General features: G+C 72.3%; 93 protein-coding genes (1 of these 93 only partly in view). 41 read left to right on the top strand and 52 right to left on the bottom strand.

The window, feature by feature from the left end; all coding sequences use genetic code 11:
• Positions 1-2,778, top strand: the 3' portion of a protein-coding gene (locus POL72_RS33115) for a translocation/assembly module TamB domain-containing protein (RefSeq protein ID WP_272100705.1). It extends 1,710 nt beyond the left edge of the window; the window shows 2,778 of its 4,488 coding nt (coding positions 1,711-4,488); its start codon lies beyond the left edge, outside the window; it ends in the stop codon at positions 2,776-2,778.
• A gap of 57 nt (positions 2,779-2,835) precedes the next feature.
• Here the strand turns inward: POL72_RS33115 and POL72_RS33110 are convergent, their stop codons facing one another.
• Positions 2,836-3,639 carry a phosphate/phosphite/phosphonate ABC transporter substrate-binding protein gene (locus POL72_RS33110; protein WP_272100702.1) on the bottom strand — a complete coding sequence of 268 codons (804 nt, stop codon included), beginning with the start codon at positions 3,637-3,639 and terminating at the stop codon, positions 2,836-2,838.
• A gap of 182 nt (positions 3,640-3,821) precedes the next feature.
• On the opposite strand from POL72_RS33110, the gene POL72_RS33105 reads away from it, so the two are divergent.
• Positions 3,822-7,229: a BamA/OMP85 family outer membrane protein gene (locus POL72_RS33105; RefSeq protein WP_272100700.1), complete on the top strand. Its 3,408-nt coding sequence runs from the start codon at positions 3,822-3,824 to the stop codon at positions 7,227-7,229.
• A gap of 58 nt (positions 7,230-7,287) precedes the next feature.
• Positions 7,288-8,394 (top strand): hypothetical protein, encoded by a 1,107-nt coding sequence (locus POL72_RS33100; protein ID WP_272100698.1) that lies wholly within the window; start codon positions 7,288-7,290, stop codon positions 8,392-8,394.
• Positions 8,395-8,615: 221 nt separating this feature from the next.
• Here POL72_RS33100 and trpA read toward each other — a convergent pair whose 3' ends face one another.
• From trpA to trpD, 4 genes are read right to left on the bottom strand one after another with little or no spacing between them, the layout of a single operon-like run.
• Positions 8,616-9,440, bottom strand: a complete 825-nt coding sequence (gene trpA / locus POL72_RS33095) for a tryptophan synthase subunit alpha (RefSeq protein WP_272100696.1) — start codon at positions 9,438-9,440, stop codon at positions 8,616-8,618.
• Positions 9,437-10,630 (bottom strand): tryptophan synthase subunit beta, encoded by a 1,194-nt coding sequence (trpB, locus tag POL72_RS33090; protein WP_272100695.1) that lies wholly within the window; start codon positions 10,628-10,630, stop codon positions 9,437-9,439. Before trpB ends, trpA begins: the two co-directional genes overlap by 4 nt.
• Positions 10,631-10,680: 50 nt before the next feature.
• A complete protein-coding gene (trpCF, locus tag POL72_RS33085; protein WP_272100693.1) occupies positions 10,681-12,147 on the bottom strand; it encodes a bifunctional indole-3-glycerol-phosphate synthase TrpC/phosphoribosylanthranilate isomerase TrpF in 1,467 nt (488 codons plus the stop codon).
• A complete protein-coding gene (gene trpD, locus POL72_RS33080) occupies positions 12,140-13,186 on the bottom strand; it encodes an anthranilate phosphoribosyltransferase (protein ID WP_272100691.1) in 1,047 nt (348 codons plus the stop codon). The genes trpCF and trpD overlap by 8 nt, the downstream gene beginning before the upstream one ends.
• 859 nt (positions 13,187-14,045) lie before the next feature.
• Between trpD and tsaA the strand changes: the two genes are divergently transcribed.
• The gene (gene tsaA / locus POL72_RS33075) at positions 14,046-14,468 is read left to right on the top strand and encodes a tRNA (N6-threonylcarbamoyladenosine(37)-N6)-methyltransferase TrmO (RefSeq protein WP_272100689.1); all 423 of its coding nucleotides are present in this window, start codon (positions 14,046-14,048) and stop codon (positions 14,466-14,468) included.
• 81 nt (positions 14,469-14,549) lie between these two features.
• On the top strand, positions 14,550-15,758 hold the full coding sequence (locus POL72_RS33070) for an FAD-dependent monooxygenase (protein WP_272100687.1): 1,209 nt from the start codon (positions 14,550-14,552) through the stop codon (positions 15,756-15,758).
• A 71-nt stretch (positions 15,759-15,829) separates the two neighbouring features.
• On the opposite strand, the gene POL72_RS33065 is transcribed toward POL72_RS33070, so the two are convergent.
• Complete coding sequence (locus POL72_RS33065; RefSeq protein WP_272100686.1) at positions 15,830-16,060, bottom strand: hypothetical protein; 231 nt, start codon at positions 16,058-16,060, stop codon at positions 15,830-15,832.
• 444 nt (positions 16,061-16,504) lie between these two features.
• On the opposite strand from POL72_RS33065, the gene POL72_RS33060 reads away from it, so the two are divergent.
• Positions 16,505-17,446 carry an RpnC/YadD family protein gene (locus POL72_RS33060; RefSeq protein WP_272100666.1) on the top strand — a complete coding sequence of 314 codons (942 nt, stop codon included), beginning with the start codon at positions 16,505-16,507 and terminating at the stop codon, positions 17,444-17,446.
• A 136-nt stretch (positions 17,447-17,582) separates the two neighbouring features.
• Here the strand turns inward: POL72_RS33060 and POL72_RS33055 are convergent, their stop codons facing one another.
• The gene (locus tag POL72_RS33055) at positions 17,583-17,825 is read right to left on the bottom strand and encodes a hypothetical protein (RefSeq protein WP_272100664.1); all 243 of its coding nucleotides are present in this window, start codon (positions 17,823-17,825) and stop codon (positions 17,583-17,585) included.
• A 540-nt stretch (positions 17,826-18,365) separates the two neighbouring features.
• Between POL72_RS33055 and POL72_RS33050 the strand changes: the two genes are divergently transcribed.
• The 5 genes from POL72_RS33050 (at position 18,366) to POL72_RS33030 (ending at position 24,748) form a co-directional block, all read left to right on the top strand.
• On the top strand, positions 18,366-18,905 hold the full coding sequence (locus tag POL72_RS33050) for an RNA polymerase sigma factor (protein WP_272100662.1): 540 nt from the start codon (positions 18,366-18,368) through the stop codon (positions 18,903-18,905).
• Positions 18,906-19,215: 310 nt separating this feature from the next.
• Positions 19,216-21,675: a sulfatase-like hydrolase/transferase gene (locus POL72_RS33045; protein WP_272100660.1), complete on the top strand. Its 2,460-nt coding sequence runs from the start codon at positions 19,216-19,218 to the stop codon at positions 21,673-21,675.
• 18 nt (positions 21,676-21,693) lie between these two features.
• Positions 21,694-22,785 carry a formylglycine-generating enzyme family protein gene (locus POL72_RS33040; protein ID WP_272100658.1) on the top strand — a complete coding sequence of 364 codons (1,092 nt, stop codon included), beginning with the start codon at positions 21,694-21,696 and terminating at the stop codon, positions 22,783-22,785.
• 89 nt (positions 22,786-22,874) lie between these two features.
• Positions 22,875-23,483: an SH3 domain-containing protein gene (locus tag POL72_RS33035; protein ID WP_272100656.1), complete on the top strand. Its 609-nt coding sequence runs from the start codon at positions 22,875-22,877 to the stop codon at positions 23,481-23,483.
• On the top strand, positions 23,480-24,748 hold the full coding sequence (locus tag POL72_RS33030; protein WP_272100655.1) for a guanine deaminase: 1,269 nt from the start codon (positions 23,480-23,482) through the stop codon (positions 24,746-24,748). The genes POL72_RS33035 and POL72_RS33030 overlap by 4 nt, the downstream gene beginning before the upstream one ends.
• Here POL72_RS33030 and POL72_RS33025 read toward each other — a convergent pair.
• From POL72_RS33025 to POL72_RS33010, 4 genes are all read right to left on the bottom strand, one after another.
• Positions 24,739-24,987: a hypothetical protein gene (locus tag POL72_RS33025; protein ID WP_272100653.1), complete on the bottom strand. Its 249-nt coding sequence runs from the start codon at positions 24,985-24,987 to the stop codon at positions 24,739-24,741. The genes POL72_RS33030 and POL72_RS33025 overlap by 10 nt on opposite strands.
• Positions 24,988-25,117: 130 nt before the next feature.
• The gene (locus POL72_RS33020) at positions 25,118-26,509 is read right to left on the bottom strand and encodes a hypothetical protein (RefSeq protein WP_272100651.1); all 1,392 of its coding nucleotides are present in this window, start codon (positions 26,507-26,509) and stop codon (positions 25,118-25,120) included.
• A 360-nt stretch (positions 26,510-26,869) separates the two neighbouring features.
• Positions 26,870-28,252 carry a CCA tRNA nucleotidyltransferase gene (locus POL72_RS51380; RefSeq protein ID WP_272100649.1) on the bottom strand — a complete coding sequence of 461 codons (1,383 nt, stop codon included), beginning with the start codon at positions 28,250-28,252 and terminating at the stop codon, positions 26,870-26,872.
• A gap of 52 nt (positions 28,253-28,304) precedes the next feature.
• Positions 28,305-30,221 carry a serine/threonine-protein kinase gene (locus POL72_RS33010; RefSeq protein ID WP_272100647.1) on the bottom strand — a complete coding sequence of 639 codons (1,917 nt, stop codon included), beginning with the start codon at positions 30,219-30,221 and terminating at the stop codon, positions 28,305-28,307.
• A 207-nt stretch (positions 30,222-30,428) separates the two neighbouring features.
• On the opposite strand from POL72_RS33010, the gene POL72_RS33005 reads away from it, so the two are divergent.
• Complete coding sequence (locus tag POL72_RS33005; RefSeq protein WP_272100645.1) at positions 30,429-32,081, top strand: ABC transporter permease; 1,653 nt, start codon at positions 30,429-30,431, stop codon at positions 32,079-32,081.
• An 88-nt stretch (positions 32,082-32,169) separates the two neighbouring features.
• On the opposite strand, the gene POL72_RS33000 is transcribed toward POL72_RS33005, so the two are convergent.
• The 7 genes from POL72_RS33000 to POL72_RS32970 all read right to left on the bottom strand — a co-directional run bounded on the left by POL72_RS33000 (position 32,170) and on the right by POL72_RS32970 (position 40,033).
• On the bottom strand, positions 32,170-33,318 hold the full coding sequence (locus POL72_RS33000; RefSeq protein WP_272100643.1) for a TolB-like translocation protein: 1,149 nt from the start codon (positions 33,316-33,318) through the stop codon (positions 32,170-32,172).
• A gap of 49 nt (positions 33,319-33,367) precedes the next feature.
• A complete protein-coding gene (locus POL72_RS32995) occupies positions 33,368-35,296 on the bottom strand; it encodes a 4Fe-4S binding protein (RefSeq protein ID WP_272100641.1) in 1,929 nt (642 codons plus the stop codon).
• Positions 35,297-35,301: 5 nt separating this feature from the next.
• Entirely contained in the window at positions 35,302-36,294 is a 993-nt protein-coding gene (locus POL72_RS32990) for a DUF362 domain-containing protein (protein ID WP_272100639.1), read from the bottom strand.
• 111 nt (positions 36,295-36,405) lie between these two features.
• On the bottom strand, positions 36,406-38,211 hold the full coding sequence (locus POL72_RS32985; protein ID WP_272100637.1) for a serine/threonine protein kinase: 1,806 nt from the start codon (positions 38,209-38,211) through the stop codon (positions 36,406-36,408).
• Between the two features lie 240 nt (positions 38,212-38,451).
• The gene (locus POL72_RS32980; protein ID WP_272100635.1) at positions 38,452-38,769 is read right to left on the bottom strand and encodes a type II toxin-antitoxin system RelE/ParE family toxin; all 318 of its coding nucleotides are present in this window, start codon (positions 38,767-38,769) and stop codon (positions 38,452-38,454) included.
• On the bottom strand, positions 38,766-39,002 hold the full coding sequence (locus tag POL72_RS32975; protein ID WP_272100633.1) for a hypothetical protein: 237 nt from the start codon (positions 39,000-39,002) through the stop codon (positions 38,766-38,768). Before POL72_RS32975 ends, POL72_RS32980 begins: the two co-directional genes overlap by 4 nt.
• 149 nt (positions 39,003-39,151) lie before the next feature.
• Entirely contained in the window at positions 39,152-40,033 is an 882-nt protein-coding gene (locus POL72_RS32970) for a hypothetical protein (RefSeq protein ID WP_272100631.1), read from the bottom strand.
• Positions 40,034-40,817: 784 nt separating this feature from the next.
• Between POL72_RS32970 and POL72_RS32965 the strand changes: the two genes are divergently transcribed.
• The 10 genes from POL72_RS32965 to POL72_RS32920 all read left to right on the top strand — a co-directional run bounded on the left by POL72_RS32965 (position 40,818) and on the right by POL72_RS32920 (position 48,133).
• Entirely contained in the window at positions 40,818-41,174 is a 357-nt protein-coding gene (locus POL72_RS32965) for a DUF4398 domain-containing protein (RefSeq protein WP_272100629.1), read from the top strand.
• Positions 41,171-41,635 carry a hypothetical protein gene (locus tag POL72_RS32960; RefSeq protein WP_272100627.1) on the top strand — a complete coding sequence of 155 codons (465 nt, stop codon included), beginning with the start codon at positions 41,171-41,173 and terminating at the stop codon, positions 41,633-41,635. Before POL72_RS32965 ends, POL72_RS32960 begins: the two co-directional genes overlap by 4 nt.
• Positions 41,636-41,911: 276 nt before the next feature.
• The gene (locus POL72_RS32955; RefSeq protein ID WP_272100625.1) at positions 41,912-42,346 is read left to right on the top strand and encodes a universal stress protein; all 435 of its coding nucleotides are present in this window, start codon (positions 41,912-41,914) and stop codon (positions 42,344-42,346) included.
• 157 nt (positions 42,347-42,503) lie between these two features.
• Positions 42,504-43,055 (top strand): CDP-alcohol phosphatidyltransferase family protein, encoded by a 552-nt coding sequence (locus POL72_RS32950; protein WP_272100623.1) that lies wholly within the window; start codon positions 42,504-42,506, stop codon positions 43,053-43,055.
• An 84-nt stretch (positions 43,056-43,139) separates the two neighbouring features.
• Positions 43,140-44,063, top strand: coding sequence for a DUF4349 domain-containing protein (locus tag POL72_RS32945; protein ID WP_272100621.1), 924 nt, complete (start codon positions 43,140-43,142; stop codon positions 44,061-44,063).
• Positions 44,064-44,077: 14 nt separating this feature from the next.
• Positions 44,078-44,560: a serine/threonine protein kinase gene (locus tag POL72_RS32940; protein WP_272100619.1), complete on the top strand. Its 483-nt coding sequence runs from the start codon at positions 44,078-44,080 to the stop codon at positions 44,558-44,560.
• Positions 44,561-44,666: 106 nt separating this feature from the next.
• Positions 44,667-45,452: a hypothetical protein gene (locus POL72_RS32935; RefSeq protein WP_272100617.1), complete on the top strand. Its 786-nt coding sequence runs from the start codon at positions 44,667-44,669 to the stop codon at positions 45,450-45,452.
• Positions 45,449-46,792: an OmpA family protein gene (locus POL72_RS32930; RefSeq protein ID WP_272100615.1), complete on the top strand. Its 1,344-nt coding sequence runs from the start codon at positions 45,449-45,451 to the stop codon at positions 46,790-46,792. The genes POL72_RS32935 and POL72_RS32930 overlap by 4 nt, the downstream gene beginning before the upstream one ends.
• Before the next feature lie 98 nt (positions 46,793-46,890).
• Positions 46,891-47,733: a hypothetical protein gene (locus POL72_RS32925; RefSeq protein ID WP_272100613.1), complete on the top strand. Its 843-nt coding sequence runs from the start codon at positions 46,891-46,893 to the stop codon at positions 47,731-47,733.
• 136 nt (positions 47,734-47,869) lie between these two features.
• Positions 47,870-48,133, top strand: a complete 264-nt coding sequence (locus tag POL72_RS32920; protein WP_272100611.1) for a NifU family protein — start codon at positions 47,870-47,872, stop codon at positions 48,131-48,133.
• A gap of 153 nt (positions 48,134-48,286) precedes the next feature.
• Here the strand turns inward: POL72_RS32920 and POL72_RS32915 are convergent, their stop codons facing one another.
• Positions 48,287-49,141, bottom strand: coding sequence for a hypothetical protein (locus POL72_RS32915; RefSeq protein ID WP_272100609.1), 855 nt, complete (start codon positions 49,139-49,141; stop codon positions 48,287-48,289).
• Between the two features lie 303 nt (positions 49,142-49,444).
• Here POL72_RS32915 and POL72_RS32910 point away from each other — a divergent pair, with 303 nt between their 5' ends.
• From POL72_RS32910 to POL72_RS32900, 3 genes are all read left to right on the top strand, one after another.
• Positions 49,445-50,038 (top strand): cobalamin ABC transporter substrate-binding protein, encoded by a 594-nt coding sequence (locus tag POL72_RS32910; protein ID WP_272100607.1) that lies wholly within the window; start codon positions 49,445-49,447, stop codon positions 50,036-50,038.
• Complete coding sequence (gene map, locus POL72_RS32905) at positions 50,035-50,853, top strand: type I methionyl aminopeptidase (RefSeq protein WP_272100605.1); 819 nt, start codon at positions 50,035-50,037, stop codon at positions 50,851-50,853. The genes POL72_RS32910 and map overlap by 4 nt, the downstream gene beginning before the upstream one ends.
• A 247-nt stretch (positions 50,854-51,100) precedes the next feature.
• Complete coding sequence (locus POL72_RS32900; RefSeq protein ID WP_272100603.1) at positions 51,101-52,633, top strand: FAD-dependent thymidylate synthase; 1,533 nt, start codon at positions 51,101-51,103, stop codon at positions 52,631-52,633.
• A 34-nt stretch (positions 52,634-52,667) separates the two neighbouring features.
• On the opposite strand, the gene recN is transcribed toward POL72_RS32900, so the two are convergent.
• The 3 genes from recN to POL72_RS32885 all read right to left on the bottom strand — a co-directional run bounded on the left by recN (position 52,668) and on the right by POL72_RS32885 (position 57,900).
• Positions 52,668-54,368 carry a DNA repair protein RecN gene (recN, locus tag POL72_RS32895; protein ID WP_272100601.1) on the bottom strand — a complete coding sequence of 567 codons (1,701 nt, stop codon included), beginning with the start codon at positions 54,366-54,368 and terminating at the stop codon, positions 52,668-52,670.
• A gap of 34 nt (positions 54,369-54,402) precedes the next feature.
• Entirely contained in the window at positions 54,403-56,745 is a 2,343-nt protein-coding gene (locus POL72_RS32890; protein ID WP_272100599.1) for a hypothetical protein, read from the bottom strand.
• Between the two features lie 342 nt (positions 56,746-57,087).
• The gene (locus tag POL72_RS32885; protein WP_272100597.1) at positions 57,088-57,900 is read right to left on the bottom strand and encodes a hypothetical protein; all 813 of its coding nucleotides are present in this window, start codon (positions 57,898-57,900) and stop codon (positions 57,088-57,090) included.
• Between the two features lie 223 nt (positions 57,901-58,123).
• Here POL72_RS32885 and POL72_RS32880 point away from each other — a divergent pair, with 223 nt between their 5' ends.
• Complete coding sequence (locus tag POL72_RS32880; RefSeq protein WP_272100595.1) at positions 58,124-59,377, top strand: DUF3829 domain-containing protein; 1,254 nt, start codon at positions 58,124-58,126, stop codon at positions 59,375-59,377.
• A 96-nt stretch (positions 59,378-59,473) separates the two neighbouring features.
• On the opposite strand, the gene POL72_RS32875 is transcribed toward POL72_RS32880, so the two are convergent.
• Complete coding sequence (locus tag POL72_RS32875; RefSeq protein WP_276597531.1) at positions 59,474-61,186, bottom strand: glycogen synthase; 1,713 nt, start codon at positions 61,184-61,186, stop codon at positions 59,474-59,476.
• A gap of 33 nt (positions 61,187-61,219) precedes the next feature.
• Positions 61,220-62,110, bottom strand: coding sequence for a shikimate kinase (locus tag POL72_RS32870; protein ID WP_272100590.1), 891 nt, complete (start codon positions 62,108-62,110; stop codon positions 61,220-61,222).
• 89 nt (positions 62,111-62,199) lie between these two features.
• Between POL72_RS32870 and boxC the strand changes: the two genes are divergently transcribed.
• A complete protein-coding gene (gene boxC, locus POL72_RS32865) occupies positions 62,200-63,960 on the top strand; it encodes a 2,3-epoxybenzoyl-CoA dihydrolase (RefSeq protein ID WP_272100588.1) in 1,761 nt (586 codons plus the stop codon).
• The gene (gene boxB, locus POL72_RS32860) at positions 63,957-65,399 is read left to right on the top strand and encodes a benzoyl-CoA 2,3-epoxidase subunit BoxB (protein ID WP_272100586.1); all 1,443 of its coding nucleotides are present in this window, start codon (positions 63,957-63,959) and stop codon (positions 65,397-65,399) included. The genes boxC and boxB overlap by 4 nt, the downstream gene beginning before the upstream one ends.
• On the opposite strand, the gene POL72_RS32855 is transcribed toward boxB, so the two are convergent.
• The gene (locus POL72_RS32855; RefSeq protein ID WP_272100584.1) at positions 65,396-65,872 is read right to left on the bottom strand and encodes a hypothetical protein; all 477 of its coding nucleotides are present in this window, start codon (positions 65,870-65,872) and stop codon (positions 65,396-65,398) included. The two genes, boxB and POL72_RS32855, sit on opposite strands and share 4 nt — an antisense overlap.
• A gap of 43 nt (positions 65,873-65,915) precedes the next feature.
• On the opposite strand from POL72_RS32855, the gene POL72_RS32850 reads away from it, so the two are divergent.
• Together POL72_RS32850 and POL72_RS32845 are read left to right on the top strand one after the other, a co-directional pair.
• Positions 65,916-66,992, top strand: coding sequence for an AAA family ATPase (locus POL72_RS32850; RefSeq protein WP_272100583.1), 1,077 nt, complete (start codon positions 65,916-65,918; stop codon positions 66,990-66,992).
• Positions 66,992-67,624 (top strand): hypothetical protein, encoded by a 633-nt coding sequence (locus POL72_RS32845; protein WP_272101789.1) that lies wholly within the window; start codon positions 66,992-66,994, stop codon positions 67,622-67,624. Before POL72_RS32850 ends, POL72_RS32845 begins: the two co-directional genes overlap by 1 nt.
• 129 nt (positions 67,625-67,753) lie before the next feature.
• On the opposite strand, the gene POL72_RS32840 is transcribed toward POL72_RS32845, so the two are convergent.
• Both POL72_RS32840 and POL72_RS32835 read right to left on the bottom strand, forming a co-directional pair.
• Positions 67,754-70,417, bottom strand: a complete 2,664-nt coding sequence (locus POL72_RS32840) for a HEAT repeat domain-containing protein (protein WP_272100582.1) — start codon at positions 70,415-70,417, stop codon at positions 67,754-67,756.
• Between the two features lie 139 nt (positions 70,418-70,556).
• Positions 70,557-71,657, bottom strand: coding sequence for a hypothetical protein (locus POL72_RS32835; RefSeq protein WP_272100580.1), 1,101 nt, complete (start codon positions 71,655-71,657; stop codon positions 70,557-70,559).
• A gap of 303 nt (positions 71,658-71,960) precedes the next feature.
• Here POL72_RS32835 and POL72_RS32830 point away from each other — a divergent pair, with 303 nt between their 5' ends.
• Together POL72_RS32830 and POL72_RS32825 are read left to right on the top strand one after the other, a co-directional pair.
• The gene (locus POL72_RS32830) at positions 71,961-72,875 is read left to right on the top strand and encodes a hypothetical protein (RefSeq protein ID WP_272100578.1); all 915 of its coding nucleotides are present in this window, start codon (positions 71,961-71,963) and stop codon (positions 72,873-72,875) included.
• 139 nt (positions 72,876-73,014) lie between these two features.
• Positions 73,015-73,938: a hypothetical protein gene (locus tag POL72_RS32825; RefSeq protein ID WP_272100576.1), complete on the top strand. Its 924-nt coding sequence runs from the start codon at positions 73,015-73,017 to the stop codon at positions 73,936-73,938.
• Positions 73,939-73,962: 24 nt separating this feature from the next.
• Here the strand turns inward: POL72_RS32825 and POL72_RS52350 are convergent, their stop codons facing one another.
• Entirely contained in the window at positions 73,963-74,013 is a 51-nt protein-coding gene (locus POL72_RS52350) for a hypothetical protein (RefSeq protein WP_506377481.1), read from the bottom strand.
• Positions 74,014-74,030: 17 nt separating this feature from the next.
• Positions 74,031-75,026, bottom strand: coding sequence for a phosphoribosylaminoimidazolesuccinocarboxamide synthase (locus tag POL72_RS32815; RefSeq protein ID WP_272100574.1), 996 nt, complete (start codon positions 75,024-75,026; stop codon positions 74,031-74,033).
• A 128-nt stretch (positions 75,027-75,154) separates the two neighbouring features.
• Between POL72_RS32815 and mdh the strand changes: the two genes are divergently transcribed.
• Positions 75,155-76,096, top strand: coding sequence for a malate dehydrogenase (gene mdh, locus POL72_RS32810; protein WP_012233684.1), 942 nt, complete (start codon positions 75,155-75,157; stop codon positions 76,094-76,096).
• Positions 76,097-76,219: 123 nt separating this feature from the next.
• On the opposite strand, the gene POL72_RS32805 is transcribed toward mdh, so the two are convergent.
• Positions 76,220-77,395 (bottom strand): cupin domain-containing protein, encoded by a 1,176-nt coding sequence (locus POL72_RS32805; protein WP_272100570.1) that lies wholly within the window; start codon positions 77,393-77,395, stop codon positions 76,220-76,222.
• Positions 77,396-77,794: 399 nt separating this feature from the next.
• Here POL72_RS32805 and POL72_RS32800 point away from each other — a divergent pair, with 399 nt between their 5' ends.
• On the top strand, positions 77,795-78,268 hold the full coding sequence (locus tag POL72_RS32800) for a GNAT family N-acetyltransferase (protein ID WP_272100568.1): 474 nt from the start codon (positions 77,795-77,797) through the stop codon (positions 78,266-78,268).
• A gap of 52 nt (positions 78,269-78,320) precedes the next feature.
• On the opposite strand, the gene POL72_RS32795 is transcribed toward POL72_RS32800, so the two are convergent.
• The 5 genes from POL72_RS32795 to POL72_RS32775 all read right to left on the bottom strand — a co-directional run bounded on the left by POL72_RS32795 (position 78,321) and on the right by POL72_RS32775 (position 81,942).
• Positions 78,321-78,791: an NUDIX domain-containing protein gene (locus POL72_RS32795; protein ID WP_272100566.1), complete on the bottom strand. Its 471-nt coding sequence runs from the start codon at positions 78,789-78,791 to the stop codon at positions 78,321-78,323.
• Positions 78,743-79,813 (bottom strand): HTTM domain-containing protein, encoded by a 1,071-nt coding sequence (locus tag POL72_RS32790; protein WP_272100564.1) that lies wholly within the window; start codon positions 79,811-79,813, stop codon positions 78,743-78,745. Before POL72_RS32790 ends, POL72_RS32795 begins: the two co-directional genes overlap by 49 nt.
• Entirely contained in the window at positions 79,810-80,358 is a 549-nt protein-coding gene (locus tag POL72_RS32785; RefSeq protein WP_272100562.1) for a hypothetical protein, read from the bottom strand. Before POL72_RS32785 ends, POL72_RS32790 begins: the two co-directional genes overlap by 4 nt.
• A 192-nt stretch (positions 80,359-80,550) precedes the next feature.
• Entirely contained in the window at positions 80,551-80,916 is a 366-nt protein-coding gene (locus POL72_RS32780; protein WP_272100561.1) for a hypothetical protein, read from the bottom strand.
• 459 nt (positions 80,917-81,375) lie between these two features.
• Complete coding sequence (locus POL72_RS32775) at positions 81,376-81,942, bottom strand: Uma2 family endonuclease (protein ID WP_272100559.1); 567 nt, start codon at positions 81,940-81,942, stop codon at positions 81,376-81,378.
• Between the two features lie 102 nt (positions 81,943-82,044).
• On the opposite strand from POL72_RS32775, the gene gpmI reads away from it, so the two are divergent.
• Positions 82,045-83,676, top strand: a complete 1,632-nt coding sequence (gpmI, locus tag POL72_RS32770; RefSeq protein ID WP_272100557.1) for a 2,3-bisphosphoglycerate-independent phosphoglycerate mutase — start codon at positions 82,045-82,047, stop codon at positions 83,674-83,676.
• Positions 83,677-85,146 (top strand): serine/threonine protein kinase, encoded by a 1,470-nt coding sequence (locus POL72_RS32765; protein ID WP_272100555.1) that lies wholly within the window; start codon positions 83,677-83,679, stop codon positions 85,144-85,146. It begins immediately after the preceding gene.
• Between the two features lie 18 nt (positions 85,147-85,164).
• Here POL72_RS32765 and POL72_RS32760 read toward each other — a convergent pair whose 3' ends face one another.
• The 4 genes from POL72_RS32760 to POL72_RS51375 all read right to left on the bottom strand — a co-directional run bounded on the left by POL72_RS32760 (position 85,165) and on the right by POL72_RS51375 (position 89,759).
• Entirely contained in the window at positions 85,165-85,725 is a 561-nt protein-coding gene (locus POL72_RS32760) for a YkgJ family cysteine cluster protein (RefSeq protein ID WP_272100553.1), read from the bottom strand.
• The gene (locus POL72_RS32755) at positions 85,677-86,693 is read right to left on the bottom strand and encodes a peptidylprolyl isomerase (RefSeq protein WP_272100551.1); all 1,017 of its coding nucleotides are present in this window, start codon (positions 86,691-86,693) and stop codon (positions 85,677-85,679) included. The genes POL72_RS32760 and POL72_RS32755 overlap by 49 nt, the downstream gene beginning before the upstream one ends.
• A 63-nt stretch (positions 86,694-86,756) precedes the next feature.
• The gene (locus POL72_RS32750) at positions 86,757-87,509 is read right to left on the bottom strand and encodes a ribonuclease HI (protein ID WP_272100549.1); all 753 of its coding nucleotides are present in this window, start codon (positions 87,507-87,509) and stop codon (positions 86,757-86,759) included.
• 156 nt (positions 87,510-87,665) lie between these two features.
• Positions 87,666-89,759 carry a DUF4215 domain-containing protein gene (locus tag POL72_RS51375; RefSeq protein WP_272100548.1) on the bottom strand — a complete coding sequence of 698 codons (2,094 nt, stop codon included), beginning with the start codon at positions 89,757-89,759 and terminating at the stop codon, positions 87,666-87,668.
• A gap of 637 nt (positions 89,760-90,396) precedes the next feature.
• Here POL72_RS51375 and POL72_RS32740 point away from each other — a divergent pair.
• The 3 genes from POL72_RS32740 (at position 90,397) to POL72_RS32730 (ending at position 96,542) form a co-directional block, all read left to right on the top strand.
• On the top strand, positions 90,397-90,777 hold the full coding sequence (locus POL72_RS32740) for a hypothetical protein (protein WP_272100546.1): 381 nt from the start codon (positions 90,397-90,399) through the stop codon (positions 90,775-90,777).
• Positions 90,758-91,111: a hypothetical protein gene (locus POL72_RS32735; protein WP_272100544.1), complete on the top strand. Its 354-nt coding sequence runs from the start codon at positions 90,758-90,760 to the stop codon at positions 91,109-91,111. The genes POL72_RS32740 and POL72_RS32735 overlap by 20 nt, the downstream gene beginning before the upstream one ends.
• A 70-nt stretch (positions 91,112-91,181) precedes the next feature.
• A complete protein-coding gene (locus tag POL72_RS32730) occupies positions 91,182-96,542 on the top strand; it encodes an AAA family ATPase (RefSeq protein WP_272100542.1) in 5,361 nt (1,786 codons plus the stop codon).
• 3 nt (positions 96,543-96,545) lie between these two features.
• On the opposite strand, the gene POL72_RS32725 is transcribed toward POL72_RS32730, so the two are convergent.
• The 4 genes from POL72_RS32725 to POL72_RS32710 form a co-directional block, all read right to left on the bottom strand.
• Entirely contained in the window at positions 96,546-97,658 is a 1,113-nt protein-coding gene (locus tag POL72_RS32725; RefSeq protein WP_272100541.1) for a glycosyltransferase family 4 protein, read from the bottom strand.
• A gap of 4 nt (positions 97,659-97,662) precedes the next feature.
• A complete protein-coding gene (locus tag POL72_RS32720) occupies positions 97,663-98,658 on the bottom strand; it encodes an NAD-dependent epimerase/dehydratase family protein (protein WP_272100538.1) in 996 nt (331 codons plus the stop codon).
• A 131-nt stretch (positions 98,659-98,789) separates the two neighbouring features.
• On the bottom strand, positions 98,790-100,007 hold the full coding sequence (locus tag POL72_RS32715) for a glycosyltransferase family 4 protein (protein ID WP_272100536.1): 1,218 nt from the start codon (positions 100,005-100,007) through the stop codon (positions 98,790-98,792).
• Between the two features lie 168 nt (positions 100,008-100,175).
• Positions 100,176-100,610, bottom strand: coding sequence for a hypothetical protein (locus tag POL72_RS32710; RefSeq protein ID WP_272100535.1), 435 nt, complete (start codon positions 100,608-100,610; stop codon positions 100,176-100,178).
• A gap of 408 nt (positions 100,611-101,018) precedes the next feature.
• Here POL72_RS32710 and POL72_RS32705 point away from each other — a divergent pair, with 408 nt between their 5' ends.
• On the top strand, positions 101,019-101,393 hold the full coding sequence (locus POL72_RS32705; RefSeq protein WP_272100533.1) for a hypothetical protein: 375 nt from the start codon (positions 101,019-101,021) through the stop codon (positions 101,391-101,393).
• 51 nt (positions 101,394-101,444) lie between these two features.
• Here the strand turns inward: POL72_RS32705 and POL72_RS32700 are convergent, their stop codons facing one another.
• The 8 genes from POL72_RS32700 to POL72_RS32665 form a co-directional block, all read right to left on the bottom strand.
• On the bottom strand, positions 101,445-102,083 hold the full coding sequence (locus POL72_RS32700; RefSeq protein WP_272100531.1) for a lysophospholipid acyltransferase family protein: 639 nt from the start codon (positions 102,081-102,083) through the stop codon (positions 101,445-101,447).
• 85 nt (positions 102,084-102,168) lie between these two features.
• Positions 102,169-103,617 carry a GuaB1 family IMP dehydrogenase-related protein gene (locus tag POL72_RS32695; RefSeq protein WP_272100529.1) on the bottom strand — a complete coding sequence of 483 codons (1,449 nt, stop codon included), beginning with the start codon at positions 103,615-103,617 and terminating at the stop codon, positions 102,169-102,171.
• Between the two features lie 126 nt (positions 103,618-103,743).
• Positions 103,744-105,063 (bottom strand): glycosyltransferase, encoded by a 1,320-nt coding sequence (locus tag POL72_RS32690; protein ID WP_272100528.1) that lies wholly within the window; start codon positions 105,061-105,063, stop codon positions 103,744-103,746.
• Between the two features lie 37 nt (positions 105,064-105,100).
• Complete coding sequence (locus POL72_RS51370; RefSeq protein WP_272100526.1) at positions 105,101-106,279, bottom strand: glycosyltransferase; 1,179 nt, start codon at positions 106,277-106,279, stop codon at positions 105,101-105,103.
• Positions 106,276-108,909, bottom strand: coding sequence for an efflux RND transporter permease subunit (locus POL72_RS32680; protein WP_272100524.1), 2,634 nt, complete (start codon positions 108,907-108,909; stop codon positions 106,276-106,278). Before POL72_RS32680 ends, POL72_RS51370 begins: the two co-directional genes overlap by 4 nt.
• Before the next feature lie 78 nt (positions 108,910-108,987).
• Positions 108,988-110,577, bottom strand: a complete 1,590-nt coding sequence (locus tag POL72_RS32675; RefSeq protein ID WP_272100523.1) for a glycosyltransferase — start codon at positions 110,575-110,577, stop codon at positions 108,988-108,990.
• A 259-nt stretch (positions 110,578-110,836) separates the two neighbouring features.
• Entirely contained in the window at positions 110,837-111,832 is a 996-nt protein-coding gene (locus POL72_RS32670) for a glycosyltransferase family protein (protein WP_272100521.1), read from the bottom strand.
• Between the two features lie 6 nt (positions 111,833-111,838).
• Complete coding sequence (locus tag POL72_RS32665; RefSeq protein WP_272100519.1) at positions 111,839-111,985, bottom strand: hypothetical protein; 147 nt, start codon at positions 111,983-111,985, stop codon at positions 111,839-111,841.
• 392 nt (positions 111,986-112,377) lie between these two features.
• Between POL72_RS32665 and POL72_RS32660 the strand changes: the two genes are divergently transcribed.
• Positions 112,378-113,886 carry a serine/threonine-protein kinase gene (locus POL72_RS32660; RefSeq protein WP_272100518.1) on the top strand — a complete coding sequence of 503 codons (1,509 nt, stop codon included), beginning with the start codon at positions 112,378-112,380 and terminating at the stop codon, positions 113,884-113,886.
• 45 nt (positions 113,887-113,931) lie between these two features.
• On the opposite strand, the gene POL72_RS32655 is transcribed toward POL72_RS32660, so the two are convergent.
• A complete protein-coding gene (locus POL72_RS32655; RefSeq protein ID WP_272100516.1) occupies positions 113,932-115,254 on the bottom strand; it encodes a glycosyltransferase family 4 protein in 1,323 nt (440 codons plus the stop codon).
• Positions 115,255-115,343 lie beyond the last annotated feature (89 nt).

Genomic DNA, 115,343 nt, shown 5'->3' with positions numbered 1-115,343 from the left:
GAGAAATTCGTGTTCGGCGGCTTCCCCATCGGCGACCTCGAGCCCTCGCCGGTCGCGTTCGAGCCGCTCGCCCTGACGCTCGAGAACGCGCGGGTCCGGCACGGGGCGAGCCGCGTCCGGATCCCGTCGATCAAGGTCGATTTCGATCCGGCCGGCAACCTGCCCAAGGGCCGCCCGCTCGACAGCTCGTCGGGGATCGTCGTCGTGGACGCGACCGTCGACACGCGCGAGGCGCCGCACCTCGCCGCGCGCGACCTCCTCGAGGTGCTCCGCCTCGACAAGGATCCGCGGTTCGCCGCCTACAAGGCGACCGCCAGCGGGACGGCCCGCGCCCACTTCGCGCTCGGCGGCCCCGAGGACCGCTGCGGCGGCGGCTACCTCGCCGTGAACGCGGGCATGCGGCTCACCGGCATCGAGCTGCTCGACGAGCGCTTCGACGAGGGCGAGGTCGACCTCGACATGATCTGGGACGACCAGGCCGCCGGCGCCGACGGCATGCGGCTCGACGTCCGCTCGGCGTCGCTGCGCAAGGGCACGGGCTCGGTGCTGGCGAGCGCCTCCGTGGCGCACGGCGGCGCGCTGAAGGGGAGCGTCATCGCGAGCGGCCTCCCGCTCTCGCGGATCGACGGGCTCGGGGCGGCGGCCTCGCAGTTCGACGGCTCGGTGTCGGTCGTCGCCAGCCTGGGCGGCACCGTGAGCAGGCTCTCCGGCTTCGCGGACGTCCACGTCTCGCGCGTCGGCATCCGCCGCACGCACGCGAGCCTGCCGCCCTCGCGGGTCGAGCTCACGATCGTGCCGAACGACAAGGCGCCGAAGATCATCGGCAGGACGCCGATCTGCGGCAACCCCCAGGGCGCGCCGTTCGACCCGGCGGAGTACGACCGCGACCTCCCCGACGGATCCATCGTCGCGAACGGCTCGCTGTTCGGCGGGCAGGTCGCGCTGAAGGGGCTCCGCGTCACGCGCCAGCGGCGCAAGATCGTGGACGGGGACGTGCGCATGGACGCGCTCGACCTGGGCACGCTCGCGAACGTGATCCCGGGCGCCGCGCTCGCGGTAGCGCCGAAGGGCACGATGACCGGGTCGCTCGACATCGAGCGGCTCCCCCTGGCCGATTTCCGGCAGGCGGCCCTCACGCTCACGGTCGACGCGCTCAAGCTCGAGCGAGAGGGCCAGGGGGTCCACCTCACGAGCCCGAGCGGCCCGATCCGCCTCGCGGGCAACACGCTGAAGGTGCCGGAGCTCCACCTCGAGGCGCACACCGCCTCGCGCCTGTCCGCCGCGTTCACGGCGTCCGGCGAGGTCAAGCGGGTGTTCACGGCGCCGGACCTCGACGTGGCGATCCGGGTCAGCCCGACCAACCTGTCGCGGCTCAGCGCCGACATCCCGCAGATCCGGCGCGCGCGGGGCACGGTGCAGGCCGAGGTCCATGTCGCCGGGCCCCTCCAGGGGCTGAGCTACACGGGCTCGGCGACGCTCAAGGAGGGAGAGCTCGACGTGGTCGGCCTGCCGGTGTCGCTCGACGACATCGACGTGGAGATCGCGATCGGCGGCGACCAGGTGCGCCTCACCCGGGCCAGCGCGCGGGTCGGCACGGGCACGGTGAGCGCGGTGGGGCACATGCCGGTGCGCGGCCTGACCCTCGGCACGGCGCAGGCCTCCATCGTGGCGACCGGCGTGAAGCTGCCGGTCGCGGAGGGGGTGAACCTCACCGCGAACGCCAACCTGACGGCGAGCTTCCGGCCCGGCGTCGAGGACGACGCGTCGGGGGAGAAGAACCTGCCGCGGGTCGAGGGGAAGATCACGCTCACGTCCTTCAGCTACACGCGCCCCATCCTGATGAGCATGGACCTCGGCGATCTCACGGGGCGCCAGCGGACGGCGGTGCAGACCTACGACCCCGCCGACGACGTTGTCCGGTTCGACGTCACCGTCGCCTCGCCGAACCCGCTCCGCTTCTCGAACGATCTGGCCGACATGCGGCTCGAGGTCTCGCAGCCCGGGCTCGCGCTCTCGGGCACGAACCAGCGCTTCGGCGCGCGCGGCACGCTGCGCATCCTGCCCGACTCGAAGCTCATGCTGCGGAGCACCGAGTTCGAGGTCCGGGACGGCTACGTCCGCTTCGACGATCCGTTCCGCATCGCGCCCAAGGTCGACGTGCGCGCCGAGAGCGAGTACCGCCGCTACACGTCGACGAGCACCGCCGCGGCGGACGCGACGTCGGGCGCGGAGCCCGCGGCGCCGACGGCCGCGGCCGCGGGCGGCAGCGCGAACTCCAGCGGGCTCTGGCGCATCAAGCTGCACGCCCAGGGTGACGCCGACAACCTCCAGCTCAACCTGACGAGCGATCCGCCGCTCAGCCAGGAGGACATCGTCCTGCTGCTCACGCTCGGCATGACGCGCGCCGAGCTCAACCAGGGCGCCGTGTCGTCGCTCGGCGAGACCATGGGCCTCGAGGCGCTCTCGTCGCTGACCGGCGCCGACAAGGCGGTGAAGACGATGGTCCCCCTCATCGACGAGTTCCGCTTCGGCACCGGCTACTCGTCCAAGAACGGCGCCCCGGAGCCGACGGTGACGATCGGCAAGCGCATCACGGACGCGGTGCGCGCCAACGTGACGACGGGGCTCTCGCAGGGCAGCCAGGTGCGCGCGGGCGTCGAGGTGAAGCTCAGCGACCGGATGAGCCTCCAGGGGTCGTACGACAACTCGAGCGACGCCTCGAGCTCGCCGGTCGGCAACGTGGGCGCCGACCTGAGGTGGCGGCTCGAGTTCGAGTGACGCTCGAGCCGCGGATCGAGCTCGAACGACGCTCGCGCGGCGCCCGAGCCGCGGCCGTCAGGTGGCCGCGGCGAGCGCCGCGTCGAGGGCGCCGTACCGGTCGTCGCGGCCGGAGACCCACTGCTTGTGGCCCATGAGCTCGAAGATGCGCCGGTGCTTCGGGTTCTTCCAGGTCATGCCGAGCAGCGCGCGCTGGAACGCCTCGGCCTTCGCCTCGGGCAGCGCCGGCAGCGCGTCGAACATCGCGAAATCGTAGGCCGGCGTGGTCCAGAGGACGTCGACCCGGCGGAGGTCGATGTGGCCGTTCGCCTGCTCGGCGAGCCACACCGCGTCCCCGACCGCCGCCGCCTGCGCCTTGCCCTCGTGCAGCGCCGCGAGCGCCTGGACCTCGCTCGTCGCGGTGTCGCCGTGCTTGCCGACGTCCACCTCGAACGGCATGAGCTGGATCTTCTCCACGGCCACCCCCGCCTGCCGGAGGAAGTGGAGCGGCAGGATGCGCGCGTGCGCCGAGTCGACGCTCCCGACCGCGAGCGCCTTGCCCTCCAGATCGCTGAGCGCCCCGACGGCGGCGTCGCGGCGGACGAGCAGCTTGCTGTGGAAGTCGCGATCGATCTCGCGCATCGCCAGCGAGCGGGACCGCCCCTCGGTCTGCCGCTTCACCCGCACGTGCGCGACGGCGCTGTTCCAGGCCACGTCGATGTGCCCGCGGATCAGCGACTCGACCTGGCGCTCGTAGGTAGAGAACAGCGCGAAATCAATCAGGATTCCATGTTCGCGGAAGTGCTCGCGCAGGCTCTCCCACAGCGTCACCACCTTGGCGTCATGCGCCACGGCGCCGACGAGCATCGCCAGGTCCTTCATCCGGTGCCTCGCACGGGCGGCGACGCTAGCACGAGCTTCGCCCGCCGAGAGCCCCGCGTCTCGCACATCGGCGCCGCAGGGGCGGCCTCTTGCCCATCCAGCGCCCAACCGGGCTACGCTGCGTCCGTCGTGCACGCCGGCGCCGGTTCATTTCAGTTTCGTCCCCCGGCGCTCCGCGCCTGATGGCTCGCTTCCGTTCCACCCTCATTCCCCTTCTGCTCGGCTTTTTGCCGCTCGGCGCGCTCGCCGTCCCGGCGCACGCCGCCCCGACGTCCGCACGTCCGGCTCAGGCCAACCTCAACCCCGGTCAGCCCAACCTCAACCCCGGTCAGCCCAACCTCGACCCTGTCGAGCCTTCGGCACGGGCCGTGCCCTCGGGCGAGGCCGGCACCCAGGCCACCGACGTGCCGTCGCTCGGCCAGCCGCTGGCCCTCGGAGAGCTCGTCGGCAAGCCGATCGTCCGCATCGATGTCACGGCGCAGGGCGATCGATGGCAGATCGTGTCGCCGGTCACGAGCGTCGACCTCGGCGAGCCGCTCAGCCCCGACGCCGCGCGCCGCGCCATGCGCGAGCTGCTCGCCTCCGGCAACTTCGCCCGCGCGTCGGCCGAGGCGTACCTCGTGCCGGACGGCGCCGCGCTCCGGATCGTCGTCGTCCCCCGCAGGAGCATCGCCACCGTCCAGATCACCGGCGGCGCGCTCGACCGGCAGGACACCCTCGAGGCCGCCGGCATCGCCGAAGGCGGCGAGATCACCGCGGCCACGCTGGCCGAGATCAGCCCCCGCATCCGCGCGTTCTACGCGCTTCACGGCTACCCCGCGACCGCCGTCACGATCCGCGCCGTCGACACCGACGAGCCCTCCCAGGTCGTCCTCGCCCTCGACATCGAGGCCGGCGCTCCGCGCGTGGTCTCCGAGCGCGTCTTCGTCGTGGCGCCACGCGCGGACCGGGAGCTCGGCTCGCTCAAGCAGAGCTACGGCCTCGGCGTCGGCGCCCGCGTCGACGAGCCCGCCCTCGCCGTGGCCGACCGCGAGATGGCCGAGCTGCTCCGCCGGAGCGGCTTTCACGAGGCCGAGGTCTCCCACCGCGTGCTCGCGGTCGGCCCGCACAACTACCTCTACGTCTACCTCGAGCCCGGCGCGCGCATCGTCCCGGTCTTCGACGGCAACCGCGCCTTCGACGACGACGCCCTCGAGGCCGCGCTCGATCTCGGCGAGACGACCGAGACGAAGACGAACGATCTCACCGATCGGCTCCGCGCGTTCTACGTCGCGCGCGGCTTCCTCGACGCCGAGGTCACCCCCTCGCTGGGCGGCAAGCCCGACGATGCGGTCCGTTACCTGACCTTCACCGTCCGCGAGCACGACCAGGTGCGGGTCACGAAGCGCGTCTTCCCTTGCCTCACGGGCGACCTCGGCCCGGACGACCTCGGCCGCGAGATCGAGAGCTTCCTCGAGGAGGACCTGCCCGGCGCCGACGCCTTCTCGATGCCCGACCCGCGAGGCATCTCGGACCTCTTCGGCCCGACCCGCGGCGCCGGCGGCCGGGCTCGGCCCGTCGAGCTCATCCCCTCGATGACGTACGCGCAGGAGACCTACGAGCGCGCCCTCAAGCACCTCCGCGATCTCTACTTCAGCAAGGGCTACCTGAACGCGGTCGTCGGCCCTGTCTCCGTGCTCCGCGCCACCTGCTCGCGCCGCTCCCCGCCGGGCGCCTGCGTCCCCGAGCCGGTCGCCGAGCGCGTCACGGCCCAGTGCCTCACCGACGCGCAAGGGCTCCCCCTCCCCGAGCCGCCCGTCCCCGCCGCCCTCACGTGCCGCCCCGACGCCGCCCGGCACATCGCGTGCGCCCCCGAGGTGACGCTCCGCATTCCGGTCCATCCCGGCCCGCAGACCCAGCTCTACGATCTCGCCTTCGAGGGGAACAAGGGCTTCTGCGGCCAGACCGGCCTGAGCGAGCGCGACCGCGCCCTCTGCGCCGAGGCGCGGCCGTTCAGCGAGCGCTGGCTCAGCGACCTCGCCGATCTGAAGGTCGGACAGCCCCTCTCGACGCTGGCCCTCGACGCCGCGCGGCTGCGCATCATGGATGCTTACCGCGACCTGGGCTACGCGTTCGCCGAGGTCCGCACGGCCATCGAGCCCTCGCCCGACCGCACGCGCGCCCGCGCGCGCTTCATCGTCTCGGAGCGAGATCGGGTGTTCGTCACCGGCATCGTCGTCAAGGGCGCCGTCCGGACCGACGAGCAGCTGATCCTCCGCCGCGTGCTGCTCCGCGAGGGCGCGCCGTTCCGCCAGTCGCAGGCCCGCCTGAGCGAGGAGCGCATCGCCACGCTCGGCCCCTTCTCCAGCGTGTCGATCTCGCTCGAGGATCCCGAAGTCCCGCAGAAGAACAAGCGGGTCGTCATCCACGTGGTCGAGCAGCTGCCGCAGTACCTCAACCCGCAGATCGGGTTCTCGACCGGCGAGGGCGCGCGCCTCGCCTTCGAGTACGGACACCGCAACATCGGCGGCCTCGCCATCGGCCTCACGATGGGCGTCCAGCTCAGCTACCTGTTCGAGTTCATGATCGTGGACAAGGCGGCGAGCCGCCACTACGAGGAGCTCCAGGTCGACGACCAGCTGGAGCGCCGCATCGCGGTCTCGGTCGCGCTCCCGGACATCGGCCTCGGTCCGCTCGTCAGCATGTCGCTCGCGGGCATCCACGTGCGCGACAACCAGCTGGATTTCGGCGTCACGAAGACGGCGATCATCCCCGCGATCACCTACCGCCCGCGGCGCGCCGTGACGACGCAGCTCGCCCTGTCGACCGAGCTGAACAAAGTCGGATTCTTCCCGGGCGCGGTCGGCGCCGACAAGCGGGATATCCTCGATCAGCTGCGCATGCCCGAGGGCGACACGATCGCCCTGGCGCAGCGGCTCGACGCGTCCTGGGACACGCGGGATACCCCCTTCGCCGCGACCCGGGGCTTCCTCCTCTCCGGCGGCGTCGAGCACGTCGACGCCTTCGACGCCTTCGCCTCGGTCCGGACCCAATCGAGCTTCCCCGAGAGCCACTTTCTGCGATTCACGGGCCGTGTGTCGGGGTATATCCCCCTCGCGCCGCGGTCGCGGCTCACCCTCGCCCTGAGCCTGTCCGGAGGGTATATTCAGCCGCTCGTGGCCCAGAGCGGGACGTACCCGGATCGCCTGTTCTTCCTCGGCGGCGTCGACTCGCTCCGTTCCCATCTGGCCGAGTCGCTCTATCCTGAGGACGGGCTCGAGGAGGCGAAAAAGGCGCTGGGCGGGGACGCGAAGGTCTCGACCGACGATATCCCGCGCGGCGGGACGGTGATGGTGAACCCCCGCGCCGAGCTGCGCATTCCGCTGACCGACCTGCTCCAGCTCGGGCTCTTCCTCGACGCGGGCAACCTCTGGATCAGGGCGAAGAACGTCAACCTCGATCCGCGGCTCTTGCGTTACGGGATCGGCGCCGGCCTGCGGGTGAACACGCCCATCGGTCCCCTCGCCTTCGACTACGGCTTCAACCTGGATCCGCGCGACGAGCTGGACGAGATCGACGGTGCACTCCACTTCTCCGTAGGGCTCTTTTGACAGGCCGCGTCGCGCGCGAGGCGGCTCCCAACCGCATGATGATAACGAGGCTCCCCTGATGAACCGTTCACTCCGGATATGTGCTCTGCTCGCCCTGACATCGACCCTCATGATCGCCGGCTGCGGCGACGACGAGAGCGCCGCGCCGAGCAGCGCGGCGAGCACGTCCGGCTCCGGCGGGTCCGGCGGGCAAGGCGGGCACGGTGCGGCCGGCGGATCGGCGGGCAGCGGCGGAGAGGGCGGGCAAGGCGGCTCGGCTGGCGGCGATGCCACTGGCGGCGGCGGAGCGGGCGGGCAAGGCGGCGCGACGAGCAGCGCCTCGGCTGGCGGCGATGCCGCAGGCGGCGGCGGAGCGGACGGGCAAGGCGGCGCGACGAGCAGCGCCTCGACGGGCGGCGGCGATGCCGGCGGCGGCGGCGCCTCGACGAGCAGCGCCTCGACGAGCAGCGCTTCGACGAGCAGCGCTTCGACGGGCGGCGGCGATGCCGGCGGCGGCGGCTCGACGAGCAGCGGCTCGACGAGCAGCGCCTCGACGGGCGGCGGCGACGCCGCAGGCGGTGGCTCGGTGAGCAGCGCCTCGGCGGGCGGCGGCGACGCCGCAGGCGGTGGCTCGGTGAGCAGCGCCTCGACGGGCGGCGGCGGCGCCGCAGGCGGCGGTGGAGCGGGCGGGGCGGCGGAGTGCGGCGACCTGCGGTGTGACGCCGGCGAGACGTGCGATTCGTGCGCCACCGACTGCGGCGTGTGCCCTCCGATCCCGCCGGTCTGCGGTGACGGCGTGTGCGAGCCCGGCAGGGAGAACTGTCAGGCGTGCGCCACCGACTGCGGCGCGTGCCCGCCGGCCGAGTGCAGCCACGACCTCTGCGAGGAAGGCGCGCCCCTGCTCATGGGCTGCGATCCGTGCGTGACCGAGCTGTGCGCGGAGGACCCGGCGTGCTGCATGAGCAACTGGGACACCCACTGCGTCGCCGGCCTCACCGCCGCCTGCGGGCGGGCCTGCGGGTGCGCCCACGACCTCTGCGAGATGGGCGAGCCGCTCGACCCGTCCTGCAACAGCTGCGTCGAGACCGTATGCGGGGAGGATGGAGACAGCTTCTGCTGCACGATCGGGTGGGACGAGAGCTGCATCGCGCTCTCGGAGATACTCTGCGACGCCACGTGCCTGTGAGCTCGGTTCGCCGCCCGAAAGGCGAGCCACGCATGGCGCTGTAGCGACGGCGCTCCGCCGTGAACCCGACCGGCTCGACGGGTGGAACGACATCGTCCCATGCCGCCGGGCCGCGCGCCGGCGCCGCACGATCGGCGTCGGCGCCCCTGGCGAGCCCCCGGTTGCCCTCTCGGACGGCGGCCGGTCGACTCGCGCCCTCGGACGGCCGCCGGCCGGCGCGCTCAGCGCGCCGTCGCCGCCTTCATCTCGCGCACGAAGCTCGCGACGGCGCGCGCGGCGGCCTCGGGATCACCGACGTTCGCCGAGACCCGCTGGACGACCGCGGACCCGCTGACCACGCCGAACGCCCCGGCGGCGAGGGCGTCGCGCACGTGCTCGGGCTTCGAGATGCCGAACCCCAGGATCGCGGGCGGCGCACCGAACCGGCGCAGCGTCTCGAAGAGCGCCCCGTGGCCGAGGCGCAGCTGCTCGTCCGCCCCCGTCACGCCCTTGCGCGTGACGCAGTAGGTGTACGCGTCGCACCGCTCCGCGAGCCGCTGCAGCGTGGCCTCCGAGGCGTTGAGCGGCGCGATCAGCACCGGCGCCACCCCCACGGCGCGCGCCGCCGCCACGTACGGATCCGACTCCTTCACCGGCACGTCGGCGACGAGCACGCTGTCGACCCCGGCCGCGGCCGCCGACGCGTAGAAGCCCGCCAGATCGCGGTGCTTCACGAGGTTCGCGTACGTCAGGATGCCGATCGGCACCTCCGGCGCCTCCGCCCGGAAGCGCGCCAGGAGCTCGATGCAGTCGGACGGCCTCACGCCGGCCTCGAGCGCCCGCACGGCGGCGGCCTGGACCGTCGGGCCGTCCGCGATCGGATCCGAGAACGGGATCCCGACCTCGATCGCGTCTGCGCCGCCCTCCACCGCCGCGCGCAGCAGCCGCGCGCTCGTGGCCAGGTCGGGATCCCCCAGCATCAGGAAGGGGATGAACGCCCCCTCGCCCCGCTGCCGCAGCCGCTCGAATGCGCGATCGTAGCGCGTCGTCACCGTCTCCCGACTCATGTCGACCTCCCGGGATCGAGCAGCCTCTGCGCCTGCTCCATGTCCTTGTCTCCGCGGCCCGACAGGTTCACGACGAGCACCGCCTCGCGCCCTGCCTGCGCCGCCTCCGCCACCATCTTCAGCGCGTGCGCGATCGCGTGCGCCGACTCGAACGCCGGGATGATGCCCTCGCTCCGCGAGAGCCGCTGGAACGCGTCGAGCGCCTCGTCGTCCGTCGCCGCGACGTACGTCGCCCGGCCCGACGTCATGAGGTGCGCGTGCTCCGGCCCGACGCCGGGGTAGTCGAGCCCCGCCGAAACCGAGTGCGTCTCGGCGACCTGCCCCTGCTCGTCCTGGAGGATGTAGGTCTCCGACCCGTGCAGCACCCCCGGGCGGCCCTTGAGGAGCGTCGCCCCGTGCTTGTCGGTCGACAGGCCGTGGCCGGCGGGCTCGACGCCGACGAGCGCCACGTCCTTGTCCGGGATGAACTCGGAGAAGATCCCCATGGCGTTGCTGCCGCCGCCCACGCACGCGACCACCGCGTCGGGCAAGCGCCCCTCGGCCTGCAGGATCTGGGCGCGCGCCTCGCGGCCGATCACCCACTGGAAATCGCGCACGATCGTGGGGAACGGGTGAGGCCCGGCGACCGTCCCGATCAGGTAATGCGTGTCCTCGTAGCTCTCGGTCCAGTAGCGCAGCGCCTCGTTGAGGGCGTCCTTCAGCGTCTGCGAGCCCGAGGTCACGGGCACCACCTCGGCCCCCATGAGGCGCATCCGGAAGACGTTGAGCCGCTGCCGCTCGACGTCCTTCGCGCCCATGTAGATGCGCGTCGGCATGCCGAGCAGGGCCCCGATCATGGCGGTCGCGACGCCGTGCTGGCCGGCCCCGGTCTCGGCGATGAGCCGCCGCTTGCCCATGCGCCGCGCGAGCAGCCCCTGGCCGAGCGCCTGGTTCGTCTTGTGCGCGCCGCCGTGGAGCAGGTCCTCGCGCTTGAGGTACAGCTTCACGCGCGGGTCGCCGGTCAGGTTCCGGCACAGGGTGAGCGGCGTCGGGCGCCCCGCGTAGGTCGTCAGCAGCCCGTCGAACTCCGCCGCGAACGACGGATCGCCGCGCGCCTCCAGGTACGCGCGCTCGAGCTGCTCGAGCGCGGGCACGAGGATCTCCGGGACATAGGCGCCGCCAAAGGCGCCGAAGCGGCCGCTTTGCTGCATGGTGATTGCCTCGATCGTCGGTTGTGCGTTGTGGGTCGTGAGAGGTGCCGTCAGGGGGAGGCGCGGTCCGCCGGGGCCGCGGGGTCAATGTCGTGGCGCGACGGGCCGCGCGCGCTGTCGAACAGGCGCACGAGCAGGTCGGCGCACTTCTCGCCGGGCGCGCGCTCGACGCCCGACGCGACGTCGAGCCCCCACGTCCCCACCCGGCGCGCCGCGGCGATGTTGTCCGGGTTCAGCCCGCCCGCGAGCAGGCTCCGGGCGCGCGCCGGGTGGCCGTCGATCGCGCTCCAGGCGAACGTCCGCCCCGTGCCTCCCCGCGCCTCCGCCGTGCGCGTGTCGAAGACCAGCCGATCGGCGCTGCGCTCGACCTCCGCGCCAGCGCCCGCCTCGCCGGCCGCGCTGGCTGCCTCCCCGGACGGCGCCATCGGGACCGCCTTCCAGACCTCGCACCCCTCGGGGAGCGCGCGCCGCAGCGCCTCGATGAACGCCGCGTCCTCGTCGCCGTGGAGCTGCACGGCGCGCAGCCCGATCGCCCGCGCCGTATCGGCGACGAAATCCACGGATTGATTGAGGAAAACACCGACGAAGGGCAGCCCCGCGGCCGTGGCGACCACGATCTCGGCCTGCTCGCGCGTCACCCGCCGCGGCGAGGTCTCGGCGAAGACGAGGCCGCCGAAGCGGGCCCCGAGCCGCTCCGCCTCGCGCGCGTCCCCGGGCCGGGTCAGGCCGCAGATCTTCACCCTGCCGGTCACCAGCGCGCGCGCGGCGTCGGCGATGTCGGGGCTGCGCATGAGCGACGTGCCGACGAGGAACCCGTCCACCGAGGGCGCGAGCCGCTCCACGTGGGCGCGCGACTCGACGCCCGACTCGGCGATGACGATCCGATCGCGCGGCACGCGCGGGGCGAGCCGCTCCGAGACGGCGAGATCGACCTTGAGCGACTTGAGATCGCGGTTGTTGATGCCGATCACGGGCGCCGGCAGCGCGAGCGCGCGCTCGAGCTCCGCCTCGTCGTGGACCTCGACGAGGCAGTCCATGCCGAGCGCCTCGGCGGCGCCCAGGCACAGGAGCGCGGTCGCGTCGTCCAGCACCGACAGCATGAGCAGGATCGCGTCCGCGCCGTGCGCCCGCGCCTCGATCACCTGGTAGGGCGTCACGACGAAGTCCTTGCAGAGGATCGGGACGTCCACGACCGCGCGCACGGCCTGGAGGATCTCGAAGCTGCCCTGGAAGAAGGGCTCGTCGGTCAGCACGCTCACCGCGTCGGCGACGCCGTAGTACGCCGCGGCGACGGCGTGCGGGTCGAAATCCGGCCGGATGAGGCCCTCGGACGGGGAGGCCTTCTTGCACTCCAGAACGAACCGCGCGCCCGGCGCGGAGAGCGCGCGCCGGAGGCTCCGCGAGGTGGGCGGCGCGCTCGCCCGAAGGCTGGCGAGCGGGGTCCGCCGCTCGCGCTCCGCCACGTCCGCCCGCTTCCGCTCCACGATGCGCGCGAGCACATTGCCCTGCTCAGCCATGTTTCGCCTCCTTCCGCGCTTCCTGGGCCCCGTCCCGGCTCAGCGCCACGAAGCGCGTGAGCCGCTCCGCCGCGCGCCCGGAGCCCAGCACGTCGAGCGCCAGGGCCGTCCCTTCCCGCAGCCCCTCCGCGCGCCCGGCGATCCAGAGCAGCGCGCCGGCGTTGATCGCGACGGCGTCGCGGTGCGCGGGCGCCCCGCGCCCGGCGAGCAGGTCGCGGAGCCACGCCGCGTTCGCCGCCGGGCCGGCGCCCCGGAGCGCGTCGATCGGCGCCGGCGCGACCCCCGCGTCGGCCGGGTCGATCGTGAGCTCCTCGACGACCCCATCGCGGAGCCGGGCCGCGCGCGTCGGGGCGTGCAGGGCGACCTCGTCGAGCCCCCCGCCGTGGACGACGAGCGCGGCCTGGCACCCGAGCATGCCGAGCGTGCGCGCGGCGTGGGTGACGAGCTCCGGATCGTAGATGCCCATCACCTGGATCGGCGGCGCGCTCGGGTTCACGAGGGGGCCGAGCAGGTTCATGATCGTGCGCACCTTGAGGGCGCGGCGCACGGGCATCGCGTGGCGGAGCCCGGCGTGGTACTGCGGCGCGAAGAGGAAGCAGAAGCCGACCTCATCGAGGGCGCGGCGCGAGACCTCGGCCGGCGGATCGAGCCGGGCGCCCAGCGCCTCGAGCGCGTCGGCCGACCCGCACTGGGAGGAGACCGAGCGGTTGCCGTGCTTGGCGACCGGCAGGCCTGCTTCGGCCGCGACGAAGGCGACGGCCGTCGACACGTTGACGGTGGACTGCCCGTCTCCGCCGGTGCCGCAGCAGTCGGCATAGGCATAGGTCGGCCGCGCGAACGGCACCGACGTCCCCCGGAGCGCGCGCGCCGCGCCCGCGATCTCGGCGGGGGTCTCGCCCTTCGCCTTGAGCGCGACGAACAGCGCGGAGAGCTCGATCTCCGTCAGCGCCCCGGCGATCAGGTCGCGGAACAGCGCCTCGGTCTGCTCCGTGGAGAGGTCCACGCCGGCGCAGAGCGCATCGATGACTGCATGCATCATGGTTCTCTCCTCATGTTCACGGCTGTTCTGGCAGACACTGATCCTCGGGACTCGGGTGTCGCGCTGCGGCGCATTGCATAGCGGACAAAAGCGAAAAGGCCCACCGTTGTTCCGGCGGGCCCTCTTTCTTCTTTCCTTCAGGTCGTCCTCCTCGCAGGGAGGCGCTTTACCCGGGATAAGGGCCCGCCGTGGTACAGCACCAGCGCCACCAGCGCAGCCCTGCCACGCACGAACCCACCTCGACGGCCGAGCGCGACGCGCCGCCGAGGACGAAGGCCTCGGAACAGCAGCGAGCGCAGGACGCGGGGAGCGCGCGGGACATGCGGGGAACATAGCTTGCGGGTGCGACGAGCGTCAAGCGGGTTCCGCGCGCGCCTTGAGTCGCCGCCGAGCCGCCGCTTCAGCCGCCATGGCCCGAGCTTCCTCGGATCAGCGAACCTCCGAGGCCTCCGCGCTCTCCACCGCCATCCGCGGCGGCGCCTCCGCTGGAGGACCCTCGTGCCCTCGCAGGCAGCCAGCGCCGGCATCGCGACGGTGAACAGCGGCCCGGAGGCCGGCGCGGGATACCGGCTCTCGCCGGCGCCTCGGTAGAACCTGAAGGATAGAGAGCACGTTGTCGACGATCTCTGCGCTCGGGCCGGCGCCGCATCACGTCCGTCATGTGGCAGACGAGATAAGAGACGTGGAATATTGCTTGGTGTTTGGTGCTTGGTGCTTGGAAGCCCCCCCGCTGGCGGCAGCTTGCGTCGCGCAAGGAACGTCGGTCGTCGGTCGACTGACGGTCGATTGAGAGTCAACCGAGCACGCGTGACGATTCGCCGTTGACACCAGCACATCGTCTGGCATCCCCTTACCCTCCATGAGCACCATGGTACTCGAGGCGGCGTTGGACGGCGCTCAGCTGCGCCCGGTTGGCGTGATCCGGTCCTTGCTCAAAGAGCGCAGCGAGGCGCCCAGGCAAGGCTCGGAGGGAGCGCCGGATGCCTGGCTCGAGGTGTACCCGTGGGCCGCGGAAGGACTGCTTGGCCTCGCCGTCGGCGACGAGATCATCGTCATCACGTGGTTTCACCAGGCGCGTCGCGACGTCCTCCAGGTCCACCCACGGTCCGACGAGCGCAGTCCTCTCACGGGTGTCTTCGCGACGCGATCTCCGGACAGGCCGAACCCTCTCGGCCTCCATCCCGTCCTCGTGCGCGCGATCGACGGGGGCCGCCTGCGGATCGGCCCGATCGAAGCCATCGACGGAACACCGGTCCTCGACATCAAGCCAGCGCTCAAGTGAGGCGTGTGGTATGCAACCACAACCAGCGTCGTTGCTGGGGTCGTGGTCGCAGGTAGGCCACGAGAGAGCACGGAAAGGTTCATGTTGAGGATAGCCATTCTTGGAGGCGGGATCGCCGGGCTGGGCGCGGCGATCTCCCTCGCCGGACGGGGGTTCGACGTGGAGGTTTTCGAGAGGCACGCTGCGCCGACGGACATCGGCGCGGGGATCGTCTGCTGGCCAAACGCCTCGTTCGTGCTCCAGGAGCTCGGGCTCCTGGACTCCGTAGCCGGGCTGGCCGGGCGCCCGACCCGGATGCGGAGGGTCTCGTGGACCGGCGAGGAGCTCGGCGCGCTGGACATCCGGAAGCTGGACGAGCTCATGGGGTCCCCGAGCCTCTCGGTGCTGAGGAGAGAGCTCCAGGCGGCGCTGCTGTCCCGCGTCGACGGGCTGGGTGTCCGCGTGCGGTACGGGCACGCCGCCGATCGCATCGAGCCCTCGGCCGCCGGCCCGGCGAGCGTCCACTTCGCGAACGGAGCGACCGTCGCGGCGGACGTGATCCTCGGAGCGGACGGGCGGATGAGATCGGTCGCGAGGGCGTTCGTGCACGGCGACAATCGCCCGAGATACCAGGGCTTCGTCAACTGGCTTGGCACGTTCGAGAGCGATCGCGCGGTGTTCTCGGAATCGCAGATCGAGGTGATGGACTGCTGGGGTGTCGGCGTGCGCTTCGGCGTCGTGCCCGTATCTCGGTCGAAGGCGTACTGGGCCGGCGCCGCGGCCTGCCCTGAGGCTCGGGGCAAGGAGCCAGCAGATTACCGGGCCGAGCTCCGCGCCCTCTTCCGCGGGTGGCCCAGCCCGATACCGGAATTGATAGAGGAGACGCCCTCCGAGCGCATGAACAAGATCTACGTCCACGATCACGATCCCATCGACACGTGGCATCGAGACAACGTCTTGCTGATCGGCGACGCCGCGCACGCGGCGCTGCCCACGTCGGGCCAAGGCGCCAGTCAGGCCCTCGAAGACGCGTGGCACCTGGCCGAGTGCCTGAGCAGCGCGGCCTCCCTCGAGGAGGCGTTCACCGCCTTCACGAAGCGCCGCCACGCCAAGAACGCCGCGATCAACGCGGGCGCCCGCGACCTCGCGCGCTCGCTGTTCGCGACCGACCCTGCGCTCTGCGAGGCGAGGGATCGCAGGAGCAAGGCGACCGACTACGAGGCCATGGTCCAGGGCATGGCGAGGGGCTGGTCCAGCGGACTGCCGATGAGCGGGCGTCCGGGCGCCCCGTCGGCTCGGCCTCAGGCCTGACGAGCCCGGGGGGCGCCGTCGAGGGCGCTCCCGCGCGGCCGCGCGCTCCCCCGTCCCGTCGAGGTGCGGCTCTACTCCTCGTCCGGGGATGGCGAACCACCACCCCCTGGCCAGCGACCGCCGGACCGCCGGTTGCGGGGGCGGAACACGATCCCGGCGAGCGATGCCGGGGCCCCGCCGTGCTTCTGCGAGGGCATCGACTTCGGGACGAGCTCGCCGCCGATGATCTCGTGGAAGCGCTGCGCCTCGGGGAGGGCCAGCAGATCCGCGATCGTGGCGAGCTTGCGCGCGGGGCGCGACACGGCTTCACCATCGTGGCGTACCTGCCCGGAGCCCGCCAGCGGGCACCTGCTGCCAGGCGCCGCGCGGGTCCCTGGCGCACCCGAGCAGACATCTTGCCGGCCTCGCGTGGCGCCCCCTCGACTCCGAGCGCATCGCTTCCGAGTTGCCGGCAGCACAGACGAGGCGGCAACGGCAGCGTCGATCTGAGGAGAGATAGCCACGCTCGACGGGCTCGGGCTGCTCACAGGTTGTCTCGGAGCGGTTCGCCGTGGAAAGGGTGAGCTTCCCAGCGGCTGTGCCGCGCCGAACGACACGATCGCGCTGCCGCTCATCGGCTGCTCCCGCTGGACGCGGGCGGCGATCCGCCATGGCGCCGCCACCCCCCGGAGCTCAAGAGACACGCGAGGATGCCGTCACTTTTTGCCCTCCACCCTCTGGCACGCTCCCTGCGAGCGACGCGTTGCATGGGAGACGCCGACATCGCATTACGCCATATCGCCCGGAGGCGACCCGAAGACCTTGCGCGCGCCTTCACCCCGGAAGGCCATTCCGTCGAGGTCCTTGGCTGGATCGATACCCAGGTCACCAAGCTCGAGCGTCGCCTGGACAAGGCGCTGCGCCTTCGCATCGACGGCACGCTGCGCGTGCTACACGTCGAGTTCTGCTTCGCGCTGCGCGACGAGGTTCCGGCTCAGGTCTTCGAGTACCTCGGCTTCCTCTTTGCCGCGCTGCGCATAGAAGCGCCCCGCGAACCGGTGCCGCCCATCGAGAGCGTCGCCGTGGTCCTCTCGGGCCGCAAGCAGCGCTTGCCTGTGACCGGCGTGCTCCGAACGGCCTGGCCGGAGCGGCGGTTCAGCGGTACGCACTTCCGCATCGACGCGGTCTATCAACGCACGGTCGCCGAGCTCCGAGCGCGCGGTAGCGTGCTCTGGCTGGCGTTCGCGCCGCTCGCCAGGGACGCGACCGCGAAGGCAATGCGGGAGGTCATCGCCCAGATTCACGCGCGGACGGTGACCGGTGAGGAGCGGGCGGAGCTGTACACGGCGTTCCTGGTACTGGCGACCGTCGACCCCTGGGGGCACAATCTGCAAAAGGAGCTCGTCACGATGGTGGAGGACATGGAGGAAGGGCTGCTTCGGCGCACGCCGATCATCGGCGAGATGATCATCGAGGCCGAGCAGAAGGCGGAGCAGAGGGGACAGTTGAAGGGCCGTGAGGAGGCGATCGCCGAGTTGCTCGGCCGCCTCTTCGCGCGGCGGGTCGGGCGGCGACCCACCACGGAGGAGGAGCGCTCGATCCTCGATCGGGCGCGCGCGCTCGGTCCGGGCGAGGTCGAGGACACGCTGCTCGAGCTCGAGGGCGACGCACTGGTCCGCTGGCTCGCCGAGCCAGCGCGCCGGTCGTGAGCCCCACGCAGAACGGCCCGCCATATCAGCATCAGCCCATGGAGGCTGCATCCATCGAAGCTCGGCTGCGGCCGCTCGGCGTACTCCCCGGGGCGCTCAGCCCGGAGTGCCGACCGACGGCCTCTTCCTTACTCTTCTAGCTCCGGTCGGACGCCAGGGCCACGCGGCAACGCCAAAGGCGACCGACGGCCCTGCGGAGGACGGACGCCGCGGCAAACACGGTGAACGCGGGCTCTCCGCCGGTGCCGCGCGACAAGGCAGCCATGACGAGGAGCATCCCAAAGAAGCCCGCGAGCAGGCCGAGGAGGTGGCCCTTGCCCGCGTGCGCTCGCCGGAGATGGACGACCGGGCGTGGATCGCCCGCCTCGAGCTCCGTCATCTCGGCGACTTCCTCGCCTGGGTCGTCCAAGACGTAACCGCACTTTGTGGCAGTTCCAGCCCCGACACCAGCGACGGAGCAAGACACGCGTTGGCGCCACCGGGCCCTAGACTTCAGCGAGCTCTGGTCCGGGGAGATCGAAGGCCGCATCGCTCCGGGCCGCGTCCAGCGGCAGAGCTGCTCAGCAGGACGGATGTCGCTTCCGTGGCCTTGACCCGCGGCGAGCAAGCGACCATGGGCCCACCAGCTCCGGGCAGCATGGCGCCAGCGCGGCCCGGCAGAAGGCCTTGCTCTCCGAATCGAAGGCCAATGACCGCTTCATCGACCACATCAACAACGCCACAAACGTCCCCACAAGGAGACTCTCACGCAACATCGAAATCAAACTCTTGCAAGGCACCCGGCACTTTGGCCTGATCGAGAGGCCGCTCGTGCTGGATCAAGTGAACAAATGGACAAAATGGCCAAAGTGACACCAACACCGGCCTCACCGCTGGAGCACCCGAACGCTGCCACAGAACACGAACGACGCTCTTCGAATTGATCAACCATGCGCTCAACGGCGACCGCCGATCAATCGAAGCGCTCACGCGACATGCCCACCCGCGCATAGCCGGCCAGGTCGCACGCTATCCGCTCGACGATGAAGATCGAATCGACCTCGTCCAAACAGTACTGCTGCAGATCCCCCTCAAGATTCGCTCGCTCCGCGGCCAGCTCAGCTTCGACGGCTGGCTGTTCAGGCTGACCGCAACCGCTGCGCTCCCTCTCCTGCGGTCTCGACGACGCGAGCGCGCGCGCTTCGTCGCATACAGCGACATCGAGGAAGTCGCCTCGCTTCCATCGGTGACCATGGCCAGCCTGGAGAACGTCGTGCTGGCCGAGCGGCGCAACGCACGCCTCCGGCATGCGCTCCGCGACGCGCCGGCGGACTACCGAGAGGTGTTGCTCGCCAGGTACGACGAGGGCCGTAGTCTGAATGAGATCGCGCGTACGCTCGCGCTGAACAAGCGCGAGGTGCAGTCTCGGCTGCGAGGCGCGCGGGCGCACCTGCGCTCGATCCTCGGGGATGATCGCTAGCTCGACGTGCTGCACGGGATCATGCGCCTCACGAACGCAGCGTTCACGCTGCGCCGCCGGCAGTCTCCAGCGCGCGCGGCCGGTCGGATACCTCCAGCGCGACGCCTTCCGCGCCGCCCGGCCTACACGAAAGGCGCCCTCGCGGCCCGGTCCCCGCGCCCTGCCGCCGCCTCCGGCTCGTCCGCTCCCGCAGGATACTTTGCGGCCCGGTACACCGATGGTAGGCCCCGTTCTCCAGGGCGCACGACCTCGCAGCCAGGCGCGACCGGCCCTCGCGAGGCGCCCGCGCGGCCCTCCCCCCTGCGTGCCCATGATCACCGCCGAACCAGGTCCCCCGCCGCCGCCGAGCGCCGCCGGCTCTCATGACAGCGTCCCGCCGCGATCGCAGAGCGGTCCGCCCGCCCGGCAGAGCGCGCCGCCGGGGCGGTCCCTCCCCCCGCCGGGGCGGTCGGCCCCTCCGCCGCCGCGCCGCAGCGCCTGGACCACCCGCCTCGGCGAGGCCTGCGTGCTCGGCCTCGGCGTCGCCTCGCTCTCCGCCGTGCCGACCGCGCTGCGCACCGCCCGCGCCGGCGCCTCCTTCCTCGACGGGCTCCTCGTCGGCACCGCCGTCCTGCTCCCGCTCGTCACGCTCGCGCTCATCCTCTCGCGCGCCGCCGGCCGCGGCTTCCGCGGCATCGTCGGCACGGGCGGCGAGCGGCTCGCCGTCCTCCGCGTCGCGCTCTGGATCGGCGTCGCCTTCCCGGTGCTCGCCGCGCTCGCCGCCCTCCTCAAGGCGACGACCCACCACCGAGGCCTCGCCGGCGCGACCTTCGGCGTCCTCGGCCTCGCCGGCGTCGCGGCGGCGGCGCTCGTCACCCAGCGCCTCGTCGCGCTCGGCGATCGCCTCGCCGCCCGCGGCGTGAAGCCGTGGCTCCTCGCCGTCGCCGGCACGGCCATCGGCGTCGTGCCCCTCGTCGCCGCCCTCGCGCCGCTCGCCGCCCACGCGGGCAACACGAGCGGCGACGCCGGGGCCGCCGTGCGCGCCGCCATCGTCGACGGCGCCATCGCGCTCGTGGCGACCGCGCTCGTCTCGAGCGTCGACCTCAGCGCGGCCGTCGGCCGCCTCGCCGGCATCGCGGGCGTCCCGCTCGCCGCCCTGGTCCTCATGACCGCGACCGCCCGGATCGAGTCGTTCCCCCCGCTCGGCCAGGCCGTGCGCGCCGGCGGCGGCCTCGCGGCCACCCTCTTCAGCGCGCTCGAGCAGTGGACCGACCGCGACGGCGACGGGATGGGCTCGCACTTCGGCGGCCTCGACTGCGACGAGGGCGACCCCACCCGGTATCACGGCGCGCGGGAAACGCCGGGCGACGGCATCGATCAGGACTGCAGCGACGGAGCCCACGAGGGCGCCGCCCCCTTGCCCGCCAGGGCCGTCGCTGGCTCGCCTGCCGGCGCCCTCACGACCGCGGCTGCCGGCGCCAAGCCTGCCGCCGCATCCAGCGCCGCGTCGACCGCTCCCGCCGGCGCCCCGCCGGCCGCTCCCGCCGGCGCCACGGCGGCCGCGCACGTGCGCGCCGCGTCGGCGCCTGCCGCGCGCGACGAGGGCGGCGCGGTCATCCCGGCCGTCCTGACGAAGTCCATCTCCCCCGCCGGGGCCACGCCTGCCTCCCCCGCGCCCGCCGCCGCGCCGATGCGCCCCGACGTCCTCCTCATCACGCTCGACACGGTCCGCGCCGACCACACGTCGGCCTACGGCTACGGCCGCGACACCAGCCCGCGGCTCGCCGAGCTCGCGGCCCGCGGCGTGCTGTTCGAGCGCGCCTACGCCGCCTCGAGCGAGACGCAGCGGGCCATCTCGCCGCTCGTCACCGGCCGCCGCCTCAACCGGGCGGCGCGCGACCGCCGCGAGTGGCCGACGCTGCTGCCCGAGAACGACACCCTCGCGGAGCGCATGAAGCGCGCCGGCTACCTCACCGCCGCGGTCAGCTCGTTCACGTGGATCAGCCAGGAGCGCGGCTTCGATCAAGGGTTCGACCGCTTCGAGACCGTCTACGGCGACGCCCACCCGGAGCGCGAGGCGACAGGCCACCTCGCGGTCGAGAAGGCCATCGAGCTCCTCGAGGGGTATGCCCAGCGCACCCAGCCGATCTTCCTCTGGCTCCACCTCTTCGACGCTCACGAGCGCTACGTCGCCCACCCCGGCATCCGCTTCGGCTCCGGCAGGACCGCCGCCTACGACGGCGAGATCGCCTACGTCGACCGGCAGCTCGGCGCCCTGCTCGACGCCGTGGCGAGGGGCCCCCGCGCCGGCCGCACGGCGGTCATCGTCCACGGCTCGCAGGGAGAGGGGCTCGGCGAGCACGGCCCCGTCGGGCACGGCGTCGAGCTCTACGAGGAGGCGATCCGCGTCCCCCTCGTCATCGCCCTCCCCGGCGCCGCGCCAGGCCGTTATCCGCATCCCGTGAGCACGGTCGACCTCGCGCCCACCGTCCTCGACATCGGCGGCGCGGAGGCCACGGCCGTCGAAGGCGCCTCCCTGACCGCCATCGCCACGGGCACCGAGCGCGCGCCCCGGGGACCGGTGTTCGCTCGCACGGCCCGCCGCGCCGCGGTCGTCGACGGGCAGCTCAAGCTCCTCGTGATCGAACGAAAGAAGCGGGACCGGCTGCTCCTGTTCGATCTCGGGAGCGATCCCCGCGAGACCCGCGACCTGTCCGGCGAGCGGCGCTTCGAGGCCGACCTCGGGCGGCTCCGCGAAAAGTTGTCTGCCTTCGAGTCTCCCTCGCAGTAGAGTTTACTGCGAGGGATCATGCACAGGTTCGCCCCTTCGACGCGGAAGCCCGCGCCCCCGCGCGCGAGGGCGCTGCGCGCCGCCGTCGCCGTCGGCTTCGCGGTGGCCCTCGCGTCGCTCGCGCTGCTCGTGGTGCGGCTCGCGGATGCGCCGTCCGTGCCGCTGACGCTCGGCGCGGGCGCCATCACGGGCTCGCTGCCGCGGCGCCTCCGCTTCGAGTGGCGCCTCGTGCGCGATCGCCACTGGCAGATCGCCTCGTCGCCTGCCGAGTCGCGCGAGGCAACCGACCAGATCGAGGGCACCCGCGGCGCCTGCCCGACAGGCATGGTCGAGGTCTCCGGCCTCATGAAGCTCGACCCGGCGCCGAAGACCCAGGGCGACCTGCGCTCCATCGACGAGATGCAGCGGACCACCTGCAAGCACTGGATCAGCAGGGACTACCCCGAGCGGTGCGCGGAGTTCGATCGCGAGAAGTGGCTCTCGATGTCGAAGGACCTCGACACGAAGCCGATGCACTTCTGCATGGATCGCTACGAGTACCCCAACCAGAAGGGCGTCTATCCTTTCATCCTCGTCTCGTTCTACGAGGCGAACGAGCTCTGCGCCGAGGAGGGCAAGCGCCTCTGCGACGAGGCCGAGTGGACCTTCGCCTGCGAGGGCGAGGAGGCGCGCCCCTACCCCTACGGTTACATCCGCGAGCCTGAGGCGTGCGTCGTCGATCAGGCATGGCGCCCGTACATCGAGACCGCGCTGCGCCCGCGGGGCGGCCCCGCGGCCATGGCCGAGATGGACCGGCTCTGGCAGGGCATGGCGTCGGGCGTCCAGCCCCGCTGCCGGAGCCCCTTCGGCGTCTACGACATGACCGGCAACATCGATGAGTGGACCCGTTCGGTCCGCGAGGGCGAGCGCCCCTCCATCCTGAAGGGCGGCTACTGGGGCCCTGTCCGCACGCGCTGCCGCCCCTCGACCCGCTCGCACGACGAGAACCACATGTTCTACCAGCAGGGCTTCCGCTGCTGCGCGGACCACGGCGCCACGATCGGCGTCCCCGCGGAGCGCGCCGTCACCGGCGACCCTGCCGCCGCCCCGCTGCCGCGCGAGCTCCGCTGACGCGCTCGCCGCCGCGCACACGAGCGCGCGGCCGCTCGCGCTCGCCGCGCAGTCGACCGCGCTCGCCGCAGCGCGTATCCTCTGCGCTGATGGACCACCCCCCCGCCGGACAGGGTGCCTCGCCTGGCCCCCGCGACGTGCGCGCCGAGCACGCCGGCACACGCCTCGCTGCCCGGGCGGAGCCGCCGGGCGCCGCGCCGGCCCCGCCGCGCGCGCGCCAGCTCGATCGGCTGACCGGGCTCGTGCTCCTCGCTGCCGCCGCCGTCGTGCTGCTCCCGATGGCGCCTGTCGTGTTTCGGGCGGTCGCCGGCGATCGCTCGCCGGTGCAGAGCGCTGGCCGGTTCGCGCACGTCCTCGACGGGCGTCCCTCGGCGGATCGGGGCGCGCAGATCCACCCTCGCTTCCCGTTCGACGAGGATCCAGGCTCCGACGAGCGGCCATCACCTCACGACGACGGCCCTGCCCTCGAGGACGAGGAGGACCCGGGCGCGCCTGGGCGCCTCCAGGCGGGCATCGCCTCGCGCGGCATCACGCTGCTCGACGAGCCGCGGGCGGACGGCACCCGGGTCGGCTCCATCGCCGCCGGCGAGATCGTGATGATCGTGCGCGAGGCGGGCGCGTGGGCCCTCGTCATGAAGAACGGCGGGGGCGACCTGCTCATGGGCTGGGCCCGCCGGAGCGAGATCGCCATCCGATGAGCGCGCGCTCGCCGGAGTCGCCGCGCGCCTACCGCGGTCGCCTGCTCACCCCGATCCCCGCGTCGCCGGACGGCGCTCAGGTCCGGACCATCGACGACGCGCTGCTCGTGGTCGGCAGCGACGGTCGGATCGCCCAGGCAGCGCCGTTCGCCCCGGGCGCGTTCCGCGGGCCGGTGCTCGACCTGCGGCCTGCGGTGTTGATGCCTGGCTTCATCGACGCGCACGTCCATTTCCCGCAGACGCGCGTCATCGGCAGCGCCAGCGGCCCGCTGCTCGACTGGCTGGAGCGGTCGGTCTTCCCCGAGGAGGCCCGCTTCCGCGACGAGGCCTATGCCACGCTCGTCGCCGGCGAGTTCACGGGTCGGCTGCTCGCGTCGGGCACGACCACCTGCGTCGTCTTCTCCAGCTCGTGCGCCGGCGCGACCGACCGGCTGTTCCGCGCCCTCTTGGCCGCCGGCTTGCGCGGCATCGCCGGCCTCACGCTCATGGACCAGAGCTGCCCGGAGGCGCTCCGCGTCCCTCGCGACGAGGCCATCCCCGCCGCCCGGGATCTCGTGCAGCGCTGGCACGGCGAGGGCGGCGGCCTCCTCGAGTTCGCGATCACCCCCCGCTTTGCCCCGAGCTGCTCCCGTCCCTTGATGGAGGCGGCCGCGCGGCTCGCCCGCGATCACGGCCTCCTCGTGCAGACGCACGTCGCCGAGAACCCGGCCGAGGGCGAGGCCACGTTGCGCGCGCACCCCTGGGCGCGCGACTACGTCGACGTCTACGACCGCGTCGGCCTGCTCACCGGGCGCGCCCTGCTCGCGCATGCCATTCACCTCTCGCCGCGCGAGTGGGACCGCCTCGCGGAGACGGGCTCGTCGGTCGTCCACTGCCCCGACTCGAACTTCTTCCTGGGCAGCGGCCGCATGCGCCTCTCCGACCCGCGCGCGCGCGGGGTCCCTGTCGGGCTGGGCAGCGACGTCGGCGCCGGCCGCAGCTTCGACATGCGCCGCAGCATGTCGAGCGCCTTCGACAACGCCCTCTGCCTCGGCGACCGCCCGACCCCCGCCGATCTCTTCGTCCTGGCCACGCAGGGCACCGCCGACGCCGTCGGCCTGGGCCGCGTCGTCGGCAGCCTCGACGTCGGCAAGGAGGCGGACTTCATCGCCGTCCGTTTCCCCGAGCACGTGATCGGCGAGGCCGAGACGCTGAACCACCTCGTCTTCGCGTCCGACGCGACCGTCCAGCGCGCCTTCGTGCGCGGCCAGCCTGTCTACCCCTGACCGGTCCCCCTCTCCTCCTCGGCGGCCTCATAGACCTCGAGCTCCCAGACGAGGATCTCGAAATCCCGCCGCAGGATGTACCGTGCGCCGTCGTCCCCGCGCACCTTGAAGTAGAGGTGATCGCCCCCGGGCCACCGGTCGAGGATCTCCGTCACCCGCACGCGGCGCTCCCCCAGGGTGACCGTCTCGGGCTCTTCGCTCCCGCCGTGGCCGGCACGGCACGCCACATCGACCCGCATCTGCCTTTCGCGCAGGGTAGCAGGTGCGGGCGCCCGGCTCCCGCGATCCCTCCACGGAGAGGGCTCGCTCGGCCGGACGCCCCGAGGTGGCGGCGCTCCCGGGGCGTCGCGCCCGGGAGCGCCTCCTCGCTCAGTTCGGGTTGACCGAACAGCCGTAGAGCAGCTCCATGCCCGCTGTGTTGTCCTGCGCCGCCATGGCGCACGTGTCCTCGCACAGCTTGATGATCCCCTCCTCGATGTAGAAGGACGAGGACGCCCCGGCGCACTCCTCGAGGCTCTTCACCTGGGCGAAGGTCTGCTTCTGCCCGCCGTTGCTCGGCGTGAACTCGATCTGCACCGTCTTCAGGTCGATCGAGTGCCCATCCGGCGCCTTGGGCACCTCGATCTCACACGACAGCTTGGCGCCCGAGATCACGCTGTCCGCGATGGCCTGGAACACCGCATCGTAGGTGGCGTGCTGCTGGATCGGGTATCTCAGCCCGCCGGTCATGACGCTGAGGACCTGATAGGTCGTCCCGGGATCGACCGAGTCCGGCCGGCACTGCTCCCAGGTGGCTGGCGCCTCCGGCGGCCAGGGGGCGGTCGGCGGGGTGTTCTCCTTGATGCCCACGAAGCTGAAGAACTTGTAGTTGCGCGCGTCCTTCGAGCCGAAAAGTTCCGGCGCGACCGCCGTCAGGGCCGCGTCGAAGGCCTCTGCCGATTTGGTGCCGCCGGCGACGTTCTTGTTCGCGGGCTCATCATCGTCGATGTCGAAGAGCGTGATGTCAGCCCCCTCCTCGAAGACCGCCTTGTCCGCGCCGAGCGACCTCGTCGTGCAGTTGACGCCGTCGTCGGTGATCTCGACGAACACCTTCAGCGAGTCCGTCCGCAGCCACTGCGACCACCCGGGCGACGTGGCCTCTCCCTTGGGCGGGATCGCCCCATTCAGCGTGTCGATCGCCAGACAGAGCGAGTCGAGGCTGCCGATCTCCAGGCTGTACTGGTAGAAGTGCGGCGGGTTGGTGTTCGGGTTCTGCGGGACCGGCGAGCAGCTCCCGCTGCCGAGCGGCGCCTCGATGCAGACCGACTGCTCGACGTCCGAGCTGCCGTGCTTCGAGAGCATGATGACGCGGTAATCGATCTTGCTCGCCGCGATGATCGAGGCGAAGTTCTGGTTGATGTTCCGTTGGACGCTGTTGATCTCGTCCGTCATGCTCCCCGAGTTGTCGATGATGAAGATGATATCGGCCGGGCGCTGCTGGTAATCGGCCTGCAATCGGGTCGCGATGCACGCCGTATCCTCGTTGAGCCCCCCGTCCTTGTCCCCGGTCCCTGAGCCGACATCGAACTCACCGCCGTTCCCGAACCCGCTCCCGGACGTCTCGCCGCTGCCGCCGCTGCCGCCGCTGCCGCTGCCGCTCCCAGAGCCGCTGTTGCCGGGGCTCGCCTCACCACCCCCGCCGGAGCACCCACCGATGGCTGCCGCGGCCGCAAGCAAACCCAGACCAACCAGCCCAACAAGCGTCTTCGTCGAGAGCTTCAAAATTGACCTCCACATCGGGGAACGCGACAATGCGCAGCGACGGATGTTACCAGACTCACGTCCCGATGGACGCGATCGACATGAAATAATCTAGCCCGACAGGAGGTAGACAACCGACCACCGTTGTCGGTCCAGGGACCTTGTCCACGACCATTCGACTCGCCCTCTGGGACAGGCTCACCAAAGGAGCGAGGAGATGGCCGAGGGCGGGTGAATGGGAGCGACGCGCGACGAGGCGGCCCGGGGCAGCCCGGCGAGACCACCCTCGGGCACACGCGGCGAGCGCGGCGCACAGCGATCCTGGCGGCTCCCCTCGTCCGCTCCGCGGCGGGACTCGCACCTTTGCGACGGCCGGGGGCGCTAGACTGTGCTCTTCGAGGCGACGAGTTCGCGCGCCGCCGCGAGCAGGCGCTCGGGCGTGTTCGCCTCGGGCTCTTCGGTGACGAGCTCGACGAGGCGCTCCAGGAGCTCGCCGACGAGCCGGCTCGGCGGAATGCCGAGCTCCTTCATCAATCGATTGCCGTTCACGGCGAGATCCTTGGCGGAGAGCGCCGCGCCCGCCGCGAGCAGCGCGTCCACGCGCTCCCGGAGCCGCCCTATCGTGGCGATGTCCTCGGTCGCCTCGCGCCCCTTGCCGAGCGCGTCGGCGAAGCCGATCTCGTAGAGATCCGGCGCCAGCGCCGGGGTCACCCGGCGGAGCCAGCGGCGCACCGCTGCGTCCGTCCAGGTGTCGTCGTAGCAGATCAGGTGGTGTCGAATGAGCGCCACGATCCGCGCGCGCTCGTCGTTCGAGAAGCGGAGCCGCGTGAGGATCGGGTCGGCCATCTCGGCCCCGACCCGCTCGTGCTCATAGAACGTGTAGTCCCTCGTCTTCTCGGAGAACTCGCGCGTCCTCGGCTTCCCGATGTCGTGCATCAGCGCCGCCACGCGGAGGATCGGCTCGGGCTTGCACGCGTCGAGGCAGGCCATCGCGTGCCCCCACACGTCGTAGGCGTGCCACCGGTTCTGCTCGCACCCGACCGACTCGATCATCTCCGGGCAGGTGATCGCCAGCAGCTCCGTCCGGCGCATGATCTCGAACGCCACGCTCGGGCGGCGCGCGCGCATCGCCTTCAGCCACTCGTCGCGCACCCGCTCCGCGCTCACGCAGCGGAACGTCTGGTGCGACCGCGCGGTGCCCATGGCGCGCTCGGTCTCGGGGTCCAGCGTGCCCTCCAGCGTCGCGGCGAAGCGCGCCGCGCGCAGCACCCGCAGCCCGTCCTCGGCGAACCGCGCGCCCGGATCCCCGACCGCGCGGATGATCTTCGCCTCGAGATCGCTCCGCCCGCCGAACGGATCGATGAGGTGCCCGTCCACCGGATCGATCGCGATGGCGTTCATGGTGAAGTCCCGCCGCGCGAGATCGGCGGTGATGTCGTCCACGAACTCGACCCGATCCGGCCGCCTGCCGTCGCTGTAGGTCCCGTCGCCGCGCAGGGTCGTGACCTCGTACGGCACGCCGCGCACGAGGACGGTCACCGTCCCGTGCTGGATCCCGGTCGGGATCACCTTCCGGAACGCGGCCACGACCTCTTCCGGCCGCGCGTCGGTCGCGACGTCCCAGTCCTTGGCGTCCTGCCCGCGGAGCAGGTCGCGCACGCAGCCGCCCACGATCCAGCCGCGCTTGCCGCGCTCGCGGAGGCGGCGACAGATGCCGAGCACGTCCTCGGGGACGGCGTCGATGAGGTGATCGATCGGGGTCACGCCTGCGGCTTATCACGGGCCACGGCGAGCAGGGCCCCCGCCGAGCGCGCGCTCACCTCTTCGGGTGAGCCCAGGGGTCCCGGACATCCGGGTTCTTGGGGGTCCGTGTCGCCGGCACCGCCGGCGGCCGGCCCGCCCCGGGCCTCGCCTTCGGACCGCTCTTCTCGTCGGCCTCGAGCTTCACGAGCTTGCTCGGCTCGGTGCCGTCGAGCACCACCGTGCTCGTCTGGTACCCCTCGGCCCGGATGTCGATCGTGACCGTCTGCCCCTGCTCCACGTCGATGCTCGCCGGCAGCTTCAGCTCCACGCCGTTGCGGTAGCCGACCGCCGTCTCCGGCACCGCGGCCAGCGCGACCGCCATCTTCTGCACCGGCGGCGGCTCGGGGGGCGCCGGCTTGGCGGGCGCCTCGACCGGCGGCTTCTGCGCCTTCTGGGCGTTGTCCCTGGCAGACCCGCTCGCGCCGATGACGAAGATCGCCGTCACGATCCCCACCGCGGCCGCCGCCCCGGCCACCCACACGTAGCGGGGCCAGTGCGAGCGCGGGGGCGACGGCGGCGTCGCGGGGACGATCACCTTCGAGGTCTTGAAGTAATCGTGCGGCACGTTGAAGCCGCCCGAGCGCGCCATCATCTCGGCGACCGCGCCAGGCACGCCCCCGCACTTCACCTGCTCGAGGTCGGCGTGGAGATCGCCCATGGTCTGGTAGCGCGACTCCGGCTTCTTGGAGAGGCACTTCAGGATCACCGCCTCGAGCCCGGGCGGGCAGTCGGGGCCGCCGACGAGCGCGCGGATGGGGACCGGCGCCTTGTACATGTGCTGCGTCAGGATCCCCATGAAGTTGTCGGCGTTGAACGGGAGCTGGCGGCTCACGAGCTCATAGAGCATCACGCCGAGCGAATAGATGTCGGTCCTGTGATCGATGGGCGCCCCCGCGGCCTGCTCCGGGGACATGTAGTGCGGCGTCCCGAACACCGCGCCGGCGCGCGTCAGCTTGGTCGTCGTGCTCGTCGACACCTTCGCGATCCCGAAGTCGAGGATCTTCACGAAGTTCGGATCGCTGCCGCGGGCGACCACGAAGACGTTGTCCGGCTTGAGATCGCGGTGGATGATGCCGGCGTCGTGCGCGGCGGCGAGCCCCGCGGACAGCTGCAGCGCGATGTGGCAGATGCGCTCCATCGGCAGGTCGTTCGGCGAGTCGATGAGCTGCGCCAGGCTCACGCCTTCCAGGTACTCCATGACGAAGTACGTGGAGCCGTCCGGCAGGTCGCCGAAATCGGAGATGTCCACGATGTGCGGGTTGCCGATGCTCGACGCGGAGCGGGCCTCCTGCACGAAGCGCTCGAAGATCTCGCGGTCCCGCGCGAGCTCCGCGCGGAGCACCTTCACCGCGACGCGCTTGTCGATGACCTTGTGGCGGGCGAGGTAGACGAACCCCATCCCGCCCTCGCCGAGCAGCCGCTCGATCTTGTACCGGTGATCGAAGGTCGTCCCGATGTAAGGGTCCTTGGCGCCCGGCGGCCGCCGCTCGCGCGGCTCGACCTCGTCCGGCGGCGGGATCTCCAGGGAAGGCTCCCCTTCGCTGATCGGCACCGGGCTCGTTCGCCCGCTGATCTCGTCGGCGTCCGGCTCGCTCTGCCGCCCGAGCCGCGGGGCCATCTGGCGCAGCGGCGGCGGCGCCCGGAAGCTCGGCGGAGCCCGGAAGCTCGGCGGCACCTCGCTCGCGGGCCCCTCGACCCACCCCGCCCTGGAGGGCCTCGACGAGGGGCGGAGCTCGACCTCCACCGGCACGTCGTCATCGGCGCCGCTCGGCTCCATGGACGACGGCGCGAACGCGGCCGCGACACCGGACGAGCGAGCCCCGCCAGCCGCGCTCGTGGGGCGCGACGGCGGTGCCTCCTCGAGCGCGCCTTCCTCGGCGTTGAAGACCCTGCTGCGCGCGGTGTGGTGCTCGTTTTTGGTGGCGCTCATGAAAGGCTCGCGGGCAGAAGTGCACGCCACATGCCGGCAGCTGCGACAGGATTGGATTCTAGCAGGCGTTCGGTCCGGGAAGCGAGATCATGCGGACCCCGCGCGCGAAAGGCGGAGGTGAGTGCGCGTCGACCGCGGGTCGGCCCGTCGCCGACCATGGCGGCCCAGCGTGCCGCGCGCGCCGCGTTCTGCTAGGAGGGCACCGCGATGAGCTACCCTATCGAGGTCGCGCTGCGATATCTCGGCTCCAAGAAGCGGGCGTTCATCTCGGTCGGCACCACGTTCGCGATCCTCGGGGTCGCGCTCGGGGTCGCGGCGCTCGCGACCGTGATGAGCGTGACCGGGGGCTTTCAGGCGGAGTTCCGCGAGAAGGTCCTGGGCGTCAACGCGCACGTCCTGGTGATCAAGTACTCGACGGACTTCCGTGAGTACCGCACGATCATGGAGCAGGTCTCCAAGGTCCCCGGCGTCATCGGCGTCGCGCCGTTCAGCATCAACCCCATGATGCTGACGCACGGCGACGCGACGGCGACCGGCGTCCTGGTCAAGGGGGTCGACCCGGCCAGGAGCCTCGGCGTGGGGGCCGAGGGCGCCTCCACGGCCGTGCTCGACCTGCCCCGTCACATCCTCCCGGGCGGCGATCTCGCCGGGCTGCGTCGTCCTGGCTCGAAGCCCGCCGAGCGCGCCGTGCCGTCGTTGCCCGACGTCCCCGTCCTGGAGCCGGACGCTGGGGCGCGGGGCGCGCTCGCGCCGGACGCGCCCGCGCCGGACGCGGGCGCCGAGATCGATCTGCTGAAGGCCTACGAGGCGCGGATCCGCGAGGACGAGCGCGCCGCGGCCGCGCGCGACGCCGCGCTCGCGCCCCCGACCTCGCGCGCGGCCGAGGCCGACGGCGCGCCGGACGCCAGGGACGAGGAGGCCGAGGTCGCGGTCGCCGAGGGGGCCCCGCGGGGCGCGATCGAGCCGCAGGGCGGCTATGGGAGCGTCCTCCCCGATGACGACGAGCTGCCGCCCGAGGTCGATCCGGACCCCTGCGCCGACAAGGAGCAGATCGCCAAGATGCCGGGCATCGTGATCGGCGCCGCGCTGGCCAAGAACCTGTCCCTCGAGCTCGGCCAGTGCGTCACCGTCACCTCGCCCACGATCGGCTTCTCGTTCGCGAACGGCGCCATCAAGCCGCCGGTCGCCAAGCGATTCCGGGTCATCGCGATCTTCGAGGCCGGCTTCGAGCAGTACGACACCAAGCTGGCGTACGCCGATCTCTACGAGACGCAGGCGTTCTACGACCAGGGCGACACGGTGACCGGCGTCGAGATGAAGGTCGACGACATCGACAACGCGAGCGGCATCGCGCGCGAGATCAGCAAGCTCCTCGGCAGCGGGCTCTATTACACGATGGACTGGGAGGAGCTGAACCACGGGCTCTTCACGGCGCTGCGCATCCAGCAGATCGGCATGAGCGCGGTGCTGGCGCTCATCATCGTGGTCGCCGCGTTCACGGTGATCGCGACCCTCATCATGGTGGTCCTCGACAAGAAGAAGGAGATCGCGGTCCTCAAGGCGATGGGGGCCACGGACGCCGCCGTCCTGCGCATCTTCCTCTACCAGGGCGGGATCATCGGCGTCGCGGGCACCACGCTGGGCCTCCTGCTCGGCGTGGCCGTGTGCAAGGGGCTCCTTGTGTACGGCTTCCCGCTCGACCCGAAGGTCTATTTCATCTCCCACCTGCCCGTCCAGGCGCGCCCGCAGGAGTTCATCATCACGGGCTGCATCGCCATCCTCATCTGCCTCGCCGCCACGATCGTGCCCAGCCTCTACGCCGCGCGCCTCCGCCCTGCCGAGGGCTTCCGCGCGCAGTGAGCCCCCGCCTCCCCGCGCCCCGGTAGGCCCACCTCGGGCCGGGCGGCGCTGAAGGCCTCCCACCCTCGATCCCGACGCGTCGCGCCGGCTACCGCCGAGAGGCGGAGTAGAGCTTCTGCTGCCCGTCCTTGTTGGACGCCAGGTAGAGCGTGCACTCGTCCGGAGAGAGCGACGGGGTCATGACGGCGACGGTCGGGGCCAGGTTCGGCAGCAGCATCCTCGCCGGCTGACCGTCCACGGGCAGCCCGTCGTCCCCGAGCGCCACATAGAAGCTCCGCAGCACCGACGCCGCCTCGCACTCGCCGCGCGCGCTGTAGGGCGCCTGGAAGAAGAGCAGGCTGCCGTCGGGCGTCACCCACGGGGCGAGGTCGTCTCCCTGCGCGGGGCAGTCGCCTGGCAGGTGGATGTCGAGCACCTGCACCTCCGCATCCTCTGCGCGCTTCGTGACGAGCCGGCTCGTGGTCCCGCCGCCCTCCTGGTGCCTGCTCATGAACCAGTACCGGTAGGAGGGCCGAAGCCCGTGGGCGACCGCCACGGAGCGGCTCCCCCCGTCCGGGTTGAGCGCAGGGAGCGCGTTCGCCTGCGTCGCCTCGATCCCATCCGCGACGAGCAGCTGCGGGAGGCTGCCCGGCTCGGTGGGGAGGCGATCGAAGAGCAGCGAGCCCGCAGGGAAGCCTTCGACCGGCGAGGGCGCGTCCAGGGGCAGGAGGAGCGGACCCGACTCCTGGCCCGCATCGTCGACCACGAAGCTCGAGACGGCCTCGCCAGCCGTCCAGGGCCGCCCGGTGGCCGTGGCGATCTTCGTGTCGTCCGATCCGAACTTGGCCGTGTAGACGAGCCGGAGCGTCGCCTCGCCCTCTCCGGCCTCCGCGCGCACGCGCGGGAACGCGGGCATCGCCCCCGCCACCTCGACCTCCGAGAGCGCGCCGAACGACAGCAGGCCGCCGCGAGCAGCGCAGGCGACGCACGTCTCGCTGGCCGTGCAGAACTCCCCGTCCTTGCACGCGCCGCACCCGCCCGCGCCGCCCCCGCCCGACGCGGCGGACGACGAAGCCGGGCCCCCGCCTCCCCCGCTGCCCCCGCCCCCATCGCCGCCGGCGCCACCGGCGCCGCCCTCGCCGCCGCTCGACGACGTGGACGTGGCGTCCGCGCCGGCCGCCGTGAACGGCTCGCCGCAGCCGGCGAGCGCGCACAGCGCGGCGAGCGAGAAGGTTCCGTAGAAGCGAAGCGTGCGCACCCGAGCTGCCTCCTGTCGTGGTCCCGCCGCGCGGAGCCGGCGTGCGCGGTCAAGACGCCTTGTTGTAGTCCGTGTCCTCGAGAAGGATGACGTTCGTCTTCGAGCGGGTCTCGCCGACGCTGGTCACGTAGACCGCGGGCTTGTCCTGCACCGGACACACCTTCTCGCACGCGCCGCAGCCGATGCACAGCGACGGATCGACGTGCGGACGCTGCACGTGGACCATCTTCATCGGCGGCTCCTTGCCGCTCTCGGCCGCCACCGGCTCGCGCTTCGGGATGTCGACCTCCTCGACCCAGATCGCCTTGGGCGACGTCGGGCAGAACTCCTCGCAGACGATGCACGGCACGCTCATCGACCAGGGCAGGCAGCGCCCCTGATCGTAGAACGCGGTGCCGATCGAGATCGGCTTCTGGCCGACGCCCATCTTCTGCTCCTCGGTGATCTTCTGGATCGCTCCGGTCGGGCAGACGTCGCCGCAGAGGACGCAGGAGTGCTCGCAGTACCCGATGCGCGGGATGACGATCGGCGTCCAGAGCCCCTCGATGCCCGCCTCGAAGAACGCGGGGTGGATCGCGTTGTTGGGGCAGACCTTCATGCACTCGGCGCACCGGATGCACCGCTCCAGGAACTCGCGCTCCTCGACCGAACCCGGGGGCCGGATCACGCGGTGGTCGTAGTTCGCGTCGAGCACGTCGGCGATGCGCGCCGTCGGGATGATCACCGCGCCGGCCGCGGCGGTCGCGAGCGCGGTGCGGCGGCCCGTGTCGGGCGTCACGAGGGCGCTCTTCCGGTTCGGCAGGAAGCGGAACTTGATGACGTCCTCGGGGCAGGCGCTCTCGCAGTTGAGGCACATGTGGCACTCGTCCTGCCGCCACTTCACCCCGCCCTGGGGCGAGTCGGCGCCCTGGCAGTGCACGAGGCACAGGTTGCAGTCGGTGCACTTCGCGTGATCCTTCTGCATCCCGAAGAGCGCGAAGCGCGCGAACACGCCGAGGAACGCGCCGAGCGGGCAGAGCACGCGGCACCAGAACCGCGGGATGAACCGGTTCATGAAGAGGATCGCGACGAACAGGATCCCGACGAACCACGTCTGGTGGAAGTAGAACTGCTTCGTCTGCCACACGCTCGCCGCGAGGAAGTCCTGCGTGTGGTCCGCGGCGAGCTGCACCGATCGGCTCCCGGTCCCGGCCGCGGAGCCGGTCACCACGCTGACGACGTACTGCGCGGCCGGGATGACGGCGAGCCCGATCGCCCGGACCGCCACGCAGATCGGATCGAACAGCCCCCCGATCGCGCTGCCGGCCACGCTCGCCGCGAGGAAGGCGTACATCAGGTAGTACTTCACCCGCTGCCGCGTGTACGTCTTGTTCGCCTCGACGCGCTTGCCGCCCTTGCCGTAGCGCGACGGGAAGATCCACCCGAAGAAATGGTGGAGGGTGCCGAAGGGGCAGATCCAGCCGCAGAACACGCGCCCGAAGACGAGCGTCAGCGCGAGGATCCCGAGCGACCAGAGCAGGCCGCGGTAGACGGTGTGCGTCGAGAGCAGGGTCATCGCGCCGACGAACGGGTCGGCGAGGAGGAAGCCCTCGACGGGGAGCGGCAGGCGCACGCGCGCCTCTGCGGAGGCGAACGAGCCGCGGAAGCCCGTCTGGAACAGGAAGTAGAGGAACAGCCCGAGGCAGCCCGCCTGCACGGCGCGGCGCACCCAGACGAGCACCTGGATCACCTTGCGCGCCGGCAGCCCCGAGCCGGGCCGGCGCTTCGGGGCGGGCCGGACGATCGAGCCGGCCTTGCGCACCACGCGCAACAGCGCGCCCGAGCGGGCCTCCTTCGCGGATGCGGCGGGCGGCGCCGCGCTCGCCTTCGCGGGCGGCGCCACGCTCGGTGCGGCGCTCGCCTTCGCGGGCGCCGCGCCCGCTCCTGCCGCCGGTTCACGGTGCGCCGGCGCAGCCGGCGTCGGATCGAGGTTTGCCATGAGTACTACACCTCAGCGAGCCGCAGGTTCTGCCAGTGCATCGTGCCCAGGCCCCGCTCGTGGCCCATCTTCAGGTACGGGATCTCCTCCGGCTTGCGGCCGATGAGCTGGCAGCCGTACGCGTCGGCGGCGACCTGGTCGGTCGTCGCGATCACGGTGTGCATGTCCTTCGCGTCGGCGACGTTCCCGCCCTGCGGCCCGTTGCGCATGAGGACGCGGACGGCGTCCACGATGGTGAGCGTCGGCTGGATGAACGTCGCGAGATCGGCGATCGACACGTCGATGTTCTGGTGGAGGCGGTTGCGCCGGCCGCCGAGCGCCCCGTACCAGTTCTTCATCGCCGCGGTGTACCTGGACAGGTTGTGGTGCTTCGCGATCGGGACGTTGATGACCTTGTCCGCGTTGACGAGCGGCGTGTAGACGGGCCAGTCGTCGAGCACCTCGCCCTTCAGGCGCATGCCGCGGAAGCGGTGCGCCGCGGGGATGACGACCTCCGCGCCGACGTCGTAGGCGGCCTTCCAGATGCCGGAGCGCTGGAAGCAGCGGTTCGGCTCGTTGCACGAGGCGTCCGTCACGATGACGGTCTTGGCGCCGGCGTCGTAGGCGAGGCGCACCACCTCGGCCACGACCTTGGGGTTCGTGTTGGCCGCGTGGATCGGCGTGCGATCCCAGCCGATGTTCGGCTTCACGACCACGATGTCCCCGCGCGAGATGAAGCGCCGCATCCCGCCGAGGGCGTCGACCGCCTTCCGGACCAAGGCGGCCGGGTCCGGGGCGCCCCCGGCGAGCGCCTCGGCGCCGGCGCGGGCGACGACGAGCTGCGGCAGGTCGGCAGGAGCGTCGCGGAGCCGGTAGTCCCGCGTCTGCTGGCGCTCGGCGGCGGCGGCGGCGCTGCCGCCGCGGTCCCACCGGACCGCCGCGAGCCCGCCCGCGCCCCCGAGGACGAGGCCCGCCGCGCTCAACCGACGCAGCATTTCACGTCGAGAAATGTCACCCATGGCCCTCGCCTTCCCTGGACCTACGGATAGCCTCCCCGGGCGATCGCCACAAGCAGAGGTGGCCTGGCGGCAGCGACGTGCGCCGCCTCCGGGCGCTTCCAGCGACGGCGCTCAAGGAGGAGCCGCGGTGGACGTCGCTGGGGCCGCCGGGGTTGCTGGGGCCGCCGGCGCCGGAGCGCCTGCGGCGGGGGAAGCGCCCGTGTTCGCCGGCTGCGGCGCTTGCGGCGCCTGCGGCGGCGCGCCGCTCGCGGCGGGCGGCGCGTGCGCAGGCGGCGCGTGCGCAGGCGGCGGGGTGGCGGGCTCGTCCGGCTCGTACGGGTCGGCCTTCAGGCGATCGCGCTCCGCAAAACAGCTGGCGCGCTCCGCGTCGCACGCGGCCCGCAGCTGCGCCGCGTTGGCGAGGTCCGCCGAGCGCTGGTCGGCGAGCGCCCTGGCCTCGTCGCGCTCGGCGGTGACGGCGGCGCGCGCCTTCTCGACCTCGGCGAGCCGCTCGTGTTCGGCCATGGCCGCCTTCTGCGCGGCCGCCGCGCTGTCCTCGCACGTCTTGAGGCGCGCCGCCTGGGTCGCGTGCAGCGCCTGGATCTCGCGGGCGTGCTCCGCCTCCGACGTGGAGCCGCTCTTCTGGAGGGTGGCCAGCGTCGCGTTGAAATCCGCGCGATCCTGCTCGCGGGCGCCGCGGCACGCGATCGCCTCGGACTGGGCGATCTGGTGGCTGGCGACGCAGGTATCGAGCTTGTCGAACGACTCGGCGCCCCGCTGGCGGGCCTGCTCGAGCTCGTTCGCGAGCCGCAGCGTCTCGCGCTTCGAGAAGCCGAGCAGCACGACCGCGCAGCCCACGAGGGTCATCGCGCCGGCCGCGATCCGCGCGCGCAGGTAGGACGTCTTCTGCTTGATCCGCAGCCGCTCCGCGTCGCGCTCCGCCTCGCGCTCCGGCTCGAGCAGCACGTCGAGCTCCTCGGCGAGCTGGGTCATCGACGGCCGCTCGTTCGGATCGATCGCGAGCCATCGCCTGAGCGCGGCCTGGAACATCTCGCGCGGGCGCCCGGTGAGGTCTGGCAGCGCGTTGTCGGCGAGCGGCTTGTCGGCGCGGACGTCGTGCGCCTCGGCGAGCTCGGTGCGGCTCTGCGCGGACTCGCCCGGGAAGTCCCTGGGGTTCACGAGCGAGTAGAGCAGGGTCGTGGCGAGCCCGTAGGTGTCCATCTTCTCCGAGAGCGGCACGGCGCCGGGGAAGCCGTTCAGCGCCCGGAGCTGCTCGGGCGAGGCGTAGAGCGCGGTGCCGGCGCAGAAGGAGGCCTCCCGCTCCGCGGCCACGCCCAGGTCGAGCAGGATGGGGTGGACGCGGCCTGCGAACCTGGCGAGGAAGATGTTGTCGGGCTTGACGTCCTGGTGCCGGAGCCCGGCGGCGTGGAGCGCCTCGAGCCCGCGCGCGACGGCGAGGAAGATGTCGTGCGCCTCGCGCAGGCCGAGGGGGCTGCGCTCGAGCCGCTGGGCGAGGGTCTCGCCCTCGTAGACCGGCATGGTGAGCCACACGTAGTCGGCGTTCATGCCGTGGTCCTTCAGCTGGACGACGTGCGGGTGCCCGACGGTCGCGAGCATGACGAGCTCTCGCTCGACGTTCCGCATCGCGTACAGCGAGCGGGGCATGAGCTTGAGGGCGACCTGGTGCTCGGGGACGTCGATCCGCTGGGCGACGTAGACCTTGCCGAACATGCCCTGCCCAAGGAGGCGCCCGAGGCGGTAGAGCCCGCCGACGATCTGGCCGACCTCGGGGAGGATCGACGGGCCGCGGCTGCTGCTCCTCGCGGGGTCGTCGGTCCCGCCGCGCGACGTGGTGCGCACCAGGCTGGACGGATCCGCCACCGTGACGGCGAACGCGTGGACGATCGTGGTGCGGAGGTTGGGGTCGACGGGCGGCACAGCGATTGCCAGAGTAGCGGAAGCAGCGAGCGCTGAGAAAGAAGCCGGCGGACGGAAGACGGCCGGCGCGGGGCATTTATTCGCGGAGGCTGGCAGAGACGCCGGGGGGCTCACGTCCTCTCGCTCGGAGCGTCGCGTCGACGCGGAGTTGCGCCACCGTGGCTATTCCGGCGCTACGGCTCCAGGAGAAAACGGACGACGAGCGTCGCGCCTACGTGCACGAGTCCACCCGGCTGCCGCTCACTCCAGCGAGAGCTGCGGCGGCCGCCCGCGCAGGGCGCTCCAGACGGCCAGCACAAGGACCTCTCCGCTCTCGCGGTCAACGACGTAGTAGACCAGGTAACGCGATGTCGGGAGTGGAGCGCGGCGAACGCCTTTGATCCGCCGGTGCGCGTGCGGTGCTCCGGCCTCGGGCGCTGTCCTGAGCAGGCTGAGCAGGGCCGCGAGCTCCTCGCGGAACAGGGAAGGAGCGGCAGGTCGGTTCTCGATCCACCATGCGGCCGCTTCCCTCGCCTGGCGGACGGCCTCTTTGGTGAGCCGGATGCGGGCTCGCTTCATCCGCGCGCCGGCTCGAGGCGCGCGATCTCCGCCAGAAACTCGTCCGCGTCGATCGTGCCTTCGCGCGCGCTCGCCAGCGACACCTCGAGCGCCTCGTCGAGACGAGCCCGCTCTTCTCCGTCCAGGTCGTCGTTGTCGGCCACCACGAGCTCGATCACGGTCCCCTCGGCAAAGCTCGTCGGCTCGTCGAGGATCAGCCGGCCGCCGTGCACTTTGGCTCGCAGCGCGCTCATGACCGCAGCGTACCATCCGGGGTCCGCCCAGGGAAGCTCAGCGGAAGCGCTGGGCTTCCCTGGGGCACCGTCGCTCGACGCCTGTGTCTCGGGCTGCGATCGCGCTCTGGATCGCTTGCCGCGGCGAGGCGAGCCCCCTCGCCTGCCGCTCAGCCCTCCAGGGGCATCGCTGGCGCCGCTGGCGAAGGCGTCGCCGGCGCGGGTGCTGCGGGCGAGGGTGCCGCCGTCGCCTTGGCCCGCCGGGCCGCTGCGCGCTTGCGGCGCTCGTACGCGCTCGTCACATCGCGCACGATCTCCGGCTGGCCACGGAACACGAAGCGCGCCGCGTTCCGCACGAGGCCCATGCGCTCGACCAGCAGCGTCGCCAGCTTGTTGCGCAGCAGCAGCGCCTCCTGTGCCTGCCTGGAGATCGCCTCCGCCTGCGCCGGCCGGCTCCGCAGCTCGGCCGCCACGGCGCGCGCCTCGTCGAGGTGAGCCGACTCGAAGCCGCCGAGCCCGTCGAGCGCGTCGCGGTGCTTCTCCCCGAGCAGCGCGTAGTCGTCCAGCGCGCTCGCCAGGGCGTCGGCCGTGTCGGGATCCTCCGCGTGCGCCGCCTCGATGCGGGCCAGCATCTCGTCCTTTGCGTCGTCCACGCCGTCGTCGAAATAGAAGGTCAGCGTCGCCGAGATCTCCCCCAGCAAGAACTTCCCGCGCTCGCGAGGGCTCTTGTTCTTCTCGACGGTCAGGAGATACCGCGTCTGCGCCTCCTGCGTGGCGCGCTGCAGCGAGAGGATCTCTTCTGCCGTCCTCGGCCCGAGGCGCGCGGCGTCCCCCTTCTTGCCGTCCTTCGGGACCGCCGACTCGAGGCCCAGGCGGGTCACCCGCTTCTGGGCATCGACCTGTGTCTTCCAGTACTTGTCGCAGAACTTCGCCACGTCGACCGCCTCCCCGAGGAGCACGTGCAAGGGCACCGTGATCGCCGGGAGATTGCCGGCGCTCATCTGCTGGACGACGTCCGACCACTGCTCGATATCGCTCTTCTTCTTCGCCATCTCGACCTCCCCTGGGTTGCGGCGCCGGACCCCCTGTCCGGAGCGGCAATCCCGGGCATCCATTCCGGAGAGCCGTGAACCGGGCTCCCCTTCACAAGGACCTCGACGCGTCACTCCCGAGCTCGTGCGCCCCGAGAGGCGCAGGGCCCTTATCGAAGCGCGCGAGGCTCGGGAGCTTCGCGACACGGCCACAGGGATACACGTGGCGTGCCTGGACAGAACGGCTCCAGGGACAGAGGACGATGCGCCGGGGTGTCCCTGGCGCGTCGCCCCCTGTCCCTCGCGGCACGCATGTGGGTCCCTGACGCTTCACCGCACGTCCCTGATACGCAGCCTCCCTGTCCCTTGCAGGAGCACCTCGGCCCGCGCCCGGCTCTTGCCCATGTCCCTGGTGGCGATCTCTGTGTCCCTGGCCGCCGGCTGCCTGTCCCTGGAGGCTTCCCTCGGTCATCGGATCGGTGGGATGGTCGAGGCCGGGAGTTCACTCTCCTGACAACTTGCCGCAAGCGCTGTTGCACGCGATCGGGGTATCGCGCGGCGCGAGGGGCGCGTGCCGTCGGAGGCGCCGTAAGGCGATGCGGGATCACGCAATCCTTTGCGCGAGCGCCGGAAACGGCACGAGGGCCGCGGCATGCATTCGGGCCACGCAGCGGAACGCCCCCGCTGGAGCGAGAAGCTCGCGCGCAGGGGAGCGCGCTGGCCTGGTCGATGCACAAAGGCGCCCGAGATGCGCCACGGTGCACAACGGTGCCACCTGGCGCTGTGAGATCGGGAATCCACGCAAATGTTCGCCAAAGCCGCGCTCGTGCTCGCCGCCCTGGAGCTCGCCGGATGTGCCGTCATTCGATCGCCGGCGGCGCCGCCCGAGCTCTCCCACGCGCTCTCGGCGATCCGCGCGGCGGAGCGGGAGGGCGCGGGCGCGGACCGGCGCTCGGCGATGCACCTCGCCCTGGCGAAGAGCGAGCTCGCCCAGGCGAGGCGGCGGCTGTCGGTGGGCGACAAGGAAGGAGCCCGCTGGCTGCTGCGGAGGGCCGAGGTCGACGCGGAGCTCTCGACGCTCATGGTGAGGGAGGCGGGGCTCCGCGACGCCGCGGGCCGCACGCTGGACGAGGCGAGCACGCTCGCGGGGCGGGCCGAGTGACGGGCCGCGCGCGCGCCGCGGTCCCGCTCGCGCTGGCGCTCTCGCTCGCCGGCTGCGCTCGGAGCGCGGCCGGGCCGCCTCCCGAGCTCGTCACGGCGCGCGCCGCCGTCGTGCAGGCGCGGGACAACCCGCTCTCCCCGCTCGCGATCGCCGAGCTGAAGCAGGCCGAGCAGGCGCTCGCGATCGCCGAGCGCGAGGAGCGGAGGAACCCGCGCTCGCCCTCCGCGCGCGACGCCGCCTACGTGGCGCGGCGGAGGGCGCAGTGCTCGCTGCTGTCCTCGCTCGTGCGCGCGAACCAGAGCGCCCTCGAGCGCGCGCGGCAGAGCCAGCGCGCCGCGGAGCACCAGCGCGCGCGCGCCGGCGGCGAGCCTGCACCCGCGGCGCCCGCCCCTGCCGACGACGTCGATCTCGACAGCGCGCTCGATCGCGCGCGCATGCGGCCCCAGCAGTCCGCCAGGTGATCGCGGCCGCGCTCCTGCGCTGCCGTGCTCGCCGCGGCGCGCCCGCGTGACACCCGATTTGCCGCCGGAATCCGGGCGGATCGGCCCCGGCGCCCCAGCGCGCTGCATACCGCCCAGGGCGTCAGCGCGGCCTCGGCGGAACGATTTCTCCTGGGAGTGGCCAATTTTTGGATCCAAGATGCGCGCGACGCGCCTCCGCCAGCGGCGAAAGCGTCCGGGAGGTCAGCGACGGTCGAAGTTCGATGGGACACCCGTCCCGCGTGCGAGGAGAGCGCGATGAAGGAAGGCGCGAACGTGATACTGGTGCCCGTCGACTTCGAGGCGGCCTCGATGAAGGCCATCGAGCTCGCGAGGGATCTGGGCGCGAGGCTCGGGCACCAGGTCGTGCTGCTGCACGTCTATCAGCTCCCGGTCTACACGTACCCCGGGCTCGAGCCGGCGCTGATGCCCGGGTTCCACGCCGAGGTGAGCGCCGCCGCGTCGCGCGCGGTCCAGCAGCTCTCGGCGCAGACGGGGGGGCTCTCGACGGCGCTGCGCGAGGGCGACCCTGCGACAGAGATCCTCGCCGCCGCCGAGGAGCAGGGGGCGGCGATGATCGTCATGGGCACGCACGGCCGGCGGGGGATCACGCACCTCTTCCTCGGGAGCGTCGCCGAGCAGGTGATCCGGAAGAGCAACATCCCCGTGCTCACGGTGCGCGTGGCCAGCTGATCCTCGGCGGCGCCTCGCGGTAAGCGGACCGGCGCGGCTGCCGGCCGGGGCGCGGCGGGCAGGGCCGCGCTCGACTGGGTTAAGGCGGGCTCGACCGCGCTCGACGCGGGTCAGGGTCCCGGCTTCTGCGTCGCATGCGGCGCGTGGAGTTCCTCGCATGTCGCCCCTGTCTCCGCGCGATCTCGCGCTTCCGCCGAACCTCCTGAGCTTGGCCCGGCTGCCGCTGGCGGCGCTGTTCCCGATCGTGGCCACGCAGCCTGCGCTCGCCCTCACCGTCCTCTGCTGCGCAGGCCTGACGGACGTGCTCGACGGCTGGCTGGCCCGCCGCTCCGGTCAGGTGACGCCCACCGGGGCGATCGTCGACCCGATCGCGGACAAGGTGTTCGCGCTCGCGGTGGTGGGCACGCTCCTCGAGAGCGGCGCGCTCCCCCTCTGGGGCATCCCGGCGCTGCTCGCCCGCGAGCTCCTCGAGCTGCCGCTCGCGCTCTGGATCGCGGTGAGCCGCCGCTTCCAGGGCGCGCGCCTGTCGACGGCGAGCGCCAACATCCCTGGCAAGCTCGCCACGGCGGTGCAGTTCGCGGCGGTCTTCGCCGCGATCGCGCTCCCCTCGGCGCTGACCGCGATGCTCGCCGCGTCGGCGATCGCGGGCGCGGCCGCGGGCGTCTCGTACTGGGCGCGCCAGCTCCGCCGCGTGCCCGGGGCGGCGTAGGCGCCGCCCGGAGGCGCTCCTGGTGTAAGGTCGGCCGAAGCGGCGCGTTGAGCGCCTGCCACCGGCTCCATGCTCCGAGGAACCATGCGAAGAACGCTGCCCGTCTGGGCTCTCCTTGCCTCGCTCGCCGGCCCCACCGCCTGCAGCTCCGCCCCTTCGGCGGCGCGCGACGCCTCCAGCTCGCCGTCGTACGGAGCGGCGCCGGCCCCGGTGGCAGGGATGCCTCCTGGCGTCATGCAGACGACCGGCGCGTCGACGCGCTCGGGGTCGGTGCGCGAGGAGTCGTACGACGCCGAGGTGTCGGCGGCGGGGGATTTCGCCAAGGCTGCGCCGCCGCCGGCGCCCGGCGGCGGCGCTCAGCCCCCGGCGGCGAGGCCGGCGCCGACCGCCGCTACGCCGCAGCCGGCGCCGACCTCGTCCGGCGCCGCACCGCAGGGCGCGCCCCAGGCCGCCGGCGAGGTGAGCGCGGCGCGCGCGCCCCTCCTCGTCTACACGGCGGACATCGCGATGGCGGTGTTCGAGGTGGGCGCGTCGCTCGGCAAGGTCGAAGCGCTCGCGCGGGATCTCGGCGGCTTCCTCGCCCGCCGCGACGATCGGACGATCACGATCCGCATCCCCGCCGCCCGGTTCGACGAGGCGCTGAAGCGCCTGGAGGGGCTCGGCGACATCCTCCAGCGCAACGTGGTCGCCGAGGACGTGACCGAGGAGTTCCTCGATCTCGGCATCCGCATCCGGAACGCGCGTGCCGTGCGCGATCGCCTGGAGAAGCTCCTCGAGAAGGCCGCCAAGGTCGAGGAGTCGATCCAGCTGGAGCGCGAGCTCGCGCGCGTGTCCAGCGAGCTCGAGCGCCTCGAGGGGCGGCTCAAGTTCCTGCGCGATCGGGTCGCCTTCTCGACCCTCACCGTGACCTTCCAGCCGCGCTCGACGGAGACCCTCGCCCCGTCGGGACCGCGGCTCCCCATCGACTGGCTCAACGAGCTCGGCCTCTCGCGGCTCCTCAACCTGTGAACCGGGCGCCTCCGATGAACCACTCCCTTCGCCACGCCTTCGTCCTCCTCGCCTCGCTCGCCGGAGCGGCGGCGCCGATCGGCTGCGGCCGGCCCTTCGTCCCGGCGACCCCGCCGGGGTTCGTCGACCTCGGCGATCGCTACGGCGACGACGAGTACCGCGCGACCACCGCCGAAGGGCTGGTGATCGGGATCCGCGCGTTCGAGAACGATCCGAAGGGCGACCTCGCCTTCTGGTCCCGCGTGATCGAGAAGCGGCTGCGCGAGGGCGGCGGCTACGCGCTGCTCGGCAAGACCGACGTGAAGGCCCGGAACGGCCAGCCGGGCGTCCAGCTGCGCTTCGGGCACGACGAGGGGAAGGAAGCGCACCTTTATTACCTCACCGTCTTCGTCAACGACGATCGCGTCTTCCTCCACGAGGCGGGCGGCGCGAAGGCGCTGGTCGAGCGGCATCAGCAGCAGATCGACTGGGCCATCCGCAACTTCCTTCCGGAGTGACGCGAGCTGCCCGCGTCGGCCACGCGCGCGTCCCTGCAGCCGCGGCGCCGCTGCGCTTGCTCGCGGAAGCCCTGTTTGCTACCTGGCGGACGTGCGTTCCCGCCCCATGCCCTGTGACGCGCGGCAGCGCCGGTCGAGCCAGGCGCTGCTCCTCGCCCTCGCGGCCACGCTCGGCAGCGCCGACGCCCTGGCGCACGGCGGAGGAGAGAAGCCGCTCGCCGCCGTGCCCGCGCCGCCCCCCGGCGACGGCGCCAAGGCGGCGCAGATCCTCCGCGAGATCGAGGGCCGCGTCGCGCCCCCGCCCGCAGCCGTCGCCGGCGAGAAGGCCGTCGACGGCGAGAAGGCCGCCGTCGGGACGCCGCCCGTCGAGCCGATCGCAGCGAGCGGGCCTTCGCCGAGCGCCGCGAGGGTCGTGGCCGAGCCGGTGGCGCAGGCGAAGCGCGCGCTCCAGCGCGCCCAGGGCGCGCGCGCGGCGGGCGACGCGGCGCACGCGCGGCAGCTCGACGCGGTGGCCCTCGAGTGGGCGGAGACGGCGAGGACGCTGCTGCGCGCCGCTGCGGCGGAGGCGACGGCCGTGGAGGCCGCGAAGCGCGCGCGCGAGGTCGAGACGAAGCTCGAGCGGGCGCGCGCGCTGCTCGAAGAGACGCAGGCGCGGCGAGGCCGCGCCGCGGCGGAGCTCGATCGGATCGAGGCCGAGGCGCGCGAGGCGACAAGGACGGCGGCGGACGTCGAAGCGCAGCGGATCGAGGCCGGCAAGAGAGGCGCGACGCCCAAGGAGGCGAGGCCGGCGACGCGGGGGGCCGAGCGGGCCGCCGCCGCGGCGCCAGGCGCCGGGCCCAAGGGCGGCGCCGCCAAGGCGACGGCTCCCGCGGGCCAGGAGGGCAGGCCTTGAGCGCGCGTCGCCTCGCAGGGGTCGCCATCGCGGGGATGCTCCTCGGCGCGTGCGCGCCGATCCCGCGGCCAGCGGTGCTCGATGAGCTCGATCATGTCCGCGCGGGGGCGGTCGCCGCCGAGTCGAAGCGGTACGCGCCGGGCGCGTTCGCGCGGGCGGAGAAGCTCCGCGGCGACGCGCTCGCCGCGCTCGAGAGCGAGGATCGATCCGGGGCGCAGATCCTGGGCGAGCAGGCCATCGCGGCGCATGCGCACGCGCAAGCGCTCTCGCGGGTGGCTCGGGCCGAGGCGGCCGAGACCGAGGCGAAGGCGCAGCGCTCCGCCGGCGAGGCGTCGCTCGCGGGCCTCGAGGCCGAGCAGTCGCGCGTCGCGGCCGAGGTCGACGCGCTCGACATGCGGACCAAGGTCGCCCGCGACGCGCAACCCGTGGTCCCGTCGGGCAAGGCCGACGCGGATCGCGAGAAGGCGCGCCTCGCCGCAGCGCGCTCGCTCGCGCTCCAGGCCCGCCTGCTGTGCGGCGCGGCGCGCCTCCTGATCGCGCCGGCGCCGCCGGACAGCGCGCAGCCCGCAAGCGCCGGCCCCGCTGGCGCCCAGCCCGCTGCCGCGAGCCCCGCTGGCGCCCAGCCCGCTGCCGCGACCCCTGCAGGCGCGCAGCCCGCTGCGGCGAGCCCCGCCGGAGCCCAGCCCGCGACCGCGAGCCCCGCTGGCGCCCAGCCCGGCAGCGCCGAGCTCGCGGCGCAGCTCGAGGGAGCGACCGCCGCGATCAAGAAGCTCGACGCGGAGCTCGCGGAGGCGAGCGGCTCCACCCGCGCCATCCCGGCGCCGATCGACCAGGCTTCCCGCGCCCGGGCGGGCTGCCTCGCCGCGCTGACGGCCGCGCGCCGCGCCGCCACGCCGGTGACCCGCGCGCCTGGCGCCGGTGATGCGCTCCTCGCAGAGCTGTCGGCCGCAGGCACCTGGTCGCCCGTCCGCGACGATCGCGGCATCGTTGTCACGCTTCGCGGGCTGTTCGCCGGCAACGCCCTCACGAAGGCCGGCGAGGCGCGCCTCCACGACCTTGCGCTGGTCGCCACGGCGCACCCCTCCTTTCCCGTGGCCGTCGTCGTGCACACGGACCGGGAGCTCAGCGCCAGGGAAGAGCCTGCATGGTCGGCGCGGGCCGATGCCGTCGTCCGCGCCCTGGGCCCGGCGCGAGGAACGGCCGCCGCGGGGGCGCCCGCGAGCCCGTCCATCGCGCCGTTCCTCGCGGGATCCGCGTCCCCGGTCGTCGATCCGGGGGGCAGCGAGCGCGCCCGCAACGCCCGGGTCGAGATCATCTTTGTAACCCCGGAAACCCTGTGAGGCGCGATGGTCCCGGCCGCCGGAACTCCGCTCGCCTCGGAGAGTCGTTCTCGATGATGCGCTCTTCCACCTTCGCCCGAAGCGAAAGCAAGCCTGCCGTGCTCGCCTGTGCGCTGGCCGCCGCGCTCGGTAGCGCGAGCGCGTGTCAGGAGGACGGCAAGACGTCCCAGAAGCACGCCGCGGAGCTCTGCGCCAAGCTCGCGCCGCTGGTCGCGGAGGACGTCGGCCAGGTGCGGACCGGCCTCCCCGCGGGCTCGCAGAAGCTCGCGGCGCTGGTGGACACCGACCCGGGCGCGAACCTGCTCGGGCTCCAGAAGGCGATCGCGGGAGCGCGCGCCTCGGTGAAGGAGCTCGAGTTCGCCAAGAGCACCTTCTTCTCTTTCGCCGATCCGAGCGGCACGGTGCTGCGCAGCGAGGCCGATCCGGACATGCTCGCGAACAGGTCCGTCCTGGCCTCGTTCCCCGAGCTCAGGAAGGTGCTGGCGCCGGGCAGCGGCGTCGTCGAGGCGTTCGGGGAGATGCAGGAGATGCGCGGGGTCAGGAACGGCCCCGATCTCCAGTGGGTCGCCGTGCACCCGGTCACGCGGAGCGGCGGCGAGCTCCAGGGCCTCTTCGTCACGGGCTGGTCGTTCCGCGCCTACGCGTACCGGCTGCAGGAGGCGGCCAAGCGCGACATCGCCGAGCTCGCCAAGCGCGACGGGTTGAAGTCGACGCCGCTGCTCTACGTCTTCGCGTGGAAGGGCGCGAAGGCGTACGGCGGACCGGTGACGCCCGACGTCAACACCGAGGCGCTCGAGAAGCTGGACCTGCCGGCGAAGACCGCCTCGGGCCCCTGGAGCGGTACGGTGGAGATCGCCGGCCGCACCTTCGGCGCTGCGGCGCAGCGCGCCCCGGAGCTCGCCGCCGACGCCGGCGTCGCCGCGCTCGTCTCGACGCTCTGAGCGCGAGCTCCGGGGCGGCCCCCCGGCCTGCGGCTCGGGTGCCGTGACGGTCGGCGGCGGGCCTGGGGGAGATCTCCTTATCGAGCGCTACCGTGCTAGGCTGTGGCGACTGGCTCGCGCTGCCGAGCTCACCCCCATGCCGGCTTCCATCGATCAGCTTCTCAAGGTTTGCCGCGAGGTGATCGCGCCGCTCGTCCGAGCCGACGGCGGTGAGCTCTACATCGTGGCCGTCGAGCCCGATCACCTGACGCTCCACCTGGCCGGCGCATGCTCGGGCTGCCCCGGGGCCATGCTCACCGCGCGCGCGGTGATCGAGCCAGCGGTGCTCGCGGTCGCGCCGTCCGCACGGGTCGTCGTGACGAACGGAATGCGCGTTCCCGACGGCGCCTCCCTCGCTTGAGGCGGGCACCCGCTGCGGAGACGGGCCCATCTCGACGTTTTCGGTGCTCAGCGCACTGGGAGTGCGCTTGCGCGCCGAAAACGCCGATCTGGGCCCGTCTCCTGTGCGGGTGACCGCCTCAGCTGGGCTGCCGGGACGGAGCGGTAAGAAGAGCTACTTCTTTTTGCCGGGCTTGTCGGCGGAGGGGGGCGGGCCGGGAGGGGGCTCTTCCTTGCGGACGGCGGAGGCGACGGCCGGGTCGATGGCGTTCGTGTCGGCCGGCTTGTTGGGGCGAAGCGACTCGAGGCTGCCAAGCGTCACCAGGTCCTCGTAGGCGAACGCGATCTCGGAGTCGCTCCGCTCGATCGCGCGGAAGTGCGTGGCGGCGTCCTTCCAGTCGACCTCGTTGACGTAGCGGCCCTTGTCCGGAGCAGGCGGCGTCACGCGGCCAGGCACCCCGAACGCCGTCGCGAGCTTGACCACGGCGGACGCATAGTCCTTCCCGCGGGCGGCCTTCTCGCCCAGCGGGTGCTCGTCGATGATCTTCCAGAGCTTGTCCTGGATGAAGAAGAAGTACCGCTTCCCGCTGTCGCGGGTCAGCGTCATCATCGATTCCTTGTTGAGGTAGGTGTACTCGCCCTTGAGCGGCGTCCCGTCGATGCCGGTCGGCAAACTGCCGAAGTCGATGCGGCTGCGGCGGAACGCGCTCTTCTCCTCGGCGAGCTCCGCGTCGAGCGCCCGCATCTTCACGCCGGGCGAGATCGCCTTGTAACGCGGCACGTACGCCTCATCGAGCATCTTGTCGATGACCGCCGCCACCTGCTTGGTGGTCATCCCCCAGGCGATGCCCGGGGGCGTCAGCGCGATCGTCTTCTTCGTCACCGGCGTATCGGCCGGCTTGGCAGGAGCCGCGGCAGGCGCCCCGCTCTTCCCCGGCTTCTGCTGGGCAGCCGCCACGGTCGCACTCGTGATCGCCGCAAGGCCCAGCCCCAGAGCCAGCGCCGCTCCCAGGAGCCTCTTCGCTTTCATGTTCCTCCTCCAGCCGGCGCAGGCCCTGTCCCTGCGCTCTGTGCAATCGCAAAAGCCAGGAAACCCAGCCCGGCAAGCCGGAGAACGCTAGCACCTGCGGTAGGACAGGAGAATAGGTTCTCCGCACCGGGCGGGGTCGACCGCCGTTGGACGATCGCTCGGCCGGATCGATGGAGAGCGAGCGCAAGGCGGATCGCGAATCGGATCGCGACGAGGGCAAAACAGGCTCGGCAGCGCATGTCGCCGGTGTGTGCCGGGTCCTGACAGGGAACGGCCGACGTGCTACGAGCTCTGGCCCCAAGGATGATCCCTGCCGCCGGTGCTGCACCTTTGCGCCTTGCGCTCGCCGCGCTGGCGGCCCTTGGCCCCGCCGGCGGCTGCGTCGCCGATCACGAGCGCCCCGCGGCGTCCGTCGATCCAGAGGCCGGCCTGCCCGCATGGGAGGGGCGCGCGCGCGAGGTCTTCGACGACAACATCGAGCCTGCCGCCGTGGGCTTCTCGCTGGACGGCCCCTCGCCCAGATCGGACCCGTTCCTCCGCGAGAGGGCGCAGACGGCAGACGTTGTCGCGCGGGTCCGCGTCAACACGGTGACCGTCGACTCGATCGGCGAGCAGAGCACCTACCACCTCGGGATCCAGGTCGGCTACCCTCCGCTGGCCACACCCCGGGCGCCGGACCGGACGTTCGAGCTCCACATCCGGCCGCAGAGCCGCGCGTTCGGCGTCGCGAAGGCGATCGACGCGCGGCTCCGCGGGCTCACCTTCATCGCCTTCATCCGGCGCTTCGCCGGCGAGGCTGGCGAGCCGGAGATCCACTGGCACCTTTCACCTGATACAGCGGAGGTCGCCGCGGCCGTCAAGGAGGCCGTCGTCCTCGGGGAGCTGTCTGCGCCGTGAGCAACGTGAGCATCAAGACGGTCAAGGAAGTCGACGCCCTCCGCACAGCCTCACAGATGGCTGCGGAGACGCTCCTCGGCGTCGGCGAAATGATCCGCGCCGGCATCACCACCGAGGACATCAACACCTTCGTCCACGAGGACACGATCCGCCGCGGCGGCTACCCCGCGCCGCTCAACTACCACGGGTTCCCGAAGAGCGTCTGCACCTCGATCAACGAGGTGGTCTGCCACGGCATCCCGTGCGACCGCGTCCTCGTTCCGGGGGACATCATCAACGTGGACGTCACCACGATCTACAACGGCTTTTACGGCGACACGTCCGCGACCTTCTACATCGGCAAGCCGTCGGCCGAGGCGAAGCACGTGACCGAGGTGTCCCGGCGCAGCCTGCAGCTCGGCATCGCCCAGGTCCGGGACGGGGCGCGCCTCGGCGACATCGGGGCCGCCATCCAGGAATTCGCCGAGGGCGAGGGCTGCTCGGTGGTGCGGGCCTTCGTCGGGCACGGCATCGGGCGGCGCTTCCACGAGGCGCCGCAGGTCTCGCACGTGGGCAAGTACGGCAGCGGCGCCCGCCTCCGCGCCGGCATGTGCTTCACGATCGAGCCGATGATCAACCTCGGCACCTACGAGGTCGAGATCCAGGAAGACAAGTGGACCGCGCTGACGGCCGATCGCTCGCTGTCGGCGCAGTTCGAGCACACCATCGTCGTGACGAGGAACGGCTGCGAGGTGCTGACCCGTCGCAGCCGGCCGCTCGCGAACAGCGAGATCTTCGCCGATCCGTTCGCCGTCTCCGCGGCGCGAGCGCTCTGACGCAGAGCGCGCTCGACGCGCTCGACGCGCTCGACGCGCTCGACGCGCTCGACGCGCTCGACGCGCTCGACGCGCTCGACGCGCTCGACGCGCTCGACGTCAATTGCGCGCCGCGCCCGGACCACGCGCGCCGGCCAGCCCCGGCCACGAGGGCCGACGCGGCGGTGAGCTGACGTGGGCCGGATCTGTCGATCAGGACCGAGTTTTGTCGACCGTCCGGCCGGCGATTGGGAGTAGAAGCAGGGGCATGGCCTTGGACGAAGCGTCGCGTGCCCGCATCGCGCCGTATGTGTCGAGCCCGACGGCCGACGTCTTCTCGCTGTCGGGTCTGCCGGAAGAAGTCATCGCCGTCCTGTTCGCGTACTACTCGCGCAGCCGGGACGATCTGCGCACCAACCTGGCGCGCCTGCTCGGCGACGAGGAGCTCGACGTCGCCCCGGAGGCCGACGGCCGGCCGCGCCGGGGCCTCGCGTTCGCGTCGGACAAGGCGCGGAGCTTCCACGAGAAATGGGTCGTGGGCTACGGCCACGCGTCGGTCGCCGAGCACGCCGTCGTGCACCTCGCGATCGAGAACGTCAGCATCGTCGCCTCCAAGGTGATCGAGGACCTGCGGCTCGGCTCGTACACGGAGAAGAGCACGCGCTACGTGGTCTTCGATCAGCACTCGTTCATCGATCTGCCGGAGCTCGACGCCGAGCACGCCGCGAAATACAAGGCGTCCAGCGAGCGGCTCTTCGCGACCTACCTCGACCTCGTCCCCAGGGTGACCGAGCGGCTCGGCGCGCGCTCGCCGAAGCCCGAGAAGATGTCGGACGCGGCCTACAAGGGCGCGCTGCGCGCGCAGGCGTGCGATCTCCTGCGCGGCCTCCTGCCGGCGGGGACGCGGACGAACATCGGCCTCACCGCGAACGCGAGGGCCCTCGAGATCCTGCTCACGAAGATGCTGTCGCACCCGCTCGAGGAGGTGCGCAGGGTCGCCCGCGAGATGCACACGGCGGCGCTGGCCGTGACACCGACGCTCGTGAAGTACGCCGCGCCGAACGAGCTCCGGCAGACGCTGCAGGCCACGGTCGCCGCGGCGATGAAGCGGGTCTACACGCCGCCGGAGGAGGGCGTGAGCGCGACGATGGTGATCAACCAGCCCGTCCGGCTGGTGCGCTACGACAAGGACGCGCTGGAGCGCGTCGCGCTCGCGCTCGCGTACGACGGCAGCGATCCGGGCGTGCACGCCTACAACCTGAGCGACGCGCTCCGCCGCGCGACATTGCCGGAGCTCATCGGGATCGCGAAGGCCGCGTGCGAGAAGCGCGGCCCGTACGACGCACCGCCGCGCGCGTTCGAGGCGTCGAGCATGACCTTCGAGCTGATGCTCGACTACGGCGCGTACCGCGACCTGCAGCGCCACCGGATGCTGACGCCCGCGACGCAGCGGCTCACCTGCAGGCTCGGCTTCGAGACGCCGCAGGCCCTCTCGGAGCTCGGCCACGCCGAGGCGTATCAGGACGCGATGCTCGCCGCGCGCGACGCGTGGAGCGCGATGGAGGAGCGCTACCCCCTCGAGTCGCAGTACGCGGTGCCGCTCGGCTTCCGCGTGAGGACCCTCTGGACGCTGAACCTGCGCGAGCTCTTCCACGTCATCGAGCTCCGCTCGGCGAAGCAGGGGCACACGAGCTACCGGCGCATGGCCCAGGGGCTCTACCGCACCGCGATCACGGTGCACCCCTGGCTCAAGGACCTGATCCGCGTCGATCTGAACGACTACGCGCTCGCGCGTAGCTGATCCGCGCCGCGCGACCCTCCCTGGGTACGCCGCTCTAGAGGCGAGCCGCCTCGATCAGCTCCGTCGCGGCCCGGATGGACGCGCCGGTGACCTTCGCCCCCGACAGCATCCGCGCCACCTCGGCGATGCGGTCCTTCTTGTCGACGCGCGTGACCGAGCTCTTGGCGATGCCGCCCGCGTTCTCCTTGGCGACGACGAAGTGAGCGCCGGCGAACGCCGCGATGGGCGCGAGGTGGGTGATGCAGAGCACCTGGTGGTGGCGCGCCACGTCGCCGATCGCGCGCCCGATCTTGTCGGCGACGGCGCCGCCGACGCCGCTGTCGACCTCGTCGAAGACGTAGAGCCCGGCGGGCCCGCACTCGGCGAGCACCCGCTTCAGGGCGAGCAGGGCGCGCGAGAGCTCGCCGCCCGAGGCGATGCGGCGCAGGGGGCGAGGCTCGATCCCCTTGTTGGGCGAGATGAGGAACTCGACGCGGTCGATGCCGTCCTGGCCGAGGCGGGCGCCGTCGACGACCAGCTCGGCGCGGTCGCCGCCGCCGTGCGGCTCGATGTCCACGACGACCCGCGCCCCGCCCATGCCGAGATCGGCGAGCTCCGCGGAGATCGCGGCGCCGAGCTTCTCGCCGGCCTTCCGCCGCTTCGCCGAGAGCTTGCGGGCGCGCTCGGCGGCGACGGCGAGCAAGGCGTCGCGCCGCCGCTCGAGGTCCGCGACGTGGCTCTCGACCCCCGTGAGGCGCTCCAGCTCGGCGGCGAGGCGCGCCCGCGCGGCGAGCACGTCGTCGAGCGTGGGGCCGTGCTGCCGGAGCAGGCCCTCGAGGCGGTACATGCGATCCTCAATCTCGGAGAGGCGATCCGGGTCGGCCTCCGCGCGCTCGGCGTAACGGGCGATCTGGCGGGCCGCCTCGCTGAGCTCCGTCCAGCAGCCGTCGACCGCGCGGGCGACATCGTCGAGCGCGGGATCGATCTCCGCCGCGGCTCGGAGCTCCGAGGCGAGGCGCGCGAGCTCGTCGCACATCGCGTCGTCCCCTTGATCGAGGCGGGACGCTGCGCGCCGCGTGATGTCGTGCAGGCGGCCCGCGTGGCGGAGCCGGTTGCGCTCGGCCGCGAGATCGGCGAGCTCGCCGGGGCGCGGCGACAGCGCGTCGATGGCCTGGAGCTGGAAGGAGAGGAACGCCTCGCGCTCGCCGCGGCCGCGCTCGAGCTCGCGGGCGGCCCTGAGCTCGGCGGTGAGCGCCTCGAGCGCGCTGACGTCCGCCGCGAGCTCGCTGCGCGCAGGCACGAGGCGGCCGAAGCGATCGAGGTAGCCGAGGTGCGTCGACGGATCGGTCAGCGCCACGCTCTCGTGCTGCGAGGCGACGTCGGCGAGCTCCGGGGCGAGCGCCTGGAGCTCGCCCGCGGTGCAGAGGCGGCCGTTCAGGTAGGCGCGCGAGCGGCCGGTCGCCTGGACCACGCGGCGGACCACGAGCTCGCCCTCGCTCGCGATGCCGGCGGCGTCGAGCATCGCCATCGCGCGATCGGAGCCGCGCACGTCGAAGAGCGCCTCGATCTCGGCCTCGTCCGCGCCGGGGCGGACCTGCTCGGCGCTCGCGCGGCCGCCGAGGACCAGCGAGAGCGCACCCACGACGATGGACTTGCCCGCGCCCGTCTCGCCGGTGAGCACGTTGAACCCAGGTTCGAGCCGGAGCTCGAGGGCGTCCATCAGGATGAAGTTCTTGACCCGAAGCGCTACCAGCACAGCGGCGGGAGGATAGAAAGCTTTCGACCCGTCGTCAGCGGATCTTCACCTGCTTCATGACGGTGACCGGAATTCCTTCGAAAGGCGGCACCGCGACGTCGCGGAATGCAGCGGCGATGCACCCGGCGGTGGCGGTCCCGACCAGGTCGCCCCCCTCCACGCGCGCCGACATGGCCTTCCCCGTGGGCGCGAAGGTGACGGCCACGCGGGCCGTGCCGGTGAGGCCCTCGCCGGTGCACCCGGCGGCGGCCGCCGCCGCGGACGCGAGGACGCTGGACGCCGCGCTCTGATCGAAGCGCGCTGGCTCGTCCTTCGCCGGAAGGAGCGGCGCGCCCGGCGGCGGCTGCTTGCCCGCCGGCTTGGCGCGCTCGGGCTCGCTCGGCGCCGTGGCCCGGGCAGGGCGCTCGGAACCATCACGCTTCTCGCTGGCTCGCGGCGCGGAGGTCGCCGCCGGCGCAGCGGTGGCCGCTGGCGCGGCGCTCGCCGCCGGCGCGGCGGTCGCTGCTAGCGCGGTGGTCGCCGCTGGTGCGGCGGCGGTCGCTGCTGGCGCGGCGGTGGGCTCGGGTGCCGCCCCAGGAGCAGCCCCTGCCTGCACGGGCTGCGGGGGTGCAGCTGGCTCGCCGGCCGGACCGGCGGAGGCGGCCAGCGCCTGCTCCGCAGGGCCGGGAGCGGCGGACGGCGGATCCGCGGCCGGCTCGTCATCCAGAGACGGCTCCCGGTCGGCGGTCTGGCCAGCGGGAGCCGTCGCGGCCATCGACGGATGCCGCGCCGCTTCGAGCGCGCCGCTGCTGCCTGCGGGGGCGTTCTGGGTCGCCACGGCGCTGGACGAGCGGCCGTGAGCCTGCGCGAGGTAGAGCGCAGCGCCGAACACGATGAAGACGACGGTCACCCAGCCGGCGAGCGCCAGGTTCTGGCGCGATGCCGGCGTCGAGAGGGCGCGCAGCTTCTCGGACACGAGGGAGCCGGCCGTGATCGAGGTGCGCACCGGCGTCTCTTCCCCGGACGACGTGTGCCCCTCGACGGCAGGGAGCTCGGGCTCGACGGGCTGCGAGGGGAACGAGGGGTCCGAGCTCCGCCCAGCGGCGGCGTCGTCGAACAGCCCGCCGTTGATGCTCAGGATCTCGTCATCGGCCCGGTCCTCGTTGCGGCGCGCTTCACCCTCCGCGCCGGGCGGCGGCGCCATGCTGCGCAGGTCGATCAGGCCCGAGGTCTCCTTGCGCTCGGCGCGCCCGCGAGGCTCGGCCTGGCTGTGCCAGTCGCCCGCCGCGTGGGCGGTCGACCGCGGAGAGAGGTTCGTGAGCGCGAGGGGCTCGTGCGACGGCCGGTCGTCGCTCCCCTGATCCCGCTGCCCTCCCGCGGCGCCCTGCGCCTCGGCCGCCTTGGACCTGGCGCGGTCTCGCCGCTGCTCCTCGGCGGCGCGCGGCGAGCTCGCGGCCGGCGACGGGGCGAGCGAACCCAGCAAGGCGAGGTCCGCTGGAGAGGCGTCGGCGGGCTGCGCGGCGCTCGGGCCGGACCGGGCGCGCCGCGCGGACGGCATGGGCTGCGGGGCGAGCGCCGCCATGGCCTGCACATCCTGGAGCCGGAGCTCGGGCGACGAGCGGTGCGACGACGGCCGGCCCTCGTCGATGGACAGCGGCGCCGACGGTATCTCGGAGAGCGGCGCCGGCGGCATCTCCGACGGCGGCGCGATGGGCCGCGAGGAGCCGCCGGCGCGCGGGACAGCGGCGGTCCGCGGACGCGCGAGCGCCGCCGTGACGCGCTGCTCGCGCCGCGCAGGCGGTCGCGCCGGGACCGGCGTGCGCGGGGTCGCGCGGGGTGCGGCGGCGGGCTCGAGCGGAGGCGCGGGCTGGCTCGCGCGCTCCTCCTCGATGGCGTGCGAGCCGAACGAGAGCGAGGGCGGCTCGATCCCCGGGGAGAGCATCTGCGCGAGGTCCTGGATCGAGACGGGATCCGAGTCCGCGGGAGGGAGCGCGGATGGGCTCCGGCCGCCCGGCGCCGCCACGGGGCGCGGCGCGTCGTCCCAGGAGAGGCCGGCGAACGTGCGATGCCGCGCCGGGACCTCGCGCCGGCCCAGCCCGCCGTCCGGCGTCACGACGGCGTGCTCGAGCGAGGCCTCGGCCGCCGCGTCGAACGCATCCAGCGGGTGCGCCCTCGGGCTGGACTCGGGCGCGGCGTCCAGCTCCTGCTGGGCGATCCGCTCCGCGAGCGTGAGCCCTCGCCTGCGCGCGGCCGGCGCCGGCGCTGCGCGCCGCTCCGTGTCGCCCGCGGTCTCCAGCCGGCGCTGGATGTCAGCGCCCGGGAGCGTCGTCTCGGCGTCCAGCACATCGCTCGACAGCCCGGCCCCCGTCTCCGAGCGGCGCCCGGAGGAAGGCTTCACGCGCTCGGGCTCGCTCGATGGCTCCCGCCGGTCGCGTCCGTTCGCGGAGCTCGGAACGCCCGAGGGGGAAGACCGTGGCTCACCCCTCTCGGACGCGGACTGCTTGCTCTTCGCGCGACACGTCTTGCAGACAAACGGCAAGGACGGACGCATCTCGCGTCCTACACCGATCTCCACGTAGGTCCTGCAGAGAGAGCAGGCGAGTTGCACCTTGAGAAGAGAATCGCGCAGCTCGCCAGCACGCGCAATCTTCTTCACAGGTGACCAGGGCGGTCGTCCTCGGGCCCGCCCGCTTCGCCCGGCTCGGGGCCGCGGGATTCCGCCGGATCCCGCTGGATTTGCCTAGGCGGAGGGCTCGCCGGCGAGCGCGGGCAGGGGCGCGGGCGGGCGCACCCAGCTTTGCTCCAGCCACTCCAGCGAGACCGGCGCGCTCCGCAGCGCCGCGTCGACGGCCCGCGCGACCGGATCGGGGGCGGGGGCGGACCCGGAGGCGCGGGTCGACAGGATCCAGTTCGACAGCTCGTAGTGGTGGAGTAGCGGCGCGAACCGGTGGGCGTCGAAGCCGGCGAGGATCTCCGCGGCGCGGCTCAGGCGATCGCAGCGCACGAGCGCCGTGGTGACGTCGAACAGCAGGGCGCGGAGGTCCTCGAAGGCGCGCTCCGGGTCCGCGGACACGCCCTCCAGGAGCGCCTCGAACCCGGCGTCGGAGAGGCCGGCCGCCTCGGCCGCCTCGGCCATCGCGGGCACCTGCGTGGCCAGGAAGTCGGAGCTGGGAGCGTGCCCAAGGAGGCGCCCGACGAGGTACAGATCGAACGCGCTGGCGATGGCCTCGGCGAGCAGGAGCGACTCCGCGCTGGGCGGAGCGCCGCCGCCCGCGGCCGTGAGCGCGCGGTGGGCGAGGTGATGCCACGCGACGTGCGCGACGACGTCGGCGGCGAGGTGATCGCCGGCGATCAGGTCGCCTTGCTCGCTCTGGCTCCAGAACGTCAGGTTCAAGAAGACGACGCGATCCCAGCTCGCATCGCCCTCGGGCACGCGAAAGCGGTACCCGTCGCGCCGGAGTGCCTGCTTCAGATCGTCGTAGAGCGCGACGTGGCGGAAGGAGCGCTCGTCGTCGATGGTCAGCTCGTCCAGGGTCAAGGTTCGCAGCTTCACGCGGCGGACATTAGACCCGGAACGTTTCGTCAGCCACAGCGGAGGCCCGGCGAGGACGGCCCCGGCGGAGGCCCGGAAGAACCGGGCGGCGTCGCGTGTTTTGGGCCGAGGGCGGGGTTTTCCCGACCAGGGCCGCAAGTTCTCGCCCCTGGCCGGGTGTTGCAAGCGCCGCCGGCTTAGGCATGATGCGCCCGTTCCTGCGCCAGCCGAGGAGGCACACCGAATGATTTCCGTCAGGTCTCTCTGTTCTATCGCGCTCGTGCTCGTCGCCAGCGGTGCTGCCGGCTGCAAGGAGGACCCGCCTCCTCCCCAGCCGGAGCCGGCAAGCTCCGCGGCGGCGAACGCGAACAAGGGAAAGGCGAGCCTGCGGACGCCCGTGTCGCCGATGGCGAAGGTCGACCCGCAGTCGATGAAGGAGTACCGCGTCGACGTCTGCTACTTCGGGACGCTCTCGCTGAAGCAGGCCCGCGACGCGTACCTCGCGAGCCTCGGCAAGGACGAGCCCAGCGAGAAGAAGATCCCGAGCTTCGGCAACGACGATCAGGCGAAGGCCGGAGACGCCGCGAAGGGCCCGCTCCCCGCGAAGGCGCCCGGCGCCGCCGCCGCGCCGAAGACGACAGGCCTGCCCGGCACCGCCGCAGCGCCGGGAGGCACCGGCGCCCCCGTCGCCAAGGGCCCGACGGCGCCGCCCGGCAAGGTGGATGAGCGCCGGCCGATCAACTTCAGCGCGCGCGCGCCGCACGAGCGCAACGCGCGCGCCTGCACCGTCGCCCTCAGCCTCAAGGAGCCGGCCATGGCGGACGTCGACGCCGCGCTCGCCGAGTACGCGCCGTTCGCGACGGAGCTGGCGAAGAACATCGCCGCGGCGGCCAACTACTACCAGCGCGAGGAGTACAAGAAGGACAGCTTCGCGAAGGGCAAGGAGCTCCACGCGAAGCTCGTCGCCGACTTCCAGAAGCTCGACGCGCACTCCGACAAGCTCGGCCTCGCGGTGTCCGCGTGGCACTCGTCCCACCTGCCCGACCTCGCGAAGGCGGAGGAGGGACAGAAGGAGGCGATCACGGCGCTCGAGGACGCGCGCGCGCTCATGCTGATCCTCGCCAGCAAGAACGTCGATCCCGCGGCGGAGAAGACCGCGCTCCAGAAGCTGGAGGCGTCCGCGGCCGCGCTCAAGGAGTACGGCTCGACCCACCAGACCGACCCGTGGGCCAAGATCATGGAGCCCGCGATCGCCGGCTTCATCCGCGACGTGAAGGCGGCGGAGCCCAAGCTGACGGACAAGGGGATCACCTCCCCTGCCCTGTTCCTGCCGGTCGTCACGAGCTTCGTGTCGGTGATCGAGGGGAAGCACCGCGCGCTCTCCCGCTCGCTCATGGCGAAGAGCCAGGCGGCGACGCGCGAGGCCACCGGGGCCGCGCAGCCGGCCGCGCCGGCCGCGCCGGCCGCGCCGGCCGCCCCCGAGCCCGAGAAGGAGTGACGCGCCCGGGCGCGCTCCCCGCGAGGGGGGCGCGCGCCTCTCTCGAGGGAGGCACGAGCCGATCGCGCAGCGCCTCCGCCGGGGGCGCGGGCGCGATCAGAACGGGCGGCCGGTGCGGCGGGCGATCGCGAGGCGGTAGAGGGCCTCGTACTGCCGCGCGGCTTGCGCCCAGCCGAAGTTCTTCTTCATCGCCCGCAGCTGCATCGACCGGAAGTAGGCCGGGTCGGCGCGGTAGAGGTGCACCGCCCACGCGACGGTGTTCCCGAGCGCGCTCGACGACATCTCCTCGAACTTGAAGCCGGTGACGTTGTTCTCGACCGTGTCGTCGAGGCCGCCGACCGCGCGCACGACCGGCAGCGTCCCGTAGCGCTGGCTGTACATCTGGTTCAGCCCGCAGGGCTCGTAGCGCGACGGCATCAGGAAGAGGTCGGCGCCCGCCTCGATGCGGTGGGCGAGCCCCTCGTTCATGCCGACGTAGACGCGGAAGCGGTCGCTCGCGCCGGAGATCCGCGAGAAGAGGTCCTCGGCCCAGCGCTCGCCGGAGCCCAGGACGATGAGCTGGACGTCGAGCGAGAGGATGTGATCGAGCGCGCCCGCGAGGATGTCGATCCCCTTCTGGGTCGCCAGGCGGCTGATGAGCCCGAGGAGCGGGACGTCGGGGCGCTCCTCGAGCCCCATCTCTCGCTGGAGCGCCGCCTTGCAGAGGCGCTTGTTGCCGAGATCCTCGGCGGAGAACGGCGCCGCGATGTGGGGATCGGTCGCGGGGTTCCAGATGGAATCGTCGATGCCGTTGAGGATCCCGATCACGTCGGTGCCGCGATCCCGCAGCACGCCGTCGAGCCCCTCCCCGCCCTCCCACGTCTGGATCTCCTGCGCGTACCTGGGGGAGACCGTGGAGACGAGCGTGGCGTTGTAGATGCCGCCCTTGAGCAGGTTGATGCTGTCGTACGCCTCCAGGCAGAACCTGTGGAACTGATCCCACCCGAGCCCGGTCGTGGGGAGCTGTCCCTTGTTGAACCAGCCCTGGTAGCCGAGGTTGTGGATGGTCAGCACGGACGCGGCGCGCGCGAGCGGCGACCGGTGCTCGAGCACGTTGAGGTAGAGCGGGACGAGCGCCGACTGCCAGTCGTGGACGTGGACGATGTCCGGCCAGAACTCGAGCGCGTGGCAGAGCTGCAGCGCGCCGCGCGACAGGAGCGCGTAGCGGGCGAGGTTGTCGCCGAACTCGCCGTGCGGGTCGCCGTAGATGCCGTCGCGATCGTAGAGCACGTCGTGCTCGAGCAGGTACACGCGGGGCGCAGGCGCGCCGGGCGTCCCGGGATCGAGGCGCGTCTCCCAGACGGCGGTCCACGCTTCGCCACCGCCGAGGGGCACGCCGAGCGAGAGCGGTAGCCGGTGCGGCACGAAGCGCTCCGCCGGAGGCTCGCCGTCTTCGCCTCGGGCCGCGTCGGCCACCGGAGCGGCGTCGGCCGCCGGGACGGCGTCGGCCGCCGGGACGGCATCGGCAGCCGGGGCGGCGTCGGCCGATGGAACCGCGTCAGCCGCTGAGGCGGCGAGCCCGTTACCGGCGGCCGCAGCGGCGACGGCCGGCGCGGCGACGGCCTCGCTGCCCGCGGGCCGCTGCTCGGCGAGCGCGATCTGGCGGGCGAGGTAGCGCTTGGCGACACGGTACGCCGGCATCACGACGCGCACGTCGTGACCGGCCGCGGCGAGCGCGATCGGCAGCGCGCCCGCCACGTCGGCTAGACCACCTGTCTTGCTGAAGGGAACGCACTCGGACACCACGAAGAGAATTTTGAGGCGCGGCATGGACATGGGGAGGAGGGGGAGCGCGCCCCCGACTCAAGGCGAGCGCGTCGCGTTCCTTCTACCAGCTTCGCGCGCGATCTTGACCACGCGATCGACAGAGCGCGCGAGACCGAGCGCCGACGTGTCCACCGCGAAGTCGGCCTGCTCATAGAGCGCGCGCCGCGCCTGGAAGAGCGCCCGGAGCTCCTTCATGGCGTCGGCCCGGTTGGCCATGGGGCGCGCGTCCCCCTGCTCGACCACGCGGCGCCAGTGGTCCTCGGGTGTCGCCCGCAGCCACACCGTCACCGCACAGCGCCTCAGCCGCTCGAAGGTCGCCGGATCGGTCACCAGGCCGCCGCCCGTGGCCACGATCCCGTGGGCGCGCGCGCCTTCGAGCCGCGCGAGCTCCTCGCGCTCCAGCCGCCGGTAGTAGGCGTTTCCGTGGATCTCGAACAGGGCGGCGAGGCTCATCCCCGCGCGCGAGGCCACGAGGCCGTCGAGCTCGAGGAAGGGCACGCCGAGCCGCGCCGCGGCGCGGCCGCCGATCGTGGTCTTGCCGGCCCCGCGCAGGCCGAGCAGCGCGACGAGGGGCGCGCCCGCCCCTCCCCCCGCCTCGCCGGCCGACCGGCCGCGCGGCGGCGCCTCCTCGCCGAGCTCGCCGGCCGAGAGCAGCGCGGCGGCCGAGGTGCCCAGCGCGCGGCCGATGTCCTCAAGCCGCACCACGGAAACGTTCGCCCGCCCGCTCTCGAGCAGCACCAGGAAGCGCTCGCTCACGCCGGCGAGCCCGGCGAGCTCACGCAAGGTGAGCGCGAGCTCCGTCCGCCGCAGCCGGAGCCGACCGCCGAGGCGCGCGAGGATCGGCGGCGCGCCGTCCGCGGCGCCCGCCGCGCCGGCCTCCGGCCCCTGACCTGCCCGCGCCCTGCGCGATGTGTGACGGGACGCCATCTCGTCGATGCACTATATTTCATGAAAGCCGGACCAACAAGAACTATACTGCTTGACTGAACCCCGGCGCGGTGGTGGGCTCGTCGGGTATGGAAGCGACCACCTCTCCTCCTTCCGCGGCGCCGGCGCCGCAGACCAGGGCCCGGGAAGACGGCTCGTCCGGCGAGGACGCGCCCCTCCGCTTCGAGACGGAGCCAGGTCGTTACAGGCACTGGAAGCTCTCGTTCGAGGGGGCGATCGCGCGCGTGGCGATGGACGTCGACGAGGACGCGGCGGCGCGGCCCGGCTACCAGCTGAAGCTCAACAGCTACGACATCGCGGTCGACATCGAGCTCGCCGACATCGTGCAGCGGCTGCGCTTCGAGCACCCCGAGGTGAAGGCGGTCGTCGTGACGAGCGCGCAGCCGCGGATCTTCTGCGCGGGCGCGAACATCTACATGCTCGGGTCGTCGACGCACGCGTTCAAGGTCAACTTCTGCAAGTTCACGAACGAGACGCGCCTCGCGCTCGAGGAGGCGTGCTCCGAGAGCGGGCAGCGCTACCTCGCGGCGCTGAACGGCGTCGCCTCGGGCGGCGGCTACGAGCTCGCGCTGGCGTGCGAGGAGATCTTCCTCTCCGACGACGGGAGCAGCGCCGTCTCGTTCCCGGAGACGCCGCTGCTCGCCGTGCTCCCGGGGACCGGGGGGCTCACGCGGCTCGTGGACAAGCGCAAGGTGCGGCGAGACCTCGCGGACGTGTTCTCGACGCTGGCCGAGGGGGTGCGCGGCAAGCGCGCGGAGCAGTGGGGCCTCGTCGATCGCTCGATCCCGAAGAGCCGCTTCGAGCAGGCGGTGGCCCAGCGCGCCGCCGAGCTCGCGGCGGCGACGCCGGACAGGGCGGGGCCCGGGGTGAGGCTCCCGCCGCTCGAGGCGCGGCGCGCCACGGCGGGCGACGTGTCCACCTGCGACTACCGCCACGTGTCGATGAGGGTCGACCGCGCCGCGAGGACCGCGGAGATCCGCGTGCTCGGACCGGACGGCGAAGGGCGCGAGGTGTCGACGGACGCCGCGGGGATGCGCCGGGCGGGCGCGGACCTGTGGGCGCTCCGCGCGTTCCGCGAGCTCGACGACGCGCTGCTCGACCTCCGCTTCAACCACCCGACGGTGGGCCTCGTGCTCCTGCGGACGTCCGGCTCTCCCGCCGCGGTGCGGGCCGCGGACGAGGCGCTGTGGGCGAGCCGAGACGACTGGTTCGTGAAGGAGGTGCTGCTCCACATGCGGCGCGTGCTCAAGCGGCTCGACCTCACGGCGCGCAGCGTGTTCGCGCTGATCGAGCCAGGCTCCTGCTTCGCGGGGAGCCTGTTCGAGCTCGCCCTCGCGGCGGACCGCTCCTACATGCTGGACGGCGGAGGAGACGCGGGGCAGGCAGGGGCGCCCGCGTCGCCCGCGTCAATTGCGCTGAGCTCGCTGAACTTCGGTCCGCTCGTCATGTCGAACGGCCTCACGCGGCTCGCGTCGCGCTTCCTCGGCGCGCCGGAGCGCGTGGCAGCGCTGAAGGAGAGGACGGGCCTCCTGTCCGCCGAGGAGGCGCTGGAGGAGGGCCTCTGCACCTTCGCGCCGGACGCGATGGACTGGGACGACGAGGTGCGGCTCGCGATCGAGGAGCGGGTGAGCCTGTCGCCCGACGCGCTCACCGGGATGGAGGCGAGCCTGCGCTTCTGCGGGCCGGAGACGATGGAGACGAAGATCTTCTCGCGGCTGTCTGCCTGGCAGAACTGGATCTTCCAGCGCCCCAACGCGGTGGGCCAGCGGGGCGCGCTGACGGTGTACGGGCGGCCGGAGCGCCCCGAATTCGACTGGAGGCGTACATGAGCGCGGTGGTCAACTCGGAGAGGATCCCGAACAACGTCGACCTCGGGTCGGACAGGAAGCTGCAGCGCGCGCTCGAGGCGTGGCAGCCGAAGTTCCTGGACTGGTGGCGGGAGACGGGGCCCGAGGGCTTTCAGGCGGACGACATCTACCTGCGCACGGCGATCAGCGTCGACCACGAGGGGTGGGCGCATTTCGACTACGTGAAGATGCCGGAGTACCGCTGGGGCATCTTCCTCGCGGATCGGGTGGCGGACCGGACGATCGGCTTCGGCGACCACCTGGGCGAGCCGGCGTGGCAAGAGGTGCCGGGGGAGCTCCGGAACATGCTGCGGCGCCTGGTGGTGACGCAGGGGGACACGGAGCCCGCGAGCGTGGAGCAGCAGCGGCTGCTCGGCCAGAGCTGCCCGAGCGTCTACGACCTGCGGAACCTGTTCCAGGTGAACGTCGAGGAGGGGCGGCACCTCTGGGCGATGGTGTACCTCCTGCACAGCCACTTCGGCCGCGACGGCCGGGAGGAGGCGGAGGCGCTCCTGGAGCGGCGCAGCGGCGCCCCGGACAAGCCGAGGATCCTGGGCGCCTTCAACGAGCCGTGCACGAACTGGCTCTCGTTCTTCATGTTCACCTACTTCACGGATCGCGACGGCAAGTACCAGCTGCTCGCGCTCGCGGAGAGCGGCTTCGATCCGCTGTCGCGCACGACGCGGTTCATGCTGACCGAGGAGGCGCACCACATGTTCGTCGGCGAGACGGGCCTGCTCCGCATCGTCGAGCGCACGTGCGAGCTGATGAAGCGCAACAGGAACGAGGATGCGCGCGCCGAGGGCGGCATCGATCTGCCGACGATGCAGAAGTACCTGAACCTCTGGTACTCGCTGTCGCTGGACCTCTTCGGCGGGGAGATCTCGTCGAACGCGGCGTCGTTCTTCGCCTCGAGCGTGAAGGGCCGCGCGAAGGAGGCGTCGTACGACGACCACCGGGCGCTCGACGGCGTGTACGTGATCGACGTGCCGCAGGCGCCCGCCGCCGGGGGCGGCGCGGTGACCGGCTGGCGGCGCGAGGAGGTGCCGCTGAGGAACGCGATGAACGAGGTGCTGCGCGACGAGTACGTGGCCGACTCGCAGCGCGGGATCGACAAGATGAACCGGGTGATCGAGGCGTCGGGCGTGTCGTTCAGGCTGAGCCTGCCGAGCCGGCGCTTCCATCGGAGCTCGGGGATCTACGCGGGGCTCCACTTCGACGTCGACGGCAACCCGCTCTCGAAGGAGGAGTGGGAGCGCCGGCGCGACGCGTGGGTGCCGACCGCGAGCGACGAGGCCTACGTGAAGAGCCTGATGGAGAAGCCGGTGTTCGATCCGAAGCAGATGGCGAACTGGATCGCGGCGCCGGCGAAGGGGCTCAAGGGCAAGCCCGTCGACTTCGAGTACGTGCGGCGCGGCTAGGGCGCGCCCGCGTCAGGGGGAGGGGCGCCCCCGCCTGGGGGCGCCTTCTTCGGCGGGTCGCCGTGCTCGGTGGCGAGCTTCTTCACGAGCCCGTCGAGGAGCACCTGCTCGTGGTACTGCGGCATCGCCGGGAGCTGCACGGCGACGTGCACCCCGGCGCGGCCGTCCACGACCTCGATCGCCCCCTGCGTCGCCCTGCCGCCGCTCTCCGGGCTCCGGTACTCGAAGAGCAGGTAACCATTGGAGACGTCCTTCTCGACGATCTTGAAGCCGAGATCGACGCGCACGAGGCGCAGCGCCGTGCCGAAGGTCTGCTCGAAGGTGTAAGGCGACTCATAGGCGACGCTGGCGCTGGCGTGCCGCTCGCCGAGGCCGCTCGCCACGGGGACGGCGAGCGCGATGAGGACGACGAGCGCGATCGACGGGAGGCGGCGCATGACCGCGGCGTAGAGGGGCTGGCGAGGGCGGGCCAAGTTCCTTGCTGCCGAGCGAGCGGCTATGCTGGCCTCGACCTCGATGGACCGACCCTACGTCGAGCAGCTCCGCATCCAGGGCTACGGCTGCGTCCAGGACGCGACGCTGGAGCTGACGCCGCTGCATGCGCTCATCGGGCCCAACGACAGCGGCAAGAGCACGGTGCTGCGGGCGCTCCGCACGCTCTCCTCCGTCCTCGAGCGGGCGCTCGGTGCGCCGTCGCCGGACACGCTCGGGCGCGCCGGCCCCACGAGCAAGGCCCCGGGCGGCGCCGTGTTCGAGGTGTCGGCGGCGAGCACGACGTGGCGCGTGGAGCTCGACGTCGGGGGGCGGGTCCGGTCGATGTCGTTCCCCAGGGACCTCGAGCCCCCCTCCCTGCTCGACGACGCAGACGGGGACGACGACGCGGGCGGCGGGCCCAGCCCCGAGCGCCCTGCCATGGACATCGTCCAGGCGCTGCGCGGGGCCCAGATGCTCCGGCTCGATCCCGACGCGCTGAGGGCCCCGCACCCGCTCATCCCCGACGGGCACCCGCTCTGCTTCGCCGACGAGCGCGGCACCGGCCTGCCGGCCGTCTACGACGCCGTCATCAGCCGCGACCTGTCGGCGTACGTCGATCTGAACGAGGAGCTCACCCGCCTGTTCCCCAGCGTGAAGAGCCTCCACCTCGCCAACCCGAGCTCCACGACGAAGGCCATCGGCGTGAAGCTCGAGGGCGGCGCCGTCGTGCCGGCGTCGCTGATGAGCGAGGGCATGCTGTACTACCTCGCCTTCGCGGCGCTGCCGCACCTCGATCCGACGCCCCTGCTCCTCGTCGAGGAGCCCGAGCACGGGCTGCACCCCGCGCGCATCGCCGACGTGATGCGCGCGCTGCGCCTCGTCTCCGAGAAGACCCAGGTCCTCCTCGCGACGCACAGCCCGCTCGTCGTGAACGAGCTGCAGCCGGAGGAGGTCACGGTCGTCACCCGCGCGGGCGAGCACGGAATGAGGGCCACGCGCATCCTTGAGACGCCGGGCTTCGAGGATCGGGCGAGGGTGTACGCGCTGGGGGAGCTCTGGCTGAGCTACGCCAACGGCGGTGACGAGGCGCCGCTCCTCGGAGGAGGGCCGCGGCCGTGATGAAGGCGCCCGAGCGGATCCGGGTCTTCCTTGTCGGCGAGGGCGAGAGCGAGCTGGGCAGCCGCGCCGGGGCGCCCGCCTACCAGTCGGACAAGCACCCCGGCGTGCTCTTCACGCTGCTCTCGCGCGTCCAGCCGAGCGGATGGGTCGTCGGCGGCGCCCGCGAGTGGAAGAGCATCCGGAAGTACCAGGCGCGCGGCGCGGCCCACGAGGACACGCACCACGTGCTGGGCGCGGCGCTCGACGCGCAGGAGGCGGGGTGCGAGATCCTCGCGTTCGTCCGCGACATCGACCGCGATCCGGCGCGCCGCGAGGCGATCGCGGAGGGCATCCGGCGCGTCTCGTCGGCCCTGTCCTCGCCGCCCGACGTGATCGGCGGCGTGGCCGCGCCGGCGCTCGGAGGCTGGATCCTGGCGCTGCTCGGCGAGAAGGCGACCGAGGAGATGTCGCCCCTCAGGGCGCAGGCGATGCTCGCGGCGAAGGGCATGATGCCGGGCGACGGCGCCGCCATGGTGCGCGTGGCGGAGGACGCCGACCTCGACGCGGTCCCCGCGGACGCCACGTCGCTCGGCGAGTGGCTCGCGCGCGCGCGCGCCGTGCTGCCGCGGCGGGCAGGCCGCGGCGTGAGATGAGCGCTGGCGCTCTCTCGATGGAACAGCCGTGGTCCGAAGGGGCTGCCCCAGAAGTCGAAGCGCGCAAGCTGCTTCGGCAGCGACCTTGCCTGGCGCGCGAACGGCGCGCGCGGAGGCCGGCCTGCCGCGTCAGCGGCGGCGGCACTGCGGCGGCGCGGAGAGCGCTGCCCTCGCCGCCTCGCGCAGGCCGTGCGGCGTGCCCTTGTCGAGGAGCGGCTTGAGGCGCGCGGGCAGATCTGCAGGGTGCACCGACCCGAGCGCCGCGAGCGCCGCCGAGCCGAGCCGCTGATCGTGCTCGCCGATCGGCGACTTCGCGCGGAGCGCGAGCCGCGTCCACAGGTCGACCGAGCTCGCGTCGCACATCGCTCCGAGCGCGAGGATCGCCCGCGCGCGCACCTCGACGTCCTCCTCCTTGTCCTCCGCCCGGTCGCGCACGGCCTCGATGTGCGCGGTCGCGCGGTGCGCGCCGAGGCCGTCGAGCGCGTGCTGGCGCACCTCGGGCGAGCTGTCGGCGAGCGCCCCGACGAGCGCCCGGTCGCCCGCCGTCGTCGCCGGCATCGCGCCGATCGCGAGCGCAGCGCCGCCCCGGATGAACGTCCACGGGTCCGAGGTGAGCCGCGCCGCGAGCGCCTCGCCCGCGCCGGCAGGCAGCTTCGCGCCGGCAGAGGCCGCGCGCGCGAGCGCCACGATCGCCGCCTCCCGCACGCGCGCCTCCGGATCGGAGGCCGCCGCGAGCAGGTCCGGCGCGAGCGCCGGCACGTCCGCCGTGACCTCGGCCGCGCGGAGGCGCACGTGCGCGTCCGCGTCCTTCCGGAGCGACGCCCGGAGGTACGCCTCCGCCGGCGCCTCGCCCGCGCGCGCGAGCGCCGCGGCCGGCGCTTGCAGCAGGTAGCGCCGATCGAAGGGAGCGCCGCCCGCCGAAGCGAGCGCCTGGAACGCCGCTCCGCCGCCCTTCACCCGCCCGAGCGCCGGCCCGAGCGCGCGCAGCAGATCGAGCTGCGCGTCCTCCGGCCGGGCGCGGAGCCGCTCGAGCTGCATCTCTTCCTCGACCACGGAAGCGGCCCGCTCGCTCCGCGCCGCCAGCGCGAGCGCAGCGCGGAGCTCCCTCCGCGCCGCGCCGCGCGCCCCGGCGAGGGCGTCGAGCAGCGCCGGGATCGCCTCGACCGGCGCCACGAGCGCGAGTTCCCGGGCCGCCACCACCCTGGCCGCGGGCGCGCCCGCCTTCACGATCTCCGCGAGCGCCGGCGCGGCCGCGCGCCCGCAACGGCGGATGCGATCGCGCGCGTGGTGGAGCTCGGGATCGGGCTCTGGCGGCGCGGCGCGAGGGGCGCGCCCCAGCGCCGCTGCCATGCCGGACACGCGCCCCGCGGATGCCGCGCCGGGCGCGGGCTGCGCCGCCGACGCCGCGCCGGACGCCAGCCGCGCGGTGAGGAACGGGATCTGCACCGCGCATGGCGCCGTGTCGATCACACCCCGGGCGAGCTGCCTGCCCGCGGGGTCGAGCCTGTCATAGCCGGCGATCGCCGCCTCGACCGCCTCCGGTCCGCCGCGCGCGAGCAGCGCCGCCGCCGCCCTGGATCGCTCGCCGCCGCCCGCGAGCGCGCCCACGAGCGCCGCCGGGCCCTGCCCGTCGAACGCCGTGCGCGCCGTGACCTCGGCGATCGTGACCCGCACCTCCGGAGCGGAGGGCGCGCCGCGGCTCCCGGCCCCCGCCGGCGCGTACGCGTCGTCGAGCACGACGGCGATGCACGAGGCCTTGATCTCCTCGGGGAGCTTCACCTCGTAGCCGGCGGACTCCTTGAGCCACGCGTCCTCGGGCAGGCTCACCTGGAAGAGCCGATCGGGCGTCGCCACGAAGAGCGTGCGCGGCGCGGCGCCGCCCTCGACGCCGTCGGACGGCTTGATGCGCAGGCCGAGGCCCGTGATCCCGACCTCGTCCGCCGACGAGAACGACACGAACTCGCCCCGGCCCGCGCCCACCTTGCCCTCGGACCACGCGGTCTTCGGGTCGCCGTCGGCGATCTCCGCGAAGCGCTTGCCGACCGCGCTCGACGCGGCGGTCGGGCGCAGCAGCCGGAAGGTAGCCGCCGGCGCGTCGGCATCGCGGCGCTCGGCGACCACCTTGCCCGCGGCGCGCCGCTCCTCCGCCGGGAGGTTCTGGAAGCTGGCCCCCTTCAGGAGCGTCATCGTCCGGGGATCGACCTCGCTCGCGCCGACAAGCGCCGGCCGCCCGCAGAGGGTCACGTCGTCTCGCAGCTGCCCGACGAGCACGCGGTTGCCGCTGCCGAGCGGCTCCACGACCACGGCGTCGCTCCGCCCCTCGCCGTGCTCCCCGGTCGCGACGCCGGTCCAGCCGCTCCAGAGCACCAGCGGCTCCGTCCCCTTCCCCGCGAGCGGCGCCGCGAGCAGCATCACCCAGCTGCCGCCCGCGCCTTCCGGCGCGCCGACGCCCGCCGGTTTTCCTGCGGCCGGCACCTCGATCTTGGCGAGGCGCTTGCCGTCGGCCAGGGTGACCGGCACGACGCGCGCGCCGCCGAGCAGCGGCGCTACCTCGGAAGGCACGGCGAGGACCTTGCCGCCGTCGGGCGCGCACGCCGCCGCGGCTGGACAGGCGCGGGCAGTGACCCCGCCCGCATCGATGCGGACAGCGAGCGCCTGCTGGCCCGCCGCGTGAGGGAGCACCACGGGCGCGACCTGCGCGGCGGCGCTGCCACCGACGGCGGCGGAGGCTGCGATCAGCCCGGCCGCGGCGCCAAGGCGAGGCCGCCGGAAACGAAACGGCGATCTGGACATGCGCGCCATCCTAATCGCCCGGCGCGGCGAGACCCCTCGAGAGTTGACGCCTCGAGCACAGCGCCGCACACGCCCGGACCGGCGCTGCGGCGCGTCGTCCGGGCGTGTGCGGCCCGCCCGGCGGGCCCGCGCGCCCTCGCTACTTCGGCGTCTCCGAGGCGGGGATCCAGAAGCCGCCCTCGTCCGGCGGCGTCATCCCGAGCGCCTTCGGGAGCACGTTGGTCCAGCCTGCCACCGTCTCGAGCAGGTAGATCTCCGCGCCGGCCTCGATCTCGCCGATCGGCTTCTCCTTCTCGTCGCGCCGCGCGCGCACCGGGATGGCCCTCGTCGCCTTCACGATCGGCGGCGCCTTGTCGAGCGCGAGCTGCGCGCCGGCCACCGCGGTCGTCGGCGGGATGTACTGGTCCATCATCTCGCCCTTCTTCAGCGGCTCGAGATCCTTGAGGCGCGCCCAGGCGTCGATCGTGAGGTCGCCCCGCGACATGATGTGGACGAAGCCGGGCTTCGCCTCGGTGCTCCAGAAGAGCTGGGCCGCCCCCTCCAGCATCTTCAGCGTGAAGATCACGTCGCCGCCAGCGCGATCGAAGAGCTCGATCGTCGACGTCTTCATCAGGTAGCCGCGCGCGCTGCCGGGGATCTCCATCTTCATGGAGGCGCCGCGCTGCAGCGCGAAGGCGTCGCAGGGCGCCGAGGCCTTCGCCGTCTGCCCCTCGGACCCGGAGATCAAGAGCTCCGCGCGCAGCGAATCACCCGTGGCCGCGACGAGCTTCACCTTCTGCGCGCTCGAGATCCACACGTGCCCGGCGATCACCGGGATGTCGCGCGTCGTGAACACCGCGACGTCCGAGGGCGGGATATAACCGTCGATCCGCAGCGCAGGCGAGCTGTCCGACGTGCTCAGCCGCGCGCGGCCCGCCGCCGGATCCGCCGGGATCGCGCTCAGCGTCATCGGGACCAGCGCGCCGGTGAAGCTCGCGACCGCCCGCCCGCCGCTCGGCGCGTCATGCAGCCGGGCGCCCTTGGCCACCGGCGCCGTCCCCTTCAGCTTGCACGCCGGCCCCGACACCGCCTGCCCGACCGTCGCGGTCGCCTGTGCGGCCGCCCCCGTCACCTGCGCGGCCGAGACCACCACCTGGGCGGGCTCTGCCCTCGCCTCGGAGACGGCCGGCGCGCCCGGGAGCCCCGCGCAGAGCACCCCCCCAAGAGCCAGAAGACCGAGTCCCAGAACGTTGCTTCTCATCCACTTCCTCCGACACAGGCCGGCAGCCCGGCTCGCGCGGCGAGCCCGAGCGCGGTCTCCACCTGTCGAGTCTCCCTGGAACCGCCGGCCTGCTCTGCGCGGCGGCGCACTGCAGGGCCGCCCGGCACGCCGAGCCGCCCCTGCCGTTGGTCGGATCATCCTAGCGGATCATTCAGGCCTCGCCCGAGAAAGGTCCTCCACCGCAGCGCTTCGAGCGTTTCGGGTGTATGGAGCAGGGCGCCCGACGCGGCACGCGCCGGGTCGCCCGGCTGGACGGTACCTGCCTCCCCGGGAAGCCACGCCATGCACGGATTCGATCTCGCCTTCGCCTCCCCCCGCAAGCTCCCCCGCGCCCGCGATCTGCGCGGCAACGTCGCCGTCCTCGATATCGCCTTCGCCTCGGAGGCGGGGGGCAAGAGCTTCGAGACAGTCACTCTCCCCCTCATCCAGGACCTCGGGCCGCGGCTCGCCGCCTGGGTCGATCACCACGACAGCGCCCACCACGCGCGCTTCGCCGGCGATCCCCGCTTCGTCCTGTCGACCAAGGCCGAGCACGGCGCCTGCCCCGAGATGATCACGCCGGAGCTCGTCGCCCGCGCCGGGCGCGTCGACACCCTCGTCTGCCACGTCGACTTCGACGGCCTCGCCAGCGGCGCGAAGTGGATGCGCGGCGGCGTCGAGCCCTACCCCGGCTGCGACGACGACGCCCGCGCCATCGACACCCGCATCGGCGTCCCGGGCCCGGCCGCCACCCGCATGGACCGCGCGCTCCGCGCCCGCCCCCGCGATCAGGCCCTCTTCGGCCTCATCGTCCGGCACCTCGCGTCAGGCCTCTCCGACCCGTCGCTCTGGACCCCCATCGACCAGGCCGGCGCCGAGCTCGCCACCATGGAAGCCGAGACCCGCCGGATCGCGCTCCGCTACGAGCGCGTCGAGCCGGGCCTCGTCCTAGTCGACGCCTCCCAGCGGGGCGGGGCCTACGACAAGACCCTGCTCCTCCTCATCGGACAGGAGCGCGCGCCCATCTCCGTCGTCGTCGACAACGACAGCATCACCTTCGCCGCCCGGTTCGACAGCGGGGTGAACTTCCTCGAGACCTTCAAGATCTCCGGAGGGATGCCGACCCGCATCTCCCTCCAGCGCTCCCGGCTCCAGGAGGCGCTCGTGGCCCTCGGGGTCAAGCCGACCGACGCAAGCCGGCTCGCCGCGACCCCCTGACCCCCTCCTCACCGCGATCCCGCCGACATCGTTGACGCTGTCGGCCTCGGCTGCTACGGGGCATTGCAGATCTGCAATTTGCAATTCTGCAATGAACGTCTGAGCCGAGGCGTCACGTCTGCGCCGAGCGCGAGGGGGTATGGCAGCGACAAACTTGTCTTCGACGGCGAGCAGCGGTGTCGACGAGCTCCTGTTCCGGAACGACTCCGTCTCGCTCTGTCTCCTGGTCAATCGACGGCACCGGACGCTCCGCATCGTCGACTTCCGCGCGGGGCCTACGCCGTCCAAGCGGAGCTTCGTCCTGTCGACCGCCAAGCGCGAGGGGGTCGAGAAGATCTTCACGCTGGTCGAGCGCGACGAGGTGCCGACGTGGACCCGCCTCGGGTTCACGCGGGAGGGGTCGATCCCCGGCTTCTACAAGCGCAGCGACGCCTGGATCCTCGGGGCGGTCGTGTCCGAGATGACGTCGCGGCTGCGCGCGAGCGGCGACGGCGAGGAGGGCGGCGAGGGCGACGACGTCGCGGCCTCGCCGGCGGTCCTGCTCGCGGAGCGCACGATCGCCCGCGCGCGGCGGCTGCTCCGGGAGGCCGAGGCGCGGCCGCTGCCCGCGATCAAGATCGCGCCCGCGAGCAGCGCCGAGCTGCGGCGCGCGGCCTCGGCCGCGCAGCGGGCAGGGCGGGCGCTGACGGGCTTCGAGCCGTTCGGGCGCGACGCGGTGCGGACGGGCTACGTGCTGTCCGCGCGGGGCGGCTTCACGCTGCACGCCGCGTGGGAGATGCAGTCGTGCTTCGGCAACTCGTTCCTGGAGCTCCTGAGCTCGCCGCGCCACGAGTCGGAGCGGCTCGCCACGACAGCCGCCATCGGCGCGCTCTGCGACCGCCTCGTCGAGGAGAAGGCCGTGAGCACGTTCACCTTCGCCCCTGCGGACGACCAGGAGCTGTGCGCCGCCCTCCTCGCGAACGGCTTCCGCCGCTCGGCCGTGCTGGCGCGGCACCTCGTCGTCGGCCGCGCCCGCAAGGACGCCATCCTCTGGGCGAAGAAGCTCGTCGCGCCCGAGGCCTGATCCGCCGGCCCCGCGGGGCCAGGGCTACGGCGCGATCGTGACCTCGTAATCCTCGATGACGGTGTTGGCGAGCATCTCGTCCGTCATCTTCTTCAGCCGCTGCTCGAGGTCGGGCGCGCTGCCGAGCGAGGCCCCAGGTTGCGCGGGATGCGCACCGCCGGGTCCTCGAGGTCGGGGACGAACGCCGCCCCGGTGATCCGCTCGAACGCCTCGATGTAGCGGCGGGACGCCTCGATCCGGATCTCGTCCGGGATCGAGGGGATCGGCCCGTCGCCCTGGAAGCCGCGCGCGGCGAGCCAGCGGCGCACGTACTCCTTGTCGAAGGACTCCGGGTCCTCGCCGGCCGAGAAGCGCTCGCCGTAGGACGAGGCGAACCAGAAGCGGGACGAGTCGGGGGTGTGGATCTCGTCGATGACGACGATGTTCCCGTCCCGGTCCTTGCCGAACTCGTACTTGGTGTCGACGAGGATGAGCCCCTGCTCCGCGCACGCGCGGGCGCCGTGCTCGAAGAGCGCGAGGGCCATCTCGGCGGCGGCGTCGAAGTCGCGCGGCGCGATGGTGCCGAGGGCGAGGATCTCCTCGCGCGAGGCGGAGAGATCGTGCCCGCCCTTCGGCGCCTTGGTGCTCGGCGTCAGGATGGGCTGTGGCAGGCGCTCGTTCTTCCGCAGGCCGTCGGGGAGCCGGTGGCCGCAGAAGACGCGCTCGCCGCGCGCGTAGTGCGTCCAGATGCTTGTCGAGGTCACGCCCGTCACGTAGGCGCGCACCACCATCTCGACCGGCAGGGGCACACACTCGATCGCCTCGAGGACGTTCGGGTCGGGCTGGGAGATCATGTGGTTCGGCGCGACGCTCCGCGTGCGCTCGAACCAGAAGGCGGACAGCCGGTTCAGCACCTGGCCCTTCAGCGGCAGCGTGCCGAGCACGCGATCGAAGGCGCTGATGCGGTCGGTGACGACGAGCAGGCGGCGGCCATCCGGCGTCGTGTAGCAGTCCCGCACCTTGCCCTCGTAGCGGGCGAAGGGGCCCGCGAGCGAGGTGCGCTCGAGCACCCTGCCGAGCGCGGTGCGCAGATCGTCCTCGGTGACCATGGGGCGCGGCTTACCCGGGCTCGCGGGCCGAGTCGACAGGTTTCGCAGGCGCCGGCCGAGTTCCCTCCCCCGCGCCCGCCCTGGAGCCCCGTTGGTCTCCGGCCGGGGGGGTGGTAATAGGGCCGCCCATGGCAAACCGAAGAAAGATCGCCCTTATCGGCGCCGGCAACATCGGCGGGGAGCTCGCGGCCCTCATCGCGCGCAAGGAGCTCGGGGACGTCGTGCTGTTCGACATCCCCCAGAAGACGGACTTCGCGAAAGGCAAGGCGCTCGACCTCGAGCAGAACGGCGCCGTCCTGGGCTACGACGCCTCGATCAAGGGCACCTCGAGCTGGGCGGACTGTGCAGGGGCCGACGTCCTCATCGTCACCGCCGGCATCCCGCGCAAGCCGGGCCAGAGCCGTGACGACCTGGTCGCGACGAACCTGCCGATCATCCGCAGCGTGGCCGACGGCGCGAAGGAGCACTGCCCGAACGCGCTGGTGATCGTCATCTCGAACCCGATCGACGCGATGGTCTACGAGTTCAAGCGCCGCACCGGCTTCCCGCGCGAGCGCGTGCTCGGCATGGCGGGCGTGCTCGACAGCGCGCGCTTCCAGCTGTTCCTGGCGCGCGAGGCGAACGTCTCCGTGAAGGACGTGCGCGCGATGGTCCTCGGCGGCCACGGCGACGACATGGTGCCCATCCCGTCGGCGTGCACGATCAACGGCGTGCGCGCGACCGAGCTCATCAGCAAGGAGAAGCTCGACGCCCTCATCGCGAGGACCCGCAAGGGCGGCGGCGAGATCGTCCAGCTCATGGGGACGAGCGCCTACTACGCGCCCGCCTCGAGCGCCGTCGCGATGGCGGAGAGCTACCTGCTCGACCAGAAGCGGCTGCTCCCCGTCGCGGCCTACCTGGACGGCGAGTACGGGTACAAGGACATCTTCATGGGCGTGCCGGTCATCCTCGGCGGCAAGGGCATCGAGAAGATCGTCGAGCTGCCGCTGACCGCAGAAGAGAAGGAGATGCTCGCGAAGAGCGCGAAGAGCGTGCAGGGCATCACCGACGTGGTGAAGGCCTCGAGCTAGCGCCGGACGCGCGGCGCGCCGCGCGCCACGAAGCGCACGCGCGCCAGCAGCGGAACGCGCGCCAGCAGCGAGGGGGAGAGGAGAGAGCGAACGGCTCTCCCTCTCCCTCGGCGTTTCAGCGGTTCACATCACACCGCCGTAGAGGCCATCCAGCACGGCCGTCAGCTCGCGCCGAGGATCGCGGGCGAGCTCGCCGGGGCTCGCGCCGCCCGCCGGCATCTCGGTGGCCGCGTCGCCGTCCCCCGCAGCGATGTCGCTGATGCGCTGGCAGATCAGGTTCATCATCTGCCAGCCCTCGGTGAGCGCGCCCCGCAGCGGGCCGAGGTCGAGGCCGGGGAAGCCCTTCAGAAGGCTGTGCCCGAGCTTGAAGTGCTCGGCGTCCACCTCGGCGTGCGTCGCGAAGTAGTCCGAGTCGGGGAAGATCTGCTGGGCCGCCGTGAGCAGCACGTCGGCGCAGCGCTCGATGACGAAGTGGACGAGGACCGTCCGCTCCTCGGTGGACGCCGAGCCCATCCGCTCGATGAACCAGGACGACGCCGCGGCGATGCCGCGGTCCCAGGACGGCGAGCTCCGCGGGTCGTGCATCCGGGAGAGCCTCCGGTTGTGCCCGACCTCGTCGGCGAGGTGGCGCTCGGCGATCGCGATGGCCCCAGGGTGCGACTCGAAGACGACCCTGGCGCACAGGACCTTCTGGAACGCGTTCGACCAGATCTGGAGCGCGCCGAGCATCCGCCGCTTCACGTCGTCCCGGAGGGCGCGCTCGGACCGGATGAGCTGCATCAAGGGGCTGCCCGCGAACTCCCGCGCGTGGACCTCGTTCTCCTCGACGAGGAGATCCACCGGGGACACGGCGCGATCCGGGGCCACCTCCTCCGCGCTGTCCTCCCGCCCGAGCGCCGCGCACAGACACGGCGTTTCCCAGCGAGCCTCGCTTTCATCGAACTCCTCGAAATGGACGGACAGGGCGGAGAGCCCGTCCGGCGCGCCGCCCACGAGCCCCTGCAGCCCGCCGGGAGGGACCATCACGACGTCTCCCGCCCGAACGCCCCGGCGCGAGCCCCCGATGACCTCGCCTGAGCCTTCGGTGATGACGAGCATGCCTTTGCCAGGGAGCGAACGAGGCTTGAGCGGCTGACCTTCGAGGAGGCGGATCCATCTCAAGGAGAGGCGGCAAGCTTCCGGCAGGTAAGCCGAGAGCTCCGAGTGTTTCCGGATATCCTTGAATAGCCCCAGCAGGGTGCGCTCATCCGCCTTGAGAGGCTCGATCGCGAGGATGTCGGCTGTGTTGACTACGCGCATCTACACGGTCCTCCGGGTCGACATGATGGTGCGTCGACTCTGCACGGCTTGATCGCTTGTGTCTAGATCACACTCGGGCATGAAGGCGAATCCTACGGGCCTGAAAAGGAAGAACTCCTGCAGTTCTTTTCATTCACACTTCCCGCTCCCCGCGCCGCTGCTTCTCAGCATCTCTGCTTTCCTGATCGTCTGTTTCTCTGCGCCTCTGCTTCCCTGCCCCTTTGCTTCCATGATTCCGTGCTTCCGCGCTTCCGTGCTTCTCTGATTCCCTTGCTTCCCCGCTTACGTGTTCGCCCGCAGCGGAGGCGCCTGCGCGCCTGTGGTCGGCGGGGGCGCGGCCAGCGCGGGCGGACGACGCACGAAGCCCGGGACGGCCATGCGTTGTGGCAGGATGCGTGCATGAGCCAGCCGCAGCTCGTACCCGTCGTCCGCCGCGCCACCGAGGCGGACCTGCCCGTGATCGTCCATCTCTTCTCGATCCCGGACGAGGGCAACGCGAAGACGGACCACCCCGGTCCGCCGCTCGATCCGCGCTACGGCGAGGCGCTCGCCGCCATCGCGGAAGATCCGAACAACGCGCTGCTCGTCGCCGAGGTCGACGGGCGCGTCGCCGGCGCGTTCCACCTGACCCTCATCCAGTACGTGGCGAACCGCGGAGCACGCGTGGCGCAGATCGAGAACGTCATCGTGGACCCGGGCCTGCGGGGCCGCGGGATCGGCGAGGCGATGATGCGATGGGCCATCGACGAGGCGCGGCGGCGGGGGTGCTTCCGGGTGCAGCTCACCTCGAACAAGGCGCGGCTGCGCGCGCACCGCTTCTACGAGCGGCTCGGCTTCGTGGCGAGCCACGAGGGGATGAAGCTGAAGCTGTAGGCACGAGCCGCCGCGCGGCGGGCAGGATCGCCATGGCCCGAGAGGCGCCGCCTCAGCGGCCGCTCACGAGGAGCGGCTCCCCCTCGGCCCCGAGCAGCGACAGCGGGAAGACATGCGCTCCGGCCAGCACGTCGCTGCAATAGAGCTCCACGTCGGGGCCGCGCAGCGGCAAGGCCGCGATCTCCTCCAGCGTGACCCAGCGCGCCTCGAGCGAGTGCTCGTCCGGCTGGCTCTTCGGGGGCGTGGCGTCCCGAGGGCGCGCGAGGAAGATCACCCGGAAGCGCGCCTGCAGGGGGCCCGGGCTGTGCTCGATGCGCAGGATGCCCTCCAGCTCCACCGGCACGCCGGTCTCCTCCAGCGCCTCGCGGCGCGCCGCCTCCGCGAACGTCTCCCCCGGCTCGACGCGGCCCGCCGGCAGATACCAGCGCTGGTCGTGCTTGCGCTCGTGCACGAGGAGGAACCGGCTCCGGTGCCTCACCAGCACCACAGCGATGCACCAGGTCGGGATGGCCGTGCGCGACATGATCGAACCTGCGACAGCTTATCCAGGGGCGCCGTTCGCCAGAAGGGGGGACGCGCGGACCGCCCCGGCGCCGCGCCAGCTGGAGCCGCAGGCCCGGGGGGCTCGCTCGGCACCGCGAACGCGGCGATGGTGAGCACCGCCATGAGGGCGCCGAACACGAGGAGCCCCATGAACAAGGCGATCCCGGCGTGCAGCGCCACGGTGGCGACGACCCAGGGCAGCCGCGTGCGGCGCGGCCAGATCAGGAAGCCATAGCCGATCTCCACGAGCAGCACCGTCCACCCGGCGACCGCCGCGAGCCAGGGGGCGTGGGCCAGCCACGAGAAGTCGAACTGCCGGTATTCCGGCAACATGACCGAACGCCAGATCGCCTCGCCGTCCCACCATGGCTCGCCCGCGGCCTTTCCCAGCCCGCTGACCAGGTAAGCGAACGAGAGATGCAGCTGCACCACGCGCAGCCCGAGCCGGGCCGCCGGCGTGGGCCCTCCCTGCACGCGCCCGAGCCGGCGATCCATCGAGAAGGCGGCCTCCGAGGGCACCCAGAGGAGATAGAAGAGAAAGATGCTGGCGAAGCTGTCCACTCCATAGACGGTGGAGCTCGCCGTCGTCACCAGCATCAGGTGGGTGAGCCACGCCAGGAAGGCCGCGGCCCTTGTGCACCAACCGACCAGGAGCGCGGCAAGGGCAACGACGTAGATCACCCCCGTGCCCAGGATGACCGGATCCTCCCCGATCCCGAGCGGGGCGAGCAGCTCCACCGCCCAGCCGATGCGAGGCAGCTCGGTCCTCGCGAACACGTCGCGCAGAGGCCCCTGGAGGATCCCGGACCGCCCGTAGAGCTCGAAGAGCGCGGGCGCGACGAGCGCCGCTTGAAGCAAGAGCACGGCCGCGAGCCCGATGCGGAGGGCCGCGAGCGGCGCCGCCGAGGCCGGCGCCAGCGCGAAGCGCTCGATCGAGCGGAGGACGCGCGCGGGCGCGCTGCCTTCGGCCGGCCCGCGGGCGCAGTTCGAAGGGTCCTTCACCGCGCACCGCCGCTCGCCTCTCGAGAGGTCCGGAGCCTCGAGCGGATCATGAACTTCGCCTCGTACTGCAGGTTCCAGCTGGACCTCTTCCCCTCCCGGTACTCCCGCATCGACGGCAGATCGTACGTCTCCAGTCGGACGAGGACGCTCTCGGCCGCGGGGTGTCTCGCCAGCACCTTGCCCGCCCACGAGGCGGCGATCGAGCGCTGGATCGTCGGGTCCTCCACGTTCAAGAAAGGCGTGATGAGGTTCAGGATCCGGATCTCCGTCTCGCGGCTGGCGCCCGACTCGAGGGCGTCGGTGATGGTCGCGCCGCCGGCGTCCGAGACATGAAAGATGGCCCTCGGCAGCGGGGTGATGCTGTCAGCAAAGAAGGCATAGCCGCTCTCGGCCCCGGAGAGCGCCCCGTAATACGCGAGCGCCCGCGCCGGCCAACCGTCTCCCTCGGGGTGGATCTGGAGAGCCCCCATGACGACGAGGCCTAGATGGCCCACGACGGCGACCAGGGCTGCGGCGTGGCTCCGGCTGTTCCGTTTTCCCTCCATGCAGCTCCCTCCGGTAATGCCCGCTCGCGATCCTGACCGACGAGAGCGAGACGGGATGGGGGCCGCTCGTCCCGCTCTCCTGCCTCGCGGCGCCGCGATGCCAGCGCCCCCAGCGTTTCGTCCTGCCCCCCTCGGGTGTCCCCCGGCCGAGGGTGCGAGGCCGCCATCGGGCCGCCACAGGCCATGTCACCGTCAGTACCCGTACCAGAGGCCATGCCAATGACCGTGCCAGTGACCATGCCAATGACCGTGCCAGTACCCGTGCCAATGACCATGCCAGTACCCGTGCCAATGACCATGCCAGTACCCGTGCCAGGGCCTGTACCAGTGACCATACCAGGGCCGCTGGCGTGCAGGACGAGCGTTGGGTGCATCCGCGGCGACGGGAGCTCGTGTTTCCGCGACGAGGACGAGCTCCTCGACGGGCGTCGTGGTTGCGGCCGAGGCGAGCTGCGCTACCCCGAGGCATGCGAGCGTCGCGGCCAGCATGCCGATGATGTTGATGCGCTTCATGTTCATCCCCCCGTGCGACGGCTGCTCATGATGAGCGCCGAACATGGCCGTGCGTCCTCGACGTCCATGCAAGCCGCACGCCCCGGCCACATCCAGCGGACGGCTGTCGCTTCCCCTCTCGCGGGGTGACAATCACGATAAAGGTCCCCATCGGCCGAGTATCCCGTCGGCGCACTACGCGATGTGTGACGAGAGAGGGAGAGAGCGGATCATGCAAGACAACCGGATCTCTCACGGGGCAAGCGCGCAATGAGGGCACACAGCGTCCTGACCCGAACCACGCTGAGCTGATCGAGCGGAGGGCGCGACCTGCCGCTCGAGGGTCACCGCCACGCGGCGCTCTCCGAGCCCCCGGGCGCTCCGGCCCGTCGCGACGCCGATCATGAGCTCACGCGCCTTGCCCGGCGCGTGCGCCGCTCGAGCCCCCGAGGGCGCGCGGCCCGACGCCGTCCGGAGACGGCAGATCCTGCGCTGTTCCTGCGCTGTTCCTGCGCTATTCCTGCGCTATTCCTGCCAAAGAACGCCGAGCTCGATCTCCACGGCGTCGAACGGCGCCGCGCGCACGGTGACGTCACCCTCCCACGCCCCCACGCGCACGAACCGCCCACCGTCGATGCGGTAGACCTCCAGGAGCCGGAGCCGCGGGTCGATCAGCCAGTAGTGCGCCACGAGCTCGCGCGCGTAGATCTCCATCTTGTCGCGGCGATCGAGCGCCTCGGTGGACGGCGAGATCACCTCGCACACCCAGTCGGGCGCGAGGAAGATCGCCGCGTTCCGCATCGGGATCTGCGGCATCCGGTCGCGGCGCCACGCGGCGATGTCGGGGATCACGATGTCCGGATCGGTGCCGAGGTGCAGCTCGGGCTCGACAAGCAGCGCCCACCGGCCAGGCCCCTTGATGCCGCGGCGAAATGGCAGGTAAAGCTCCCCCGCGAGCACCGACGTCACGTTGCGGGAGAACACGGAAGGGCGCGGCGTCGCGTGGAGGACGCCGTTCAGGACCTCCGCCACCTGGTTCGGCGGCGTGTCAAGCACATCCTGGTACGTGGCGCGACGGGCGCAGTCGGACATGGTCGGATGTTAGCATGCACGCCGGGCGCGGCGGCTCGCCCGGCGAAATTCCGTGAGCAGCCCCCCTCCGATCGCCGCGGGTTCGTTGTAGATTCCGCCGCCATGAGCGAAGCAGCCCCCTCCCCCACGCAACGCCCCCGTCCGCTCGTCCTCTGCATCCTCGATGGATTCGGCGAGCGCGAAGAAAAGGACCAGAACGCGATCGCCCTCGCGGCGATGCCGAACCTCGAGGCGATCAAGCGCGACTCCGAGAAGACGCTGATCGGGACGAGCGGCCCGGACGTCGGGCTCCCGGTGGGGCAGATGGGCAACAGCGAGGTCGGCCACCTGAACTTCGGCGCGGGGAGGATCGCGCTGATGGACATCTCGCGCATCGACGTCGCGATCGCCGAGAACAAGCTCGGCTCGAACGAGATCATCGACCGGACGTTCCGCGTCGCGCAGGACCGCAAGTGCCGGGTGCACCTCTTCGGGCTCGTCTCCGACGGCGGCGTCCACTCGTCGCTCGACCACTTCCTCGCGCTGATCAAGCTCGCGAAGTTCCACGAGGTGCCCCTCGTCCTGCACGCGTTCCTCGACGGCCGCGACACGCCGCCGAAGAGCGCGTGGGGCTACGTCGAGAAGATCGAGGAGGCGCTCCAGGGCATCGGCGTCATCGGCACCATCTCGGGCCGGTACTACGCCATGGACCGCGACAAGCGCTGGGACCGCGTCATGAAGGCCTACACCGCGATCGTGCGCGGCGAGGCGCCGCGGGCCGACACGGCGTTCGACGCGATCCAGCAGTCGTACGCGGCCGGGAAGACGGACGAGTTCGTCGAGCCCGTCCGCATCGGCGACTACAGCGGCATCAAGGGCGACTTCGTGGCCGACTTCGCCTCGCAGGAGCCCCGCTGGGAGTGGCAGGGAGAGGAGGTCGGCCTCTCCGTCAACTTCAGGCCCGACCGCATGCGCGAGATCTCGGCGATGCTCACGCGGCGGAACCTGCCGGCCGAGGTGCTGGAGCTCCTCTCGGACCGGGGCAAGCCGGTCTTCGCCTTCCAGGAGCACTGTTACAGCGGCATGACCGAGTACGACGCGGCGCTGAAGCTGCCGGTCGCGTTCCCGAAGGACGAGGTGACCGAGTCGTTCCCCGAGATGATCGCCCGCGCCGGGCTCACGCAGCTCCGGTGCGCGGAGACCGAGAAGTACGCGCACGTCACGTACTTCTTCAACGGCGGCCGCGAGGAGACGTTCCCGGGCGAGGACAGGAAGCTCGTGCCCTCGCCGCGCGACGTCGCCACCTACGACAAGAAGCCGGAGATGAGCGCGGCGGGCGTCGCGAGCGAGGTCGTGGCCGCGATCAAGAGCGGCAAGTACGACTTCATCCTCGTGAACTTCGCGAACCCGGACATGGTCGGGCACACCGGCATCCTCGAGGCCGCCATCCACGCCAACGAGGCGGTCGACAAGGGGCTCGGCGCCATCGGGGACGCCGTACGCGAGGCCGGCGGCGCGCTGATCATCACCGCGGACCACGGCAACTGCGAGCAGATGAAGGACGAGCACGGCAACCCGCACACCGCCCACACGCTCAACCCGGTGCCGCTCTACTACCTGAACAAGAACGACCCCGGCGTCGTGCTCCGGTCCGGCGGCCGCATCTGCGACGTGGCGCCGACGATGCTCGAGATCCTCGGCCTCCCGCAGCCCGCGGCGATGACGGGGCGCACGCTCCGCGTCCGACAGCGGTAAGTGGGCGCCGACCAGAGGCAGCTCGGCCCGTACATCCTGCGCGAGGCCGTCTCGTCGCGGGCGCTCACCGTGACGTACCGGGCCGAGCACGCGGGGCTCGGCCGGGCGGCGCTGATCAAGACGCTCAAGCCCACGGTGTCGGCCGCGAGCGCGTTCGCGGCCGGCCTCGAGCGCGAGGCGAAGATCCTCGCGCGCATCCGGCACCCGAACATCATCGACATCCACGACTTCCAGCGCGACGAGGACCGGATATGGCTCGTGCTGGAGCCGCTCTCGGGGCCGACGCTCGCGGCCCTGTGCGCGCGCGCCGGCCGCCTCGACGAGGGCGCCGCGGCGGCCATCGCGCTGGAGATCGCGCGCGGCCTCGGGCACGCGCACGAGCGGGGCGTCGTGCACCGGGAGCTGCGCCCCGAGCGCGTCATCGTCACGCCCGCGGGCGGCGTGAAGATCCTCGAGTTCGCGGCGGCGTCCGACGGCCGGCAACCCTCGCTGCCGGAGCCGTTCGAGGGCAGCGACACGTTCGCGCGGCCCGACTACATGGCGCCCGAGCAGATCCTCGGGGCGGAGCCCGGGCCTCAGGCGGACGTGTTCGCGCTGGGCGTCGTGCTGTTCGAGATGCTCACCGGGGTGCGCCCGTTCGACGAGCCGAAGGGGGGGCCGGAGGAAGCAAGCCGTGCTTCGAATCACGCGTCGAACCGCGCATCGGCCGCGCCCGGCGCGCCGCGCGAGCGCGAGGAGGACCGGTGGGCCGAGGGCAGGGCCGTCGCGCACCGGATCCGCAACGCGCCGCCGCAGCCGCTGCGGGGGCTCGTGCCCGACGTGTCGCGCGGCCTGGAGCGCGTGGTGCTCCGGTGCCTCGAGAAAGAGCCGGAGCAGCGCTACGACAACGGCCGCGCCGTCGCGGACGCCCTGGCCGAGGAGCTCGCGGAGCGCGGTCATCCGCAGCCGCGCGCGCTCATCGCGAGCGCCCTCGCGGCGGCCAAGCTCGGCGGCGACGAGCTGCCGCCCACGCAGGCGCCTTCCGCGCGCCCCGCCGCAGCGCAGCGCAGCGCGCCGTCGCTCGCGCCCGATGTGGGCCGGCTCGTCGGCATCTTCGCGCTGGTCGTCGCGGGCGGCGCGCTCATCGAGCTCAGCCTCCGCCAGCACGACGCCGCGGAGCCGCCCAGCGCCGAGGTCCGGCAGCCCGGCGAGCGCTCGGAGGAGCGCGGCTACCTGAAGGTCCTCGCCAGGCCGTGGGCAGAGGTCGTCATCGACGGGGAGCTCATCGACGTGACGCCGATGGCGCGGGCGATCCCGCTCCAGGCCGGACGGCATTACGTCACGTTCCGGCACCCGAACGCGCCCGAGGAGAAGCGCACGATCACCGTCTCCGAGGGGCAGACGGTCACGCTCGACGTGAGCATGCGGATCGATCGCAGCGCGATCGACGCGGGCGCGCCGCCGGTGGAGGACAGGGACGCGTCGCCCTGACCGCGGCGCCGGCCACGCCTACACGGCGCCGCCGGCTGTCCCCGCGCCGTTCGCGCCGCAGGCGCCCGCCGCGTCTCCCTCGCCGCTCGCGCCGCCCGCGGAGACCGCAACGCCGTCGCCGCCCTCGCCGCCCGCGCGGCGGCGGAGCGCCTCGAGCGCGAGGAGCGGCCGCTCCCGCTTCTCGTTCAGCTCGCCGAGGCACTGGCCGCTGCCGCGCTCGAGCGCGCGGCAGCAGTCGGGCCGCACCTCGTAGATCGAGCACAGGAAGCGGCCGAGCTCCGCGTCCAGCGTGAGCGCGGCGCAGCGGCCGTCCTCGATGCGCATGTAGCAGCGGTTGCCGATGAAGCGCGTGAGCCCTCGCGCGCGATCGTCCATGCGATCGTGGTCGCAGCCGAAGACCCGGACGTACTCCGGCAGGGTCGAGAAGCAGCAGGTGCCGCACGCGGTGCACTCGGGGACGGCCGCGTCTCCCTCGCCGCTCGCGCCGCCCGCGCGCGCCCCGCCCGTCGCGGCCCGCGCGCCCTTGCGCGTCAGAGCCGGACCTCGACGTGCGTCCCGCGCTTCAGATCGTCGAGCCACTTCTGCTTGGCCTTCGTCATGATCTCCGCCTGCAGCCGCTGGAAGACCTCCGGGCGAGCCGCCTCGAGCGTCGTGAAGCGGGACGGCTGGCGGCTCAGGAGCTTCATGACCACGAACGCGTCGCCCGCGCGCATCGGCGCGGTCACGCCGCCCGGCTCGATCGCCATCAGCGCGGCCTCGAGCTCCGGGGCCATCACCTCGCGCTGGCCGGTCGCCGCGGCCTGCGTCCCCTGCGGCGCGCGGACCCCGAGGTCGCCGCCCTCCTCGCGGGTCGCTGTGTCGTCCGAGAACTGCCGCGCGAGCGCCGCGAAATCCTCGCCGCCGCGCGCGCGCTCCGCGAGCGCCGCGGCGAGCGCGCGGCGCTCCTCGACCGCCTCGGCGCTCGAGCCGGGCAGGACGCGCAGGACGATCCACGCCGGGTGGTAGTCGCGCCGCCGGCGCTCCTCGCGCACCAGCCGATCGAAGGCGGACCGCACGTCCTGCTCGGTGATGCGCACCCGGCCCTTCACCCGGAGCTGCAGCATCTTCCCCTCGAGGATCTGCCGGCGGATCTCGTCGCGGTACTCCTGATCGGTGAGCCCCGAGCTCGCCCGCGCCATCCGGAACAGCTCCTCGACCGTCACTTGCTCCGCCGCCGCGATGTTCCGGAAGGCGTTCTCGATCTCCTCGGAGGTCACGCGGATATTGGCCTTCTCGGCGGCCTGCCCCTCGAGCTCCTCGTCCACCATCTTCTGGAGGAGATCGCGGAAGACCTGCGACTCGGCCGCCGCCTGCTGCGCGCCCGGCGGGACCCGGGCCTGGATCTGCAGCAGGAAGGGGCGAGCCCGCTGCCGCAGATCCGAGAGCAGGATGGCGCGATCGCCGATGACGGCGACGATCCGCTCGCTCACGACCGCGTGGGCGAGCGGCGAGGCGAAGGCGGCGGCGGCGACGAGCCCGGCGAGCGCGAGGCGGAGCGGAACACGCATCGCGCGCCTCTACCACTGGGCCCCAGGCGGTTCCACGCGTTTCCGGCCCCGCGCGCCCCGGACTCAGCCGGAGCCGGGGTACACCGTCCGACGGGACGCGCGCTCGCGGACGGCCTCGCGCGCGAGCGCGTCGGCGCGCTCGTTGAGCAGCACGCCCGCGTGCCCCGGCACATACACGAGGCGCGCGCGCGGCCGCGCGGCGAGCGCCTCGCGCAGCGAGGCGATGAGCTCGGCGTTCGCCTTCGCCTTCCACCCCTTCTGGAGCACGCCGATCGAGTACTGGCTGTCCGTGTGGATGACGATGGGCCGCCCCGGCTCCTCCACCTCCTCGAGCGAGCGGAGGATCGCCGTCAGCTCGGCGATGTTGTTGGTCGCGGTGCCGAGGAACTCGCTGCGCTCGATCCGCCGGCCGCCGTCGATGATCACCACGCCGAGCCCCGCGGGCCCCGGGTTCCCCGAGCACGCCCCGTCCGCGTAGACGATGACGGCCCCTTCCGGGACGGGCGCCGCGCCGGACTCCCCCCGCGCCGGCGCCTTGCGCTGCGCGCGCCCGGCCGGCGCCGGGGCGGCCGCGCCCCCCTCGGGCTGCTCGCCGGCGCGCGCCTTCACGACCGCTTCCGCAGGCCCACAGGTCTCGTCGGGCAAGACCTTCGGGTCGACCACGGTCAGGTTCTCGGCGCGCGCCTTGTATCTGCGGCCGTCGTGCGGCTTGTAGCGGATCTCGACGCCACCGCCCTCCTCCGCGACAAAGGCGCCGGCGGCGTCGGCGCGAGCATAGACCGTTTGACCTCGAAGCGATGCGCGGACCCAGGGCACGGGCGCACCCTGGCATGGATCGAAGGCCGCCGGTACGGGGACCATGCCAGGCGAGCGCGGCCGATCGGGCCGGCCGGGCGCGGCCGCGCCTGCCCTCGTCGCAGCCCTCGAGGCGCGCTCGGCGGGCGGCCCGCGCGCGGCGGCGCCGCCCTGCGATCACGGCTCGATGCAGAGCGCGAGGGACCACGCGGTCAGCGTGCCGGAGTCGGACCCGGCGTCGTCCCCGACCCGGAGCGTCCACGTGCCGTTCGCCGGCCCCGACAGGAAGGCCGCGAACGACGACTCCGGGCGGAAGCAGCCGCGGAACGGCGCCATCGCTCCCGTGACCGCGGTCGCGCAGCCCATGTCGAAGACGGTCTTCCGGTAGTTGTCGCCGGAGCCGCCATTGTCGCTCGACACATCGACCGTCGTACCCGACGGAGAGGTGAGCGAGATATCGAGATCTCCGTCGAACGAATGCGCGATATCGAGCTCGAGCGTCACGCGCCGGATCGTGCCCCTCGAGACGACCGGGAGGACGCTGGCAGCGACAGCGCGATCCGTGACGGTCTTGGGTATGTCCATGGACGACTGCACCCACAGCACCTGCCCGGGCGAGCACGCGCCGACGGCATTGTCGCATCCGAGCGCGCAGTCCGGGTCGGCGCAGTCCGTCTCGCCATCGAGGTCGTCGTCCTCCGCGTCGCCGCAGTTGCGCTCCTTCGAGTACGAGCACACGCTCGGCGTGCCCCGGCAGGTGTACCTGGCTTCCACGACGCAGCCCGCGCTGCAGCCGTCACCGCTCGACGTGTTGGCGTCGTCGCAGCCCTCGACGCCGTCCCGCACGAAGCCGTCGCCGCACCTCGCGGCGCGACAGGTGATGGGGCAGGCGTCGGTGCTGCTCGTGTTTCCGTCGTCGCACTCCTCGCCGGCCTGGATCGCGCCGTCGCCGCAGCCCTCGAGGAGGCACCCTGGGCTGCACCCGTCGCCCGCGTTCCGGTTCCCGTCGTCACACGCCTCGACGCCGGCGCGGACGAACCCGTCGCCGCACACGGCGCGCGCGCAGCTCGTGGGGCAGGCGTCGGTGCTGTTCGCGTTGCCGTCATCGCACGCCTCGACGCCCGCGCGGACGAACCCGTCCCCGCACGAGGCGGCGACGCACGTGGTGAGGCACGCGTCCGTGTTGCTCGTATTGCCGTCATCACACGCCTCGGCGGCGGTGTTGACCACGCCGTCGCCGCAGACCGGCGCGGCGCAGGTGCCTGCCGAGCTGCACACGTGGCTCAGGCAGTCGCGCCCGAGGGCGCAGCGCATGCCGGCGGCGCACCCGACGCACGCGGGGCCGCCGCAGTCGATGTCGGTCTCCGCGCCGTTCCGGGCGACGTCGGTGCACGACGGGAGGCACGTCGTCCCTGAACAGCGGCCGCCCAGGCAGTCGCCGTCCGCGGCGCACGTCTTGCCGGTGGCGCAAGGCGAGCACGCCGGTCCGCCGCAGTCGACGTCGGTCTCCGCCCCGTTCGTCGCGCCGTCGGTGCACGACGACGCGCGGCACCTGCCGTCCTCGCAGATCCCGCTCCGGCAGTCCGCGCCGGTGAGGCAGGCCTCGAGATCCGCGCACGGCACGCAATCCGAGCCGCCGCAGTCGACGCCGGTCTCGGCGCCGTTCGTCGCGCCATCGCCGCAATCGGGCGCGACACAGCGGTTCTCGACGCAGACGTTGCTCAGGCAATCGCCGGCGACGAGGCACTCGACACAGGCGCCGTTCCCATCGCAATAGCGCGCTCCGGTCGCGTCGGGTCCGCTGCACTCCGTCGTCGCCGGCGCCGGAAGGTTCTTCGGCGCCCCGGCGACGCAGACGTCGGCCGAGCACGGGTCTCCGTCGGAGAAGACGTCTTGGTCGTCATCGAGCTCGATCACGGCGCCATGCCCATCGCAAACGCGCGCCTTGCAGTCGCCCAGGACCTGCTCGCCCACGGGCTTTCCCCGCGGCGCGGCGTCGAGGCCGCACCGGCCGCCTTCGCACGTGCGCCGCTGACACGCGCCGTCGACCCCGGGGCAGTCCGCGGTCGTGACGCATGGCGCGGCCTCCCCTCCGCCCCCGCCGTCCTCGCCGCCTCCGCCGCTCCCGCCGCTCCCGCCCTCGCCGGCCTCCGGCCCCGACGCCTGCCGGGGACGATCGCAGTCGACCGCGATCAAGGCAGCAGCGATGACGAGCGGCGAAAGGACCTTCGTGAACGGAGCGCTTCTGAAGAGGTCCGCTCGCACTGACACCTCGATTCCTCCGCTTCCGGCGGGAACGGCGACGTCCCTTCAAGGCTCGATTCGAGCCCGACGGACGCGCAGGCGGTCGATCATCGGCGCACTAGACTGATATGGAATCGAGAGGACGCCAGCAGCCAAACGGATCGGGAGAGCCCCTATTTCGACGCGCGGCGCTCGAAGCGCGCCGGGTCCTCGGCCACGCCCATGACGGCGGACAGCTCGCCGTCAGGTATGCGGCCCAGCCGCCGCATGAGCTTTAGCGTCGACCAGGAGACGAGGCGCCCGCGAGCACGACCGGGCGCGGGCGCACTGCACGCCACATGCCGGTGTGAGGCGGCCCTCTCACTGCCGGGCATCGCGCCCGGCAGATGCTTGACATCTCCAGGCCGTTCTGGATTTCATTCCTTCTTCTGCATCCGTTCGGGATACCACCTTGCTCCTCCGAGCCGCGCTGGATTTGATTCTCCCTCGAGCTGTCACCGCTGGCGGAACCCATGTGCGCTCTCCTGCCCACCACCGGCCTCGATCCACGCAGGCGTAGGCGATGCAACCACTGCTGAGCACCTCGCTCCGCCCTGTATGGAGCAATCTACGCGCGACCCGAGCCTCGGTACGCAAAGCCCTCGCGCAGTACCCGAGCGCGCTCGTGGACGCGGCAGAGATGGTGGCCTGCGAGCTGCTGGAGAACGCCATCAAGTACGGCGAGGAAGTCCCCGCAGCGCGCGCCATTCGCTTCACGCTCAGCATGACCGAGGACAGGATCGAACTCGTCACGACCAACGGCTGCACCGATCACGGCTCGGTCAATCGACTGCTCTGCCGGATAGAGTCCCTGCGCAGCGCCCCGGACAAGACGGAGCTCTACATCGAGCGGCTACACGAGCTGCTCGCCAGCCCGCGCGACGGCGCCAACGTAGGCATCTACAGGATCGCGATGGAAGGCGGCTTTGCGCTCGACGCGACGTACGCAGACGAGACGGTCACCGTGACAGCCACCAGGAGAATCCATGACCGAGTCGACATTTGAGCGCGACGGGCTGAAAGTACGCATCTCGGTGGCCGCGGACTCGTCGCGAATCGAGTGGTCGGGCGTCAGCGACATCCGCAGCCCCGCCATGTTCCTCAATCCTCTCTTCGAGGACTGGACCGGGAAGACCAAGAACACGGTCGTCACGGTGGATCTGACCAGGCTCGAGTACATGAACTCGGCCACGGTGAAGCCCCTGGTGGATCTGATAAAACTGCTGGATCAGACCAGCCTCGGCGTGGTCGTCGTCTTCCGTGACAACGACTGGCAGCGAGCGCACCGCAACTGCATGTCGGCGCTGGCGCGCACGCTGAAGAAGACAAAGGTGCAATGATCTGGGGTGACCAGACCATCAGCGCGCGCAGCCCAGCTCCTGGAACGAGACCGATCCCCATGAATCCACCATGAGCACCTTGTCCGACCGGTACACCCTGAACGCGAAGGTGCGCGAGACCCAGAGCTCCGAGGTTTACCGCGGCTACCGCACGATCGACGGGGCATCGGTGCTGGTCAAGCTGCTCAGGAGCGAGCGGCCGACAGCGCTCGAGCTGGCGCGCCTCCGCCATGAATATGACGTGTTGACGTGGCTCGACACGCCCGAGGTCGTCAAGGCCATCGGGCTGGAGCGGCACGGGCACGGCCTCGCCCTGGTCATGGAGGACGCGGGCGACGCGTCTGTCGACAAGCTGATTCGATCGGGCCGCCTAGATCTGCCGCGCTCGCTCGAGCTGGCGCTGGCCATGGCGCGAACGCTCGCGGCGGTCCACCGCAGGCACGTCATTCACAAGGACATCAAGCCCCATCACTTCTTCGTCACGGACGGCCCGAGCTCGCTCGTGCTCGTCGACTTCGGGATCGCGACGCGCCTCTCCCAGAAGGTCGACGCGCTCTCGGGGGTCACGCAGCTGGAAGGCACGCTGGCATACATCGCGCCCGAGCAGACGGGGCGGATGAACCGGAGCGTGGACTTTCGAGCCGATCTGTATTCGCTCGGGGTCACCCTGTACGAGCTCTTCACCGGTGCGCTGCCCTTCGACGCCAGCGATCCGCTGGAGCTGGTGCACAGCCACATCGCTCGCAGCCCCCGGGCGCCCGTGGCATCCAGGCCGGACCTGCCGCCGGTCCTGTCGGACGTGATCCTCAAGCTGCTCAGCAAGACCGTGGAGCAGCGCTACCAGACCGCAGCTGGATTGCAGCACGATCTGCAGCGCATTCTGGATCAGGTGAAGCAGGCTGGCGCGGCGGAGGTCTTCGGTCTGGGCCAGCGCGACAGATCCGATGAGCTCTCGATCCCCGAGAAGCTCTATGGCCGGGAGCGCGACCTCGATGCGCTTTTGGAGGGCTTCGGCCGCGCCAAGCAGGGCAGGAGCGAGCTCGTCCTCCTGTCCGGACAGGCGGGCGTCGGGAAATCCGCGCTCGTCGAGGAGCTGCACCAGCACATCCTCGGCCGGGCGTACTTCGGCGCAGGAAAGTTCGACTCCCTGGCGCGGAGCGTCCCCTACGGCCCGATCGCCCACGCCTGCCGTGCTCTCGTCCGGTCCGTGCTCGCGGAGCCCCCGGGCGTGCTCGAGCAGCGGCGGCGTGAAATCCTCGAGGCGGTCGGCCCGAACGCGGGTCTCCTCACCGATCTGATCCCCGAGCTGAAGCACGTCGTCGGCGAGCACCCCCCCGTGCCAGCGCTGGGGCCGACCGAGTCGCAGCGCCGCTTCGAACATGTCTTCTTGAGCTTTCTAGGTGCGCTGGCGGCTGAAGAGCACCCGCTGGTGCTCTTCCTGGACGACCTGCAGTGGGCGGACGCCAGCTCGACCCGCCTCTTGCAGCACGTGCTGACGGCCGCCGGCGCGCGCCACGTGCTCGTGATCGGAGCTTACCGGGAGCTCGAGATCGACGCCGCGCACCCGCTGTCTCTGTTGCTCCAGGAGCTGCGCCAGGCCGGCGTCCGGAGGCGTGAGATCACGCTCGGCCCGCTCGGCCCGCCGCACATCGCGCACCTCCTCAGCGACACGCTCGGGTGCGGCTTCGAGGCGGTGAGCGGGCTCAGCGCTGCCTTGTTCGAGAAGACCCGCGGAAACCCCTTCTTCCTCGCGCAGTTCTTGACCGCGCTGCACCGAGACGGCCTGCTGCGCTTCGACCACGCGGACCTCGCCTGGAGGTGGGACACGGGGCGGGTGTGGGAACGGCTGGCGACGGACAACGTGATCGATTTCATGGTGTCCGAGCTGCGGAGATTGCCGCAGTCGAGCCAGGACGTGCTGCGCTTCGCCGCGTGCGTGGGGCATAACTTCGACATGGCCACGCTGGCCGTCGTGTCTCAGCGCTCTCACAGCGACGTGGCGGACCACCTCTGGGAGGCGCTGCGCCAAGGGTTCATCGCCTCGCTGGACGGCAAATACCGCTACAGGGCCGAGGCTCATCACGACGCGACCGGGAGGGTCGACGGCGCGCTCGACGCCGCGTTCCGCTTCTCGCACGATCGCGTCCAGCAGGCGGCCTACTCGCTGTTCGGCCCGGAGGAGCGGGACGCCATCCACCTGCGCGTCGGTCGGCTGCTGCGGGAGCGCGGCGGCGCAGATCCGGGCGATCGTGAGCTGTTCGCGATCGTGGATCACTTGAACCGCGGCGCGCGCCTGATCGTCGAGCCGGCCGAGCGGCGCGGGCTCGCGCGCTTGAATTTGAACGCCGGCCGCAAGGCGCGCGCTCGCGCGGCGCCCGACGCGGCGGCGCACTACCTGAGGGCGGCGCTCGACGTGCTCGGAGAGGCGGGGTGGATTGAAGAGTACGAGGTCGTCTGCGCCGCTCACCTGACCATGGCGGAGTGCGAGTACCTGACCGGGAACCTCGACTCCGCGTTCGGGCTGCTCCATGTCGTGGAGCGGAACGCGCGGTCGGTGGTGGATCGGGTCATGGGGCGCAACCTCGAGGTGCTCCTGCTCACCAACACGGGCAGGCTCGACGTCGCGTGCGCGAAGGGCATCGACGCGCTGAGGCTCCTGGATCTGGAGTTGCCTCCTCTAGAAGACAAGGCGGCTCTCGGCGCGGCGATCGGCGCCGAGTTCGGAGCGTATCAATCTGCGATAGCGGAGTCCGAGATCGAGTCTCTGGAGACGGTGTCGGTGATGAGCGACGCCCGCGAGCTCGCGGTGCTCCACACCCTGGCCACCAGCATTCCGGCAGCGTTCCAGGCCATTCCAGAGCTTCATTTCCTGCTCGTGCTCAAGGGAGTCCAGCTGCTCCGTCGGGGCACGGCGCCGCTCGCGGGCTTCTTCTATGCGCAGTACGCGATCGTCCACCTCGCCATCACGGGCAGCCGGGAGCACGCGTTTCGCTTCGGCCGGCTGGGCCTGGAGCTAGCGACCCGCGGCGGCAGTCCGGCCAGCAAGGGTCAGGTTCATTTCCTCTTCGGGGTCTTCATCGCCCACTGGCGTCAACACATATCGCACAGCCTGGAGGTGTTGCGGTCAGGGCTGAGGATCAGCCTCGAGATGGGCGACCAGATCTACGCGTCTTACTGCGCTGCGTTCATCCTATACTATCGCATGTATGCCGGCGAGAGCTTGCACGACCTGGAGGACAGCCTCTCGACCGCCCGCGACCTCGCGGACAGGACGGGTGACGTCGTCAACCAGGGCATCTGCAAGGTCGCCCAACAGGCCATCCGGGCGCTGACTGGCCAGACTCGACACCCCGCAACCCTGGAGAGCGCGGATTTCGACGAGAGCGCCTTCATGGCCTCTGCGCCGCTGCCGACGCTGGCGATTTACGGGGTCGCGAAGACGACCGCCCAGTATCTCGCTGGCCGCTTCCGGGATGCCCTGGCCACCAGCGACAGCTGCAAGCTGGTCCCTGGCTTCTTCTATCACGCCGAGCACGTCTTTTATCGGGCGCTGATCCTGGCCGAGCTGACCCGCACCGCGGCTCCGGAAGAGCGCGCCGGACTCCTGGATCGCCTGCGCGCCGACGCTGCCACGCTCGAAGCCTGGGCGCTGTCCTCGCCCGCCAACTTCGCGCACCGCGCCGCGCTGGCGCAGGCGGAGATCTCGCGGATCGAGCGGCGCACCGAAGGCGCGCTGGATCTGTACGATCGCGCGATAGCCCTCGCCCAGGAGCACGGCTTCGCGCACGCCGAGGCCATTGGCAACGAGCTGGCTGGCCGATTTCACCTGGACGAGCGCAGGAGCAAGGTAGCGGGCGCCTACCTGGCCGAAGCGATCTACGTGTACCAACGCTGGGGTGGGACGTGCAAGGTCGAGGAGCTGAAGTCGAAATACGCTCACGTGCTCCGGAGCAGCGCGGCGCGCGCATCCCCCCTCAATCCAGCAGACGAAACGGCAGCGAGCCTGCCAAGGACGACAAGCCAGACGACCGGCCAGACCTCCAGCACGCTTCGTCCAGGCGAGAGCCTCGACCTCACGGCGGCCATCCGCGCGACCGAGGCGATCTCCACGGAGCTCGTCATCGATCGGCTGCTCGAGCGGCTGATGCGGACGCTGCTCGAGAACGCCGGAGCCCAGCGGGGGTGCTTGATCCTCGATCGCGCCGGGGTGCTCACCCTGGAGGCGAGCATGACCATCGATCCCGATACGATAAAGCTCGACGCCCGTGCGCTGCGGGGCGGCTCGGAGGTCCCGGAGTCGCTCGTGCGCTACGTGGCGCGCACGGGCGAGCTGACCGTCCTCACGGACGCGCACCGTGACATGCGCTTCGCCTCTGACCGGTACTTCACGCAGGCTCGACCCAAGTCGGTGATGTGCGCTCCGATGCTCCAGGGCGGAAAGGTCACCGGCGTCCTGTACCTGGAGAACCGCATCACCGCGGAGGCGTTCAGCCCTGCGCGGTGCGGGCTCTTGCAATTCCTCGCGACGCAAGCCGCCGTGTCCCTCGAGAACGCGATGCTCTACGGGCGGCTGGAGGCCGCATCGCAGGAGCTCCGGCGGGCGAACGAGAACCTCGAAGCGCTCGTCGCCGAGCGCACCGCCGAGCTCAGACGCCTGGTCGCGGAGCTGTGGAGCGAGATGGATCTCGCGCGCAAGATACAGACGGTGCTCCTGCCGCAGCAGAATCGTCTGAAGGACTACGACATGGCCGCCCTGATGACGCCGGCCGAGAGCGTCGGCGGCGACTACTACGACGTGGTCCAGACGGGCGGGAGCAGCTGGGTCCTCATCGGCGATGTATCCGGCCATGGGGTCACCGCCGGCCTGACGATGATGATGGTCCAGACCGCCGTACGGACCATCCTGACGACGTCGCCGCGCGACGGCGAGCCTCTCACCCCTGCAGTCGTGCTGAGCCGGGCGAACCGCGCGGTCCGGGAGAACCTGCTCCGCGTGAGCCCCGATCAGTACATGACGATCGTCGCGCTGGAGCTCGGCCGCGGGAAGGTCCGCTACGCAGGCCTCCACCTCGACATCTTGATCCACAGGGCGCTCTCCAACACGGTGGAGCTCGTCGAGACCAGCGGGATGTGGATCGGGATCGAGGACGACATCACGGCGCTGCTCCGGGACGACGTGATAGAGATAGGCGCCGGAGACACGATGCTGCTGTACACCGATGGGCTCACGGAGTCTGTCACCCCCGCAGGCGGAATGCTGGAGACCCAGGGGCTGGCAGAGCGGTTCCACGCGCTCGCGGCGCAAGGGTTGTCGCCGAGCACCATCGTGAAGGGCCTCGTGGGCCCCATGGCAGGGCAGCGGCTTCGTGATGACGTCACCGTGATGGTGCTCCGCTACTCTCCGGCCGAACGGCCGGCGGCTGCGAACTAGGGTTCAGCAGCCCGCTGCGAGCTGCGCATACAGCGCGGCGTACTCCGCCATGATCGTCCTGCTCGCATAGCGGTGCACGGCGCGCCGGCGCGCAGCCTCGCCGAGCTGCGCCCGCAGGGAAGGGTCGTCGCGCAGGGAGCGGAGCGCACCCCGCAGCGCCTCCTCGTCTCTCGGCGCCACCAGGAGGGCCACCCGACCGCCCTCGCCCTGGATCACCTCCGGCACTGCGCCGACCGGCGTGACGACGCAGGGCAGGCCGCTGGCCATCGCCTCCAGCAACGCGTTGGGCAGGCCCTCGCCATGGCTCGGTAGACAGAAGACGTCCGCGTCGCGGTAGACCGCGGGCATCGCGTCTTCGGGCATCTCGCCGAGCAGGCTCAGGCGTCCCTGCCGCTCGAGCTCCGCGAGCGCCTCGTCGAGGCGGCGGGACGGGCCGGCAGCGCCGCCTGCGTCGCGAGGCCCCACCAGCGCGAGGGTCAGGCCCTCGACCGCCAGCACGGCCCGCGCGAGCTCGAGGACCCCCTTCTGCGGCGTGACGAGCCCCGCGAAGAGCACCCGCAGCGGCTGGCCGGGCGAGCGCGGCGCGGCTGCGGGGTGGAAGCCGTCGGTGTCGACCGGGTTGGCGATCCGGACGACATGGCTCCCTGGAACCAAGGCCTGCACGTAACACCGCAGCTCCTCCGAGAGCGTGATGACGGCTGCAGCGCGGCCCAGCACGGCGCGCACGGCCTGCCGAGCCGGCCACGGCAGAGTCCGATGCCAGGCGATGATCTGCGGTGACAAGCGCAGGTGGAGCACGGCGGGCACACCCGCGCGACGACACAGCTCCACCGCGAGGCCGTCGCGCGCGGTCGCCCAGAACAGGGTGGTGCACAGATGGACGACATCCGGCCGGCGTCGCGCGAGCAGACGCTGAAGCGCAGCCAGCGCTTCGCCCGCGCGGACCACGCGCGCGGGGCGAAGCCTGCTCGTCGGATCGATCGAGGCGCCTCGTGGCGAGGTGTCGATGACGTCCGCCTCGATGCCCGCCGCTGCCGCCGCGTCGAGGTAATTGCGCATCCACCGCGTGATTCCGCCGGCGGGCGGCGGGAGGGGGCCCCAGAGCGCGACGCGCATGTCCCTAGAAGCGCGCCTCGGCCTCGATCTGGTCCCAGCGCTCGCGGAACCACGCCACGGTGCGCGCGAGCCCCTCGCGCAGGCCCGTGTGCGCCTCGAAGCCCAGGACGCGACGGGCCTTGTCGGTGGACGCGACCCGACGGCGCTGCGTATCCCACGCTCGGCGCTCGACGAACCGGACGCCGGCGCGGTTGCCCGTCATTTCATTGATGGCTTTCGCGACGTCGATGATGGCGATCTCCTCGCCAGACGCCAGGTTGAACGCCTCGCCCGAGGCGGCCGGCGCGGCGCCCGCCCGGAGAAACCCATCGACGATGTCGCCCACGTAGGTGAACGAGCGGGTCTCCTCTCCCGTCCCGGTGATCGGCAGCGGCTCGCCGCGCAGGGCCCAGTAGACGAAGTTGGGGATCACATTGCGGTATCGGCCAGGGACCTCGCCCGGACCATACGAGTTGAAGGGGCGCACCCGCACGGTGCTCAGCCCTTCGTGGCCGGCCGAATGATCGCAAAAATAATTGCAATAGAGCTCGCCGAGCAGCTTGGTCGCCTGGTAAGGCGTGTGGACATCGAGCGCGAGGTGCTCCTCGTGGACGGGCCGCGGCGGGTCGCTGCCGTAGGGCGCGCACCCGGACGAGGCGAAGACGACGCGCTGGGCCCCGCTGCGCTGCGCGTGCTGCAGCACCCGCAAGGTGCCGAGGCCGTTGACCTCGAGATCGCGCTCCGGGTTGTCCACCGAGTTCTGGTTCGCGAACAGCGCGGCGAGGTGGAAGACATGCGAGGGCTGCTCACGGAACACCGCCGCGAGCACGCCGTCATCGACGACGCTCCCCTCCACGAAGCGCACGTTGCGCTGCGCCGGGATGCCCCAGCGGGATGAGGAGGAGAGGTCGTCCACCACGATCACCTCCGCGCCCGCCTCGGCCAGAGCCGCCGTGAGCGAGCCGCCGATCGCGCCCGCCCCTCCGGTCACGATGATCCGCCGGTCCTTGTAACCTTGCATGGTACCCACCGTTGTGTCTGTCGTCTCGCCCATGAAACGTTGCTCACCGCAATGCGCCGGTGCATTGCGTGCTTCGATATCCCCAGCCCTGCGCCGGTGCCCGAGGGCGCCGGCGTCTCCATGACGACGCTTCACCGCGCTGCGCGCGCGAAGATCTCCTCATAACGACGCACGAGCGGCTCGCGCGTGAACCAGCGAAGGAAATAGAGCCGGCCGGCCTCCCCCATCGCGCGCCGCGCCTCCGGCGTCATGCCGTGCAGCCGCCGCACGGCGTCCGCGAGCGCCGCCGGGTTCTCGGGCTCGCAGGCGAGCCCCGCCCCGCTGCTGCGCACCAGATCCGCCGGATCCCCGCCCGCCGCGACGAGCACCGGCCTGGCGGCGGCCATGTAGGCCGGGATCTTCGAGGGGATCGTGATCTCGAAGCGCGGATCGCGCCGGAGGTGCGAGAGCACCACATCGGCCAGCGCGAAGAAATGCGGCATGCGCTCGTGGGGTTGCTGGCCGATGAAGACGACGTTCGAGAGGGCCCGCGCCGCAGCCTCGCGCCGGAGCCTGGGCGCGTCGTTCCCGTCCCCGACCATCACGAACCGCACGTCGGTGAGGTCGCGCAGCCGATCGGCCGCGTCGAGCACGCTGGAGAGGGCTTGGGCAGGGCCCATGTTGCCGGCGAAGAGGACGACGAACCGCCCTGACAACCCGTGCTCCGCCGCGAGCTGCGGGTCGGGCTCCACCGGCCTGTATATCCGATCGTCGGCCCAGTTCGGGATCAGGTGCACCTTGTCTGTCGAGACGCCTCTGCGGGAGAGCTCGCGCTCGAGCCCCGGGCTGATGACGGTGATCGCCGCGGCGCGCCGGTAGAGGGCGCGGTTCACGCGATCGATGCCAGCGAACACGAGCCTGTTATCGAGCATGCCCGAGGCTGCAGCGGTCTCGGGCCACAGATCCTGGACCTCATAGACCCACGGTATCCGGCGGAGCGCGGCGAGCCAGGAGGCGGCGATGGCGTGGCTCGGTGGGGGATTGTGGACCCAGGCGACGTCCGCCGGCCCGGAGAGGGCGGCCCCGAGCAGCGCTGTCGAGGCGGCGAAGCTCGCGTAGTTGAGCGTCCGCCGCACGCGCGATCGGCTGTGATCCGGGTAGCTCGGGAGGCGTATCACCCTGGCGCCGCTCGCGTGCTCCACGTCCCAGAGGCGCTGTCGGTAGCCCGGGTAGGTGCGGCCATGCGGGTAGTTCGGGAACGCGGTCACCACCGTCACCTGGTGCCCGCGCTCGGCCAGCGCCTCTGCGAGCAGATGGGGGCGCGCGACCGGCTCGGGGTGATACCACTGCGACAGGAGGAGAATCTTCACTACCCGCGCTTCGATGCACCGGCGCTCGCGGGCATTCACGCGATGCGCGGCGGACGGCACGGTGATGCCGCCGGCGCCGCGGGTCGCGCCGGACGGCTGCGACGCGCACGCCGGGAGCGCTTCGAGCAGCGCTGCGAAGATGCACCCCCGGCGGCGAACGCCGTCTCGTCAGTACTCGACGTCCTGCTTGAAGATGAGCTCCGAGGACGGCGACTCGGGATTGGCGGTCTTCTCGAGGCTGATGACGAGCTCGAACCGGGTGAGCGGCACGCTCACGTCCTTGAGCTTGCCGGTGCGGGTATCGGGGTCGAAGTTGAGCGCGCCGATCCGCTGCCAGGGCGAGTCGCTGTCCGGGCGCGCCCAGACGACGTAGGCGGTGCTGCTCGAGTCGAGGCGATCGGGCGGCGGGAGGTCCTTCGCGTTGATGTCGAGGCGGGTCATGGCCGCGTCGAAGTTGACGTCGGCGATGATCACGGCGTCCGCGCCCGGCGCCTTCCCGATGCCCTGCGGCGTGTAGCGCAGCGGGCCGCCGCAGCCCGCCATCAGCGCGCACGCAAACGCCACGACAGCGAGCCGCAGCACCCTGGAAACATGTCCTCTCATCTCGGTAGCTCCTCCTTCGTCCCTCTGCTGCGGGCGAAGACGCCTCGCGAACCGCCAGCACCGGCCGGCGGCCGAAACAGCCGCGGCATCATAGCCGCTTTCGGCCACGCCGACGGCGCTCGACGCAGCAGGAGGCGGCCTGGCCCGCCGGACGTGCTCGACACGCCCCCGCCTCGCGCGCCCCGCCGCCTCGCGCGCCCGGCCGGCGAGGCGCCGTCCGCGAGCGCAGTCCAGACCCCCAGCGTCGGGGAAGGGCGCGGATCGGACGGATCGCATGGCGGAGCGCCGCCCATAGACTAAAGTCTCGAAATCGAGATGGATTTGGCACACACACGGCTCGGAGCGCGGGGCGACCGCTGGTCGACCGGGCGCGGAGTCCTCGATATTCGAACGCCCGCATCCGACGTCGTGACGAGGCGCCTCGAGGGGTACGCGTCGCTCGATCTCATCGAGCCGGCGATCAGGCACCTGGAGACCCTCGTCGAGGCGGGCGTGCACCCGGTCGTGTTCGACGATTTCGAGCTCGGCACCGGCTATGACAGCGACGTCCGGGCCAGGCTCACGGCGTGGCACCTGCGGAACCCCGGCAAGCTGAAGGAGGTCCATATCCTCGTGCGGCCGGGGCTCGTCGCCATGGGCGTCACGGTCGCCAACCTCGCCACGGGCGGCCGCTTCAACGTGTACACCGACCGCTCCGCGTTCGAATGGGCGCTCGCTGGCGTGCTGACGACGAGGATCACGGCGGGGCCCGCCTCGTCGGTCCGCGCGCCGTCCCCGCGCTGACGAGCGCCCCCTGGCGCGCGGATAGGCGGATCGCGCGCCCTCAACCCGAGCTCAGGGGTGCTGCACGACCCCGTTCGCCGGAGCCCCCCTGGCGCCGAGCGTGATCTCGCTCATCCGCTCCGGGTGCTTTCCTTCGATGCCATCGTAGTGATGGCGGATCGCCGCCATGTCGGCCTCGATGTCGCCCGTCGGGTGGAACACGTGGAGGATCCCGCCCCGCTTCCGGGGAAAGTCGAGGTACCCGAGGAGGATCGGGACGCCGGCGCCGAGCGCGACGTAGTAGAAGCCCGTCTTCCAGCGCTTCGTGCGCGAGCGCGTGCCCTCGGGCGCGATGACCAGGATGAGCTCGTCGCGCTCCTTCAGCACGTCGACCACGGCCGCGACGAGGTTGTTCCTGTCGCGGCGGTCGACGGGGACGCCGCCGAGCCACTTGAAGAAGAAGCCGAACGGCGGCTCGAAGAGGGTGTGCTTGCCGAGCCAGGAGAACTCGAGGTCGAGCACGTAGCTGACCGCGAGCGTGAACGGGAAATCCCAGTTCGAGGTGTGGGGCGCCGCGATGATCACCGCCTTCGACGGGAGCTCCGTGATGCCGTCCACGCGCCAGCCGAACACGGACAACCAGGTGCGGCCGACGAACCGGCGAACGGCGCGGCGCGCGGCGAAAAAGCGTGGAGCGGGTGCGTTCGGCATGGAGGACCTCGACGGTAAGCAGCCGGAGGTTCGTCGCTGCCCAGGTGGAAGTCACGTCACCTTTCCGTCATCCCGCGCCGCTCGATCAACGCCGTTCGATTCCGTGCGGCTTGCCCTCGCCGTAGCCCGCCAGCGTCTGCACCCCGATGACGGCCTTGTCGTGGAGTTCGTCGAGGTTCGCCGCGCCGGCGTAGGTGCACGCCGACTGCACGCCGGTGATCATCTCGATCAGGATGGCGCCGACGCTCTCGCGCCCCTCGTGGATGTAGATCCGCGACGTCGAGATGCCCTCGCGGAAAAAGGCCTTCTTGGCGCGCTCGAACGCGTCGAGCTCGGCGGTGCGCTCGCTGACCGCGCGGGCGCTCGCCATGCCGTAGTTCTCCTTGTAGAGCAGCCCGTCGCGGTCCTCCATGACGTCGCCCGGGCTCTCGTACGTGCCGGCGAGCGTCGTCCCGACCATGACGCGCGAGGCGCCGGCGGCGAGGTAGAGCGCCACGTCGCGCGGGTGACGGACGCCGCCGTCGGCCCAGACGCGCTTGCCGTGGCGGCGCGCCTCGCGGGCGCACGCGAGCACCGAGGAGAACGTCGGCCGGCCTGCGCCGGTCTGCATGCGCGTCGTGCACATCGCGCCGGGGCCGACGTTCACCTTCACGATGCCGGCGCCCGCCTCGATGAGATCCCGCGTGCCCTCCGCCGTGCAGACGTTGCCGGCCACGAGCGGGACGGCGTCGCCGACGGCGCTCCGCACCGCGCGGATCGCCTCGACCATCCGGCGCTGGTGGCCGTGCGCGGTGTCGAGCACGATCGCGGAGACGCCGATCTCGACCAGGCGCGCGGCGCTCTGGGCCGCCTGCGCGGAGATCCCGATCGCCGCCGCGACCATGAGCTCGCCGCCGCCGTCGAGCGTCGGCTTCAGCAGCTCGAGGCGCACGGCGTCGTCGCGCGTCAGCACGCCGTGGAGCCGCCCGTCCCCGTCGAGCACGGGGACCGCCTTCACGCGGGCGTCCTCCATCAGCAGGAAGGCCGTCCGGTTCGGCGTGCCGACCGGGATGGTGATGAGGCGCGACGACATGAGCGCGGACGCGGGCGTGTACTGGTCCCGGTCGCGCAGGTCGGCGTGGGTGACGATGCCGATCGGCCGCCGCTCGTCGTCGACCACGACCACCATGTCGTGCGATCGCTTGCGGATGATGCCGTGCACGTCGCGGAGCGTCGCCCGCGGGGAGACCGAGAGGGGCGTGTCGTAGCGCGGGTCGGCGCGCTTGATGTGGCGGACGATGCGCTCGACCGTGTCGAGATCCATGTCCTGCGGGAGCACGCCGAGGCCGCCGAAGCGGGCCATCGTCTCCGCCATCCGCTTGCCGGTGACCGCGTTCATGTTCGCCGAGACGATCGGGTGCGAGCCGCCAGGGAAGTCCGCCGGGCGCAGGTCGGTCTCCAGGCGGGAGCCGCCGGCGAAGTAGCCGGGGGTCAGGAACACGTCTTCGAGGGCGAGCTCCAGGCTCTCGTCATGCTCGGGGTGGAGAAAGCGCATGCACAGCTCCGAGGAAGGGGGATGGCGCCGCGAAGGCGGCGCGGCGCGCGCCAGTCTAGTGCCTGACGGTAGGGCGCGGTCGACGCTGGTCGCGCGACGAGCGCCCTCCCCGCCGGCCGACCGCTTTCACGGGGGCTGGCGGGCGCGATGGGCGGAGGGCGAGTCGGCGATGACGCGGTCCAGGATCGCAGCGATGCTGGCCGCGGCCGCCTCGGACGACAGCTCGGCGGGCGGAGGCGCCGGGACCGGAAGCGCGCCCGTCTCCCGGAAGCGCGCGAGGTGGCGCGCGAGCGCGGCGGCGATGCCGTCCGCGTCGTCCGGCGCGACGCGCGCGTTGTCGCTCCGGTACGAGAGCAGATCATCGACCTCGCGGTTCGCGGTCACGCTGACGACGGGCATCCCCGACGCGGCGTAGTCGTAGGTCTTGGCCGAGACGCGAAGCACGACGTGGGGGCTGAGCATCGCGAGCAGGACGTGCGCCCGCCTGAGCTCGCCGAGCACGTCGCGCTGCGGGACCGGGGGGAGCGCCTCGATGTACGGCGTGAGCCCCATGCGCTCGAAGCAGGCGCGATCGTGATCGGACATCCGGCCGATCTGCCGGAGGACGACGTCGTCGGGCGCGAGCCGCTCGCGGTCGATGAACCGCCGCAGCGCGGCGCCTATCTGGTCGGCGGAGGCCTCCTCGCGGATCGTGCCGAGGTGGAGCACGACGAAGCGGCGGGGCGGCTCGGGCGCCGGCGCTGGCGCGTACAGCGCGAGATCGAAATGGTTGCGCACGAACGAGGACTTCGACGTGAGCTCGGGGAAGCGCGCGCGGTAGGCCTCGAGCGCGGCCCGCGTGTTGAAGATCACGTGGTCGGCGCCCTCGAGCCAGCGGCGCTCCAGGCGCGGGACGATGGCGCGCCGGGCCCGCTCGGCCAGGCCGGACGGCGGGCCGTTCCCCGTCTCGTGCAGCGAGTAGGGGTCGCGCATGTCGAGGACGAGCGGCACGCCGAGCGCCCGCTTCACGTGGAGGCCGACAGGGCAGGCCGAGTACGGCCCGGCGCTCACCACGATGGCCCGCGCGCCGGTGCGGCGGGCCAGGGCCACCGCCGCGCGCGCCCCGCGCGGGGCGTGCGCGATCCAGCGGTCGGTGATCGCCTGGAACGGGCGGAGCCCGACGAGCGGCCCCGCGCGCCCCGCGGGCAGCGGCGCCCGCGCGCGGAGGGCGCGCAGCGCGGCGCCCACGGCGAGGACGGCCGGATCGAGGTACTCGTCGAAGACCTCGACCTCGGGCGGCAGCGCGGCGAGCAGCCCGTCGTCGCGCGGATCCTCGGGGAAGGTCCCCGTCAGGACGGCGGGGCGGAAGCCGTGGCGCGGCAGGTGCCGCGCGAGCTTCACCCAGCGGAAAGCGCCGACGCTCGTCTGGGGAGCGAAGGCGGGGGAGATCAGCAGGAAGGGGTGCACGTTCGATCCTCTCGCGGGCAAGCGGGCGTCCACGACGTCAGCCCTCGCCGCGCACCCCGCGCTCGAGCAGGTCCGCGTAGAGCGCGAACAGCGCGTCGAAGTGCTCGTCGCTCGTGGGCAGCCGCTCCCCGGCGGCCCGCGCAGCCGCGACGCGCTCCTCCCGCGGGCGCGCGAGCACCCGCTCGATCGCGGCGGCCACCTCGCCGGGCGAGGCGCGCGGCGCGTACACCTCGGCGGCGCCGGGCTGCGCGAAATCCAGCGCGGCGCCGGCGGCCGGGACGACGAGCGGCAGGCCCGAGCACAGCGCCTCGCCCAGCACGAAGCCGAACGTCTCTGCGGCGCCGCCGTGGACGAAGACGTCGGCGCTGGCGTGCAGCGCCGCGTAGGTGGCGCGGTCCTTGGCGAAGCCGAGGAAGGTCACCTGCGGCAAGGCGGCCGCGCGGCGCTCGAGACGCGCCCGCTCGGGCCCGTCGCCCAGCACCGCGAGGGCGACCGGGCGCCGCGCGGCGAGCTCCCGCGCCGCGTCGATCACGAGCGCGACCCGCTTCTCGACGGCGAGCCGGCACGCGACGAGCAGCAGCGCGGCCGACGGCTCGTCCGCAAACCGGCCGAGCAGGCTGCGGCGCAGCGCCGCGTCCGCGCGCGAGGGGCCGAAGTCACCGCGCTTCACGCCGAAGGTGACGCGGTGGACGCGCTCGCAGCCGTGGCTGCGGAGCTGCTCCGCGATGAAGGTCCCGGGGGCGATCGTCGCGTCGAACCGCCGCGACAGCGCGCGCGGCCAGGCGAACAGCGCGCCCTCGAGCGCCCGGGCGACCGCGCGCGGGCGCACCCGGTCGAGCAGCGGCGCCGCGTAGGTGCTGATCTGATCCGAGTGGTACACGAACGTGCGGAGCGGGACCTCGCGGGCGCTCGCCGCGACGAGCGCGGCCGTGTAGGGCGCGCTCGCCTGGACCACGTCCGGCGCCTCGCGGCGGATGATCGCCCGCGCCGCGCCGAGCCGGAGGAGCGCGTGGTAGGTCGGGTCGTACGGCATCGGCGGGCCGGCCACCCGGACGATGCGGCCCCGCTCGAGCGGCACGACCTCGTCGCGCGGCCCAGGCGCCACGACGACGATCTCGTGGCCGCGCCGGCTCCCCTGGCGCACGAGCTCCTCCAGGTACGACCGCACGCCGCCCCCGCGGGACGAGAAGAACTCCGCGACGTCGAGGATCTTCACGAGTGGTTGCTCCCGCGCAGGAGGAGGCCGCCCTTCCACGAGCGCCGCATCCGCGCAGAGCGGTTCATCACGTGGAGCAGCGCCGGGAGGAACAGGAGCGCGCACGCCACGCACGCGATCTCGCCGCTGACCGCGACCCAGCCGAACGAGTTCAGCGCCTGGTTGTCGGCGAAGATGAGCGACCCGTAGCCCAGCACGGTCGTGTAGCTGCAGAGGGCCACGGGGCCGGCCGAGCGCTTGACCGCGAGCGACACGTCGCCGCCGAGCAGCCGCGCGCGATCGAAGACGTTGAAGGGGTACTCGCAGCCGATGCCGAACGTGATCGGGAGCGCGATGAAGTTCAGGAAGTTGATCTTGACGTCGTGTATCGCCATCGCGGTGGCCGTCCCGAGCACGCCGAGCACGAGGGCCAGGAGGACCGCGAGCGCGCCCGCGATGCTGCCCGTCGCGAGCACCACGACGGCCGTGACCGCGAGGAGCGAGGCCGCCGTCGCCAGCGGGCCGTCGCGCTCCATCGACCGGATCATCTCGGCGAAGACCGTCGGCCTGCTCGCCGTGACGACGTGGGTCCCGTCAGGGAGGACCACGTTGCCGGTGGTGTCGGCCATCCGCAGGAGGTTCCTGCCGTTCGAGAACGAGACGTTGTTCTTGTACTTCACGTAGAACACCGTCCCCACGACGCCGTTGTTCTCCTCGAACCTGCGGCGGATGAGGTCGGGCAGGTCCTTGGGGCCGATGACGCGCAGCGACTCCGGCGGCTTCATGGCGAGGACGCGCTCGCGCTCCTCGGGGCTCAGGGCCTTCAGCACCCGCGGGGTCAGCCGGTCCCGGATGCGCTCCAGGACCTCGATCTTCCGCTGCTGCTCCTCGGCCGTGCCGGGGAGGGCGTCGGCGATCGTCGCGACGTCGGCCACGAGCTGGCCCTGCGGATCCTTCGCGTCGTTCGCCAGGATCTGCGCCTTGATGGCCGGCACCTGCTCGGGGGTGTCCGCGAGCATCATCGCGCCGGCGACGTTCATCTTCCCGCCGAAGACCTCGGACGCCTTGAGCGACCAGCTCCCCGCGCCCTTCTCCCGCGAGCTCTTCGAGCCGAGGCGCGCGAAGTTGTACTCCCAGGGGTCCCGGATGTACGCGGGGAGCTTCCACGCCGCGAGCGCGACGATGACCGGCGCGACCGCGAGGAACGCGAACGGCCACCGCGACGTCACGCGCGAGAGCGCCCGCGCGCCGGGCCCGGAGGTGCCCTCGTCCGAGACGCGCGGCGCCGGATCGCGCATCCAGCGCGGGAGCCTCGCCTGGACGCGCTCGATCGCGACGAGCGTCGCGGGCACGAGCGGCACGATGGACGCCCACACCATGAACATCCCGACGAAGCCGATCGTGCCGAACTGGCTGAACCCGCGGAAGTGCGTGATCGTGAGCGATCCGTAGGCGATGGCCGCCACGCTTGCGCCGACGAGCTCGGCGCGGAACGCGTTGATGACCGCCTCGCGCCGCGCCTCGTCCGCGGGCATGCCGCGCGCGCGGAAGTCGCGGTACCTCGACAGGAGCACGATCGGGTAATTGACCCCGTTGCCGACGATGATCGCCCCGAGGAAGGCGCCGACCGTGTTGACGTAGCCGTAGGTCAGGGTCGCGAACGCGTACCCCGCGCTGGCGCCGAGGGCCGTGGGGAGCATGATCACCACGAGCGACCAGGGCGAGCGGTAGTAGATCATCACGCCGCCGACGATCAGCACGAGCGCGATGACGGTGGCCCACACCGCCTCGCTCACGAGCGACTTCTGCTCGGCGATGGCGTTCGGGATGTCGCCCGCGTACCCGACCTGCATGGCCGGGTGGAACGCCGCAGGATCGAGGCGCGAGACGAGCGCGGTCACCTGGTCGAAGAGCTCCGCCGCGCGGCGATCGCCCATCCCGGCGCTGCGCGAGACGATCCGGAGCGCGACCATGCGCCCGTCGGGCGTGGCGAAGTAGCCGCTCGGGAACTCGTCGATCTTCTTCAGGCGCCGCTGGAGCTCCTGCCACGTCTCGTCGAGCGACAGCCCCTTCTTCGCTGGCGCTGGCGCTGGCGCCGCCGCCGCGCCCGCGTCACTCCCAGATGCCCCGCCAGCCTCCAGATCCTCGATGAGGCCGCTCCGCAGCGCGAGCTCCAGCTCGATCGCCTCGTCCGCCGCCTCGAGCTCGCGGACGCTCGCGTAGAGCCACTTGTTCGCGTCGAAGAAGCTGCGGACCTCCTTCGTGCCGGACTCCACGTACCGGATGAGCCCCGGCGGCCCGCACGCCGCCCGGCAGGCGTCGTCGCCGCACGCCGCGGCGCAGGCCGCGCGCTCCCGCAGGGGCTCGTTCAGCTGCTCCGCGAGCGCGTCGATGAACCGCTCGTTCGCGCCGCGATCCGGCGACTCGGCGATGACGATGAGCTGCGCTCCGCCGTCCACGCGCCGGGCCTGACGCTCGTAGGCCTGGAACGCCGGGCTGTCGCGCGGCAAGAGCTCCCGGAGCTCCGTGCGCAGCTCGAGCCGCGACGCGTACCCCCATAGCCCTGCCATGGAGAGGAGGGCGAGCGCGATGATGAGCCAGGGACGGCGCCCGCTGAAATCGACGAGCGCACCGATCATCCTGAGGAGCATTCGAAGGACACCTCGAAACCGGGAACACCTCGAAGCGGCCGCGTGCGGGCCGGCTTCGGGCCGGTCTTACCACGCGCGCTAGGCGCAGAACGACGGCTGGATGCCCTTCGGCCGCGGCGCCGCCGCGGGGCGCAGGTGGCCGAACGCGAAGAGGCCGCCGGTGAAGCCCATCCAGGTGCGGAAGTGCCGGAAAGTCTCCAGCCACTGGAGCGCCTTCGGCCCGTCGACGAGCGGGCGCAGGTTGGATTGCCGCGCGTGCTCGCGCGCGTTCGCGAACGCGTTCGCGAGCATCCGCTGCACGACGAGGGGCGAGGACCGCTCGCGCGCCCGCTGCGCGGCCGCGTTCCCGAGCCGCGCGGCGGCGAGCGGGTCGCGCGCGAGCGCGATCACGGCCTTGCCGAACGCGGCGTTCGCGCTCTCCTCGGCGATCGGCCCGCGGCCCGGGTCGATCAGCAGGCCGTTGTGGCCGCTCTGGATCTGCGAGCTCACGCCCATGCCGTCGGCGAACGCGACCGTCGGGGAGCCGCACCAGAGCGCCTCGCTGAGCACGTTTCCGAACGTCTCGCTCAGCGAGGAGTGCAGGAAGAGGTTCGCGTGCCGGTAGTAGTCCGAGATCTGGCTGTACGGCACCTCGCCCGTGAAGATGACCCGGCGCGCGACGCCCAGCTCGCGCGCGAGCGCCGCGTACGCCGCGCTGTCCGGCCCGTCGCCGACGAGCGTGAGCGTCGCCTGCGGCTCGTGCGGGGCGATGTGCTCGGCGAAGATGCGGATCAGCCGGTGCTGCGACTTCTCCCGGGTGTGGCGGCCCGCGCAGACGAGGCGCGGGCCGCGCGTGTCGAGCCCGCGCTCCTCGAGCAGCTGCACGTACGGGTCGGGGCCGAGCGGGCGCTCGAACACGTCCTCGGGGACCATCCGCGGGATGACGTGGATCGGCACCGTCACGCCCCGTTCGCGCCAGTAATCGCGCAGGCCCTCGCTCAGCACGACGAGGCCGTCTCCCTGGTTGTACAGGTCCACGAACAGCCGCTCCATCGGCGCGCGGAGCGTCTTGTGGAGCACCGTGTGGACCGCGCCGATCCGGGAGACCCGCTCCGGCAGGAGCACGTCGTACGCAGCCGCGAGGTGCGTCGTGTTCACGCAGAGCAGCGGGACGCCACGCATCTTGCGCAGCCAGATGCCGAACTCGATGAGCAGCGTCGTGGTCTGCGCAAAGCAGATGTCAAAATCCCACCGCATCGGATCGAGCACCGAGGATCCCACGGGGATCGGCAGGTGCACCCCCGGGTAGGTGCGCAGCGGCAGGCTCGGCAAGGCGACGGTCCCGGGAGGGACCTCATCGGCCGAGGCATCCGGATCCCGAGGTCCGATCAGTGTTGCCTGGTGACCACAGGTGTTGAGCGCGCGATACAGGGCGCGCGTCTGGAAGACCGCGCCGTTCGCGTAAGGAATGCGCGTGAAATCGCTGAGGATGGCGACCTTGAGCGGCCGCCCGTTGGCGCCGGAGAGGGCAGCGAAGGGATTCTCTGGAATGGCCGCTTGTGCCCTGACGGAGGCGTGCCCTCCCCGCGCGGGTCCCGTCGACGGCGTGTGGCGCGCCGGCGCGATCGCCTCGTGCGGCGCGCGATCGCTCCGGTGGTCGCTGAGCGGCAGAATTGCATCCATCGTCATCTTCGTTGCTCCTGGAGAAGCGGCGCGAACCGTGGTCGATGGCCGACCGAGGCGCGCAGCGTGACGGGCGGTAGGGCGTTCGTGTCGCGCCTGCGACAGCTGTGTCGCGCTGCGGCCGCGAGCGCGGCCTGTTGCTCGGCACAGCAGCCGTTCCTCGTCGGCCGATCGGCCTGTCGGCGGTGGGCGTAATTAGCAAACCTTATGCCGCTTGTGTTGACTTCGGCCATGGCGCGAGGTGCGAACGTCGCGATGCACCTCATCACGAGGCGCCCGCGCACGCCTCGTCCAGCAAAGCGAGCACGGCGGAAGGCGCGCTCGGCAGCGCGCGCTCCAGGTCGACGCGAGCGAAGTCGGCGGCGCGGCAGCGATCGAAGAAGCGCCCCACGACGGCCGGCGAGAGCGCCGCGAGCGAGCTCGCGACGGCGACGCCGGCCCGCTCGGCGAGCAGCGCGTTGAGCGTCTGCTCGTTGTGGCGGTCGTCGTAGAGCGCGAGCACGGGCTTGCCGGCGAGCACGCACTCGGCGAGGACGTTGCTGCCGGCGGTGGTCACGACCGCCGACGCGCCCTCGAGGTGAGCGAGGAACGCGCCCGGATCGAAGGGGCGCGCCTCGACGCCGGGCACGTCGAGGCCCGCGTCGCCGAACGCGACCACGCGCCGGCCGTCGCGCGCGACGAGCTCGAGCACCCGTCGCGCGTCGCACTCGCTGAAGTAGCAGACGACGGCCCCGGGCTCGCCGGCGCGCGCGGGGGTGAGCCGGCGCTCGGGCCGCGCGACGAGGGTGCCCGGCGTCTCCGGCTCGATCGGCAGGAAGTGGACGGCGACCGCGCGGCGCGCCCGGCTGGAGGCCCAGGTCGTGCGCCGGCACGCGAGCACCCGCAGCCTCGGCAGCCCCTCGGGCAGGCGGCAGCGCGAGAAGACGAGATCGTGGCCGAGCGCGACGGCGGGGATGCCGAGCGCGCGCGCGGCGAGCAGCGACGGGACGTCGCCGTCGCTCACGATGGCGTCGGGCCGGAAGCCCGCCTGCTCGACGATCTCCTTCGCCAGGCGGCGCGGGAGCTCGAGCACGCCCGCGAGCCCGCGGCGGATCGGCCGCACGAGGCGGTGCTCCGGGAGCGCGCCGAGCAGGTCCGCCGCCTGGCCGCCGCCGTAGATCCGGAGCTCGTGGCCGCGCTCGCGGAGGGCTCCCAGGATCGGGAGCGCGCGGCTCGCGTGCCCGCGCCCGCGCCCGTGGACGTAGTAGCCGATCTTGGCCACGGGTCGTCAGCGCACCGGCGCGCCGCGGCCGCGCGCGCGCGAGAGGACAGGTCCCGGGATCGCGCGCGGGCCCGTTGCCGCCCGCACGGGGGCCGCGCCGGCGAGCACGCCATTGCGGACAGCGATGATCACGAGCGCGCGTCTCTGCTCCATCCCATTTCCCCGCGGATCGCCGCCGAGATCGCCGCGATTGCGGGGGTCTCGGAGCGAGCGCGGAGCGCGTCTACAACGGACGCCCCGCCGGCGGAACCCCGGAGGCGCGCTCGCCGCGCCCGGACGGCGCTCGCGTGGTGCGTACGACGTGGGCAACGCGTACGACGTGTGCGATGCGCGCGATGCGCGCCACACGTACGTTGCGTGCGACACGTGCGTTGCGTCATTTCTCACTCCTCCAGGCAGGCGACGCGCGCTTTGACTCCGCGCCAGCGCAGGGCTCCAATGGCCTGCGATACGGCCTGCGCCGCACCATGACCGCCTCGAGCAGCTTCCATTCGACGGGATCCCAGGGACCTCGAGGCGCCAGCTCGGCGGACGAGCGCCGCGCGATGGCGCGGGGCCTCCCCACGGCGCTCGTGACCTGGCCCACGTTCGCGGCGCTCGACGTGTTCGTGGTGCTCGCGGTGTTTCCGAGCGCCTCGGTCGCCCGGCTGCTGCTCTACCGGCTGCTCGGCGAGATCATCCTGCTCTGGCTGTACCTCCTCGCCCGCCGCGAGCAGACCTCGGCAGAGCTCCTCGACGCGGCGCACGTCTTCGCGGTCTGGAGCACGGGGGGGCTCATCTCCGTGATGGCGCTGGAGTTCGGGGATCTGACCTGGAACTACATGCACGGGCTGTCGATCGTGATGCTCGTCGACGCGACGATCCTGCCGACGCACTTCTCGCGGTCGCTCCGGATGACGATCCCGGTGGCGCTCAGCTTCCCCATCATCATGGGCGCGGGGGCGTCCCTCGACCCGGCGCTCGCGGCGCAGTGGACGTCGCCTCGGTCGCTCGTGATCTTCGCCTGCAACTACATCTTCGTGCTCGCCACCGCGATCCTGGTGTCGGCGGCGAGCCACGGCCTCTGGTCGGCGCGCCAGCAGGTCTACGAGGCCCGCAAGCTCGGCCGCTACCGGCTCGTGGCGCCTGTCGGTCGGGGCGGGCAGAACGAGGTGTGGCTCGCCTGGGACGAGTCGCTCCGCCGCGACGTGGCGCTGAAGCTGCTCCGCAGCGAGAGCAAGTCCGAGGGCGACGTGCGCAGCTTCGAGCGCGAGGCGCGCGCGACGAGCCGGCTCACGTCGCCGCACACGATCCGGATCTTCGATTTCGGCGCGAGCAGCGACGGCATCTTCTACATCGCGATGGAGCACCTGGCCGGCGCCGACCTGGCCACCCTGGTGCGCGATCACGGCCCGATGCCGCCCTCCCGGGTCGTCCACTTCGCGCGGCAGGCCTGCCTCTCGCTCGCGGAGGCGCACGACGCGGGCGTCATCCACCGCGACATCAAGCCCCACAACCTCTACATCACGCGCGTGGGCGACGATCAGGACGTGCTCAAGGTGCTCGACTTCGGGATCGCGAAGCAGGTGAGCCTGGAGGGAGACGCGAGCATGACGGACGTCGGCGTCATCAAGGGAACGCCGACGTACATGTCCCCGGAGATGATCTCGGCCGGCGCCGTGGACGCCCGGAGCGACATCTACTCGCTCGGGGTCACGCTCTATTACCTGCTGACGGGCGTGGCCCCCTTCGACGGCCGGACCTTCGGCAAGCTCGTCTACTCGCACCTGACGATGCCGCCGATCCCGCCGTCGCTGCGCGCGCCCTGGCCGCTGTCGTCGGAGCTGGAAGACGTGGTGATGCGGTGCCTCGCCAAGCGGCCAGGCGACCGTTACCAGAGCGCGCGCGAGCTGCTCGCGGCGCTCGACGCATGCGAGCCGACGCCGTCGTGGACGCCGGACGACGCAAGGAGCTTCTGGACGGCGCGCGCCGCGATGCCGCGCGCCGAGCCGCCGCCCCCGGATCCCGGCCCCACCGTGCGCCTGCGGCCAGAAAAGGCCGTGCCCGTGGCCTGAGGCGGGGCCGGGGCGAGCGGCGAGCGCAGAGCCTGCGCGGGCCCTTCAGGCCTGGCTCACCCCGAGCTGCGCGCCGTCGGGGAACCGCCGCGATGGGGGCGGCGCCCATCGCACGGACGCAGGGGGTTGCGCGTCCGCCTGGAGCGCGGGGCGCTTGTCGATCACGGGCACGCGCAGCGGCGCAGCCGCGAGCGCCGGCGAGCGCCGCTCGCTCCGCGCCAGGACGAGCGTGTCGTGGAGAGCTCGAGCGCTCTCGTCCCACCCCTTGCACCCGGAGAGCGCCGAGATCCGCTCGGGATCGTAGGGCGCGTGCGCCGCGCGCGCCATCGCGCCGGCCAGGGCGGGGAGATCGCCGGGCGAGACGAGCTCGCCGAGCTCGGGGCGGCTGATCACGTCGGGGATGCCCCCGACCCGCGTCGCGACCACCCGGCGGCCCGACGCGAGCGACTCGATCACGACGTTGGGCGTGCCCTCGTGATGGCTCGGCAGGACCAGCGCATCGCAAGCGGCGACCCAGCGCGCCACCTCGTCGTGCGGCAGGCGACCGGTCATCAGGACGCGCCCGCCGAGCCGCTCCGCCGCGGACCTGCAGGCCTGCTCGTCCGCGCCGCTCCCGACCAGCGCGAGGTCGATGTCGGGGTGCGCGGCGGCGATGCGCTCGAACGCGGCGATCGCGTCGAGCGCGCCCTTGTCCCGGAGAAGGTGGCCGACGTAGAGCAGCAGCCGGCGCTCCGCGGGGCGGCCCAGGGCGGCGCGGGCCTCGCGCCGGTCGCGGGGGTGGAACATGCCGCGATCGACGCCGTTCATGACGACATCGATGCGGTCACGCGGGACGCCGAGCGCGTTGACCCCCTCGGCCAGCTGCTTGCTCACGGCGACGACGCGGGTCGCGCGCTGGAGACCCCACTCCAGCGAGGGCTTGACCGCCGGTTGCCGCGAGAGCACGTCGACGTCCGAGCCGTGCACCTTGACGACCGCCGGGACGCCGAGCAACTCCGCGAGGCACACCGCGGCGAACCCGTCCGGATAGGCGAACGAGCCGACGATGACGTCCGGCGCCGGACGGTGGCGCGCCAGCTCGAAGAGCATGGACGCCGCATAGAGCGGGCCATTGAGATAGGGCGCCACCTTGGGCACATAGAGGAACCGCGGGTGGCGCACCGGCAATCCCTCGATCACGTCCTCGCGAGGCGCGTCGCTCGACATGGACCACCGAGAGAACCTGGAAGCCCACGGAAACCAGGGGATCGTCGCAAAGACGTCGATGTCGCAATACCTCGAAAGCGCGGCGAACTGCCGCCGGTTGAACGGCGCCTGTACCGGGTTTGTCGCGTTCGGGAAGATCTTGGTGATAAGCAGGACGCGCATACCTCTGCTCCTTCGGACTGGCCCGCTCGGCTCGACGGAAATCCTCCGATCAGGGGAGCATCTCGCCGCGCGGTCGAGCGGTGTCGAGC

It is taken from the genome of Sorangium aterium (assembly GCF_028368935.1).
GTDB lineage: Bacteria > Myxococcota_A > Polyangia > Polyangiales > Polyangiaceae > Sorangium > Sorangium atrum.
Note: the sequence above shows the minus strand (reverse complement) of the source record. Positions and strands in the feature narration are given on the sequence as shown.

Coding starts and splice junctions, on each gene's coding strand:
- POL72_RS33110 (WP_272100702.1), bottom strand. CDS start 3,639: ATGAAGGACCTGGCGATGCTCGTCGGCGCCGTGGCGCATGACGCCAAG.
- POL72_RS33105 (WP_272100700.1), top strand. CDS start 3,822: ATGGCTCGCTTCCGTTCCACCCTCATTCCCCTTCTGCTCGGCTTTTTG.
- POL72_RS33100 (WP_272100698.1), top strand. CDS start 7,288: ATGAACCGTTCACTCCGGATATGTGCTCTGCTCGCCCTGACATCGACC.
- trpA (WP_272100696.1), bottom strand. CDS start 9,440: ATGAGTCGGGAGACGGTGACGACGCGCTACGATCGCGCATTCGAGCGG.
- trpB (WP_272100695.1), bottom strand. CDS start 10,630: ATGCAGCAAAGCGGCCGCTTCGGCGCCTTTGGCGGCGCCTATGTCCCG.
- trpCF (WP_272100693.1), bottom strand. CDS start 12,147: ATGGCTGAGCAGGGCAATGTGCTCGCGCGCATCGTGGAGCGGAAGCGG.
- trpD (WP_272100691.1), bottom strand. CDS start 13,186: ATGATGCATGCAGTCATCGATGCGCTCTGCGCCGGCGTGGACCTCTCC.
- tsaA (WP_272100689.1), top strand. CDS start 14,046: ATGAGCACCATGGTACTCGAGGCGGCGTTGGACGGCGCTCAGCTGCGC.
- POL72_RS33070 (WP_272100687.1), top strand. CDS start 14,550: ATGTTGAGGATAGCCATTCTTGGAGGCGGGATCGCCGGGCTGGGCGCG.
- POL72_RS33060 (WP_272100666.1), top strand. CDS start 16,505: ATGGGAGACGCCGACATCGCATTACGCCATATCGCCCGGAGGCGACCC.
- POL72_RS33055 (WP_272100664.1), bottom strand. CDS start 17,825: ATGACGGAGCTCGAGGCGGGCGATCCACGCCCGGTCGTCCATCTCCGG.
- POL72_RS33045 (WP_272100660.1), top strand. CDS start 19,216: ATGATCACCGCCGAACCAGGTCCCCCGCCGCCGCCGAGCGCCGCCGGC.
- POL72_RS33040 (WP_272100658.1), top strand. CDS start 21,694: ATGCACAGGTTCGCCCCTTCGACGCGGAAGCCCGCGCCCCCGCGCGCG.
- POL72_RS33035 (WP_272100656.1), top strand. CDS start 22,875: ATGGACCACCCCCCCGCCGGACAGGGTGCCTCGCCTGGCCCCCGCGAC.
- POL72_RS33030 (WP_272100655.1), top strand. CDS start 23,480: ATGAGCGCGCGCTCGCCGGAGTCGCCGCGCGCCTACCGCGGTCGCCTG.
- POL72_RS33025 (WP_272100653.1), bottom strand. CDS start 24,987: ATGCGGGTCGATGTGGCGTGCCGTGCCGGCCACGGCGGGAGCGAAGAG.
- POL72_RS33010 (WP_272100647.1), bottom strand. CDS start 30,221: ATGAGCGCCACCAAAAACGAGCACCACACCGCGCGCAGCAGGGTCTTC.
- POL72_RS33005 (WP_272100645.1), top strand. CDS start 30,429: ATGAGCTACCCTATCGAGGTCGCGCTGCGATATCTCGGCTCCAAGAAG.
- POL72_RS32995 (WP_272100641.1), bottom strand. CDS start 35,296: ATGGCAAACCTCGATCCGACGCCGGCTGCGCCGGCGCACCGTGAACCG.
- POL72_RS32990 (WP_272100639.1), bottom strand. CDS start 36,294: ATGGGTGACATTTCTCGACGTGAAATGCTGCGTCGGTTGAGCGCGGCG.
- POL72_RS32980 (WP_272100635.1), bottom strand. CDS start 38,769: ATGAAGCGAGCCCGCATCCGGCTCACCAAAGAGGCCGTCCGCCAGGCG.
- POL72_RS32975 (WP_272100633.1), bottom strand. CDS start 39,002: ATGAGCGCGCTGCGAGCCAAAGTGCACGGCGGCCGGCTGATCCTCGAC.
- POL72_RS32970 (WP_272100631.1), bottom strand. CDS start 40,033: ATGGCGAAGAAGAAGAGCGATATCGAGCAGTGGTCGGACGTCGTCCAG.
- POL72_RS32965 (WP_272100629.1), top strand. CDS start 40,818: ATGTTCGCCAAAGCCGCGCTCGTGCTCGCCGCCCTGGAGCTCGCCGGA.
- POL72_RS32955 (WP_272100625.1), top strand. CDS start 41,912: ATGAAGGAAGGCGCGAACGTGATACTGGTGCCCGTCGACTTCGAGGCG.
- POL72_RS32950 (WP_272100623.1), top strand. CDS start 42,504: ATGTCGCCCCTGTCTCCGCGCGATCTCGCGCTTCCGCCGAACCTCCTG.
- POL72_RS32945 (WP_272100621.1), top strand. CDS start 43,140: ATGCGAAGAACGCTGCCCGTCTGGGCTCTCCTTGCCTCGCTCGCCGGC.
- POL72_RS32940 (WP_272100619.1), top strand. CDS start 44,078: ATGAACCACTCCCTTCGCCACGCCTTCGTCCTCCTCGCCTCGCTCGCC.
- POL72_RS32935 (WP_272100617.1), top strand. CDS start 44,667: ATGCCCTGTGACGCGCGGCAGCGCCGGTCGAGCCAGGCGCTGCTCCTC.
- POL72_RS32920 (WP_272100611.1), top strand. CDS start 47,870: ATGCCGGCTTCCATCGATCAGCTTCTCAAGGTTTGCCGCGAGGTGATC.
- POL72_RS32915 (WP_272100609.1), bottom strand. CDS start 49,141: ATGAAAGCGAAGAGGCTCCTGGGAGCGGCGCTGGCTCTGGGGCTGGGC.
- POL72_RS32910 (WP_272100607.1), top strand. CDS start 49,445: ATGATCCCTGCCGCCGGTGCTGCACCTTTGCGCCTTGCGCTCGCCGCG.
- POL72_RS32900 (WP_272100603.1), top strand. CDS start 51,101: ATGGCCTTGGACGAAGCGTCGCGTGCCCGCATCGCGCCGTATGTGTCG.
- POL72_RS32880 (WP_272100595.1), top strand. CDS start 58,124: ATGATTTCCGTCAGGTCTCTCTGTTCTATCGCGCTCGTGCTCGTCGCC.
- POL72_RS32875 (WP_276597531.1), bottom strand. CDS start 61,186: ATGCCGCGCCTCAAAATTCTCTTCGTGGTGTCCGAGTGCGTTCCCTTC.
- POL72_RS32870 (WP_272100590.1), bottom strand. CDS start 62,110: ATGGCGTCCCGTCACACATCGCGCAGGGCGCGGGCAGGTCAGGGGCCG.
- boxC (WP_272100588.1), top strand. CDS start 62,200: ATGGAAGCGACCACCTCTCCTCCTTCCGCGGCGCCGGCGCCGCAGACC.
- boxB (WP_272100586.1), top strand. CDS start 63,957: ATGAGCGCGGTGGTCAACTCGGAGAGGATCCCGAACAACGTCGACCTC.
- POL72_RS32850 (WP_272100583.1), top strand. CDS start 65,916: ATGGACCGACCCTACGTCGAGCAGCTCCGCATCCAGGGCTACGGCTGC.
- POL72_RS32845 (WP_272101789.1), top strand. CDS start 66,992: ATGAAGGCGCCCGAGCGGATCCGGGTCTTCCTTGTCGGCGAGGGCGAG.
- POL72_RS32840 (WP_272100582.1), bottom strand. CDS start 70,417: ATGTCCAGATCGCCGTTTCGTTTCCGGCGGCCTCGCCTTGGCGCCGCG.
- POL72_RS32835 (WP_272100580.1), bottom strand. CDS start 71,657: ATGAGAAGCAACGTTCTGGGACTCGGTCTTCTGGCTCTTGGGGGGGTG.
- POL72_RS32830 (WP_272100578.1), top strand. CDS start 71,961: ATGCACGGATTCGATCTCGCCTTCGCCTCCCCCCGCAAGCTCCCCCGC.
- POL72_RS32825 (WP_272100576.1), top strand. CDS start 73,015: ATGGCAGCGACAAACTTGTCTTCGACGGCGAGCAGCGGTGTCGACGAG.
- POL72_RS32815 (WP_272100574.1), bottom strand. CDS start 75,026: ATGGTCACCGAGGACGATCTGCGCACCGCGCTCGGCAGGGTGCTCGAG.
- mdh (WP_012233684.1), top strand. CDS start 75,155: ATGGCAAACCGAAGAAAGATCGCCCTTATCGGCGCCGGCAACATCGGC.
- POL72_RS32805 (WP_272100570.1), bottom strand. CDS start 77,395: ATGCGCGTAGTCAACACAGCCGACATCCTCGCGATCGAGCCTCTCAAG.
- POL72_RS32800 (WP_272100568.1), top strand. CDS start 77,795: ATGAGCCAGCCGCAGCTCGTACCCGTCGTCCGCCGCGCCACCGAGGCG.
- POL72_RS32795 (WP_272100566.1), bottom strand. CDS start 78,791: ATGTCGCGCACGGCCATCCCGACCTGGTGCATCGCTGTGGTGCTGGTG.
- POL72_RS32785 (WP_272100562.1), bottom strand. CDS start 80,358: ATGGAGGGAAAACGGAACAGCCGGAGCCACGCCGCAGCCCTGGTCGCC.
- POL72_RS32780 (WP_272100561.1), bottom strand. CDS start 80,916: ATGTTCGGCGCTCATCATGAGCAGCCGTCGCACGGGGGGATGAACATG.
- POL72_RS32775 (WP_272100559.1), bottom strand. CDS start 81,942: ATGTCCGACTGCGCCCGTCGCGCCACGTACCAGGATGTGCTTGACACG.
- gpmI (WP_272100557.1), top strand. CDS start 82,045: ATGAGCGAAGCAGCCCCCTCCCCCACGCAACGCCCCCGTCCGCTCGTC.
- POL72_RS32755 (WP_272100551.1), bottom strand. CDS start 86,693: ATGCGTGTTCCGCTCCGCCTCGCGCTCGCCGGGCTCGTCGCCGCCGCC.
- POL72_RS32735 (WP_272100544.1), top strand. CDS start 90,758: ATGACCGAGTCGACATTTGAGCGCGACGGGCTGAAAGTACGCATCTCG.
- POL72_RS32730 (WP_272100542.1), top strand. CDS start 91,182: ATGAGCACCTTGTCCGACCGGTACACCCTGAACGCGAAGGTGCGCGAG.
- POL72_RS32725 (WP_272100541.1), bottom strand. CDS start 97,658: ATGCGCGTCGCGCTCTGGGGCCCCCTCCCGCCGCCCGCCGGCGGAATC.
- POL72_RS32720 (WP_272100538.1), bottom strand. CDS start 98,658: ATGCAAGGTTACAAGGACCGGCGGATCATCGTGACCGGAGGGGCGGGC.
- POL72_RS32710 (WP_272100535.1), bottom strand. CDS start 100,610: ATGAGAGGACATGTTTCCAGGGTGCTGCGGCTCGCTGTCGTGGCGTTT.
- POL72_RS32700 (WP_272100531.1), bottom strand. CDS start 102,083: ATGCCGAACGCACCCGCTCCACGCTTTTTCGCCGCGCGCCGCGCCGTT.
- POL72_RS32695 (WP_272100529.1), bottom strand. CDS start 103,617: ATGCGCTTTCTCCACCCCGAGCATGACGAGAGCCTGGAGCTCGCCCTC.
- POL72_RS32680 (WP_272100524.1), bottom strand. CDS start 108,909: ATGCTCCTCAGGATGATCGGTGCGCTCGTCGATTTCAGCGGGCGCCGT.
- POL72_RS32675 (WP_272100523.1), bottom strand. CDS start 110,577: ATGACGATGGATGCAATTCTGCCGCTCAGCGACCACCGGAGCGATCGC.
- POL72_RS32665 (WP_272100519.1), bottom strand. CDS start 111,985: ATGGAGCAGAGACGCGCGCTCGTGATCATCGCTGTCCGCAATGGCGTG.
- POL72_RS32660 (WP_272100518.1), top strand. CDS start 112,378: ATGGCGCGGGGCCTCCCCACGGCGCTCGTGACCTGGCCCACGTTCGCG.
- POL72_RS32655 (WP_272100516.1), bottom strand. CDS start 115,254: ATGCGCGTCCTGCTTATCACCAAGATCTTCCCGAACGCGACAAACCCG.